This is a genomic window from Curtobacterium sp. MCSS17_011 (genome assembly GCF_003224275.1).
GTDB lineage: Bacteria > Actinomycetota > Actinomycetes > Actinomycetales > Microbacteriaceae > Curtobacterium.
Window position 1 is genome coordinate 1 of record NZ_QKLE01000010.1, and the last position, 106,867, is coordinate 106,867.

The 106,867-nt window shown below is 70.5% G+C and carries 107 protein-coding genes and 1 tRNA gene; 58 read left to right on the plus strand and 50 right to left on the minus strand.

Features of this window, described 5'->3' with window-relative positions; genetic code table 11:
* The 10 genes from DEJ17_RS08890 to dapF all read left to right on the plus strand — a co-directional run.
* Nucleotides 1–1,920: DNA translocase FtsK (locus tag DEJ17_RS08890; RefSeq protein WP_258366735.1), on the plus strand; the 1,920-nt coding region annotated here is incomplete at its 5' end.
* A 5-nt stretch (nt 1,921–1,925) separates the two neighbouring features.
* The gene (gene pgsA, locus DEJ17_RS08895) at nt 1,926–2,570 is read left to right on the plus strand and encodes a CDP-diacylglycerol--glycerol-3-phosphate 3-phosphatidyltransferase (protein WP_181421114.1); all 645 of its coding nucleotides are present in this window, start codon (nt 1,926–1,928) and stop codon (nt 2,568–2,570) included.
* Complete coding sequence (locus DEJ17_RS08900; RefSeq protein ID WP_110893132.1) at nt 2,567–3,094, plus strand: CinA family protein; 528 nt, start codon at nt 2,567–2,569, stop codon at nt 3,092–3,094. The genes pgsA and DEJ17_RS08900 overlap by 4 nt, the downstream gene beginning before the upstream one ends.
* A gap of 154 nt (nt 3,095–3,248) precedes the next feature.
* On the plus strand, nt 3,249–3,557 hold the full coding sequence (locus DEJ17_RS08905) for a helix-turn-helix domain-containing protein (protein ID WP_027464765.1): 309 nt from the start codon (nt 3,249–3,251) through the stop codon (nt 3,555–3,557).
* A gap of 86 nt (nt 3,558–3,643) precedes the next feature.
* Nucleotides 3,644–3,868, plus strand: a complete 225-nt coding sequence (locus DEJ17_RS08910; protein WP_110893135.1) for a DUF3046 domain-containing protein — start codon at nt 3,644–3,646, stop codon at nt 3,866–3,868.
* A gap of 273 nt (nt 3,869–4,141) precedes the next feature.
* Nucleotides 4,142–5,203, plus strand: coding sequence for a recombinase RecA (recA, locus tag DEJ17_RS08915; RefSeq protein WP_027464767.1), 1,062 nt, complete (start codon nt 4,142–4,144; stop codon nt 5,201–5,203).
* Nucleotides 5,200–6,102 carry a regulatory protein RecX gene (locus DEJ17_RS08920; protein ID WP_110893138.1) on the plus strand — a complete coding sequence of 301 codons (903 nt, stop codon included), beginning with the start codon at nt 5,200–5,202 and terminating at the stop codon, nt 6,100–6,102. The genes recA and DEJ17_RS08920 overlap by 4 nt, the downstream gene beginning before the upstream one ends.
* Before the next feature lie 26 nt (nt 6,103–6,128).
* Entirely contained in the window at nt 6,129–7,619 is a 1,491-nt protein-coding gene (gene miaB / locus DEJ17_RS08925) for a tRNA (N6-isopentenyl adenosine(37)-C2)-methylthiotransferase MiaB (protein ID WP_110893140.1), read from the plus strand.
* Nucleotides 7,606–8,589, plus strand: a complete 984-nt coding sequence (miaA, locus tag DEJ17_RS08930) for a tRNA (adenosine(37)-N6)-dimethylallyltransferase MiaA (protein WP_181421115.1) — start codon at nt 7,606–7,608, stop codon at nt 8,587–8,589. The genes miaB and miaA overlap by 14 nt, the downstream gene beginning before the upstream one ends.
* A complete protein-coding gene (gene dapF, locus DEJ17_RS08935; protein ID WP_042538440.1) occupies nt 8,586–9,476 on the plus strand; it encodes a diaminopimelate epimerase in 891 nt (296 codons plus the stop codon). The genes miaA and dapF overlap by 4 nt, the downstream gene beginning before the upstream one ends.
* Before the next feature lie 115 nt (nt 9,477–9,591).
* On the opposite strand, the gene DEJ17_RS08940 is transcribed toward dapF, so the two are convergent.
* On the minus strand, nt 9,592–10,218 hold the full coding sequence (locus DEJ17_RS08940; RefSeq protein WP_110893142.1) for a class I SAM-dependent methyltransferase: 627 nt from the start codon (nt 10,216–10,218) through the stop codon (nt 9,592–9,594).
* 61 nt (nt 10,219–10,279) lie between these two features.
* Here DEJ17_RS08940 and hflX point away from each other — a divergent pair, with 61 nt between their 5' ends.
* The gene (gene hflX / locus DEJ17_RS08945) at nt 10,280–11,821 is read left to right on the plus strand and encodes a GTPase HflX (protein ID WP_110893145.1); all 1,542 of its coding nucleotides are present in this window, start codon (nt 10,280–10,282) and stop codon (nt 11,819–11,821) included.
* Nucleotides 11,822–12,005: 184 nt separating this feature from the next.
* Here hflX and lexA read toward each other — a convergent pair whose 3' ends face one another.
* Nucleotides 12,006–12,650: a transcriptional repressor LexA gene (gene lexA, locus DEJ17_RS08950; protein ID WP_027464773.1), complete on the minus strand. Its 645-nt coding sequence runs from the start codon at nt 12,648–12,650 to the stop codon at nt 12,006–12,008.
* A 236-nt stretch (nt 12,651–12,886) separates the two neighbouring features.
* Here lexA and DEJ17_RS08955 point away from each other — a divergent pair, with 236 nt between their 5' ends.
* The 15 genes from DEJ17_RS08955 (at nt 12,887) to DEJ17_RS09025 (ending at nt 26,982) form a co-directional block, all read left to right on the plus strand.
* Nucleotides 12,887–13,264: a LysM peptidoglycan-binding domain-containing protein gene (locus DEJ17_RS08955; protein WP_110893147.1), complete on the plus strand. Its 378-nt coding sequence runs from the start codon at nt 12,887–12,889 to the stop codon at nt 13,262–13,264.
* Nucleotides 13,265–13,328: 64 nt separating this feature from the next.
* Nucleotides 13,329–14,435: a histidinol-phosphate transaminase gene (locus tag DEJ17_RS08960; RefSeq protein ID WP_110893149.1), complete on the plus strand. Its 1,107-nt coding sequence runs from the start codon at nt 13,329–13,331 to the stop codon at nt 14,433–14,435.
* Nucleotides 14,432–15,034: an imidazoleglycerol-phosphate dehydratase HisB gene (gene hisB / locus DEJ17_RS08965; protein ID WP_110859284.1), complete on the plus strand. Its 603-nt coding sequence runs from the start codon at nt 14,432–14,434 to the stop codon at nt 15,032–15,034. The genes DEJ17_RS08960 and hisB overlap by 4 nt, the downstream gene beginning before the upstream one ends.
* Complete coding sequence (gene hisH, locus DEJ17_RS08970; protein WP_110893151.1) at nt 15,031–15,669, plus strand: imidazole glycerol phosphate synthase subunit HisH; 639 nt, start codon at nt 15,031–15,033, stop codon at nt 15,667–15,669. Before hisB ends, hisH begins: the two co-directional genes overlap by 4 nt.
* Nucleotides 15,670–15,766: 97 nt before the next feature.
* Nucleotides 15,767–16,513 carry a bifunctional 1-(5-phosphoribosyl)-5-((5-phosphoribosylamino)methylideneamino)imidazole-4-carboxamide isomerase/phosphoribosylanthranilate isomerase PriA gene (gene priA, locus DEJ17_RS08975; protein WP_110893153.1) on the plus strand — a complete coding sequence of 249 codons (747 nt, stop codon included), beginning with the start codon at nt 15,767–15,769 and terminating at the stop codon, nt 16,511–16,513.
* A 4-nt stretch (nt 16,514–16,517) separates the two neighbouring features.
* A complete protein-coding gene (locus DEJ17_RS08980; protein WP_181421116.1) occupies nt 16,518–17,333 on the plus strand; it encodes an SseB family protein in 816 nt (271 codons plus the stop codon).
* A gap of 126 nt (nt 17,334–17,459) precedes the next feature.
* Nucleotides 17,460–18,335 carry a ParA family protein gene (locus tag DEJ17_RS08985; protein ID WP_110893155.1) on the plus strand — a complete coding sequence of 292 codons (876 nt, stop codon included), beginning with the start codon at nt 17,460–17,462 and terminating at the stop codon, nt 18,333–18,335.
* Nucleotides 18,319–19,122 (plus strand): ScpA family protein, encoded by an 804-nt coding sequence (locus tag DEJ17_RS08990; RefSeq protein ID WP_181421117.1) that lies wholly within the window; start codon nt 18,319–18,321, stop codon nt 19,120–19,122. The genes DEJ17_RS08985 and DEJ17_RS08990 overlap by 17 nt, the downstream gene beginning before the upstream one ends.
* Nucleotides 19,112–19,801 (plus strand): SMC-Scp complex subunit ScpB, encoded by a 690-nt coding sequence (gene scpB / locus DEJ17_RS08995; protein ID WP_258366736.1) that lies wholly within the window; start codon nt 19,112–19,114, stop codon nt 19,799–19,801. The genes DEJ17_RS08990 and scpB overlap by 11 nt, the downstream gene beginning before the upstream one ends.
* A gap of 1,261 nt (nt 19,802–21,062) precedes the next feature.
* Entirely contained in the window at nt 21,063–21,851 is a 789-nt protein-coding gene (locus DEJ17_RS18040; RefSeq protein ID WP_231495626.1) for a pseudouridine synthase, read from the plus strand.
* Between the two features lie 57 nt (nt 21,852–21,908).
* Nucleotides 21,909–23,021 carry a prephenate dehydrogenase gene (locus DEJ17_RS09005; RefSeq protein ID WP_110893160.1) on the plus strand — a complete coding sequence of 371 codons (1,113 nt, stop codon included), beginning with the start codon at nt 21,909–21,911 and terminating at the stop codon, nt 23,019–23,021.
* Nucleotides 23,022–23,224: 203 nt separating this feature from the next.
* On the plus strand, nt 23,225–23,920 hold the full coding sequence (gene cmk, locus DEJ17_RS09010) for a (d)CMP kinase (protein ID WP_051596569.1): 696 nt from the start codon (nt 23,225–23,227) through the stop codon (nt 23,918–23,920).
* Nucleotides 23,921–24,066: 146 nt separating this feature from the next.
* Nucleotides 24,067–25,587: a ribosome biogenesis GTPase Der gene (gene der / locus DEJ17_RS09015; RefSeq protein WP_071405612.1), complete on the plus strand. Its 1,521-nt coding sequence runs from the start codon at nt 24,067–24,069 to the stop codon at nt 25,585–25,587.
* Nucleotides 25,588–25,701: 114 nt separating this feature from the next.
* Complete coding sequence (locus DEJ17_RS09020) at nt 25,702–26,328, plus strand: hypothetical protein (RefSeq protein ID WP_146239669.1); 627 nt, start codon at nt 25,702–25,704, stop codon at nt 26,326–26,328.
* Between the two features lie 132 nt (nt 26,329–26,460).
* Nucleotides 26,461–26,982 carry a hypothetical protein gene (locus DEJ17_RS09025; protein WP_110893303.1) on the plus strand — a complete coding sequence of 174 codons (522 nt, stop codon included), beginning with the start codon at nt 26,461–26,463 and terminating at the stop codon, nt 26,980–26,982.
* Nucleotides 26,983–27,078: 96 nt separating this feature from the next.
* Here the strand turns inward: DEJ17_RS09025 and DEJ17_RS09030 are convergent, their stop codons facing one another.
* Both DEJ17_RS09030 and DEJ17_RS09035 read right to left on the minus strand, forming a co-directional pair.
* Nucleotides 27,079–29,226 (minus strand): ATP-dependent DNA helicase RecQ, encoded by a 2,148-nt coding sequence (locus DEJ17_RS09030; protein ID WP_110893164.1) that lies wholly within the window; start codon nt 29,224–29,226, stop codon nt 27,079–27,081.
* Between the two features lie 65 nt (nt 29,227–29,291).
* Nucleotides 29,292–30,767: a hypothetical protein gene (locus DEJ17_RS09035; protein ID WP_110893166.1), complete on the minus strand. Its 1,476-nt coding sequence runs from the start codon at nt 30,765–30,767 to the stop codon at nt 29,292–29,294.
* 70 nt (nt 30,768–30,837) lie between these two features.
* Between DEJ17_RS09035 and DEJ17_RS09040 the strand changes: the two genes are divergently transcribed.
* From DEJ17_RS09040 to DEJ17_RS09055, 4 genes are all read left to right on the plus strand, one after another.
* The gene (locus DEJ17_RS09040) at nt 30,838–31,668 is read left to right on the plus strand and encodes an endonuclease/exonuclease/phosphatase family protein (protein ID WP_110893168.1); all 831 of its coding nucleotides are present in this window, start codon (nt 30,838–30,840) and stop codon (nt 31,666–31,668) included.
* Nucleotides 31,665–32,267, plus strand: a complete 603-nt coding sequence (locus DEJ17_RS09045; RefSeq protein ID WP_146239670.1) for a hypothetical protein — start codon at nt 31,665–31,667, stop codon at nt 32,265–32,267. Before DEJ17_RS09040 ends, DEJ17_RS09045 begins: the two co-directional genes overlap by 4 nt.
* An 83-nt stretch (nt 32,268–32,350) precedes the next feature.
* Nucleotides 32,351–32,424, plus strand: a tRNA-Pro gene (locus DEJ17_RS09050).
* Between the two features lie 244 nt (nt 32,425–32,668).
* The gene (locus DEJ17_RS09055) at nt 32,669–34,627 is read left to right on the plus strand and encodes a hypothetical protein (protein WP_110893172.1); all 1,959 of its coding nucleotides are present in this window, start codon (nt 32,669–32,671) and stop codon (nt 34,625–34,627) included.
* Between the two features lie 56 nt (nt 34,628–34,683).
* Here DEJ17_RS09055 and DEJ17_RS09060 read toward each other — a convergent pair whose 3' ends face one another.
* Both DEJ17_RS09060 and DEJ17_RS09065 read right to left on the minus strand, forming a co-directional pair.
* Entirely contained in the window at nt 34,684–35,139 is a 456-nt protein-coding gene (locus tag DEJ17_RS09060) for a tyrosine-type recombinase/integrase (protein ID WP_110893174.1), read from the minus strand.
* A gap of 128 nt (nt 35,140–35,267) precedes the next feature.
* Nucleotides 35,268–35,804 (minus strand): DUF11 domain-containing protein, encoded by a 537-nt coding sequence (locus DEJ17_RS09065; protein WP_146239671.1) that lies wholly within the window; start codon nt 35,802–35,804, stop codon nt 35,268–35,270.
* Between the two features lie 91 nt (nt 35,805–35,895).
* Between DEJ17_RS09065 and DEJ17_RS09070 the strand changes: the two genes are divergently transcribed.
* Nucleotides 35,896–36,264: a hypothetical protein gene (locus tag DEJ17_RS09070; protein ID WP_110893178.1), complete on the plus strand. Its 369-nt coding sequence runs from the start codon at nt 35,896–35,898 to the stop codon at nt 36,262–36,264.
* A gap of 70 nt (nt 36,265–36,334) precedes the next feature.
* Here DEJ17_RS09070 and DEJ17_RS09075 read toward each other — a convergent pair whose 3' ends face one another.
* From DEJ17_RS09075 to DEJ17_RS09090, 4 genes are all read right to left on the minus strand, one after another.
* Nucleotides 36,335–36,997, minus strand: a complete 663-nt coding sequence (locus DEJ17_RS09075) for an ABC transporter ATP-binding protein (protein WP_110893180.1) — start codon at nt 36,995–36,997, stop codon at nt 36,335–36,337.
* Nucleotides 36,994–38,286: a hypothetical protein gene (locus DEJ17_RS09080; RefSeq protein ID WP_110893182.1), complete on the minus strand. Its 1,293-nt coding sequence runs from the start codon at nt 38,284–38,286 to the stop codon at nt 36,994–36,996. Before DEJ17_RS09080 ends, DEJ17_RS09075 begins: the two co-directional genes overlap by 4 nt.
* Nucleotides 38,274–39,179, minus strand: coding sequence for a hypothetical protein (locus DEJ17_RS09085; protein ID WP_110893184.1), 906 nt, complete (start codon nt 39,177–39,179; stop codon nt 38,274–38,276). The genes DEJ17_RS09080 and DEJ17_RS09085 overlap by 13 nt, the downstream gene beginning before the upstream one ends.
* Nucleotides 39,180–39,401: 222 nt before the next feature.
* Nucleotides 39,402–43,259 (minus strand): TIM-barrel domain-containing protein, encoded by a 3,858-nt coding sequence (locus tag DEJ17_RS09090; RefSeq protein WP_220033626.1) that lies wholly within the window; start codon nt 43,257–43,259, stop codon nt 39,402–39,404.
* Nucleotides 43,260–43,747: 488 nt separating this feature from the next.
* On the opposite strand from DEJ17_RS09090, the gene DEJ17_RS09095 reads away from it, so the two are divergent.
* Nucleotides 43,748–44,149: a nuclear transport factor 2 family protein gene (locus DEJ17_RS09095; RefSeq protein WP_110893186.1), complete on the plus strand. Its 402-nt coding sequence runs from the start codon at nt 43,748–43,750 to the stop codon at nt 44,147–44,149.
* 211 nt (nt 44,150–44,360) lie between these two features.
* On the opposite strand, the gene DEJ17_RS09100 is transcribed toward DEJ17_RS09095, so the two are convergent.
* A complete protein-coding gene (locus tag DEJ17_RS09100; RefSeq protein ID WP_110893187.1) occupies nt 44,361–46,097 on the minus strand; it encodes a CocE/NonD family hydrolase in 1,737 nt (578 codons plus the stop codon).
* 202 nt (nt 46,098–46,299) lie between these two features.
* Here DEJ17_RS09100 and DEJ17_RS09105 point away from each other — a divergent pair, with 202 nt between their 5' ends.
* Nucleotides 46,300–46,836, plus strand: coding sequence for a TetR family transcriptional regulator (locus DEJ17_RS09105; RefSeq protein WP_258366740.1), 537 nt, complete (start codon nt 46,300–46,302; stop codon nt 46,834–46,836).
* Between the two features lie 533 nt (nt 46,837–47,369).
* Here the strand turns inward: DEJ17_RS09105 and DEJ17_RS09110 are convergent.
* Together DEJ17_RS09110 and DEJ17_RS09120 are read right to left on the minus strand one after the other, a co-directional pair.
* Entirely contained in the window at nt 47,370–47,888 is a 519-nt protein-coding gene (locus DEJ17_RS09110) for a GNAT family N-acetyltransferase (RefSeq protein WP_110893191.1), read from the minus strand.
* Between the two features lie 206 nt (nt 47,889–48,094).
* Entirely contained in the window at nt 48,095–48,601 is a 507-nt protein-coding gene (locus DEJ17_RS09120) for a MarR family winged helix-turn-helix transcriptional regulator (protein ID WP_110893193.1), read from the minus strand.
* A 56-nt stretch (nt 48,602–48,657) separates the two neighbouring features.
* Here DEJ17_RS09120 and DEJ17_RS09125 point away from each other — a divergent pair, with 56 nt between their 5' ends.
* A complete protein-coding gene (locus DEJ17_RS09125) occupies nt 48,658–49,854 on the plus strand; it encodes an FAD-dependent monooxygenase (RefSeq protein ID WP_110893195.1) in 1,197 nt (398 codons plus the stop codon).
* A gap of 18 nt (nt 49,855–49,872) precedes the next feature.
* On the opposite strand, the gene DEJ17_RS09130 is transcribed toward DEJ17_RS09125, so the two are convergent.
* A complete protein-coding gene (locus DEJ17_RS09130) occupies nt 49,873–50,583 on the minus strand; it encodes an SDR family oxidoreductase (protein ID WP_110893197.1) in 711 nt (236 codons plus the stop codon).
* A 55-nt stretch (nt 50,584–50,638) separates the two neighbouring features.
* Here DEJ17_RS09130 and DEJ17_RS09135 point away from each other — a divergent pair, with 55 nt between their 5' ends.
* Nucleotides 50,639–51,034, plus strand: a complete 396-nt coding sequence (locus DEJ17_RS09135) for a MerR family transcriptional regulator (RefSeq protein ID WP_110893199.1) — start codon at nt 50,639–50,641, stop codon at nt 51,032–51,034.
* Between the two features lie 10 nt (nt 51,035–51,044).
* Here DEJ17_RS09135 and DEJ17_RS09140 read toward each other — a convergent pair whose 3' ends face one another.
* Both DEJ17_RS09140 and DEJ17_RS09145 read right to left on the minus strand, forming a co-directional pair.
* Entirely contained in the window at nt 51,045–51,422 is a 378-nt protein-coding gene (locus DEJ17_RS09140; RefSeq protein ID WP_110893201.1) for a VOC family protein, read from the minus strand.
* A 112-nt stretch (nt 51,423–51,534) separates the two neighbouring features.
* A complete protein-coding gene (locus DEJ17_RS09145; protein WP_110893203.1) occupies nt 51,535–52,230 on the minus strand; it encodes a YafY family protein in 696 nt (231 codons plus the stop codon).
* A 99-nt stretch (nt 52,231–52,329) separates the two neighbouring features.
* Here DEJ17_RS09145 and DEJ17_RS09150 point away from each other — a divergent pair, with 99 nt between their 5' ends.
* Complete coding sequence (locus DEJ17_RS09150; protein WP_110893205.1) at nt 52,330–52,893, plus strand: hypothetical protein; 564 nt, start codon at nt 52,330–52,332, stop codon at nt 52,891–52,893.
* Nucleotides 52,894–52,989: 96 nt separating this feature from the next.
* On the opposite strand, the gene DEJ17_RS09155 is transcribed toward DEJ17_RS09150, so the two are convergent.
* The 3 genes from DEJ17_RS09155 to DEJ17_RS09165 form a co-directional block, all read right to left on the minus strand.
* The gene (locus tag DEJ17_RS09155; RefSeq protein ID WP_110893207.1) at nt 52,990–53,769 is read right to left on the minus strand and encodes a hypothetical protein; all 780 of its coding nucleotides are present in this window, start codon (nt 53,767–53,769) and stop codon (nt 52,990–52,992) included.
* A gap of 25 nt (nt 53,770–53,794) precedes the next feature.
* Nucleotides 53,795–54,334, minus strand: a complete 540-nt coding sequence (locus DEJ17_RS09160; protein WP_110893307.1) for an RNA polymerase sigma factor — start codon at nt 54,332–54,334, stop codon at nt 53,795–53,797.
* A 99-nt stretch (nt 54,335–54,433) separates the two neighbouring features.
* Entirely contained in the window at nt 54,434–55,294 is an 861-nt protein-coding gene (locus tag DEJ17_RS09165) for a helix-turn-helix transcriptional regulator (RefSeq protein WP_110893209.1), read from the minus strand.
* A 117-nt stretch (nt 55,295–55,411) separates the two neighbouring features.
* Here DEJ17_RS09165 and DEJ17_RS09170 point away from each other — a divergent pair, with 117 nt between their 5' ends.
* From DEJ17_RS09170 to DEJ17_RS09180, 3 genes are all read left to right on the plus strand, one after another.
* Complete coding sequence (locus tag DEJ17_RS09170; RefSeq protein WP_110893211.1) at nt 55,412–56,104, plus strand: SDR family NAD(P)-dependent oxidoreductase; 693 nt, start codon at nt 55,412–55,414, stop codon at nt 56,102–56,104.
* A 245-nt stretch (nt 56,105–56,349) separates the two neighbouring features.
* Nucleotides 56,350–57,162 carry an HAD-IIB family hydrolase gene (locus DEJ17_RS09175; RefSeq protein WP_110893309.1) on the plus strand — a complete coding sequence of 271 codons (813 nt, stop codon included), beginning with the start codon at nt 56,350–56,352 and terminating at the stop codon, nt 57,160–57,162.
* The gene (locus DEJ17_RS09180) at nt 57,159–58,373 is read left to right on the plus strand and encodes a glycosyl transferase (RefSeq protein WP_027464806.1); all 1,215 of its coding nucleotides are present in this window, start codon (nt 57,159–57,161) and stop codon (nt 58,371–58,373) included. The genes DEJ17_RS09175 and DEJ17_RS09180 overlap by 4 nt, the downstream gene beginning before the upstream one ends.
* Nucleotides 58,374–58,474: 101 nt before the next feature.
* On the opposite strand, the gene DEJ17_RS09185 is transcribed toward DEJ17_RS09180, so the two are convergent.
* Nucleotides 58,475–59,506 carry an LLM class flavin-dependent oxidoreductase gene (locus DEJ17_RS09185; RefSeq protein ID WP_110893213.1) on the minus strand — a complete coding sequence of 344 codons (1,032 nt, stop codon included), beginning with the start codon at nt 59,504–59,506 and terminating at the stop codon, nt 58,475–58,477.
* Between the two features lie 79 nt (nt 59,507–59,585).
* On the minus strand, nt 59,586–59,978 hold the full coding sequence (locus DEJ17_RS09190) for a VOC family protein (protein ID WP_110893215.1): 393 nt from the start codon (nt 59,976–59,978) through the stop codon (nt 59,586–59,588).
* Nucleotides 59,979–60,048: 70 nt separating this feature from the next.
* Between DEJ17_RS09190 and DEJ17_RS09195 the strand changes: the two genes are divergently transcribed.
* From DEJ17_RS09195 to DEJ17_RS09210, 4 genes are all read left to right on the plus strand, one after another.
* On the plus strand, nt 60,049–60,915 hold the full coding sequence (locus tag DEJ17_RS09195) for an SMP-30/gluconolactonase/LRE family protein (protein WP_181421118.1): 867 nt from the start codon (nt 60,049–60,051) through the stop codon (nt 60,913–60,915).
* Nucleotides 60,912–61,511, plus strand: a complete 600-nt coding sequence (locus DEJ17_RS09200) for a hypothetical protein (RefSeq protein ID WP_146239672.1) — start codon at nt 60,912–60,914, stop codon at nt 61,509–61,511. Before DEJ17_RS09195 ends, DEJ17_RS09200 begins: the two co-directional genes overlap by 4 nt.
* Before the next feature lie 90 nt (nt 61,512–61,601).
* Nucleotides 61,602–62,540: a phosphotransferase family protein gene (locus DEJ17_RS09205; RefSeq protein WP_110893221.1), complete on the plus strand. Its 939-nt coding sequence runs from the start codon at nt 61,602–61,604 to the stop codon at nt 62,538–62,540.
* Nucleotides 62,541–62,742: 202 nt separating this feature from the next.
* Entirely contained in the window at nt 62,743–63,750 is a 1,008-nt protein-coding gene (locus DEJ17_RS09210) for an SPFH domain-containing protein (RefSeq protein WP_258366743.1), read from the plus strand.
* A 189-nt stretch (nt 63,751–63,939) separates the two neighbouring features.
* Here the strand turns inward: DEJ17_RS09210 and DEJ17_RS09215 are convergent, their stop codons facing one another.
* The 4 genes from DEJ17_RS09215 to DEJ17_RS09230 all read right to left on the minus strand — a co-directional run bounded on the left by DEJ17_RS09215 (nt 63,940) and on the right by DEJ17_RS09230 (nt 68,536).
* Nucleotides 63,940–65,208 carry a sugar ABC transporter permease gene (locus DEJ17_RS09215; protein WP_110893225.1) on the minus strand — a complete coding sequence of 423 codons (1,269 nt, stop codon included), beginning with the start codon at nt 65,206–65,208 and terminating at the stop codon, nt 63,940–63,942.
* The gene (locus DEJ17_RS09220) at nt 65,205–65,969 is read right to left on the minus strand and encodes an ATP-binding cassette domain-containing protein (protein ID WP_110864792.1); all 765 of its coding nucleotides are present in this window, start codon (nt 65,967–65,969) and stop codon (nt 65,205–65,207) included. Before DEJ17_RS09220 ends, DEJ17_RS09215 begins: the two co-directional genes overlap by 4 nt.
* Nucleotides 65,970–66,098: 129 nt before the next feature.
* Nucleotides 66,099–67,214: a sugar ABC transporter substrate-binding protein gene (locus DEJ17_RS09225; protein WP_110893226.1), complete on the minus strand. Its 1,116-nt coding sequence runs from the start codon at nt 67,212–67,214 to the stop codon at nt 66,099–66,101.
* Nucleotides 67,215–67,363: 149 nt separating this feature from the next.
* A complete protein-coding gene (locus tag DEJ17_RS09230) occupies nt 67,364–68,536 on the minus strand; it encodes an ROK family transcriptional regulator (protein ID WP_110893228.1) in 1,173 nt (390 codons plus the stop codon).
* A gap of 293 nt (nt 68,537–68,829) precedes the next feature.
* Between DEJ17_RS09230 and DEJ17_RS09235 the strand changes: the two genes are divergently transcribed.
* On the plus strand, nt 68,830–69,408 hold the full coding sequence (locus DEJ17_RS09235) for a MarR family winged helix-turn-helix transcriptional regulator (protein WP_110893230.1): 579 nt from the start codon (nt 68,830–68,832) through the stop codon (nt 69,406–69,408).
* Between the two features lie 10 nt (nt 69,409–69,418).
* Nucleotides 69,419–70,339: an NmrA family NAD(P)-binding protein gene (locus DEJ17_RS09240; protein ID WP_110893232.1), complete on the plus strand. Its 921-nt coding sequence runs from the start codon at nt 69,419–69,421 to the stop codon at nt 70,337–70,339.
* Here DEJ17_RS09240 and DEJ17_RS09245 read toward each other — a convergent pair.
* The 4 genes from DEJ17_RS09245 to DEJ17_RS09260 all read right to left on the minus strand — a co-directional run bounded on the left by DEJ17_RS09245 (nt 70,308) and on the right by DEJ17_RS09260 (nt 72,420).
* Entirely contained in the window at nt 70,308–70,616 is a 309-nt protein-coding gene (locus tag DEJ17_RS09245; RefSeq protein ID WP_146239673.1) for a hypothetical protein, read from the minus strand. The genes DEJ17_RS09240 and DEJ17_RS09245 overlap by 32 nt on opposite strands.
* Before the next feature lie 5 nt (nt 70,617–70,621).
* A complete protein-coding gene (locus DEJ17_RS09250; RefSeq protein WP_146238501.1) occupies nt 70,622–70,867 on the minus strand; it encodes a hypothetical protein in 246 nt (81 codons plus the stop codon).
* Between the two features lie 74 nt (nt 70,868–70,941).
* The gene (locus DEJ17_RS09255; protein WP_146239674.1) at nt 70,942–71,214 is read right to left on the minus strand and encodes a hypothetical protein; all 273 of its coding nucleotides are present in this window, start codon (nt 71,212–71,214) and stop codon (nt 70,942–70,944) included.
* Between the two features lie 144 nt (nt 71,215–71,358).
* Nucleotides 71,359–72,420, minus strand: a complete 1,062-nt coding sequence (locus tag DEJ17_RS09260) for a hypothetical protein (RefSeq protein WP_146239675.1) — start codon at nt 72,418–72,420, stop codon at nt 71,359–71,361.
* 24 nt (nt 72,421–72,444) lie between these two features.
* Here DEJ17_RS09260 and DEJ17_RS09265 point away from each other — a divergent pair, with 24 nt between their 5' ends.
* Entirely contained in the window at nt 72,445–73,044 is a 600-nt protein-coding gene (locus tag DEJ17_RS09265) for a TetR/AcrR family transcriptional regulator (protein ID WP_110893240.1), read from the plus strand.
* A gap of 12 nt (nt 73,045–73,056) precedes the next feature.
* Here DEJ17_RS09265 and DEJ17_RS09270 read toward each other — a convergent pair whose 3' ends face one another.
* The 11 genes from DEJ17_RS09270 to DEJ17_RS09320 form a co-directional block, all read right to left on the minus strand.
* Entirely contained in the window at nt 73,057–74,193 is a 1,137-nt protein-coding gene (locus DEJ17_RS09270) for a glycosyltransferase (protein ID WP_110893242.1), read from the minus strand.
* 23 nt (nt 74,194–74,216) lie between these two features.
* Nucleotides 74,217–75,584 (minus strand): FtsX-like permease family protein, encoded by a 1,368-nt coding sequence (locus tag DEJ17_RS09275; RefSeq protein ID WP_110893244.1) that lies wholly within the window; start codon nt 75,582–75,584, stop codon nt 74,217–74,219.
* A gap of 1 nt (nt 75,585) precedes the next feature.
* Complete coding sequence (locus DEJ17_RS09280) at nt 75,586–76,320, minus strand: ABC transporter ATP-binding protein (RefSeq protein WP_110893246.1); 735 nt, start codon at nt 76,318–76,320, stop codon at nt 75,586–75,588.
* Nucleotides 76,321–76,405: 85 nt separating this feature from the next.
* On the minus strand, nt 76,406–77,110 hold the full coding sequence (locus DEJ17_RS09285) for a hypothetical protein (RefSeq protein WP_146239676.1): 705 nt from the start codon (nt 77,108–77,110) through the stop codon (nt 76,406–76,408).
* 129 nt (nt 77,111–77,239) lie between these two features.
* A complete protein-coding gene (locus DEJ17_RS09290) occupies nt 77,240–80,023 on the minus strand; it encodes a LuxR family transcriptional regulator (RefSeq protein WP_220033627.1) in 2,784 nt (927 codons plus the stop codon).
* A 90-nt stretch (nt 80,024–80,113) separates the two neighbouring features.
* Entirely contained in the window at nt 80,114–80,629 is a 516-nt protein-coding gene (locus tag DEJ17_RS09295) for a MarR family winged helix-turn-helix transcriptional regulator (RefSeq protein WP_110893250.1), read from the minus strand.
* 94 nt (nt 80,630–80,723) lie between these two features.
* Nucleotides 80,724–81,080, minus strand: coding sequence for a nuclear transport factor 2 family protein (locus DEJ17_RS09300; RefSeq protein ID WP_244993449.1), 357 nt, complete (start codon nt 81,078–81,080; stop codon nt 80,724–80,726).
* A gap of 52 nt (nt 81,081–81,132) precedes the next feature.
* Nucleotides 81,133–81,624, minus strand: a complete 492-nt coding sequence (locus DEJ17_RS09305; RefSeq protein WP_110893252.1) for a nuclear transport factor 2 family protein — start codon at nt 81,622–81,624, stop codon at nt 81,133–81,135.
* Nucleotides 81,617–82,576, minus strand: coding sequence for an alpha/beta hydrolase (locus tag DEJ17_RS09310; protein WP_110859342.1), 960 nt, complete (start codon nt 82,574–82,576; stop codon nt 81,617–81,619). Before DEJ17_RS09310 ends, DEJ17_RS09305 begins: the two co-directional genes overlap by 8 nt.
* A gap of 82 nt (nt 82,577–82,658) precedes the next feature.
* A complete protein-coding gene (locus DEJ17_RS09315) occupies nt 82,659–83,606 on the minus strand; it encodes an SDR family NAD(P)-dependent oxidoreductase (protein WP_110893254.1) in 948 nt (315 codons plus the stop codon).
* Nucleotides 83,599–84,198 carry a type 1 glutamine amidotransferase domain-containing protein gene (locus DEJ17_RS09320; protein WP_181421119.1) on the minus strand — a complete coding sequence of 200 codons (600 nt, stop codon included), beginning with the start codon at nt 84,196–84,198 and terminating at the stop codon, nt 83,599–83,601. The genes DEJ17_RS09315 and DEJ17_RS09320 overlap by 8 nt, the downstream gene beginning before the upstream one ends.
* 89 nt (nt 84,199–84,287) lie before the next feature.
* Here DEJ17_RS09320 and DEJ17_RS09325 point away from each other — a divergent pair, with 89 nt between their 5' ends.
* Complete coding sequence (locus DEJ17_RS09325; RefSeq protein WP_110893257.1) at nt 84,288–84,671, plus strand: helix-turn-helix transcriptional regulator; 384 nt, start codon at nt 84,288–84,290, stop codon at nt 84,669–84,671.
* Here the strand turns inward: DEJ17_RS09325 and DEJ17_RS09330 are convergent.
* A complete protein-coding gene (locus DEJ17_RS09330; protein WP_309146740.1) occupies nt 84,668–85,579 on the minus strand; it encodes an NAD(P)-binding domain-containing protein in 912 nt (303 codons plus the stop codon). The genes DEJ17_RS09325 and DEJ17_RS09330 overlap by 4 nt on opposite strands.
* Here DEJ17_RS09330 and DEJ17_RS09335 point away from each other — a divergent pair.
* Genes DEJ17_RS09335 through DEJ17_RS09345 form a run of 3 tightly spaced genes read left to right on the plus strand, consistent with a single transcriptional unit; the run spans nt 85,468 to nt 88,658 of the window.
* Nucleotides 85,468–86,805, plus strand: coding sequence for a sensor histidine kinase (locus DEJ17_RS09335; RefSeq protein ID WP_181421120.1), 1,338 nt, complete (start codon nt 85,468–85,470; stop codon nt 86,803–86,805). The genes DEJ17_RS09330 and DEJ17_RS09335 overlap by 112 nt on opposite strands.
* A 4-nt stretch (nt 86,806–86,809) precedes the next feature.
* Nucleotides 86,810–87,493 carry a response regulator transcription factor gene (locus DEJ17_RS09340; protein ID WP_110893263.1) on the plus strand — a complete coding sequence of 228 codons (684 nt, stop codon included), beginning with the start codon at nt 86,810–86,812 and terminating at the stop codon, nt 87,491–87,493.
* 10 nt (nt 87,494–87,503) lie between these two features.
* Nucleotides 87,504–88,658: a low temperature requirement protein A gene (locus tag DEJ17_RS09345; RefSeq protein WP_181421121.1), complete on the plus strand. Its 1,155-nt coding sequence runs from the start codon at nt 87,504–87,506 to the stop codon at nt 88,656–88,658.
* A 75-nt stretch (nt 88,659–88,733) separates the two neighbouring features.
* Here DEJ17_RS09345 and DEJ17_RS09350 read toward each other — a convergent pair whose 3' ends face one another.
* Complete coding sequence (locus DEJ17_RS09350; protein WP_258366742.1) at nt 88,734–90,563, minus strand: BCCT family transporter; 1,830 nt, start codon at nt 90,561–90,563, stop codon at nt 88,734–88,736.
* A 326-nt stretch (nt 90,564–90,889) separates the two neighbouring features.
* Between DEJ17_RS09350 and DEJ17_RS09355 the strand changes: the two genes are divergently transcribed.
* Genes DEJ17_RS09355 through DEJ17_RS09370 form a run of 4 tightly spaced genes read left to right on the plus strand, consistent with a single transcriptional unit; the run spans nt 90,890 to nt 96,548 of the window.
* A complete protein-coding gene (locus DEJ17_RS09355) occupies nt 90,890–92,161 on the plus strand; it encodes an ABC transporter substrate-binding protein (RefSeq protein WP_110893266.1) in 1,272 nt (423 codons plus the stop codon).
* A gap of 25 nt (nt 92,162–92,186) precedes the next feature.
* Entirely contained in the window at nt 92,187–93,158 is a 972-nt protein-coding gene (locus DEJ17_RS09360; RefSeq protein ID WP_110893268.1) for a carbohydrate ABC transporter permease, read from the plus strand.
* Complete coding sequence (locus DEJ17_RS09365) at nt 93,155–94,066, plus strand: carbohydrate ABC transporter permease (protein WP_110893270.1); 912 nt, start codon at nt 93,155–93,157, stop codon at nt 94,064–94,066. The genes DEJ17_RS09360 and DEJ17_RS09365 overlap by 4 nt, the downstream gene beginning before the upstream one ends.
* Before the next feature lie 10 nt (nt 94,067–94,076).
* Nucleotides 94,077–96,548, plus strand: a complete 2,472-nt coding sequence (locus tag DEJ17_RS09370; protein ID WP_110893272.1) for a TIM-barrel domain-containing protein — start codon at nt 94,077–94,079, stop codon at nt 96,546–96,548.
* 123 nt (nt 96,549–96,671) lie between these two features.
* On the opposite strand, the gene DEJ17_RS09375 is transcribed toward DEJ17_RS09370, so the two are convergent.
* The 4 genes from DEJ17_RS09375 to DEJ17_RS09390 form a co-directional block, all read right to left on the minus strand.
* The gene (locus DEJ17_RS09375) at nt 96,672–97,718 is read right to left on the minus strand and encodes a LacI family DNA-binding transcriptional regulator (protein WP_110893274.1); all 1,047 of its coding nucleotides are present in this window, start codon (nt 97,716–97,718) and stop codon (nt 96,672–96,674) included.
* 89 nt (nt 97,719–97,807) lie between these two features.
* A complete protein-coding gene (locus tag DEJ17_RS09380) occupies nt 97,808–98,521 on the minus strand; it encodes a GAF and ANTAR domain-containing protein (protein WP_110893276.1) in 714 nt (237 codons plus the stop codon).
* Nucleotides 98,518–99,231: a GAF and ANTAR domain-containing protein gene (locus DEJ17_RS09385; RefSeq protein ID WP_110893279.1), complete on the minus strand. Its 714-nt coding sequence runs from the start codon at nt 99,229–99,231 to the stop codon at nt 98,518–98,520. The genes DEJ17_RS09380 and DEJ17_RS09385 overlap by 4 nt, the downstream gene beginning before the upstream one ends.
* Nucleotides 99,224–100,012 (minus strand): helix-turn-helix transcriptional regulator, encoded by a 789-nt coding sequence (locus tag DEJ17_RS09390; protein ID WP_110893281.1) that lies wholly within the window; start codon nt 100,010–100,012, stop codon nt 99,224–99,226. Before DEJ17_RS09390 ends, DEJ17_RS09385 begins: the two co-directional genes overlap by 8 nt.
* A 192-nt stretch (nt 100,013–100,204) precedes the next feature.
* On the opposite strand from DEJ17_RS09390, the gene DEJ17_RS09395 reads away from it, so the two are divergent.
* The 4 genes from DEJ17_RS09395 to DEJ17_RS09410 all read left to right on the plus strand — a co-directional run bounded on the left by DEJ17_RS09395 (nt 100,205) and on the right by DEJ17_RS09410 (nt 103,050).
* Nucleotides 100,205–100,543 (plus strand): hypothetical protein, encoded by a 339-nt coding sequence (locus DEJ17_RS09395; RefSeq protein ID WP_146239677.1) that lies wholly within the window; start codon nt 100,205–100,207, stop codon nt 100,541–100,543.
* On the plus strand, nt 100,537–101,580 hold the full coding sequence (locus DEJ17_RS09400) for an AraC family transcriptional regulator (RefSeq protein WP_110893284.1): 1,044 nt from the start codon (nt 100,537–100,539) through the stop codon (nt 101,578–101,580). Before DEJ17_RS09395 ends, DEJ17_RS09400 begins: the two co-directional genes overlap by 7 nt.
* A 134-nt stretch (nt 101,581–101,714) precedes the next feature.
* Entirely contained in the window at nt 101,715–102,824 is a 1,110-nt protein-coding gene (locus DEJ17_RS09405; protein ID WP_110893286.1) for an acyl-CoA desaturase, read from the plus strand.
* A gap of 16 nt (nt 102,825–102,840) precedes the next feature.
* Nucleotides 102,841–103,050 carry a cold-shock protein gene (locus DEJ17_RS09410; RefSeq protein WP_110859381.1) on the plus strand — a complete coding sequence of 70 codons (210 nt, stop codon included), beginning with the start codon at nt 102,841–102,843 and terminating at the stop codon, nt 103,048–103,050.
* A gap of 257 nt (nt 103,051–103,307) precedes the next feature.
* On the opposite strand, the gene DEJ17_RS09415 is transcribed toward DEJ17_RS09410, so the two are convergent.
* From DEJ17_RS09415 to DEJ17_RS09430, 4 genes are all read right to left on the minus strand, one after another.
* Complete coding sequence (locus DEJ17_RS09415; protein WP_146239678.1) at nt 103,308–103,727, minus strand: hypothetical protein; 420 nt, start codon at nt 103,725–103,727, stop codon at nt 103,308–103,310.
* A gap of 324 nt (nt 103,728–104,051) precedes the next feature.
* Nucleotides 104,052–104,561, minus strand: a complete 510-nt coding sequence (locus tag DEJ17_RS09420; RefSeq protein ID WP_146239679.1) for a hypothetical protein — start codon at nt 104,559–104,561, stop codon at nt 104,052–104,054.
* Nucleotides 104,558–106,315 carry a hypothetical protein gene (locus DEJ17_RS09425; protein ID WP_110893293.1) on the minus strand — a complete coding sequence of 586 codons (1,758 nt, stop codon included), beginning with the start codon at nt 106,313–106,315 and terminating at the stop codon, nt 104,558–104,560. Before DEJ17_RS09425 ends, DEJ17_RS09420 begins: the two co-directional genes overlap by 4 nt.
* Nucleotides 106,315–106,599 carry a hypothetical protein gene (locus DEJ17_RS09430; protein ID WP_110893295.1) on the minus strand — a complete coding sequence of 95 codons (285 nt, stop codon included), beginning with the start codon at nt 106,597–106,599 and terminating at the stop codon, nt 106,315–106,317. Before DEJ17_RS09430 ends, DEJ17_RS09425 begins: the two co-directional genes overlap by 1 nt.
* Nucleotides 106,600–106,867: the final 268 nt, after the last annotated feature.

Sequence of the window (106,867 nt, forward strand, 5' to 3'; positions counted from 1 at the left end):
GCCCCCGTCGTCCCCGCCGCCAGCCCGAACGCCGGTGCCGCCGCCGGACTCGTCGACCTCACGCCGGCCGAGCCCGCGTCGGTCAACCTCAACGACTCCGTCGAGCAGGACCTGCAGGACGCCGAGCAGGCCCTCCGCGCGTTCGGCACCGACGTCCCCGCGCGACCGGAACCGACCGCCGACATCCGTCCGGCTGTTCCCGAGGTGCTGTCCGAGCCCGAGGTGGTCGACGACGAGCCGGACGAGGTCGACGCCGCCGCCGAGCTCAGCGCGGCCGCCTCCGGTTCCGACGAGGACCCCTCGAAGCCCTACCGGTTGCCCGCCGCCACCACGTTGAGCTCCGGCACGCCGTCGGTCGCGCGCAGCCAGGCGAACGACGACATCGTCGCCGCCATCACCGGGGTGCTCACCGAGTTCAAGGTCGACGCCAAGGTCACCGGGTTCTCCCGTGGTCCGACGGTGACCCGGTACGAGATCGAGCTCGGCCCCGGCGTCAAGGTCGAGCGCGTCACGGCCCTGTCGAAGAACCTGTCGTACGCGGTCGCCTCGAACGAGGTCCGCATCCTGTCGCCGATCCCGGGCAAGAGCGCCATCGGCGTCGAGATCCCGAACACCGATCGTGAGATCGTCTCGCTCGGCGACGTGCTGCGCTCGAACGCGGCCCGGAAGTCGAAGCACCCGATGACGATCGGCGTCGGCAAGGACGTCGAGGGCGGCTTCGTCGTCGCGAACCTGGCGAAGATGCCGCACCTGCTCGTCGCCGGCTCCACCGGTTCCGGCAAGTCGGTGTTCATCAACTCGATGATCACGTCGCTGCTGATGCGCGCGAAGCCGTCCGAGGTCCGCATGGTCCTGGTCGACCCGAAGCGCGTCGAGCTCTCGATCTACGCCGGTGTCCCGCACCTCATCACGCCCATCATCACGAACCCGAAGAAGGCGGCCGAAGCGCTGCAGTGGGTCGTGAAGGAGATGGACATGCGGTACGACGACCTGGCGTCGTTCGGGTTCCGCCACGTCGACGACTTCAACAAGGCGATCGAGAACAACGAGATCGTCCTGCCGGCGGGCAGTGGGCGGAAGCTCAAGCCGTACCCGTACCTGCTCGTCGTCGTCGACGAGCTCGCCGACCTCATGCTCGTGGCGCCGCGCGACGTCGAGGAGTCGATCGTCCGCATCACCCAGCTCGCCCGCGCCGCCGGCATCCACCTGGTGCTCGCGACGCAGCGCCCCTCGGTCGACGTCATCACCGGCCTGATCAAGGCGAACGTGCCGTCGCGCATCGCCTTCGCGGTGACGAGCGTCACGGACTCCCGCGTCATCCTCGACCAGCCGGGCGCCGACAAGCTCATCGGTCAGGGCGACGCGCTCTTCCTGCCGATGGGCTCGTCCAAGTCGCTCCGCGTGCAGGGTGCCTGGGTGCAGGAGGGCGAGGTCGCCGAGGTCGTCCAGCACGTCACGCGACAGGCGCAGCCCGAGTACCGACAGGACGTCCAGGCCGTCGTCGAGCGCAAGGAGATCGACGCCGACATCGGCGACGACCTCGAGCTGCTGCTCGCGGCCGTCGAGCAGGTCGTGTCGACCCAGTTCGGTTCGACGTCGATGCTGCAGCGCAAGCTCCGCGTCGGCTTCGCCAAGGCCGGTCGCCTGATGGACCTGATGGAGTCCCGCGACATCGTCGGGCCGTCCGAGGGCTCGAAGGCTCGCGACGTCCTGGTGACCGCCGACCAGCTGCCCGCGGTGCTCGCGAAGCTCCGCGGCGAGGAGCCGCCCGCCGCGGCCGCTCCCGCAGCGCCGGCGCCGACGCCGTCCGGCGACGGTGACCGCTACGGCGCCGACCCCGTCGGGGACATGACCCGCGGGTACGATGAAGTCCACGACGAGCCCGATGAGGACGCGTGGGGACTGACGGGCAGGGAGTGACGGCGATGACCGCCTCGGACAGCACGAACACCACGCACGGCGCACGGTTCCCGTGGCGCGGGCGGCTGCTGCGCAAGGGCCCCGGCCCGGCGTCGACCGCGAACGTCGCGAACATCATCACGGTCATCCGCATCCTGATGGCGCCGCTGTTCTTCGTCCTGCTGCTCGCCGACGCCGGCAACGACGGGCCCCTGCGGATCTGGGCCGCGGTCGTCTTCGTCGTGGCGATCGTCACGGACAGCGCCGACGGCATCATCGCCCGTCGCCAGAACCTGGTCACGGACTTCGGCAAGCTCGTCGACCCGATCGCCGACAAGGTGCTCATCGGTGGTGCCCTCGTCGCGCTGTCGATCCTGCAGGAACTGCCCTGGTACGTGACCGTGCTGATCATGGTGCGCGAGATCGGCATCACCGTCTTCCGGTTCGCGGTGCTCTCCGACCGGGTGATCCCGGCCAGCCGCGGCGGCAAGATCAAGACCGTGCTGCAGGCGGTCGCCCTGACGGCCGCGCTGTTCCCGTGGTGGAACCTGGTCGGCGACTGGGCGCACTGGGTCAACGGCATCCTGATGACGGCCGCGTTCCTGGCAACGATCCTGAGCGGGATCGACTACCTCTGGCAGGCATGGAAGCACAACCGCACCACCGCATGACCGGACCCGAGCGCTCGACGCAGGCCGCGCCTCCCGTCCCGGTCGCACCGGGACTCATCGCCGAACTGACGGCGCGGGGCGAGACCCTCGCCGTGGCGGAGTCCCTCACCGGCGGACTCGTCGTCGCGACCCTCGTCGATGTGCCGGGGGCGAGCGCCGTCGTCCGCGGCGGGGTCGTGGCGTACGCGACGCCCGTGAAGCACTCCGTGCTCGGGGTCTCGGCGGAGCTCCTCGAGGCCGAGGGCGCCGTGCACCCGGAGGTCGCCCGGCAGATGGCCGCCGGTGTCCGGATCACGCTGTCCGTCGACGGGGAACCTGCGACGTGGGGGATCAGCACGACGGGCGTCGCCGGCCCGGACCCACAGGACGGCAAGCCCGTCGGCACGGTCTACGTCGGGATCGCGTCCGCCGCGGGGGCTGAGGCCTGGGAACTCCGCCTCGACGGCGACCGCGAGGCAATCCGGCACGCCACCGTCTCCGAACTCCTTGCACGGATGTCGTCCGAGGTCCGGGGCCGGGAATAGGTCCCGTTTCCACTGGGTTACATCTCACGAAATCTCCAGCAGTACGGCAGCCAGCCTGGCTAACATGCTGCAACCGGCAACGCTATTGTTGCTGAACCCGAACTCGATCCACCGGACCGAGCGGGCGCGGAGACGACAGAGAGGAGGAGTTCTCATGGTTCTCGTTCGTCAGGAAATCGGCGATGTGCTCCGGGACTTCCGCTTGCAGAAGGGCCGGACCCTCCGTCAGGTCGCGTCCAAGGCCAGTGTCGCGCTCGGGTACCTCAGTGAGGTCGAGCGCGGGCAGAAGGAAGCCAGCTCGGAGATCCTCGCGTCCGTCGCGGATGCTCTGGACACGCCCATCTCGACCATCATGCGCGAAGTGGGCGACCGCCTCGCGATCGTCGAGGGGCTGACCCCCGTCCCCGACACGCTCCCGGACGACCTCGTCGCCGAGTTCGACAACGACCTCGCGGTGCGCTGAGCCCGCCGCACCGAACGCCCTCGCCGGTCCTTCCCGGCGGGGGCGTTCTGCGTTCCGGTCCACGACCGCGCGCCTAGGCTGGTCGGATGCGCGTGAGTGAGTTCTGGCGAGCCGTCGACCAGGTGTTCGGTGAGGCCTACGGTTCCGTGGTCACCCGTGACGTCGTGCTCGAGGGGCTCGGCGGGCGCTCCGCCGTGGACGCCCTCGCCGCCGGTGTCGACGCCCGCCGGGTGTGGGACGCGCTGTGCGACTCGCAGGACGTCCCGTTGGACCGTCGGCACGGCAAGGGCCTGGCCGAACCCCACGACTGAGCGAGTCTCCGCGGAGCCCGGCACCCGAAACTGTGTTCGGCGTGTTGCTCGAACGCGTGTTCGATCGGTGGTAGCTTCCTCCACAACGGCGTCGCCCGGGTGTTCCATCCACAGATCGCGTGACCGTCGGCAGGGATGTCGGTGGCTCGCCATAGGTTGATGGACATCGGGAACAGCCCGAAGCCTTGTCGCAGAACCATCGGCCTTGCACCATCGGCCGGCGTGGACGCGACAGCCTACAGGCGGCCGAACACGAGCACGAAGGAGCACCCCATGCCATCACCGGCAGACCGCGAGAAGGCCCTCGAGACCGCACTCGCACAGATCGACAGGCAGTTCGGCAAGGGTGCGATCATGCGCCTCGGTTCGGACGAACGCGCCCCCGTCAACGTCATCCAGACCGGGTCGGTGGCGCTGGACGTCGCGCTCGGCATCGGTGGCCTGCCCCGTGGCCGCATCGTCGAGATCTACGGCCCGGAGTCGTCGGGCAAGACGACGCTCACCATCCACGCCATCGCCAACGCCCAGCGCGCCGGCGGCATCGCGGCCTTCATCGACGCCGAGCACGCGCTCGACCCCGAGTACGCCAAGAAGCTCGGTGTCGACATCGACGCCCTGCTCGTGTCGCAGCCCGACACCGCCGAGCAGGCGCTCGAGATCGCGGACATGCTGGTCCGTTCGGGCTCCATCGACCTCATCGTCATCGACTCCGTGGCGGCCCTCGTGCCCCGCGCCGAGATCGAGGGCGAGATGGGCGACTCGCACGTCGGTCTGCAGGCCCGCCTCATGTCCCAGGCCCTGCGGAAGCTCGCCGGTGGCCTGAACCAGACGCAGACCACGATGATCTTCATCAACCAGCTGCGCGAGAAGATCGGTGTGTTCTTCGGTTCGCCGGAGACCACCTCGGGCGGTAAGGCGCTGAAGTTCTACGCGTCCGTCCGGCTCGACATCCGTCGCATCGAGACGCTCAAGAGCGGCACCGACGCGGTGGGCAACCGCACGCGCGTCAAGGTCGTCAAGAACAAGATGGCGCCGCCCTTCAAGCAGGCCGAGTTCGACATCCTGTACGGCGTCGGCATCTCCCGCGAAGGCTCGCTGCTCGACTTCGGTGTCGACCACGGCATCGTCAAGAAGTCGGGTGCCTGGTACACCTACGACGGCGACCAGCTCGGCCAGGGCAAGGAGAACTCGCGTTCCTTCCTGATCCAGAACCCCGAGATCGCTGCCGACATCGAAGGCAAGATCCTCGCCAAGCTCGGGGTCGGTGGTGCCAAGGCCGAAGATGCCCCGGTCGAGTCGATCGCGCCGAAGCTCGCGGAGCGCAAGGGCGCGTGAGCACCGACCACGACGACGACGGCCTCGCACCGGTCACCGACCTGTTCGGTGCGAGGTCGCGTCGTCGCGCTCCTGTCACGCCGGTGACGCCCGCGATCCCCGAGCCTCCGGTGTCACCGGACGAACCGCGAGACGTCGACGGCTGGGCGCTGCCCGAGTCGGACGAAGGCCGGGCGGACGAGTTCGACGCCGATTCGCCGGTGCCCTTGCACGGTACCCGGGGGCCGGCAGCATGGGTGTCGCCCGTCATCGGTGACGGCAGCGGGCGCTCGAGCCGGGCCGAGCAGGACGGCTACGACTCCGAGACCGCTGACGCCACCACCGCGTCGGTGTTCTCCATCGCCGGCGGCGAGGAGATCGACCCGGCCGACGCACCGCGTCCGCTCGACGAACAGCGGGCGGACGCCGAACGGATCAGCCTGCGCGCGCTCGGCCGCAAGGGCGTGAGCGAGTCCGAGATGCGGACCCTGCTGCTGCAGCAGGACCTCGACCCCGACGTTGTCGAGCACGAGATCGAACGGTTGACCCGTGTCGGGCTCCTCGACGACGTCGCCCTCGCCACCGACCTGGTGGATCGGCTGCACGCCCGCAAGGGCCTCGGTCGACAGGGCGTCGTGACCGAGCTCCGTCGCCGGGGGATCGACCAGGTGGCGATCGACACCGCACTCGACGAGGCCGCCGACGACGAGGACGACGAGTTCCTCCGTGCGCACGAACTCGCCGACAAGCGGGCACCGCAGATGCGCGGGCTCGACCGGGCCACCGCGGAACGCCGGCTGTCCGGCTTCCTGATGCGCAAGGGTTACAGCTCCGGCGTCGTCCGGATCGCTGTGGCGCGGGCACTCGACGGCGGTGGGAAACGGCCGCAACCCGGCCGCGGAACCGTACGGTTCGAGTAGTCGCTCCGACCTACACTGGAACGACCATGGCCACCGTCGCAGCGCGCCCCCGCACCTACGAAGTCCGCACCTACGGGTGCCAGATGAACGTGCACGACTCCGAGCGGTTGAGCGGGTCGCTGCAAGCGGCGGGCTACACCGCGGCGGACGGTGCGCAAGCCGACGTCGTGGTCATCAACACCTGTGCGGTGCGCGAGAACGCGGACAACCGGTTGTACGGCAACCTCGGGCAGCTCGCAGGCATCAAGCGCGAGCACCCCGGCATGCAGATCGCCGTCGGCGGATGCCTGGCGCAGAAGGACAAGAACGTCATCCTCGAGAAGGCGCCGTGGGTCGACGTGGTGTTCGGAACGCACAACATGGGCTCGCTCCCGACCCTGCTGGAGCGCGCGCGGCACAACGACGAGGCGCAGATCGAGATCCTCGAGGCGCTCGACGTCTTCCCGTCGACGCTGCCCACCAAGCGCGACTCGACGCACAGCGGGTGGGTCTCGATCTCGGTCGGCTGCAACAACACCTGCACGTTCTGCATCGTCCCCTCACTCCGCGGCAAGGAGAAGGACCGACGCCCCGGTGACGTCCTGGCCGAGATCCAGGCACTCGTCGACGACGGCGCGATCGAGGTCACGCTGCTCGGGCAGAACGTGAACTCCTACGGGGTCGAGTTCGGCGACCGGCAGGCGTTCGGCAAGCTGCTGCGGGCCACCGGCGCCATCGAGGGTCTCGAGCGCGTCCGGTTCACGAGCCCCCACCCGGCAGCCTTCACCGACGACGTCATCGACGCCATGGCCGAGACGCCGAACGTCATGCCCCAGCTGCACATGCCGTTGCAGTCGGGCTCCGACCGGATCCTGAAGGCCATGCGACGGAGCTACCGCAGCGAGCGGTTCCTCGGCATCCTCGACCGCGTCCGCGCGAAGATCCCGCACGCCGCGATCTCCACCGACATCATCGTCGGCTTCCCCGGCGAGACCGAGGCCGACTTCGCGGACACCCTGCGCGTCGTCGAGCAGGCACGGTTCGCCTCGGCGTTCACGTTCCAGTACTCGATCCGTCCGGGCACCCCGGCAGCGACGATGGACGACCAGCTGCCGAAGCACATCGTGCAGGAGCGCTACGAGCGACTCGTCGCACTGCAGGAACGCATCACCGCGGAAGAGAACGCGCTGCAGGTCGGCCGGAGCGTCGAGGTGCTCGTCGCCTCCAGTGAAGGCCGGAAGGACGACGCCACCCGCCGGCTCTCCGGTCGCGCGGAGGACTCCCGGCTCGTGCACTTCACCGTGCCCGCCGGGTCCGAGGTCCCGCGCCCCGGCGACATCGTCACCGTCGACATCACCCGCGCCGCACCGCACTTCCTGCTCGCCGACGACGACGCTCCGCTGCGCATCCGGCGGACCCGGGCCGGTGACGCCTGGGACCGCGCGCAGGCCGAGAGCTGTGGCGTGCCCACCCCGGCCGCGGCCGACGGCCCACGTCCGGTTCCGCTCGGGCTGCCCACGCTCCGTGTCGGGCGCTGAGCCCGCCGCTGGCGGAGCGTCGAGCGAACCGACGCTCGCGTCCGGCACGGCTGCCGACCTGATCGCGGTCGTCGGGGCGACCGGGACCGGCAAGTCCGACCTCGGCATCGCCATCGCGGCGCGGCTGCGTGCCGCTGGCCGTCATGCGGAGATCGTCAACGCGGACGCCATGCAGCTGTACCGGGGCATGGACATCGGTACCGCGAAGCTCCCGCCGGCCGAACGGCACGGCATCCCGCACCACCAGCTCGACGTGCTCGACGTCACCGACGAGGCGAGCGTCGCCGCCTACCAGGTCGCAGCCCGCGCCGACGTCGACCGGATCCAGGCCGACGGTGGCGTGGCCGTCCTGGTCGGCGGGAGCGGCCTCTACGTCTCCGCGGTGCTGTTCGATCTGGCGTTCCCGGGCACCGACCCCGAGCTCCGCGCGCAGCTCGAGCGCGAGCACGAGGAACTCGGCCCGGGCATCCTGCTCGAACGGCTCCGCGCCCTCGACCCGGCGGCCGCCGCGACGATCGACGCACGCAACCCACGGCGGTTGATCCGTGCACTCGAGATCGCGAGCCGATCCGAGGTCGTGACCCCGAGCCTCCCGGCCGCGCCACGCGCCTGGCGACCGTCTCGCATCCTGCACCTGCGACGTGACCGCGAGCAGCTCGTGTCGGCGCTGCACGAGCGCGCGGCGCGGATGTTCGACGCCGGACTCGTCGACGAGGTCGCGGCGCTCCGCGAGCAGGGGCTGGAGCAGGGCAGGACCGCGCGTGGGGCGATCGGGTACTCGCAGGCGCTCGAGGTGCTCGCCGGCACGTCGACCCGCGAGCAGGCGGTCGAGGCGACCGGCGTCGCGACCCGGAAGTACGCCCGGCGCCAGGTGTCGTGGTTCCGGCGGTACGCCGACGCCGAGACGCTCGACGTCACGGGGGCGGACCGCAGCGACCTGTCGGAACTGGCCCGTAGGATCGTGCCGTGACCGAGCTGCACTTCACCAAGGGCCAGGGGACCGGCAACGACTTCGTCCTGTTCGCCGACCCCGACGCCACCGTCGACCTGACCCCCGAGCGGATCCGCGCCATCGCGGACCGACGCTTCGGCGTGGGCGGCGACGGCGTGATCCGCGCGGTGCGGTCCGAGGCCATCCCCGAGGGGCGCGCGCTCGTCGCCGTCGAGCCCGAGGCGACGTGGTTCATGGACTACCACAACGCCGACGGCACGGTCGCGGAGATGTGTGGCAACGGCATCCGCGTCTTCGCCCGGTACCTGACCGAGTCCGGCCTCGTCGAGCTCGCGCCCGGCGAGACGCTGACCGTCGGCAGCCGCAAGGGGCTGGTCGACATCCAGCGCACGACGAACGGGTTCGCCGCCGACCTCGGCCGATGGGGCCTGGGCATCGAGGGCGGTGGGTCCGACGACGTGCTCGTGCGGGCGAAGAACCTCGACGGGGCGCGACCGGGCATCGGCATCGACGTGGGCAACCCGCACGTGGTCGTCGCCGTCGAGACCGAGGACGAACTGGCCGATCTCGACCTGACCTTCCTGCCGGTGCTCGAACCGGCGCCGGAGCACGGTGCGAACGTCGAGTTCGTGCTGCCCGGCGACCCGCTCATCAAGGACGGCGTCGGCGAGATCACGATGCGGGTGCACGAGCGGGGGAGCGGCGAGACGCTGTCGTGCGGCACCGGGGCGGTCGCAGCGGCCCTCGCCACCCGTTACTGGGTCGGTGCGGGTGCGCCGGACACCTGGCGGGTGCGGGTGCCGGGCGGTCTGCTGACGGTCCGGATGACGGCGACCGAGGACGGCGAGCACGTGTCACTGTCCGGTCCCGCCGAGCTGGTGTTCTCGGGCGACCTGACGGTCTGACGCGGGTGGCGCGGGCGCCCCGCTCGCGCCCCGTTCGCGCGGGCCGGGCGCTCGCCTCGTGCCGCTACGTGAGCAGGGATGGTCGGGTGCGCTGCGGTGACCCGACCATTCCTGCTCACGAAGTGCGTGCCTCCGCGCTGCGGTGCACCCGGAGGACGCGGAAGCCCTTCGCCGTCGATTCCCGGGTGACCGCGAACCCCTCGCCGAGCGCCCCGACGAGCCACTTCTGCAACGAGTCGCCCCCGAGGTCCTTCGACACGACGAGCCAGGCGTCGCCGCCGACTTCGAGCCGGGGCAGCCACGTCAGCAGGATCTGGTGCAGCTCGTCCTTGCCGACACGGATCGGCGGGTTCGACCAGATCGTGCGGAAGCGCAGGTCGGTCGGAACGTCGTCGGGCAGCGCGACCGTGACGTTCGACGCTCCGGCGGTCTCGGCGTTGGCGCGCGCGAGTCCGAGCACCCGTTCGTTGACGTCGACGCCCCACACCTGGGCGTCCGGGGACTGCAGTGCCATCGTGATCGCGATCGGGCCCCAGCCGCAGCCGATGTCGAGCAGCGCTCCGTCCGCAGCGGGTGTCGGCACCGAACCGAGCAGGACCTTCGTGCCGCGGTCGACGCCGTCGGGGCTGAAGACCCCCGCCGCAGTCGACAGGGTGAGGGGCTGACCGGCGAGCGTGACGTGCACCTCGCGCTGGCGGACCTCCGACGACGGAGTGGCCGAGAAGTAGTGGTCGTTCGCCATGGATGAACCGTATCGGCAACCGAGTGTGTCGGAGGGCCTCCAGAGGTAGCCTGTGCACAGGATGACGGATACCCATCAGCAGAACCACCAGACCAACGACGACAGCGCAGACGGTGTCGTCGAGAGGGTGTTGCGCAACGCAGACCACCGCGCAGCATCGTCCATCTTCGCACCCGCCCAGGCCATCCAGACGCAGTCGGTCGACGACCGCAGCTGGACCGGCGACGGCGACCAGTACGACCGTGAGGACCGAGCGGCGCTGCGCCGTGTCGCCGGCCTCTCCACCGAACTCGAGGACGTCACCGAGGTCGAGTACCGCCAACTGCGGCTCGAGCAGGTCGTCCTCATCGGCGTGTACCCACAGGGCGACGCGCAGGACGCCGAGAACTCCCTGCGCGAGCTGTCGGCCCTGGCCGAGACGGCCGGCGCGGTCGTGCTCGACGGGCTCCTGCAGCGTCGGCCCCACCCCGACGCCTCGACCTACCTCGGCAAGGGCAAGGCCGAAGAGCTCGCGATGATCGTGAAGGCCACCGGCGCCGACACCGTGATCGCGGACACCGAGCTCGCTCCCTCGCAGCGCCGTGCGCTCGAGGACGTCGTGAAGGTCAAGGTCATCGACCGTACGGCCGTGATCCTCGACATCTTCAGCCAGCACGCCAAGAGCCGCGAGGGCAAGGCGCAGGTCGAACTCGCCCAGCTCGAGTACCTGCTGCCACGACTGCGCGGCTGGGGTGACTCGATGTCCCGGCAGGCCGGTGGTCAGGTCTCAGGCGGTGCGGGCATGGGTTCGCGTGGCCCCGGTGAGACCAAGATCGAACTCGACCGGCGTCGCATCCACACCCGGATGGCCAAGCTCCGCCGCCAGATCGCCGGGTTCCGTCCTGCGCGCGAGGCCAAGCGTGCCGAGCGCAACCGCAACGAGGTGCCGAGCGTCGCGATCGCCGGCTACACCAACGCCGGCAAGTCGTCGCTGCTCAACCGGCTGACGAGCGCGGGCGTGCTGGTGCAGAACCAGCTGTTCGCGACGCTGGACGCCACGGTCCGCCGGACCGAGAGCACCAAGGGCCGCGAGTACACGTTCGCCGACACCGTCGGCTTCGTGCGGAACCTGCCGCACCAGCTCGTCGAGGCCTTCCGCTCCACGCTCGAAGAGGTCGGCGACGCCGACGTCATCGTGCACGTGGTCGACGGCTCGCACCCCGATCCCGGGGCGCAGTTGTCCACCGTGCGCGAGGTCATCGGCGACGTCGGCGCGGGCGACATCCCGGAGATCGTCGTCTTCAACAAGGCCGACCTGATCGACGACGCGCAGCGCCTCGTGCTCATCGGACTCGTGCCGGACGCGGTGTTCGTGTCGGCGCGCACCGGCGAGGGCATCCCGGAGCTCCTCGGTGTCATCGAGGACCGCCTGCCCGAGCCCGACGTCGACCTGACGATCGTGGTGCCGTACGAGCGCGGCGACCTGGTGTCGTCGCTGCACGACACGGGCTCGGTCGAGTCCGTCGACTACGTCGAGGACGGCACGCGCCTGCGGGTGCGTGTCTTCCAGCGGCAGGTCGCCGAGCTCGAGCCCTACGTCGTCACGCCGGTCCCGACCGTCTGACGGCCGGCTCCGGTGGGCGTTGGCGCTGGCGAGCGCTGCCGCGCGGTCTGGAGGCCCGTCACGGGTCCGCCGGACGCCGTCGCGTCACCGAGACGCCCCGGAACACACGAAACGCCGCCGGATCCGGCGGCGTTTCGTCGTGCAGGGGGCGTCGTACGGTGACGACGGCGTCTCGCGCCGGCGTTCAGAGGGAGCGGAGGACCGCGACGACCTTGCCGAGCACCGAGGCCGCGTCGCCGAGGATCGGCTCGAAGGCGGAGTTGCGCGGCAGCAGCCACGTGTGCCCGTCGCGCTGGCGGAAGACCTTGACCGTCGCCTCTTCATCGAGCATGGCCGCGACGATGTCACCGTTCTCAGCGGTCTGCTGTGACCGCACGACGACCCAGTCGCCGTCGCAGATCGCGGCGTCGATCATCGACTCGCCGACGACCTTGAGCATGAAGAGCTCGCCGGTACCGACGAGCTGCCGGGGGAGCGGGATGATCTCGTCGACGTGCTGCTCAGCGGTGATCGGGACACCCGCGGCGATCCGACCGACGAGCGGCACGAGCGTGGTGGCGTCGATGTCCGGGCCGCCGACGTCGGAGGACGGCTCGTCCACCAGGACCTCGAGCGCACGCGGGCGGTTCGGGTCGCGACGGATCCACCCACCGAGCTCGAGCTGACCGAGCTGGTGGGAGACGCTGGAGAGCGAGGAGAGCCCGGCAGCATCGCCGATCTCGCGCATGCTCGGCGGGTACCCCCGCGAAGCGATCGACGCACGGATCGCGTCGAAGATCGCCTGCTGCTTCGGCGTCAGCGGCTTCTGGCCCCGCAGTTCGTCCACCACGTCGTCTCGCTTTCGTCGGTGCCGGTCCGGCCGCGGCGGGAATGTCGGTGGTCCCCGTCAGGCTTGTCCCAGTCGATCGAAACAGTATCCGACCAGCCAGGGCCGGACAAACACCTGTTCGAGCGTGTCGCAAGAAAACCCCGCAGAAATCCCCTCCCAGGACTTGTGCGTCATCTGATTCGAAACTATGTTCGGTACACGACTTCGGTTCCACCGAACGGGAAGGCAAGAACGACATGAGCACCATCGCCATCGCTGACATCCAGCGCACCGCGGCGCCCGCCGTGCGTACCCGCCTGCGTCTGACGCGGCGCGGCCGCATCGTCTTCACGACGCTCGCCGCGATCCCGCTCCTCATCGTCGTCGCCCTCGGCGTGCTGAACGGTGGACAGGCCTCCGCCGGTGACGCCACCGCCGGTGGCGCCCGCACCCAGTTCGAGACCGTGACGATCCAGCCCGGCGAGACGCTCTGGCAGCTCGCCGAGCAGACGGCCCCGAACTCGGACCCGCGCGACTTCGTGCAGGACGTCGTGAGCCTCAACGCGCTCGACGGCTCCGCGCTGCAGGCCGGCGAAGAGATCGCCATCCCCACCAAGTACACCGACGGCGAGTAGCCGCTCGGGCAGCGCCGTCCAGACGGCTGGTCGTCGCACGGTGACAGCGGCCTACGATGGATCGGTGGCATTCACGCTCGAAGACCTCCCGATCCGAGACGACCTGCGCGGGCAGAGCCCTTACGGCGCCCCGCAGAAGCACGTCCGCGTGCAGCTCAACGTCAACGAGAACACGCATCCCGTTCCGGACGACGTGGCTGCCGACATCGTCGAGTCGATCCGGCAGGCCCTGCTGACGGTGAACCGGTACCCGGACCGCGAGTTCACCGAGCTCCGACAGTCCCTCGCCGACTACCTCGGGCACGACCTGACCGCCGAGCAGCTCTGGGCGGCGAACGGGTCCAACGAGGTGTTGCAGCAGCTCCTCCAGGCGTTCGGCGGGCCGGGCCGCTCGGTGCTCGGGTTCCCGCCCACCTACTCGATGCACTCGATCCTCGCGTCGGGCACCGGCACCACGTGGATCCCGGCCCAGCGGGACGACGAGTTCCGCATTTCGCCCGAGACCGTCGTGGCGGCGATCCGTGCACACCAGCCGGACATCGTGTTCCTGTGCGGGCCGAACAACCCGACGGGCACCCCGCTCGAGATCGAGACGATCGCGGCCGCCTACGACGCGACCGACGGCATCGTCATGGTGGACGAGGCGTACGCCGAGTTCATGCCGTCCGACGCTCCGAGCGCCCTCACGCTGCTGCCCGGACGTGAGCGCCTCGTGGTCTCCCGCACGATGAGCAAGGCGTTCGCCTTCGCCGGCGCCCGGGTCGGGTACATGGCCGCGCACCCCGCCGTCGTCGACGCCGTCCGGCTGGTCCGGCTGCCGTACCACCTGTCCGCCTTGACCCAGGCGGCGGCCATCGCGGCGCTCCGGCACGCCCCCGAGATGCTGGCGATGGTCGACGACATCAAGGGGCAGCGCGACCGCATGGTCACGGAGCTCCAGGCCATGGGGTACCGCACCTACGAGACCTGGTCGAACTTCGTCCTGTTCGGCGGTGTCGCCGACCCGCACGCCGCGTTCGAGGCGCTGCTCGCGCGCGACGTCATCGTGCGCGACCTCGGCATCCCGAACCACCTGCGGGTGAGTGCGGGGACCGAAGCCGAGACGACCGCGTTCCTCGACGCCATGCGGCAGGTCGCCGCCGAGCAGCCGCCGGTTAGGGTTGAGGCATGACCGCCCGCACCGCCTCGATCAGCCGTTCGACGAGCGAATCGAGTGTCGAACTCGAGCTCGACCTGGACGGCACCGGGACCTCGTCGATCTCGACCTCCGTCCCGTTCTTCGACCACATGCTGACCGCGTTCAGCAAGCACTCCCTGATCGACCTTCGGGTGCGCTCGACGGGTGACACCGAGATCGACGTGCACCACACGGTCGAGGACACCGGCATCGTGCTCGGACAGGCGATCAAGCAGGCCCTCGGCGACCGCTCCGGCATCGGCCGGTACGGCGACGCCCTGGTCCCGCTCGACGAAGCGCTGGCCCAGGCCGTCGTCGACGTCTCCGGGCGTCCGTTCCTCGTGCACTCCGGCGAGCCCGCGGGCTTCGAGTTCCACCGCATCGGTGGGCACTTCACCGGCTCGATGGTCCGCCACGTGTTCGAGGCGATCACGTTCAACGCCGGCATCACCGTCCACGTTCGCGTGCTCGAGGGCCGCGACCCCCACCACATCGCCGAAGCCGAGTTCAAGGCGTTCGCCCGAGCCGTGCGCAAGGCGGTCGAACTGGACCCGCGCGTCGACGGCATCCCCTCCACGAAGGGCGCACTGTGACAGCCGCCAAGCCGAACGTCGTCGTCCTCGACTACGGGTCGGGCAACGTCCACTCCGCCGCCAAGGCGCTCGAGCGCGCCGGGGCTGATGTCACGCTGACCTCGGACAAGCAGGCGGCGCTCAAGGCCGACGGCCTGCTCGTCCCCGGCGTCGGGGCGTTCGCCGCCGTGATCGACCAGCTCGAGGGCGTGCAGGGCGGGGAGATCGTCGACCACCGTCTGGCCGGCGGGCGACCCGTGCTCGGCATCTGCGTCGGCATGCAGGTCCTGTTCTCGCGGGGCATCGAGCGTGGTGCCGACGTCGAAGGGCTCGGCCAGTGGCCCGGCACCGTGCAGGAGATCCAGGCCGAGGTGCTGCCGCACATGGGCTGGAACACCGTGCAGGCCCCCGAGGACTCCGTGCTGTTCGACGGGCTGCACGACGAGCGCTTCTACTTCGTGCACTCCTACGGCGTGACCGACTTCCCGCTCGAGGCGTACGGGCCGTTCCGCGCGCCCCGTCTGACCTGGGCCGAGCACGGCCAGAAGTTCATCGCCGCGGTCGAGAACGGGCCGCTCACCGCCACGCAGTTCCACCCCGAGAAGTCCGGCGAGCCGGGCATCCGCCTGCTCTCCAACTGGGTGCGTTCGCTCTGAACCCGGCCGACGCCGGGCGCGACGGCCGTGCCGGACGCGCACCGGGCCTCCCGGCCGTCCGCAGCCCCTTCTCCACCGCAACGAAACCGACAGGACCATGACCGACCTCACCGACACCCCGCCCCTCGTCCTGCTGCCGGCTGTCGACGTCGTCGACGGACAGGCCGTGCGACTCACCCAGGGCGAGGCAGGGAGCGAGACCGGCTACGGGGACCCCGTCGCCGCTGCCCGGACCTGGCGCGACCAGGGCGCCGAGTGGATCCACCTCGTCGACCTCGACGCTGCCTTCGGCCGTGGCGACAACCGCCGGGTGATCGCGCACGCCGTCCGCGAGGTCGAGGGCGTCTCGGTCGAGCTGTCCGGCGGCATCCGCGACGACGCCTCGCTCGAAGCGGCACTGGCGACCGGCGCGGCCCGCGTGAACCTCGGCACCGCGGCGCTCGAGAACCCCGACTGGGCCGCTCGTGTGATCGGAGAGTACGGCGAGCAGATCGCCGTCGGGCTGGACGTCCGCGGCACCACGCTGTCGAGCCGTGGCTGGACCGAGGACGCCGGTGACCTGTGGGAGGCGCTCGACCGGCTGGAAGCCGCTGGCTGTGCCCGCTACGTGGTGACCGACGTCACGAAGGACGGCACGCTGCAGGGGCCGAACGTCGAACTGCTCCGCCAGGTGTGCGACCGGACCGACCAGCCCGTGGTGGCCTCGGGTGGGATCTCGACGCTCGACGACCTCCGTGCGCTCCGCGAACTCGTGCCGCACGGGCTCGAGGGCGCGATCATCGGCAAGGCGCTGTACTCCGGGGCGTTCACGCTGCCGGCCGCACTCGACATCGCCTCCGAGTAACGCCGTGGCGGGCATCTCGAACGGCCGTGGCAGCGGGCCCGACGCCGACGACGCGCACACACCCGGCGGGGCCGCGGACTCGGCGGGCTTCTCGTGGGAAGGCCGCACGTTCGACCACCACGACACCGCGTTCGCGGACGACGACGGGCTCGCCGACCCCACGGTGGTGGCGGCCATCGGCTCGCTCGCCAACGGAGCGTCCCAGGCGGCGATCGTCGAGGCGCTCCGGACCGCCCGGCTGCTCATCCCCCTCATCGCCGAGGCGGGCGACGTGGGGGAGACCGACGAGGGCAAGCTCGTCGACAAGACCCAGGAACTCTCGATCGTGACGGTCGCCGGTCCGGACGGTCGCAGCGTCATGCCGGCGTTCACCTCGGTCGACGCCATGCACGCGTGGGATCCGGACGCGCGCCCGGTGCCGGTGGAGTCCCGCCGTGTGGCGATGGCCGCGGCGAGCGAGGACACCCAGCTCGTCGTGCTCGACCCGAAGTCCCCGACCGAGTTCGTGCTGCGTCGTCCGGCCGTGTGGGCGCTCGGGCAGGACCTGCCGTGGACCCCGTGCTTCGAGGACCCCGAGGTGGCCCGCGCCTTCGCGGCCTCGGTCGAGGGGGAGCCCAGCGTCGCCCGTGTGGAACTCGCGCCGGGCGACCCGGTCGGCCGGTTCGCCGGGCCGGAGTTGACGGTGGGCCTGGCGCTGCACCCGGGGCTCGATCGCGAGCAGGTCGGCGAGCTGGTCGGGCGGCTGCAGCAGCGGTGGTCGACCAACCCCGTGATCGCGGAGCGGGTCGACAGCATGCGCGTCGCGCTGCGCGCTGCCTGACGAGCAGCAGCGCCCGTGGCCGGGCTGCCAGCCAGCAGCGGCCGCGGCCAGGCTGCCAGCCAGCAGCGCAGCGGTCCCGCGGCGGTGCGACCCGGCCCAGCCCGAGGTCGCCGGTACGATGACGGGGTGAGCCCGAACCCGACGACCAACCCCACCGGCGCGACCACCCACGGTCCGACGGGGCGTCCCGTCCGGGAGTTCCCCGTGCCCGAGGAGCTCGACAGCACCGGACCCGCCCGCATCATCGCGCTCTGCAACCAGAAGGGCGGCGTCGGCAAGACCACGACGGCCATCAACCTGGGCGCCGCGCTCGCGGAGTACGGCCGCAAGGTGCTGGCCGTCGACTTCGACCCGCAGGGTGCACTCTCCGCGGGCCTCGGCGTCCGCACCCACGACATCCACACCGTCTACGACCTGCTCATGGGCGCCGTGAAGGACCCGAACCAGGTCATCCAGCCGACGAACACCCCCGGCCTCGACGTCATCCCGGCGAACATCGACCTGTCGGCGGCCGAGGTGCACCTGGTCAACGAGGTCGCCCGCGAGCAGATCCTGGCCAGCGTGCTCCGCAAGGTCGCGAACGACTACGACGTGATCCTGGTCGACTGCCAGCCGTCACTCGGCCTGCTCACCGTGAACGCCCTGACCGCCGCGCACGGCGTGCTCATCCCGCTCGAGTGCGAGTTCTTCGCGCTGCGTGGTGTCGCCCTGCTGATCGAGACGATCGACAAGGTGCGCGACCGCCTCAACCCGGCGCTCAAGCTCGACGGCATCCTGGCGACCATGTACGACTCGCGCACGCTGCACTCCCGCGAGGTCATGGAGCGGGTCGTCGACACCTTCGACGACCGCGTGCTCGACACCGTCATCGGCCGCACCGTGAAGTTCCCGGACGCCACCGTGTCCGCACGCCCGATCACGCAGACCGCGCCGGACCACCCTGCCGCCCACGCCTACCGGCAGCTCGCACGAGAGCTCGTCCAGCGTGGCGCCGTCGCCTGACGCGGGGTTCCGGGTCCGGCTCGCCAACTTCGACGGACCGTTCGACCTCCTGCTGTCGCTCATCACGAAGCACGAGCTCGACATCACCGAGGTGTCGCTCGGTGCCGTGACGGGGGAGTTCATCCAGTACGTCCGGCAGGCCGAGTCCGCCGACGAGCTCGACGAGGCCAGCGAGTTCCTCGTCGTCGCGGCGACGCTGCTCGACCTGAAGATCGTCGGGCTGCTGCCCCAGGGCGAGCTCGTGGACGCCGAGGACGTCGCCCTGCTCGAGGCTCGCGACCTGCTGTTCGCCCGACTGCTGCAGTACCGGGCCTTCAAGCAGGCCGCCGACTGGTTCGGGGAGCGCTGGGGCCTCGAGTCGCGCCGGCACGTCCGCAGCGTCCGGCTCGAGGAGCGGTTCCGCGCGCGCACGCCGGAGCTCGTCTGGACCCTGTCGGTGCAGGACTTCGCCGCGCTCGCCGCGCTGGCCTTCGCCCCGCGGGAGATCCCGACCGTCGGCCTCGACCACCTGCACGCCCCGCTCATCAGCATCCGGGAGCAGGCCGCGATCGTCGTCTCGATCCTCCGCACCCGCGATGGTGAGGGGGTCTCGTTCCGCGAACTGGTCGCGGGCGTCGACCAGACGGGTATCGTGGTGGCTCGCTTCCTCGCGATCCTCGAGCTGTACCGGAACGCGTCGATCTCGTTCGAGCAGCTCGAGCCGCTCGGGGAGCTGACACTGCGGTGGACCGCCGAGGACTGGTCCGACGAGAGCCTCGCGAACCTGGGAGCCGACTATGACGGATGACGCGCACGACGTCTCCAGCGCCGAACCCGGCGGCGCCGACGAGATGGCCGACGCCCGCGCGATCGAACGTGAGATCCACGAACGCGCCGCGACCGAGGCCCACCCCTCCATCCCCATCGACCGTCAGCTCGAGGCGATCCTGATGATCGCCGACCAGCCGCAGTCACTCGTCGCCCTCGGTGCTGCCGTCGGGTCGCCCGTCCCCGCCGTCCGCCAGGCGATCGAACGTCTGGTCGCCGACTTCGACGGCGTCGACGGCACGATCCGCCGCGGCTTCGAACTGCGCGAGGTCGGTGGCGGCTGGCGCTTCTACGTCCGCGCCGACCTGGACCCCGTGGTCGAGCAGTTCGTCGAGGCCGAGCGCCCCTCGCGGCTGTCGCAGGCCGCGCTCGAGACCCTCGCAGTCGTCGCCTACAAGCAACCGATCACCCGCTCGCAGATCGCTGCGATCCGCGCCGTCAACGTCGACGGCGTCGTCCGGACCCTGGTGGCGCGCGGCCTCATCGAGGAGTCGTTCACCGACGCCGAGACCGGCGCCATCAACTACGTCACGTCCGACCTGCTCCTGCAGCAGCTCGGCATCAACTCGCTCGACGAGCTGCCGCTCATCTCGCCCCTCCTGGACGACGGTGCGGACGGCTTCGAGCAGAACGAAGGGATCCCCGATGGCAGGGTTTGACGACCGGGGGCGCGGCGCGCCCCGAGACCGAGACGACCGCAACGGACGCTCGGGAGGCCCGGATCGCTCCGGCCGCCCGGCCGGCGGACGCGGTGGGGCCGGCTCCAGTGCCGGTGGCCGCTCCGGCGGGTACGGTCGCGACGACCGCGGGGGCGCACGCCCGCCGCGTGACGATGACCGGCGCGGCGGGTACCCGTCGCGCGACGACCGCGGCGGCGACCGTGGTGGGTACCGTGGTGCTGCGGCTCCGCGCGACGACCGTGGTGGCTACCGGGGTCGTGACGACCGTTCCGGTGGCGGCGACCGTGGCGGGTACCGCGGCAACTCGGCTCCGCGTGACGACCGTGGTGGCTACCGCGGCCGTGGCGACCGTGGTGCGTCCGCTCCGCGCGACGACCGCGGTGGTGACCGTGGGGGCTACCGCGGCAACTCCGCGCCGCGTGACGACCGTGGTGGCTACCGGGGTCGTGACGACCGTTCCGGTGGCGGTGACCGCGGCGGCTACCGCGGCAACTCGGCTCCGCGTGACGACCGTGGTGGCTACCGCGGCCGTGACGACCGTGGTGCTTCGGCCCCGCGCGATGACCGTGGTGGCTATCGGGGCTCCGCTCCGCGCGACGACCGTAGTGGCTACCGGGGTCGCGACGACCGCGGGAGCTCGGCACCCCGCGATGACCGTGGTGGGTACCGCGGTGCTTCGGCTCCGCGTGACGACCGTGGTGGATACCGGGGCCGTGACGACCGCGGTGCTTCGGCTCCGCGTGACGACCGTGGCGGCTACCGGGGTCGCGATGACCGTTCCGGTGGCGGTGACCGTGGTGGCTACCGCGGCAACTCCGCTCCGCGTGACGACCGTGGTGGGTACCGGGGCCGTGACGACCGTGGGGCTTCGGCTCCGCGTGACGACCGTGGTGGGTACCGCGGCCGCGACGACCGTGGCAGCTCCGCTCCCCGTGACGACCGCGGTGGGTACCGGGGTCGTGATGACCGCGGCTCCGCGCCGCGTGAAGATCGACGTGACGACCGCCGCACCCCGGACGGCCAGCAGAGCCGTGTCTGGCACAACGGCCGCCGCTACGTCGGCGGCACCACGAGTGTCCGCAACAGCGACCGCACCACGCCGAAGCCGAGCGGGCAGCGCGACGACCGGGGCAACCCGGCCGAGGGCACGCCCGAACGGCCGATCATCGAGGACTGGGACGCGGCGGACGGAACGGCACCTGCCGGGGCCGAGCCGGGCCTCCAGGCAGAGGGTGAGCGCCTGCAGAAGGTGATCGCCGCTGCCGGCGTGGCATCCCGCCGAGTCGCGGAGAACCTGATCGTCGAGGGCCGCGTGACGGTCAACGGCGAGGTCGTGGACGCCCTCGGGCGTCGTGTCGACCCCGAGAAGGACGCGATCAGTGTCGACGGCGTGCCCGTGCAGATCGACTCGTCGCGGCGCTACATCGTGCTGAACAAGCCGACCGGTGTCGTCTCGAGCCTGCAGGACGAGCGCGGTCGACGCGACCTGACCGAGTTCGTGGACCGCTACGAGGAGCGGCTGTTCAACGTCGGCCGTCTCGACACCGAGACCTCCGGGCTGCTCGTCCTGACGAACGACGGCGACCTGGCACACGTGCTGGCCCACCCGTCGTTCGGCGTGCAGAAGACCTACATCGCGAAGGTCCACGGCAATGTGAACCCCGCCGTGGTGCAGCGTCTGACCGAGGGCGTCGAGCTCGAGGACGGTCCGATCAAGGCCGACAAGGTGCGGTTGCTCGAGTCCTCGCGGGGGGAGTCGCTCGTCGAGATCACGCTGCACTCCGGCCGCAACCGCATCGTCCGTCGCATGCTCGAGGCCGTCGACCACCCCGTCCTCGAACTCGTCCGCCGGTCGTTCGGACCGCTGCACCTGGGCAGCCTGCCGCCGGGCAAGATGCGCGAGCTCGGCACGGTCGAGGTCGGCAAGCTGCTCAGCACCGTCCGTGACGCGAAGCCGTCCGCTCGTGACGACCGCGACGTCGCGCTGGACCAGGACGACGACGAGTACGAGGACGAGTCGGCTGACTGACCGACCCGAGTCTCGGGCATCGACCGATGCCCGAGCCTCGATCGGTAGGCTTGCCCGGTGACCGACGTGACCCCGACCGACATCGACCGCCGTCTGCGTGGCCCGGTCCGGGTCGTCGGCGCCGGGTTGCTCGGTGCCTCGATCGGTCTGGCCCTGCGTGAGAAGGGCGTGGACGTCGTCCTCGACGACGTCTCACCCGCCGCACTGGCGCTCGCCGTGGACTACGGTGCCGGGCGTCGACCGGCTGCGGGCGACCAGCCGGAGCTCGTCGTCGTCGCGGTGCCGCCGGACGTCGTCGCGACCGTGGTGGAGCGAGAACTCGCCGCCTACCCGGACGCCGTGGTGACCGACGTCGCCAGCGTGAAGTCCGGGCCGCTCGCTGCCCTGGTGGCAGCCGGCGCCGACGTCTCCCGGTACATCGGTTCGCACCCGATGGCGGGGCGCGAGCGCAGCGGGCCGACCGCCGCCCGCGCCGACCTGTTCTTCGGGCGCCCGTGGGTGATCGCCGGGCACGACGGCATCACGTACCAGCGTGCCGCGGCGGTCGAGGACCTCGCGCTCGACCTCGGCGCCACCGTCGTGCCGATGGACCCGGAGTCGCACGACCTCGCCGTGGCGTACGTCTCGCACGCACCGCAGCTCGTGTCGACGCTGATGGCCTCGCGCCTGCGGGACGCCCCCGACGGGTCGCTCGGCCTGGCGGGCGGCGGCGTGCGCGACGTCACCCGGATCGCCGCGAGCGACCCCGGGCTCTGGGTGCAGATCATCGGGGCGAACGCCGGGCACATCCGGCCGGTGCTCACCGACCTGCGCGACGACCTGTCCCGCGTGATCGACGCGCTCGGCGACCCGGACGGTGCCGGCTCGCCGCGCACCATCGCCGAGACCATCGCCGACGGCAACCGCGGCGTCGAACGGCTGCCGGGCAAGCACGGCACCACCAAGCGCTTCGCCCAGGTGGTCGTCCTGGTCGACGACACCCCCGGGCAGATCGCCGCACTCCTGACGTTCATCGGGGAGATCGGCATCAACCTCGAGGACATGCGCCTCGAGCACTCACCGGGCGCACAGATCGGCATCGTCGAGGTGTCGGTGCTGCCCGAGCAGGAACAGCGACTCGTCGAGGAACTCGAGGGGCGCGGATGGAGGATCGCAGCAGCATGGGCCTGAACGACGACACGAACGCAGCGACGAACGACTCCGGTGTGACCGCCGGACGCGCTCCGGCCGGCGGGACCGACGGGCCCGACTCCGGCTTGCCGACGCCGACGCCCGGTGACGGGGCACGCGGCGGTGCGGAGGGCGGACCCCTCGGCGGTCCGGCCGGTGGCCTCGGCGAACCCGGCGGGGAGCCCGGCTCGACCAGCGCCCCGATGCCGTCCGGTCTGGCCGACGGCGCCTACGTGGCGAAGATCGTCATCGCGGTCGACGGCCCCGCCGGCAGCGGCAAGTCGAGCGTCTCCCGTGCGGCCGCGCGCGCCCTGGGCTACGGCTACCAGGACACCGGCGCCGCCTACCGTGCACTCGCGTGGCACGCCCTGCAGCAGCGGGTCGACCTCGACGACGCCGCGGCGATCCTGGCCAGCTGGGACACCTTTGACTACGCCATCGGCACCGACCCCGACGACTACTACGTCAAGGTGGGGGAGACCGACGTCACCGAGGCGATCCGCACCCCCGACGTCACCGGCGCGGTCGCCCACATCGCGAAGCTCCCGGACGTCCGGAAGCGCCTGGTCCAGCTGTTCCGGAACGTGATGCGGAAGACCGACGCCCCGGGCATCATCACCGAGGGCCGGGACATCACCACGGTCGTCGCGCCGGACGCCGAGGTCCGGATCCTGCTGACGGCCGACGAGTCCGTTAGAATGGCCCGACGCTCGGCGGAGGTCACGACCCAGTCGGCCGCCGAGACCTCCGCAGCACTGGCTCGTCGCGACGCGGCGGACGCGAAGGTCGTCGACTTCATGAACGCCGCCGACGGCGTCACGACGCTCGACTCCACCGACCTCGACTTCGACCAGACCGTGCAGGCGGTCGTCGACCTGGCCCGCGCGGCCACGCACTGACGCAGACCGGACCGCCTCGGCGGGCCGATCACGCACTGACGCAGACCGGACCGCCTCGGCGGGACGGTCCACCACGGCCGGACCCCCGGCCCCGGCCGGCAACGGCCACCGACACCGCGGCCCCGGCCGCTCGCGAGGAACACAAGATGGCTCAGCTGGACAACCCGGACAACGACGACTTCCCCCGGTACGACGACGCCCTCGGCGAGCGGCTCGCCGGACTCGACGAGGCAGAGGCCGAGCAGCGCGCGACCGCGCTCCGCGCCGGACTCGAGGAGTACGACCTCGAGGACGAAGACCTCGCCCTGCTCGAGGCCGGTCAGGTCGGCGAGGACGGCGTCCACTACCTGCCCGCCTACCCGGTGCTCGCGATCGTCGGCCGCCCGAACGTCGGCAAGTCCGCGCTCGTGAACCGCATCCTCGGTCGTCGTGAGGCCGTCGTGCAGGACGTCCCCGGCGTCACCCGCGACCGTGTCAGCTACAAGGCCGACTGGAACGACAAGCGCTTCACGCTCGTCGACACCGGCGGCTGGGAGCCCGGCGCCGAGGGCATCAACGCCTCGGTCGCCGCGCAGGCCGAGGTCGCGATCGACCTCGCCGACGCCGTGCTGTTCGTCGTGGACGTCACGGTCGGGATCACGGCCACCGACGAGCATGTCGTCAAGATGCTCCGCGGCACCGACCGCCCCGTCATCGTCGTCGCGAACAAGGCCGACGACGAGCGCCGCGAACTCGACGCCTACGAACTCTGGAACCTGGGGCTCGGCGAGCCGCACCCGGTGTCGGCCCTGCACGGCCGTGGCGTCGCGGACCTGCTCGACCTGATCATCAAGACGCTGCCCGACACCTCGGCCGTCGCCAAGCAGGAGGTCGGCGGCCCCCGCCGCGTGGCCATCCTCGGCCGCCCGAACGTCGGCAAGAGCTCGCTGCTCAACAAGGCCGCCGGTGAAGAGCGGGTCGTCGTGAACGACATCGCCGGCACGACCCGCGACCCGGTGGACGAGCAGATCGAGCTCGGCGGCAAGGTGTGGCGCTTCGTCGACACCGCCGGCATCCGGAAGCGCGTCCACATGCAGCAGGGCGCCGACTTCTACGCCTCGCTCCGCACCACCGCCGCGCTCGAGAAGGCCGAGGTCGCCGTCGTCGTCCTCGACGTCACCGAGCCGGTCTCCGTGCAGGACCTCCGCATCATCGACCTGGTCCTCGAGTCCGGCCGTGCCCTCGTGCTGGCCTACAACAAGTGGGACCTGCTCGACGACGAGCGCCGCCGCTACCTGGAGCGCGAGATCGAGCAGGACCTGGCGCACGTCGCCTGGGCCCCGCGTGTGAACATCTCCGCCCGCACCGGCCGTCACCTCGAGAAGCTCGTGCCCGCGCTCGAGACTGCCCTCGAGTCGTGGGACACCCGCATCCCGACCGGCAAGGTCAACGCGTTCATCGCCGAGCTCGTGCAGGAACACCCCCACCCCGTGCGCGGCGGCAAGCAGCCTCGCATCCTGTTCGGGACCCAGGCGTCGAGCCAGCCGCCGACCTTCGTGCTCTTCACGTCGGCGTTCCTCGACCCGCAGTACCGACGCTTCATCACGCGTCGCCTCCGCGAGGTCTGGGGCTTCTCCGGCACGCCGATCAACGTCAACATGCGGGTGCGCGAGCGCCGGAAGCGCTGAGCCCTCCCACCCGTCACGCAGAACGCGCCCCGATCCGTCGGGGCGCGTTCTGCGTTCGCGTTCGGCTTGGAGGCCCGCAGCCGGTCCGGCACGCCCGTGCGGCATCATGGGGGCGTGGGTACCGGGCCGTGGGCAGCGGACCGACGTCGGCTCGCCCTGGTGGGCGTCCTCGTCGGTGTGGTCGTCGTGGGCTCGGTGTCCCTGTGGACGATCTCGCACGCACCGGACGACGGCGACACGGTCACCCGTGCCGACGCCGTGGCCCCCGAGCCGGCGCGGTCGCCCGACGTCCGACTGCAGCCGTCGAACGCCCTCGAGGAACCGATCGAACCCGAACCCGTCCGTCCGGTCGACGGCTCACCCATCGACCCGTGGTGGCGCCGCGTCCCGCCGGTCTCCGGCGACATCGTCGGCATCGGAGCGGCTGCCTCGGGGCACGTCCGGATCGCCGCGAACACGGGTGACGAGACCCTCGCGGTGGAGATCGACCACCTGGAGACCGGCGGGGACGGCCCGGTGGACGTCGTGCTGTCCGCGGGGACGGTGCGCGGTGGGGCGAAGCCGGCGTGGACCCCCGCCGGGGAGTCCTACGACCTGTTCCAGGCCGCCGGGGTCGAACAGGGGCTGACCGTCGTGCTCAGCGACCCGTGGACGCTGCCCGACGAGGTCCGTTCCCTGGTCCTGCTGGACGCCGACACCGGCACCGTGCTGGGCGGCGCGGCACTCGTCCCGTCGGACTGAGCGGGGCGCTGGCCGCTGCGCCGACGCAGAATGACAGAGTCGTGGACGTCCGACGTCGACGTGTCGTTCCGCATCGGTGCTCGTGGCTGTGCCGCGTCCGCTGCCGCCGCCGGGATGGGGCACGATGTACTGGTGACGCAGCAGAACGACGGACTCGGTGTGCTCGCCGACCGTGTGTGGTGCCGTCTGCGCCTCGACCGGTTGGCCGGAGGCCGGCAGTCCGGGTACGTGATCCGTGAGGACATGCTCGAACACCCCGACACCGTCCGATCGTTCCGGTGGATCCGGTGGCTGCTCGTCGCCGAGACCGTCGTCGGGCTCGCCGCCGTCGTGGTCGCCGTGCTGCTGACCCGCGCGGGGGAGTCCCTGTCGTGGGCGGTGTGGTTCCGGTCCACCGTGGTGCTGCTCATCACCCTGACGCTCTACCTGTTCGCCTGGCGGGCGCAGCTCGGGTACTACTGGGCGTACCAGCGGCTGCGGTTGTTCAGCCGGATCTTCCCGATCGTGACCCTGATCGTCGCGGCGATCCCGGGGCTCTACCCGTTCTGGATGGTCATCGAGCAGATCCTGTTCTCGGTGCTCATGGTCGGCATCGGCGACGTGCTGACCAGCGACCACATGCGGGCCACGTTCCCGAAGCCAGCGCGGCGGTAGGGCACCAGCCGGCGGCGGCGGACCGGATCTGCGACAGAACACGCGTCGATCGACAGGTGGAATGTCGCAACGGTGGTGCGAGACCGGCGCGACACGCTACGCGACCGTGGCCAGCGCGAACGGGAGCACGGCGGAGGCCCCGGCGCGCCGGAGCTCCCGGCCGGCGACGGTCATCGTCCACCGGCTGTCGACCAGGTCGTCGACGAGCAGCACCGGGCCCTCGTGCGCCTGCAGGGCGGCGGCGAGCGACGGATCCACCACGAAGGTGTCCCACACGCCGGACAACCGGTAGGCGCTGTTCGTCGCACCGTCACCACGAGGGGTCCCGCCGGCGCGGCCGAGGGTGCCGAGGAACTGCAGTCGCCCGATCGTGGACAGCGCCTGGGCGAGGGACCCCACGAGCTCGGGCCGTGACCGCGAGGACATCGCCACGACGCCGGTCGGCCGGGTCTCCCACGGCCAGTCCTTGAGCGCCCGGACACAACCGTCGACGAGCTCGCGCGAGATCGGGGCATCGGGGGTGGACGGCGAGAACAGCGCACGCAGAGGACCGCCCCAGCCGAGGTCGGTCAGACGCGCCACCGCACGGCCGGGCTGCACGAGCTCATCCGCGCCGATCTTGCCCCGCGCCGAGACCCCGAGCGACGACATCCCCGAGGGCCACTGGGCACGCGGGGCGATCTCGACGCCGACCTTGTCGAGTGCGGCCGCGGCGCCGGACGAGTCGGAGTCGGACACCGAGGTCGGGAACCACGCCCCGGCGCAGTTGTCGCACCGGCCACAGGGCTCGGCCGAGGGGTCGTCGAGGTCCTGCTGCAGGAGCTGCATGCGACAGGCCGAGGTGGACTCGTAGTCGAGCATCGACGCGGCCTCGGCAGCGCGGGCCGCGGCGACCCGCTCGTACCGGGGCGCGTCGTACTCCCACGGCTGCCCGGTCGACACCCAGCCGCCGGTGACGCGTCGGACGGCGCCGTCGACGTCGAGCACCTTGAGCAGGAGTTCGAGGGTGGAGCGCTTGATGTCGACCAGGCCCTCGAGCGCGACGGTCGACATCGCGGTGTCGGTGGACAGGGCGCCGAGCACGGCGGCGGCACGGGCCTCGGTCGGCATCGAGGCGCTCGCGAAGTACTGCCAGATCTCGCGGTCCTCGCGCCCGGGCAGGAGCAGGACGTCGGCGTTGTCGGTCGCACGACCCGCACGACCGATCTGCTGGTAGTAGGCGACGGGCGACGAGGGAGCCCCGACGTGCACGACGAACCCGAGGTCGGGCTTGTCGAACCCCATGCCGAGCGCACTCGTGGCGACCAGGGCCTTGAGCTCGTTGCCCTTGAGCTGCTGTTCGAGCTGTTCGCGCTCGTCGGTGTCGGTGCGCCCCGTGTAGGCACGGACGGCGTACCCGTTGTCGCGCAGCAGTCGTGCGATGTCCTCGGCCGCCGAGACGGTGAGCGTGTAGATGATGCCGCTGCCGGGCAGGTCGCCGAGGTGCGCGAGGAGCCAGCCGAGCCGTTGCCGGGCATCGGGCAGCGTGAGCACGCCGAGGCGCAGGGACTTGCGAGCCAGGGACCCGCGGATGGTGAACACCGGGTCGGCCGGACCGGCGGTGAGCTGTTCGGCGACGTCCTCGACCACGCGCTCGTTCGCCGTCGCGGTGGTGGCCAGGACGGGGACGCCGTGGGGGAGCGACCGGATGAGCTCGGCCAGTCGGCGGTAGTCCGGCCGGAAGTCGTGGCCCCAGTCCGAGATGCAGTGCGCTTCGTCGACCACGAGCATGCCCATCCGGGCGATCAGGGTCGGCATCTGCTCGTCGCGGAACTTCGGGTTGTTCAGTCGCTCGGGGGAGACGAGGAGCACGTCGACCTCGTCACGGGCGAGGGCTGCCTGGGTCTCGCCCCACTCGTGGGCGTTCGCGGAGTTGATCGACACCGCGCGGACACCGGCCCGGGCGGCAGCGGCGACCTGATCGCGCATCAGGGCGAGCAGCGGCGACACCAGGACCGTCGGGCCACCCCCGCGTCGGCGCAGCAGCAGCGTCGCGAGGAAGTACACCGCCGACTTGCCCCACCCGGTGCGCTGCACGACCAGGGCACGCTGCCGGTGCTCGACCAGCGCCGAGATCGCCTCGAGCTGGCCGGGGTGGAACACCGCGTCGGGGCGACCCGTGAGCGCAGCGAGCGCCTGCTGTGCCTCGGCGGCGATGTCTGCAGAAGGCGAGACGACAGACGGAGCGGCGGTGGGGGTGTCCATGCCCCCATGCTGTCAGCACCGACCGACGAAACCCGACCCGCGCCTCCAGTCTGTGGAGAAGCGCCTCACTGGTACGTGACCAACGACGGCGTGGGCTGCACGTCCTGCATCGTCTGCGCGGGCGTCAGCATGGGCGTGTCCTCGTCGTAGAAGTTCTTCCAGCCCCAGTGCAACCCCTCCGGCGCGCCCTGGTGCAGTGCCTTCCACGTCGCCTGCTTGTCCGGCTGCGACCCCTGCCCGTCGACGTGCACGAGCATGTCGAGCTCCGGGTGGGTCTGCAGCGCGGAGCGGTCCTGGATCATCGACAGCCGGAACTGGTGCAGCACCAGGGCCTTCGGCGGCAGCCCCTCCTTCTTCACGAGCGCAGCCAGCCACGAGGAGACCTCGTTCACCTCGGACGCCGACACGCTGCCGATCTGCTCGAGGGGCACCTGGTCCTTCGTCAGCCGCCACTCCGGGTCGAGTGCCAGCCAGACGCCCGGCTTCTTCAGCAGCGACTCGTACTTCTTGGCCTGCGACAGGAAGTCCGACCGGCCCGGCTGCAGGTCGATGATGACCGGCATGTCCGCCTGATGCGCGGCCTCGACGTAGGGCTCGAGCGTCGAGACCGGCAGTTCCGTCGAGTAGTCGCCGTCGGCTCCGGCGTCCCCGGCGGCGACGGTCGCGATGACCTCCATCGCGGGCGTCACGAGCTCGTCGGACTCCGCCCGGTACGGCTTCGCGACCTGCTCGGCCCGCTGCACGGTCTGCTTCGGCCCCTGCTCGCCGAGCACGCCCAGCGCCGGCGCTCCGGGAGCCCCGTACAGCGCGACGTACCGGTGCCCGTCGAACGGCCGCTGACCGCCGTTCCGCAGCTGGAACCCGCCCTCGGCCGCCCGCACCGTCCACTCCGGGTCCGGCAGGGCGTCGAACGCCGCGCCGACCAGGACGGTCGGGTGCTTCGCCCGCTCGTGCAGCGCCGTCACCACGTCGGGTGCGGCAGCCGGGTCGGTCACGCCCTTCGGCATGGTCACGACACGGGCGCCGGCAGCCTTCGCGGTCGCCACGGCAGCAGCGTCCGCGCTCGCGTCCGCCACCACCACGGTCGCCTGCCGGGAGGCCCGGGTCGACTCCGGCGCGTCACCACCGTCCGGCGCCTGCCGCTGTTCGACGTCCGTGTCGAGCGATACGTCGCCCTCGGCCTGGTACCAGTCGGCGCCGAGCCGTTGGAGCTCGCGGGCGACGGCAGCGCTCGTGTTCTTGGTCGTCAGCAGCACCGGGACGTGGGCGCTCGCCGCAGCTTTGGCCGCATCGCGGATGCCGTCGGTGTCGCCGGCCCGGGCGACGACCGCTCCGGGAGCACGCGCGAACATGGCCTTGCTGACGCGGACGGACCGGGCTGCGGCGTCCGAGGCGTCGGCGACGGTGACGGTGTCGGCCGAGGCCTTCGCCAACGTCGGGCGGCTCGTGTCCGGTCCGCTCGACGTGCACCCGGCGGCTCCGAGCAGCAGCCCGGAGACCGCGATCGCGAGCAGGAAACGAGGGGTGGAACGAGAACGCATCGAGCCACCATACGAGCCAGACGGAGAGGTCCCTGGGAATCCGACGGGTGTCGTCTCGTAGAAGGGAGGCATGCCCCACCACCCCGACGACCGCCCGCTCATCGGACCGGTCCGGTCGCCCGAGGTGCACTGCATGACGCTCAACGTGCGTCGCCGCGTGCCGCGACAGCCGACCCACCCGGACGCCTGGGAGCGTCGCCGCGACGCCGTCCTCGCGCTCGTCACGTCCGAAGCGCCCACCGTCCTCGCCGTCCAGGAGGCCCTGCCCACGCAGGCAGACGACCTGGCGTCCGGCCTCGGGTCGGGTTGGGAGCCCGTCCTGGCCGGACGGGGAGCGCGCCGCGGTGGCGAACAGGTCGGCCTGTTCCTCGACCGCTCCCGACTCGACGTCGTCGAGCGCCGTACCTGGGCACTCTCCCGCACACCCCACCGCCCCGGCTCGCGGTCGTGGGCGACATCCTTCCCGCGCCATGCCGTCGGGGCCGTCGTCGACGACCGCGCGACCGGCGTCCGGTTCCTGGCCGTCGCCACCCACCTCGACGTCGCCTCGCCGTGGGCCCGACTCCGGTCCGCCGAACTGCTCGGCCGGATCGTCCGGCAGCGAGGCCTGCCCGCCGTGGTCATGGCCGACTGGAACAGCCCCGCCGGTTCCGCGCCATGGCGAGCCCTGGCGGAGGCGGGGGTCGAGGACAGCTGGGGGCGGGCCTCCAGGCAGGTGGGTGAGCCCCACGGGACGTACCCGCACTACGGGAGTCCGCGCGTCGGTGGCCGGCGGATCGACGGGGTGCTCGTGACCGCTGAGGCAGAGGTGGACCGCGTCGCGGTCGACGTGCGGCGGCCGGGCGGCGTGTGGCCGTCCGACCACGCTGCCGTGCACGCGGTCGTGCGGTGGGCGTCGTGATCGCCACACTCGGACCGACGTTCCTGCGGCCGCGGTTCCTGGTGGCCGACGTGGTGCGGGCGCTGACGCTCGTGAGCGTCGTCGTTGCGAGTGTCGGGTGGGGTGGGACGGCGTTCCCGGTCATGGCGCTGGCGCTGCTCGGGGTCGTGGTACCGCGGATGCTCGGGCTGCGGCCGGCGTTCGACGTGGCGGTGTGCGTGCTCGTACTCGTCGCCGGGTGGTCGAGCGTGCTCGAGTGGTACACCACCGTGTTCCTGTGGGACAAGTTCATGCACGTCGTGCTGACCGGGCTGCTCGCGGCGGTCCTCTACGTCATCGGTGCCGACCTGCGTGCTGTGCCGGCCCCGCACGCCGAGCGCCGGGTGGTCGTCGCGGTGCTCGCGCTGTGTGCGGGACTCGCGGTCGGGGCGGTCTGGGAGATGGGGGAGTGGCTCGGGCACAACTTCGTCGACTCGAAGATCTTCGTCGGGTACGACGACACGATCGGGGACCTGGCGGCGGACGGGTCCGGTGGGTTGCTCGTCGGGCTCGGGTTGCCGTGGTTGGCGGCGCGGCGCGAGGTGGTGCGGTCGACTCGCCGTGGCACGGAGGGGGTCTGACGTCCGCTATGCTGGACCGGTCGCTCGCGCTCCGGTCGGACGCGGGCGAGGATCCTCCGGGATCCTGAGTTCTCCGGAACTCGCGGGCTGTGGCGCAGCTTGGTAGCGCACTTGACTGGGGGTCAAGGGGTCGCAGGTTCAAATCCTGTCAGCCCGACCGAAACGCCCCGATGGGACGAAGATTCTATCGGGGCTTGCTTGTTTGCGGAACTGCCAGCCCCTCCACAACCCCTCGCAGGCGCGGCGTACTTCAGGAACGTCGCCGAGCCGTCATGCGATCTCGAGTGACCCTTCGCTCAGGCCGTTGGCTCAGCGGAGTGCGGAGCTTCACTCACAAAGCAGGCCAACTTCCGATAATCTGCGCTCACAGGTATTGAATCTGCTGCTCAAGGGGTGATCAGATGGACCAAGAGGGCGACAGGCCGCTTCGAGTTTACTTTTACGGTCCAGACGACGGCGCGGTGGGAATCTTCGTGCCACGTGTGGTCGAACTGGCATCCAAGTTTGAACCTGGCACAGCCTTCGGGACCGCCACGGACGCTCTCGAGCATCACAACGTTCAGAAGTACCTTGAGCACAGATTGCTGCCCTCAGGTCTCGATGAGAAGGCAATTCAGCAACTATTGCAGAAAGTGCGGCCGCTTCGCGCAGCGATTGCTCGCTTTTTCTCGGCAATTTCTGAAGACAATTTCCAGGACGCGTTTGCGAGTGTGGATCATCAGTACCATCGCGATCTTCTGGAAGTGCTTGGGCAGGTGAAGGCCTTTGAGCGCTTCGACGGACCGCGCATGTTGGGGGTGCTCAAAGAAACTGGTGTCCACATCGGAGACATGCTTGAAAGCGCTAAGTTGGTGCAGGCGTATGGCGAAGAGATCAGACTTGAGATCCTAGCATCCTCCCGCAATGCAGAGTTGATAGTTCGAAAGTATCTGGAAAGTGCCTCGCGGAGAGATCTTCATCTTCCTGTAGTTTTCACCCCAGACGACTCGCGGCATGTACTCGAAGAGTATATCGATAGCGAGGAGGCGAACCTAAACTATGTTCGACTCATTGCCAATGCGAAAGAAAACGCCCGTGTTGGTATCGACTCAAAATTGAAGCTGCGCGCTAAGCGGCGAGCTCAAAAGTTGAATGCTGCACTATTCACCGGCAATGTCGGTCTTCGTGCTACCTACGAGGTAGCAATATCGGGCGATCAGGAACAGCCCTCGATCGAGGAGCGCAAGCAGGGCGAGGACTCGCATTGGCTGTATTCGTACAGTCGGACCTGGCTCGACTCGACGCGGGACAATTCGAGCATTTTGAACAACTTTCAGCACCTTTTTGGCTTCGTAGACGATCAGGTCCTGCTCGGTCTGCCAGCATTCGCAGCAGATCTTGGTGTCTTCGAACGCATGGCGGGACTTGCTGGCCTAGATGAGTACAAGCATGGCCTAGCATTTGACGCACTCGATTCGGTATCCCTGCTCCAGACGCAGATGTACACCCTCTATCTTAAGAAGGAGGGCATAGATCTCGAAAGGGTGCTCGCATGGTTTTTCGTTGAGTACCTCCCAAAGGAGTTTGGCATCAGGAACTTCTCACTGAGGGCGTCTGGAGAGGGAGCGTCTTTTCTGGAGAAGGTCAGACATCTTTTTGCCGAGATTGAGAGCGTTTCTGCGCAATTCGAGCTATACGCGGAGAACGGCGAGGTGGACCATGAGTTACTCAACATGAGGTCCGATCCAGTTGCTTATGGAGGCATTCCGAGCCTCGTCCAGGGCAAGTACGTGTACGCCGGCGACAACGACGGCTTCGCGGCGGTGCTTAGCTTGTTGTTTTTCGATCAGTCTCGAATCATTTATATCGATGAGAATCTGAATGCTAGTGACTTCGTTCGCCTGATCCTACAGAATTCTGTCAGATACGCCGACTTTCACGAGTATCAGGTGTCGGCAATTGACTACCTCATTGACGAAGGCGTCATCGAGAACTTTGATGGATTGATACGCTTCGTAAACCTGGAGCAGATTCGGGTTCTTCATGCACTGTTCCACAAGGAGGCGGTGAGTTACTTCCGTCTCACAAAACCCGGTCGGGTAGCCGTGGATGACATGCTTGCCAAGGGTTGGCTGGTGCGACGGTCGACGCTTTTGACGGACGCCGAAGCGGCCTATTTCAATTATGTCCTGAATCGAACATTCAGTAACGGGCTGAACCTTCGGAATCAGTATCTGCATGGGTCGCAGCCTTTCTCGGATGAGGATGGCGCGTACTACAAGGATTACCTGATTGCCTTGCGCCTCGCCGTCACTCTCGTGATCAAGATGAATGACGATGTCTGTCTACTTCATCCTCTCAAGGATCGAGGCGACTCTTAGTGTTGACTAGCTCCGAAGGGTGCTTGTCGGAATGCCGCGCAGGAATCGGCCCCTCGTCAAGCGCCTCTCAAGTAAGCGGAGGACCGCGCTCGTTGCGTTGAGTAGTCCTTCTTCCGCAGGTGCGCGTACACCTTGTCAGTGATTGCGACGGAGGCGTGACCCATATGCCGGGACAGCTCGAATATGTCGAACGCGCCCGATTCCAGGACGAGCGTTGCGAACGTGTGCCGCAGCTTGTGCAACTTGAGCGTGGGTAAGCCGATGCTCCTCGCCGCGGGCTTGAACGTGTAGCGGTAGAAGCCTGTGGGATCGAAGGGACGGTCGTAGGTCAGGATCGGGTGCCCCTTCACCTTGCCCGGCCAGAGGCCCGCTTCCGGGTCGCTGCGATTCGGGTGTTCTGCGAGGTAGTCCCGCAGCTCGCTCACGACTGAGTCAACAAGGATCGGCACCTCGCGCTTGCTGTTCGCAGTCTTCGGCAGTTCGACCACGTAACCCCTGGATGTGTGCGTCATGTTCAGATGGTGGCGTGTTCGCAAGACGTCGTGGTGGGGCGCCACCGATTCGGGGTGATCTGGCCCACCTTGGTCCAGTTGCGTGGGTGGAGTGATCGTCGGGGGCACCCTGTTGCCAGCGCAGGGATTCAGCGTCTGGTGCTGATGCCCCAACCACCGGTGAACGAGTTGTTGTTGTCGTAGTCGTCCTTGGGAGTGCTCGTGAGGGTCACGGCGTAAGCACCGTCGAGCCCGCGTGCTCCTGCACCCTTGCTGTCCGCGGTTCCGGCGAACCGGACCTTCGTGGTCTTCCCCGGCGCGAGCGGGTTGAGGTGACACGTAGCGATGTGCTTCTCCGTGTCGACGCTGCAGTTCGCTGCCTTTGGGCTCGCGACGTGCAGGCCCACGTAGCCGCCGCTGGTAACGGCCTTCGGCTGGACGGGCGCCTGGTACTTCCACTGCAGCGTGGACGACGTCGCTCGTGCCTTCCCGACGTTGGTGACGGTGAAGGTGTACGAGACGGGGTCCTTGTCGTACACGATGTAACTACCGGTCATCGCGAGCTGCAGGTTCACCCCGGTGGACTTCGCCGCGGCGGCAGCGGGCTGCGCGGTGCTCGCGAGAACGACGAGGAGGACAGAGGCTGCCGACGAGCCGAGTGTGCTTCGAAGGCTGGGACGAGTCATGTTCTGGACGCTAGTCGCGGAAGCTGTGCCCAGTTCGGCGGGGACGTCCGGCGGTTCGCGCTGACAAGATGAGTCCGTGCGGATCGAAGAAGTGGACGAGCGGCACTACGGCGCCGAAGGCGAGCGCGACACGTTCGTCGTGCACTTCTTCCATGCGCCGAGCGCTGAGATGGTCGCGCCCGACTGGGACGCCACGAGTTGGTCGGTCAGTGTGATCCGCGTCACCGACGCGACGTACCGCGCGGCGTTCGCAGAAGCCCGGCGGATTGCTGCTGGCGAGACCTCGCCGACACTGTTCTCGGTGTCCCTCGAGACCGCGGAGCCGAATGGCCCGGGAATCCTGCGACTGTTCGGGACCGACCTCAACATGGAGGGCCTCGAGCTCGACCTCGTTTCCCACGCGGCGAAACGTGAGATGTTCGCCGAGTTCTTCAGCCGCGACCGTACTGCGCGCGCGTGAGCGGGGATCTGGAGCGCAACCACTGACGGACTGGAGGCCCGGTGCCAGCTGGCACCCGGCCTCCAGTCCGTCACGTGCCGCGCGCGATGAGCTGCTCGTCGTGGAGCTGGAGTTGCCGTCCGCATCGCTGTGCAACGCGCTCGCTGTGGGTGACGATCACGAACTTGGTCCCTGCTTGCTGCAGCCGGTCGAAGAGGGCGAGCACGTCGTCCTCGGTCGCCTCGTCCAGTGCGCCGGTGGGCTCATCGGCGAGGACGACGGCAGGGCGCTTCGCGATGGCTCGAGCGATCGCGACGCGCTGCGCTTCTCCTCCTGACAGTCGCCGGGGGCGCTTGCCAGCGAGGTGACTGATGCCGACCGCCTCGAGAGTCTCATGTGCTCGGGCGGCCGAGTCAGCGCGAGCAGGAACGCCGAGCCGGACGTTGTCGAGCACGCTGCGGTCTCCGAGCAGGCCGTGGTCCTGGGTGACCATGCCGATGTGTCGGAGTCGGTGCGCCGCCATCTTCCGTGTGGTGCGCTCGAGCACGTGCCCGTCGTGCTCGTAGGTCCCGCCGAAGTCGGTGTCGAGGCCGGCGAGGATCCGGAGCAGCGTGCTTTTGCCGGATCCGCTCCGCCCGGTGATCGCGACCGAGTGATCGTCCTCGCGAAGGTCGAAGTCGAGTCGGTCGAACAGTGCTCGGGTCGATCCGTCCGGCTCGGTGATGGTCTTCGAGACATCGCGCAGCACGATCATCGTGGGGTACCTCTTCGGCGTTGGGTGGTCAGTTCGATGCGGACGGCTCGCCGACCGAGTGCGCCGTCCGCAACACACCAGAGGAGCACGGCGGTGCCAGCTCCGAGTCGTGCCGTCGCACTGTCGTTGGGGAGCAGCGCGCTGGACGCGAGGAACAGGCCGAGCGCGGCGGTGTACTCGATCAGGCGGCTTGGGCGGAACAGCCGGTTCGTGGCATTCGGGCTCCTCCCGAGGAGATGGTGCACCCGCGCCACTGGCGCTCGACGGTGATGCAGGAGCCGGTTGAGGAACGCCGTGATGATGCCCACGCCAGCGATGAGGACGCCGAGCAGCGCGGTGACGAGCACCAGGTTGTCCTGGATGAGCTGGCGGACGAGGGAGAGCTGCACGAGGTAGGTCGGTACTCCGAGCAACGTGTACGACCGGAAGCCGGTGTCGTCCCCGATCGCGTCGAGACGCGCGACGACGCCTCCGAAATCGAGGCTGCGGTCCACGGCGAGGTCGGCGTTGAGCACCTGGAACACCAGGCGTCCGAACAGCTCGGGATCCAGCCGGTCCAGTGCTGCTCGGTCGAGTCCGGCGAGTGTCGGCGGGTAGGGCACGAGGACGGTGTCATCGAGGTAGTGGTTGGCTTCACCGCGGAAGTACAGGGCACCGTCCGGTTCGAGGAACCCGACGACCTCGAGCTCCTGCTCCTGCAGGATGACCGCTCCGGTGAGTCGCTCTCCGAGCTCGTACACGCCGCGGTACTCGTTGCCGAGCAGCACCGGGATCCGGCCGGATCCCCAGTCGACGCCGTCCCACTCGATGGGCTTGCCGTCCTGCACGGAGAGCCCGGCGAACTCGTACGCGGTCTCGTTGAGCTGGATGGACTTGATGTCCTGAACGGTTCTGCCGGACTCGTCCTGGTACTTCCCCTTGCGCGTGTACTCGGTGCCGTACCCGACGTCGAAGCGGTCGTCGCCGCGGAAGTCCTGGACGGTGACGGGCTGGTCGTACGAGGAGATGAAGTCGAATCCGGGATCGTCGTCGATGCGGTCGACGAACGAGGCGACTCCGTCGAGCGCGGCCTGGTCCCGCCGGATCGCTTCGAACGCGTCGGGGGCGAGATCGTCGATCACCGTGTAGAGGTCGACGTCGGCGTCAGCGGAAAGCCCCTGGGCCACTGCCTGCGAGGTGGACTGGGTGAACGACGCCACGTTGTACCAGCAGAGCGCGAGCAGCACGAGCAGGACGATCTTGGCGACGATGATCGCCCAGTTGGACCGGAGGTCGTTCAGGAGTTCCATCGTCGGCTTCCCTGCCAGAGCGAAGTGACGGACACGGCAAGCACGACGGTTCCGACCGCGACGACTGCCGTGGTGACGTCGAGGTCGAGGATGGTGGTCTGCCTCACGACTGCCGCGCCCGCGAGCGCGGTCGTACTGGCGGCGATGCTGATCACGCCGACTCGGATGGCAGCGCTGCGAAGGGTGGTCAGTGGACCAATCCCCGTGGTGAAGCGCACGGCGGCGGTGCGGAGTTCCCATCGCCCGGCCTGAAGACCGGCGACCACGGCGATGAGCACGACGACGAGGGAACCGAGCGCGACCAGGATGGGCGACACGGCGTCGACGTTCGTCCTGCGGTTCGTGCCGTCGTCGATGACCTCGACGCTTCGGCCGGGGAACTGTGCGCCGTAGTGGCGGACACTGCTCGGGCCGTCCAGGAGCAGCCGTTGCGGTGACGCCGAGAACTGCGCCGGATCGGCGAGGACCACGTCATCGGACAGCAGGCTGTCGGCCCGCACACCGAGACGCCCCACCACCTCGTACGTCGTGCCACCGACGGTGATGTCCTCGTCGCGGACGTCGACGGCAGCGCCGACGAGGGCCTCACCGGGACGCCCGGTCAGAGCGTGCCCGTCGTGCAGCGGAACGTCTGTCCACTGTCCGGACAGGACCACGACGGCGCGGACGTCACCGTCCAGACCCACGAACACCTTGGTTCCCGGTTCGAAGGCGCTCCGCGCACGCTCGAGATCGTCGAGCGTCGCGGTCACCCACGCGCTCTGGCCTGTGCGGAGGTCATTGCCTTCCGCGGCGATCACACGTCGGCGAGCGTCGAACACCCCGATCAAGACCGTCAACAGCATGGCCAGCAGGAGCAGGACCGCGATTGCCGTGATCTGTTGCTTCGTCACGTCCTCTCCTCACGCCGCAGCGGGTACGAATGCTCACGAGCCGTTAACATGTCAGACGTAGAACGTCTTGTCGAGCGACCTTGTCTTCGGTCGCAACCGTCCTGCGGCTGCGTGATCGGGGATCTGCAGCGCGACCACGGACGGACGGGAGGCCCGGTGCCAGCTGGCACCGGGCCTCCCGTCCGTCGATCAGTTCCGCCCAGGGCGACGGATCAGGCGGGCTCAGCCACGCACTCGGCGTCGCCGACTGCGCAGCGTCCACACGAGTCCACCGGCCGCGAGCAGCGCCGCCGCCAACAGCCCGAGGGGGAGCAGGTTCGCGCCCGTCCAGGCCAGTGCACCGCCCGGGTCGCTGCCCGCATCCGCGCCACCGTCGCCCGGCGCTGCCGCGCCCGGTGCACCGGATCCGTTGTCACCCGGCGTCGGAGCGCCGCTGCCCGGCGTGCCCGCACCCGGCGAGGTGGTCGGCGCCGGAGCAGCCGCAGCCACGACGGTGAAGGCGGCCCGAGCCAGGGCCACACCGTCGACCGATGCGGTGACGGTCACCCGACCGGACGCCGTGCCCGGCACCCGCAGGTCGGCCGAGAACGCACCGCTCGCGTCGGTGTGCGCGGTGACACCACCGATGCGTGGCGCGGTCGCCAGCGCCACATCGGTGTCGGCCGGGAACCCGCTGCCGGTCACGGTCTGCGTGTCGCCCGCATCGACCCGAGGCGACTCGACCCGCAGGACCGGGGTCACCGCCGCCTTGCTGCTGAAGGCCACGACCGTGTGCTTCGTCACGGACCGTTCGTCGACCGGCACGCTGATGGTGCGGGTGTCGGCGTCGTAGGTCCAGGCGGTGTCCGCGATCGCCCGGCCGTCGATGGTGACGGTGCGGGGACGGTCGGCGTTCGTGAACGTCGCCGTCCACGAGCGGTCCTGCACCTGGCCGGCGAAGGACCCGTCCGCGGGGGCGATGGCGAGCGAACCGCCCGTTGCCTGCTGCGTGTAGCGGACGGCGGTGGAGGCGCTGCCCGCCGCGGCCTTCGCGGACGCGGCGGCCGTGGTCATCGCGCTCGACTCCGCGGCGGCTCCCGCAGTGCTGTCCGCCGCGCTGTCCTCGCCGGCGTCTTCATGCAGGTCGAACGAACCGTTCGCTCCCGTCGCCACCGTCAGGGTGACGGCGTCGAGCGGTGTGGCGTCGTTCTGCACCTGCTCCGAGCGCGTGGGGACGATGCCGCCGCTCTTCACGAACACCGGCATGCTGTTCAGGTCGGTCGTCACGTCGGCGGTGGTGCCTCCGGCGTACGTCTTGCCGGTGAACCAGTCGGTCCACGAGCTGCCGGCCGGGAACCAGACCGAGCGGGTCGCCTTGCCGGATTCGTCGTTCGCGGTGGTGACCGGGGCCACGAGCACGTCCGGGCCGTACAGGTACTCCGAGCCGGCCTGGGCGTAGGACTCCTGCGCCTCGGGGTACTGCAGGTAGAGCGGCTGCAGGATCGGGGTGCCCGTGTCGGTCGCCTGGGCCGCGAGCGTGTAGGTCAGGGGGACCAGGGCCTCGCGGAGGTTCAGGAACTGCTTGGCCGAGGCCTCGGCGGCGGCCGGGTACTGCCACGGCAGCCGGTCGCTGTGGTTGCTGTGCAGGCGGTCGATCGGCTGGAAGGTGCCGAGCTGCACCCAGCGGGCGTAGAGGTCCTCGGGCAGCTGGGTCGTGCCCTCCTCGGCGCCCTCGATGCCGTACTGCCCGCCGTTGTGGCCACCGATGTCGTGACTGACCGAGGCCAGGCCGGTCGCAGCGGACTCACCCGGGGTGTACCCGACCTCGGCGAGCAGCATGTCCCACGACGACGTGGTGTCGCCGGTGAAGTGCACGGTCGTGCGCTTGTCCGCCCACGGTCCGGTCGGGACCGCCTGCGGGTTGCCGTAGCCACCGGCGGTCAGCGAGCCGTACGCCCGCGAGAACGCGAGCCCCCGGCCGCCGAGCGCCTGGTCCGTGTACTTCGCGTACTGCTGGTTGACGAACGCGTCGGGGGTGACGCCGTTCGCGGAGTACTTCGAGTTCTCGCTGCAGCACCAGTCGAGCCACCACATGTCGACGCCCTTCGGCTGCAGCGAGGTGTGCAGGTCGAAGTAGGCCTTCAGCTGGTCGGGGTCGGACCAGTCGAACAGGTACCGGTCGCCGTCGCCCTTGGTGAGCTTGCCCTTCGCAGTGGCCTGGGCCTTCGCGAACTGCGGGTCCTGGCTCGAGATCGACGGGTGGATGTTGAGGGTGTTGTGGATGCCCTCGGCGTGCCAGTCGGCGAGCAGGCCGGTCATGTCCGGGATTCGGGACGGGTCGACCGACCAGCCGTTCCACTTGCTGTCGCCCTGGTTGGTGGTGCTGCCGATCTTGTAGTCGGTGTCGATCGCCATGACGTCGACGGGCACGTCCTCATCCTCGAACTGCTTCGCGATCGCCAGGTAGTCGGCCTGCGAGCGGTCGTAGTACTCGGAGTACCAGACGCCGTACGCCCAGCGGGGAAGCAGCTTCGTCGGACCGGTCAGGACGGCGAGCTCCTGCAGGGCATGGCGGTAGTCCGAGCCGTACCCGAAGACGTAGCCGTCCTGGTAGCGCTCGCCGCCGTGATCGACGGCGGGGGTGACGGTGTCGGTGGCCTGGTCGTACAGCGCCGAGGCGCTGTCGTCGAGGAGCGACCAGCCGTCCTGGTAGAGCAGGCCCGGGTTCGTCTTCACCGATCCGTTGGCGGTGTCGAGGTCGCGTCGGTACCCGCCGAGCGGTGCATGTGCGGCGAGGACCGGCGACGCGGTGTCGACCACGGCGACGGTGTCGAAGTTCACGTTGCAGTTGTTCGCCACGGTCGGGCACCCGATCACGACGTCGTTCGTGCCGGCGGCCAGGTGCACCGGCACGGTGGCGGTGTTCCAGTAGTCCCAGCCGCTCGTCTTCGGGAGCGGTGCAGTGGTCGACTGCTGACCGATCGGGGCCGCGGTGAGCGTCGGCGTCCCGGCCGAGCCGTTGGCGTAGCGGACCTGCAGGGCGTAGTCGCCCGCGGCCGGCACTCCGGTCACGTGGGTCGTCAGCTGCGCCCCGGCACGCTCGAACCCGGCGACGAAGCCGTCCCCGGCGAAGCCGTTGTGGTTGGTGGCGGTCGTCGCCGGAGCGGTGCGTGCCGAGTCCTCGGCCTGGCACACGGTGCCGAACGCGCAGTCCTCGCCGGTGACCGTGGTCGACGGTGCCGGGTAGGCGGCGCCGGTGCTGACCAGGGCCAGGCTGTCGACGTTCACCCGGCCCGAGTCGTCCGCGGTGCGTTCGATGCGCACGCGGTGCTCGCCCGCCGTCAGGTCGAGCGTCGTGGCGGCGGTGGTCTTCCAGTCGTCCCAGTTCGCGCCGGGTGCGAGCCGGATCGTCTTCGCGGCACCGCCGTCGACGGTCACGCTGAGGGTGCGGGTGGCGACCTGGCCGTCGCCGCCCTGCGAGTTCGCGTAGCGCAGGGCGAGGTCGTACGAGCCGGCACGTTCCGCCGTGGTCGTGAAGGTCATCGCGTTGCCGACGGACTCGAAGCCCGCGGCGAACCCGGCTCCGGTGAAGCCCGTGTGGTCCGTGGCGAGGGACAGGCCGGTGAGCCCGAGCGTCTCGGCCTCGCAGAGCGACCCGATCGTGCACGAGGGGGTCGGCGTCGACACCCACGGCGTGCCGGTGACCCGCTGCCCGGAGGCCGTGGTCACGGTGGTCTGCAGGGTGTCCTGCGTGAAGGCCCCCGAGCCCTCCTTGTACCGGACGGTCATCGCGCCCGTGTCGAGGGTCAGCCAGCCGTCCCGCTCCGTCTTCGTGAACGTCGTCGGTGCGAAGTCGTCGCGGCCGATGACGTTGAAGGTGCTGCCGTCGGTGAACCGCGAGTCACCGGCGTACTCGGTGCGGATCAGCGTGGGGGAGAGCACCTCGAACCGGGCCTGGCCCGAGACGACGGTGCGGTCAGCGGCCGGGTCCGCGGCGGCGGGGATCGCAGCGATCCCGAGCATGCCGAGGGCGGTCGCAGCGACGATGCCCGACGACAGCGCACGGCGCAGCCCTCGGGATCGGAAGGAGATGGGGCGCAAGTGGGTGCTCCTCGTGGACGTCGTCGTCCATCGGGCCGTGCAACGGCCGTGACCTGCGGGCCGTCCCTGCGGCGGCCCGTTTACAACGCTGTAAACCATACGACCCGGAGGGCTCCCGAGGAAGGGGCAGCCGTCGGCGGCTCGTTTCGCGGCTCCCGCCGCACCGGTCAGCGTCGTGGTCGCGTCGTGCGCGGCCCTGGACTCGAGCCACTGACGGACTGGAGGCCCGGTGCCACCCGGCAACGTGCCTCCAGGCTCGGCCGTCACCCCGCTGGCGAGCGCCGTTCGTGGAGGGTTGCTGCAAGTACGCTCTCGCGCGTTCCGCCTCGTGTGCTCGGCCTGGGTGACGGAGAACGTCAGCGGCGCCAGTTCGGGGAAGCCTGCGCCCGCCTCGACGAGCCCGGCGGGCGTGTTCCGCCGTGCTGCAGCGACCTGCCCGCCAGGTCGCCGGTCGCGACGGCGCTGCCGAAGGGAGTTGACTCGGATCCATGGACACTCCGCACTTCGATGCCGCGGTCTCGGCGTTCACGACAGCACTTGCAGGTCGAGTCTCGCCGAGCATCGCATCGTTCCCCGACCTCTTCCACGACGATGCCACGATCGTCGTCCCCTTCGACGGCTCGGGCGACGGGGCGCCGATCATGGGCAAGCCCGCCATCGAGCAGATGACCCGCGACCTCGCTGGATTCCTCTGGTTCGAACACGTCACGTTCGACAGCGTTCTGCCCACTCACGACGTGAACGTCGTCGTCTGCGAGTACCAGGCGGTTCTCCGACGAGCAGACATGCCGGGAAGGCAGCGCCGCCGGTACATCTCGATCATCACCCTTCACGAGGGACGAATCAGCACCCTCCGCGAACACGGCGGGCCCTTCATGCCGATCGAGTGAGCGATGGTGACGCCTCCGGCGCGTGCGCACCTGTTCGTTGCGTGTCTGGACGATCTTCGGTGGTCACGTCGGCGAAGTAGTCCGAGCACGTTGCTCCCGGCCGAGCTTCCGTTTCAGGAGGCCGAGCGCGTGCCGTGCGCTGGCGAGATCGAACTCGAGTCGCTCCCCTCGCCCGCCAGGCGGACAGTCGGTGCCACGCTCATCGTGGTCCTCAGTTCCTCCGGACGGGGAGCTGGAGGTACGAGGCATGCTCGCCGCCGGTGTGCACGACGTGGGTACCGGTGTTCGCGCCGGCGTACTCACGGATCGCGGGCATGAGGGTCCCGAGGAGGTTCCGGGAGCTGACCACGAAGCGGAGCTGTTCCCCGACGTGGAAGCGCAGCCCGATCGGGAACAGGTCGATCTCGATCTCCGCGATCTCACCCGCGGCGAGCTTCTCGACACGGTCGAAGGTGTGTGCCGGCACGTCGTCGGTGGTCAGGTATTCGTCGAGGTGTCGGGCGGAGACGCGCAGGCGGCCGTCGGATCCCTTGTAGCGGAGGATCGTCGCACCGTGGTCGGTGAGGTCGTGTGCCATCGCAGTCTGGTTCGGGACGGTGAACGCCTGCAGTGGGGTGCCCCACTTGTCGAGCTTCTGGACGAGGACGAACAGGTCCATGTCGTCGGCGTCGCGTGCTTCGACGAACAGGTGCGCCTTCGGGTAGCCGACGAGGACCGTCTCCTCTTCGAAGCGGGTGAGGAAGGACACGGCGTCCGGGTTGACGTCGACCGCGTACGACGCCTCTGCTGCTCCGTCCGGGATCGTGGTGCCGAGCGTGCGGGTGCGCGCGTCGAGGTAGAACTTCACCGACGTGCTCGCCGCCGGCGGGAAGCTGTCGGCAGGGACGGCGACTTCGTCGCCACCCTCCAGGTCGAGGATCGAGTACCGCACCCGGGGGGTGGTCTCCCAGCCGTTGTCTTCGTCCTTCAGGTAGTGGTCGAAGAAGCGGCGGAGGTCCTCGACGTTGGCCTCGTCGTAGTAGTCCGGCCACTCCTGGCTGTTGTGGATCCGCAGCCACTTCGCTTCCGATGCCATCCGGCGCCAGGCGCGGAACGTGCCCGCCGTGTGCAGGGTGTTCGAGTAGCTCGCGACGACGTAAGCGGGGACGGTGATGCGGTCGAAGTCGGGGATCTTCTCCTCCCACAGCTCGGTCATCAGCGGGTACGCGTCGACCTCGGACAGGATGTCCTCCTTCCGGTTCTTCCCGAAGAAGCTGCCCTCCTGCAGCTGCTGCGCGAACCCGGTGTCCGGCATCCCACCCCGCATCACGAGATCGCGGTAGACGTCGCTGACGCCCTCCCACGGGTTGATCGCGACGAGGTGCGGCGGCTGCTCGGCGGCCGCGAACCACTGCGACACCGCGAGGTAGGACGTGCCGCTCATCCCGACCTTGCCGTCGCACCACTCCTGCTCGGCGAGCCACTCGATCACGTCGTAGGCATCGCGGCCCTCTTGCCGGTCCCAGAGCACGCTGTCCCCCTCGGACTGGTCGATCCCGCGGTGGTCAACGTTGCAGATCGCGTAGCCGTGCTCAACCCAGTACGCCGGGTCCGGCGCCTCGAACTTCTCCAGCCCGGATACCGTGCTGTTCGGCAGCCCGACGAGTCCGAACACCCCCATCACGCTCAGCGAGGTGCCCTGCGCCTTGCCGTACGGGCTCCACGCCACGATCACCGGCACCGGCTCGGTCGTGACCGGGCGGAACACGTCGAGGTGGATGGTCGTGCCGTCGCGCAGCTGCATCGCGACGTCCTTGTCGAACGTCGTGTCGACCGGCAGCGGCTTGAACTGCGGCGCGATCTGGAACCCGGCCTCCAGGGTGCGGGTGCCCGGCTCAAACGGGGTCAGGACCCCGGTCCGGGGTGCGGGCAGCGGGGTTGAGGGGACGTAGATCTTCTGGTCGGTCATCGTGTGCTCCTTCGTGCGGGAGTCCTCCGTGGGCTCGTCGTCGGAGTGAGCGTACGACCGATCCCGTCAAAACTCAACGCCTGTTGAGAAACGGTTCCCGCGGCCACCGCCGCGGTACGGTCTGGGCATGACGAAGCCCGACGACGGGCCCGGTGTGCCGCGAGTGGGACGACGCCCGGGCAGGTCCAGTACCAGGACGACGGTGCTCGCTGCGGCCAGCGCGCGGTTCGCTGCGGACGGTTTCGCGGGCACCACGATCCGTGTCATCGCTGCCGATGCTGGCGTTGATCCGTCACAGGTGATGCAGTTCTTCGGCTCGAAGGACGACCTGTTCGCCGCGGTGATGTCGGTGCCCGCCTCTGCACTGGCTCGGTTCGACACGGCGTTCGAAGGATCGAGTGATCAACTGGGGGAGCGTGTGGTGAGCGCGTTCCTGGCAGCGTGGGAAGCGCCCGGCACGGAATCGGAGCCGCTCATGGCGATGCTCCGCAGCGCCTTCGTCAACGAGAAGGCGACCGCGCAACTGCGGGAGTTCATCCAGTCACGACTCGAGCACGGCGCGGTGGGCGCAGATCAGGCCTCCAAGGCACTCCGGGCAGGGCTCGCCGCCGCCATGCTCGTCGGCATCGTCACGAGCCGCCAGGTCATCGGCGTCCCGACCGTCCTCGCCGCGGATCACGACCTCCTCGTCGCGACTGTCGGGCCAGCGATTCAGTCGGTTCTGGTCGGATCGGGCTGAGCTGCTTCCGGCGACCGAATCCCACTCGATCGCGCGCGAACGATCACGCATCGAACGGGTACAGAGCACCGGTCCGATCTCGTTGCTGACGGCCAGGGGAACCCTCTCTCCTGGTTGAGTGGGGCTGGTCCCTCTGCGTTGCGCCACAGCAGGCGACGGTGGATCCCTGTCCTGACCAAGGGTGCCTGGAGGACACACGAAGCTGCTGTTGACATCCGGAGGTGCCGAGGAGCCGAGCATCCTCGCGGCGCTCGTGGATCTCCTCGGCAAGCCGATCGAGGACAGTCGCGCTACTTCGGGGATCTCACGGGGAGGGCTGGGTATCCCTCGGCGTCCTCGATGGGCCAGCTGGGTCTGGGACGCCCACGTCTTCCTGGTCGACGGCGGCAACGCGTGGTCTCTGAGCCACTGGACACGATGATCACGGCTCGCCGACAAATGTTGCCGTCGTTGCCCGAAGCGGTCTGGGTCGGGGTGAGCGCCGGGAGCATGGGATCGTCGACCTCTCGATCGTCCCGCAGCGTCAGAGAGTGCTACTCGCTGGGCAGGTCTCGTGTCATGACGGCGCTGTCGTAGTTCTTCCCGGGGAAGTGGATGTCGTCCACGTGTGCAAAGCCCCATCGCGTGTACATCGCGATGAGGTGCTCGGCGGAGGCAGCGGTGTCGAGTCCGATCCTCGTGATTCCGTGACTGATCGCCCATGCACAGGCCGCGTCGAACAGCGTCTTCGCGACAGCGCGACCGCGCAGTTCCGGCCCGACGGCTACTTGGCACAGCCACCCTGTGTCTGACTGCTGGGCGTGCTCGGACAGCGAGCGGATGTCGTCCGGTGGAGGCACGGACATCGTCATGGTCGCTGACACCCGGCCCTGGTGTTCGACGACCCAGCAGACGCCTTCTGCCACCCGCCGTCGAGTCGTCGCGACGTCTTGCGTTGCCGCAGTGAAGTTCAACCCTGCTTCTTGCAACTCTCGGTAGGCCCGGTTCAGCAGAGTGGTCACCTCTTCGGCGTCCTCGGTGCGATAGCGTCGCGGCTCAACATCGTCGGTCACAGGGCAAGCCTAGGAGCTCGTCGAACGAAGCGGCTGTGCTCGGCCACCGTCCGGCGACGCTGTGGGTCGCGGCTGACACCCCTCGCGCTCACTCGTTCTACCGACGAAACGGTTTCATCGCCGACGGCGTCACCTCCAGGTCCGGCCCGATCGGAACGACGGTGCGACTCGTCCGCTGACCGATCGGACAACGAGGCGGCCAGTCCTCAACCGGGCATCTCCGACGGCGTCTGACCGCGGAGCCGGTCCGCGGCGTCCGATGCGGCACCGACCATGCGGCGGATGAACGCGGTGTGGTGCTCGAGCTCCGCAGCAGGGACCTGTTGCAGGGCGGCAGCGATCTCGGCGGTCGACATCTCCGTGAACGCCCGCGCACGTTCCCGCGCAGCCGGTGTCGGACGGAGGGTCACCCGGCGCCGGTCGGTGTGCTCGCGGCTGCGTGCAAGGAGACCAGCCGCCTCCAGACGGTTGAGCAGGACCGTCACGGATCCGGAGGTCATACCGATCCTCTGCCCGAGCCGTGCGGGCGACAGCGGATCGCCAGACGAGTCGGCCCAGAGCACCTGCCCGAGCGCGTTCGCATCGGTGGTCGGCAGGTCGAGCCAGGAGGACATCAGCTGGTTGAGTTCCGCGAACGCCACGGCCCACGCCTGGAGCGCTTCCATCACCTCGACCTGAGGTGCGTCCCACTCTGCCTCGAACACGTCGTCCATCAGACTCCTTTACTGTGTAGTATCTTTACTGTAAAGCCTAACCACGGAGGAGAACCATGGCAAACCGCACCGCTGTCATCTCAGGAGCCAGTATCGCTGGCCTGTCGACCGCCTACTGGCTCCGCCGGACCGGATGGGACGTGACCGTCATCGAACGAGCTGCTGCGTTCCGCGACGGCGGGCAGAACGTCGACGTTCGAGGGGTCGCGCGCGATGTTCTCGGCAGAATGGATCTGTTCGACGCCGTGAAAGCACGGAACACCACCGAGACCGGCACCGTCCTCGTCGACGGGCGAGGGGCCGTCACCGCCGAACTGCCCTCAGATGGGCCCGGCGGTGCGACAGCGGAACTCGAGATCCTGCGCGGCGACCTCGCTCGGACGATCCTCGAGAACCTGCCGCCCGGTGTCTCCTTCATCTACGGCGACACCGTGTCGGCCGTCGATGACGACGCTGCGGGAGTCGCCGTGACGACCGAGAAGGGGCAGCGCCTGAACGCGGACCTGTACGTCATCGCCGAGGGTGTGCGGTCCCGGACCCGTGCGATGGTCTTCGACGAGGACGACGTCGATCAGCGCGACCTCGACGTCACCATGGTGTTCGGGACCATCCCACGGACCGACGACGATGACGACCGTTGGCGGTGGCACAACGCCGTCCGCGGACGCCAGGTCCACCTCCGACCCGACCCGTACGGCACCACCCGCGCGATCCTCGCCTACTCTCCGGGGGACGACGTCATCGGTCTGAGCCGTGAGCAGACACTGGCGGCGGTGCGGCGCAGGTACGACGGAGTCGGGTGGGAGGCGCCGCGGGTCCTGGACGCGCTCGACACGTCCCCGGACGTCTACATCGACCAGCTCCAGCAGATCCGGATGCGGACCTGGCACCGCGGCCACGTCGTGATGGCCGGTGACGCCGGATGGTGCGTGACACCGATGGGTGGCGGCGGCGCCTCACTCGCGCTCACCGCCGGCTACGTCCTGGCGGCACAGCTCGCCGACGTGACGCAGGACCAGGAGGCAGCGCTGACCGCGTACGAGAAGTGGATGCGCCCGCTGGTCGACGATGTGCAGGACCTCCCTCGCGGACTCAAGGCCCTGGCGTACCCGCAGTCCCGACTCGCGCTCGCGCTCCGCGGGCTCCTGAACAAGGTGCTGATGTCACGGCCACTCCGACCCGTCGCCATGAAGCTCACCCAGGTCGCCGAGACCGATCGCGAGTTGCCGGTCCTGCAGGCCGTCGGCTCCTGAGGAGTCTTCGACCCGTCCCTACGACCCGAGCATCTGCGCCACCACCGCGTACAGCTCCTTGGGGTCGCCGGCGAGCATCTGCTTGATCAACGCGGCCTGCTCGTCCACCACGACCTCGTAGTCGTCGCGCTCGACCCCGTCCAGGGTCGCGCGCGCCACGTCCGCCGGGTCGGTCTTGGCCATCGAGACCCCCGCGGTCATGTCGGTGTCGGCCACTCCGAGGTGCACGGACATCACCGCGGTCCCTTGTCCGGCCAGCTCGTGGCGCAACGCGTTGCCCATGTTCCACAGGGCGGCCTTCGACACCGCGTAGGCGGAGGCCCCGGGCATGGCGAGCCACGAGGCGCCCGAGGCGATGTTCACGATGCTCCCACCGCCGTTCGCCGCCAGGACCGGCGCGAACGCGCGGATCACGGACAGGGTGCCCCAGACGTTCGTGTCCATGTCGGCGTGCGCTGCGTCCACATCGCCCAGCAGGGTCGCCGTGGTCGCGATCCCGGCGTTGTTGATCAGGAGATCGACGTCGGTGGCGACCGCGGCGGCCGCTGTGACAGACGCGGGGGAGGTGATGTCGAGGGCGAGGCGCTCGACGCCCTCGAGGTCGATCAGTTCAGGGCGTCGGGCGGTGGCGTACACCTTCGCCCCGCGTGTGATCAGCTGCGCGGCGAGGTGGCGTCCGATACCGCGGTTCGTGCCGGTGACGAGGGCAGTGGCTCCAGAGAGGTTCATGCCGCTACGGTAGAACCTGACGTCAACGTGAGAATCAAGCCCGAGGGACAGAACGATGCGGATCGGTGAACTCGCAGAACGGGCCGGTGTCAGCGTCCGGTCCCTGCGGTACTACGAGGAACAGGGGCTCCTCGAGTCGGAGCGGACCACGGGCGGACACCGGGAGTACCGCGAGCCCGACGTCACGCGGGTGCGCTTCATGCAGATGCTCTACGCGGCGGGCATGCCGAGCCGCCGGATCGTCGAACTCCTGCCCTTCCTCGACACCGGGGTGGCGACGCGGACGATGCTCGACCACTTCGACGAGGAGAGCGATCGCATCCGACGCCAGATCGAGGCCCTCGGTGCCACCCACGATCGCCTCGCGCGGCTCCGCGACATCGCGGCGGAGTCCGTCGCGGGGCGGCCGCCAGAGGAGTGCCGCTCGTCGGCGAACGCCGCCGCCGCCTGAGCACCCCCGACTAGCTGTCGGCGGCGGGCCTGCTGAACAGGTTGACGACGTTGCCGTCCGGGTCGCGGACCAGTGCGGAACGGTTGCCCCATGGCATCGTGGTCGGCTCGAGGATGACGTCGTCGCTCCTGGGCTGCAGTCCGGCGAAGTCGCCGTCGACGTCCGCGACCTCGAACTCGATGAGCACGGAACGGTTCGTCGTCGGCGTCAGTGCGCCGCCGAGCATGGCGACCGTGGCGGTGCTCGCGATCGCGAGGGTCCCACCCGGGCCGTTGAACTGCGCGAAGACCGGTGCGGGGCGCTCGGCCGGCTGGCCGGTGACCCGTTCGTAGAAGGCGACCATGCCCTCGAGGTCGTCGGTGATGATGCGGACGGATGCGAACGACATGGGGTTCCTCACGGTGGTGCTGCTGACTCGGAGCGACCAGCTTCACCAGCCGCCGCGACACCGTCCTGTCGGTGTTTCCGGAAACCGATCGCGTTTCCGGAAACCGACCACGCTAGTCGTCGAGGACCGGCCGGAGCCGTCCGTACTGGATCGCGAGGTCCTCGGATCGAAGGACGCGCTGGGCCGGCCGCTCGTCGGTGACCTCGACGGACAACATCCGGTCGCCGCGGAACGCCCGCACCCCGTCGCGGGTCCGGCACCAGGCGATCAGGTACCACTGACCGTCCTTCCCGATCGACCCCAGCGGTTCGACGTCGCGGACGGACTCCGCTCCGCCGGCATCCCGGTACCGGAGCCGCACCACTCGATCCGCACGCAGGGCAGCCGCGAACTCGGCCGGGGCGACCGTGTCCTCGTCGTCCTCCAGGAAGTGCACCCGGGAGGCCAGCGCACTGGCTCGTGCGGCATCCCCGGCGGGCATCACCGCGAGCGTCTTCCTGGCCGCGGTCTGCGCCGCGTGCCGGAACGGACTGCGCCCCAGCGAGCCGAGCCCGATCAGCACCGCGAGGGCCTCGTCCGGCGTGAAGCCCGCCGGGCCGAGCGTGGCGGACGCGTCGATGACGTACCCGCCGGTCCGGCCGGGCTCCGCCCAGATGGGCAGACCCGACTGCTGCAGCGCGGAGATGTCCCGTTCGATGGTCCGGACCGACACCTCGAACCGCTCCGCGAGACGACGCGCGCTCCGCGGCTGAGGGGAGACGGCGCGCAACTCCTCCACGATGCCGTAGAGCCGGTCGGTGCGATTCACATCGCCATCTTCGCTGTCGCCCCGACGTTCCGTCAGATCCACGCCGTTTCGTCTGCCACGTGCTCGTGGGGCTCGCGTCCGTCGGCCTCGGCTGCGGGGGTGTCCGCAGCCCTGACCGTCGAACTCCTCCGGAGGTTCGGCGTCGCTCTCGAGCCCGGGTTGTCCGATCGGGAACTGGCCCGGGCCGAGCGTCGGTACGGCGTTCGGTTCGGCGCGGACCACCGAGCCCTGCTCTCCCTCGCGCTGCCGAGCGGGGACGGGTGGTTCGACTGGCGCGCTCGGAACGACGAGCGACTGCGGCGAGCGATCCGGTGGCCGGTCGAGGGTGCCCTGTTCGACGTCCGTCACGACGCCTTCTGGCTCGGGTCGTGGGGCGAGCGACCCGGCGACGAGTCGCAGCGTCTCGAGGTGGCTGAGCGGCACCTGCGGCAGTGGCCGCAGCTGGTGCCGTTGTACTCGCACCGCTACCTGCCTGCCGCGCCGCTCGGTAGCGGGGCGCCGGTCTTCTCGGTCTACCAGACGGACGTGGTCATCTACGGCGATGATCTCGTCGACTCCGTCAAGCGGGAGTTCCGGCCGGATCGTACCGAGTGGGAGACCAGCGTCGGGATGCACGACCTGGAGCCGTGGTCGCTGCTCGCCTTCGGCGAGGACGTGCCCTGAACGCAACGAGCGGATCGGACTGCCGGCGGTCCTGAACGCGACGGCTGACGGACTGGAGGCACGGTGCCAGCTGGCAGCGCGCCTCCAGTCCGTCGGTCAGTCCGTCCAGGTCTGCTGGACGAGCGCTCTCAGGAGGCCGTCGGTCGGGACGTTCGACTGCGTGACCGCGATCCAGGTGTCGCCGCGCACGAAGAACGTGTGCGTCGTCTCCACCTGATCCGAGTAGTACATCGACGTCTCGGTGTGCTGGCACGAACGTCCACCGAGCGTGTCGGTGCAGGTCCAGTCCTCGTCGGCGACGGCGCGGAGGCGAGCCTGCAGGACGTCACGGTCTGCCGTGCCCATCTCGAGGAACAGCTGCTCGTCGCCCTCGGAGGTGCCGCCGGGTGACCAGGAACAGACCAGCTCCGCGTCCTCCTTGAACGGGATCTCGGGGTCGATGTAGTAGTCGGTCCTTCCGGCCGGTACCTGGGGTCGGAACTGGGTGATCTCCAGCGAACCGAACAAGCGCGGAGCATCGGCGGCCGGCACGGCGTCGGTGCACGCCCCGGGGATCGTCGCCGTGGAGTCGGCCGGCGCGGGGGTCGGCGTGATGCGGGCCGCGGACGGTGACGGTGACCCGGTCGGTGCCGGTGTCGGCGTTGCCGCGGAGGGTGCGGGTGCGGGGGCTGCGGCGAAGGGCGTCGGAACGAGTCCGAGCGCCACCGAACCGCTCGCGGTCCCGATGCCGAGCACGGCGATCAACGCCACGATGAGGCCGACGCGACGGTGTTTGGCGGCCGGGCGGGGCTCGTCGTGCATGCCCCGGACGACCTGCTGCCGCATGCCGGCGAGCATCCGCTGCATCTCGTCGCCACCGGGCGGCTCGTTGGTCATCGGGGACACGTGGTCGGTTCGTCGTTCATCGTTCATCGTTCGTCACCGCCTTCTTGATCCGTGCACGGGACCGCCACACGCGCTGGGTGACGGCGCCGACGCTCATGCCGAGCAGGTCGGCGGCCTCGGCGTAGGAGCGGCCCTCGATGAGGCAGAGCTCGCACACCTGGCGATCGAGTGGTGCGAGCGCGTCGATCTCGGCGCGGACCCACCGCAGCCGTTCGCGGGCGTCGTCGTCCGGCTCAGGCGCTGCGAGCTCGTCGGGCAGGTCGACGCCCTCGTGTCGCCGCTGCTGTCGCCGCAGGTTCGCGGCGTGGTTCCGGCACACGACGAGCAGCCACGGCAGGAGTGACTCCCCGGGGACCTCCACGGTGTCGGCCTTCTGCCACAGGGTCAGGAACGCGTCCTGCACGATCTCCTCGACGTCCATGCGCCGCGTGACCAGTGCCCACGTGTACCGGGTCATGGCCTCGGCGTGACGGTCGAACAACGCGGTGACCGCACTGCGGTCGCCGCGCGCTGCTGCCGCCACGAGCGCGCTGTCCGGCTCGGCTGATCGGTCCATGTCCACCCCCTTCACTTGCGCAGTGTGCACGGAGGGGACATCCTCACAGATCAGTGGCCGCCGGGCGTGTCGCGGCCGGGGCCGCCATTGCGCGGATCGTCATCGCTCGACGACGTCCGCTGCACGGATGGCGCGCACCCGCAGGAAGTCGAGCTTGTCGGCGTCGGGGCCGCTCTCGGGCGTGGAGTAGACGACGAGCTTGATGTCGGAGTCGGGGACGGTGACGACGTCGCAGTCCAGGACCACGTCACCGACGATCGGGTTGTGCACCGTCTTCACGAGCGACTGGTGCGCCGCGGCTCGTCCTTCGTCCCAGTACCCGGCGAAGCGTTCGCTCTCGGACCGGAGCCGAGCGATGAACGCGCGGAACGCCGGGTCTCCGCCGAGGCTGCCGGCCGTGCGCCTGAGGTCGGCGACGAGCGCCCGCTCGAACGGCTCCGGTCCACCGTGCGCCGTCGCGATCTCGGCGACGCGGTTGTCGAGGAACGTCTGCACGATCAGGTTCTGTTCGGGGTCCCCGCGCACCGACGGCGCGTCGAACAGTGCCTGCCAGAGCGGCGTGGAGTGCAGCAGTGTCCAGTCGGCGGCGAACACGGCGAGCGGCAGGTCACCCATCCGGACGAGCATCCGCTGGACTCCGGGCGGGATGTGGCGGGACACCACACCAGCCCGGGGAGACGCCAGACCGGCGGCACGGTGGAACAGGTCCGTCTGGGCACGGTCGAGCTGGAGCGCACGAGCGAGTGCCTGGACGACCTGCGCCGAGGGGGTGCGGGAGCGGCCCTGCTCGAGCCGCATCACGTAGTCGGCGCTGACCCCCGCGAGCTGCGCGAGTTCCTCACGGCGGAGTCCGGCCGTCCTGCGCCGACCGTACGACTCCATCCCGACGTCCTCGGGGGTCAGCCGGCGGCGCCACGATCGAAGGAGATCGCCGAGGGCTTCGACCTGGTCTGTGGACACCCGACCATTCTCCGCGTGTGGACCCGCCGCTGGGTAGGACTGTCCTTCCGTGGCTGGAGATCCCGCAGCGCCGCACGCTGGTCACCTCACCACCAGCAACGAGCTCGAAGGAGATCCATGACGAACACCCTCATCACGGGCGGCAACAAGGGCATCGGCCGCGAGACCGCGCGACGGCTGATCGCCGCCGGGCACACCGTGTGGATCGGTGCCCGCGACACCGATCGCGGTCGGCGAGCCGCCGACGAACTCGGCGCCTCGTTCGTGCAGCTCGACGTCACGGACGACGCTTCCGTCGCCGCGGCCGCCGCGACGATCGGTGACCAGGCGGGGCACCTCGACGTGCTGATCAACAACGCCGGCATCCTCGGGGACGTCACCGCGCCCGAGGACATGACCGTCGACCAGTTGCGCGACGTCTACGAGACGAACGTCTTCGGCGTCGTGCGGGTGACGAACGCGTTCCTGCCGGTCCTCCGGCGGTCCGCTGTGCCCTCGGTGATCAACGTGACGAGCGGCCTCGGGTCGTTCACGATGATCCACGACCCCGAACGCGTCGAGTCGCAGTACCCGCTCGCGGCGTACGGGTCGTCGAAGACCGCGGTCACGATGCTGACCATGCAGTACGCGAAGACGACGCCCGACGTCCGCTTCAACGCGGTGGACCCCGGCCAGACCGCGACGGAGTTCACCGGGAACCTCGGGCACAGCGTCGAGGAGGGCGCCGACGCGGCCGTCCGCGTTGCGACCCTCGGTGCTGACACGCCGACCGGCACCGTCACGGATCGCGAGGGCACCCTGCCCTGGTGACGGCGCGGCGGTCCCCGCGCCGTGACGGACTGGAGGCGCGGTGCCAGCTGGCACGGTCCCTCCAGGCACGGCCGTCACCCCGCTGGCGCGGTGCGCCGGTACCGGCTGGTGGGGCCCACCTCCAGTCCGTCCGCTGGTCGCGTCGCGCGACCGACGCCGGCTCGTTCACCCAACCGACGCATGCGCGTGGCAGGGTGGTCCGGGGCATCGTCGCCCGCAGCCCAGCCAGCCGCAAGCGGAGCACGATGCCAACACCCGACCTGATGATCGTCACGGACCTCGACGGGACGTTCCTCGACCACCACGACTACTCGTTCGACGCGGCCCTGCCGATGCTGGAACAGCTGCGGGCGGACGACGTCCCCGTGGTGTTCTGCAGCAGCAAGACGCGGGCCGAGATCACGGCGCTGCAGGCACGCACCGGGCTCGACGGGCACGCGTTCGTGGCGGAGAACGGCGCGGTCGTGGTCGGACCGGCGGGCGACGTGCTGGTCGGACCGGTCGACGGCGACCTCGAGCGGCTGCACGCAGGACTCGACCGCGTCCACCGTGAACTGCATCTGCAGTTCTCGACCTTCTCGGGTGTGACCGACGCCGTCGTCGCCGACTGGACCGGACTCGACGTCGCCGCTGCGAGTGCTGCCCGGGCCCGCGAAGCGTCCGAGGTGCTGCTCTGGCACGCCGAGGACGACGACCGGGCGGACGCGTTCCGCGCGGCGCTCGCCGCGGTCGGCCTCGACCTGGTGCGCGGCGGCCGGTTCTGGCACGTGCTGCCGGCGAGCCGCGACAAGGGTGCGGCTGTCCGGATGCTGATCGCCGACCACGAGCGCCGGACCGGCACGGTCCCGCGCACGATCGGACTCGGTGACGGACCGAACGACACGGCGATGCTCGACGCGGTCGACTTCGCCGTCGTGATCCGCGGGCACGGCCCGGCACCCGGACCCCTCGCGGACGACCGACCCGAGCGCGTCCACCGCACGACCGCCCCCGGCCCGCAGGGGTGGACCGAGGGCCTCACCCGGTTCACCACCCCGTCCGTCAGGAGCCACCGATGAGCGACTTCCACCAGAACGGCGTCATCACGACGTTCCACGACCTCGGTCGCCGCAGCACCGCGAGCCTGGAGGAGGACCTGCGGGGCTTCGCCGAGAAGCGCCCGATGAGCCTGATCCTGCCGGCGCTGTACTCCGAGCTCGAGCGTCCGGCCCTGTCGCGCATCGTCGACGAGCTGGCCGAGGCCGACTGGCTCAGCGAGATCGTGATCGGGCTCGACCGGGCCGACCGCTCGCAGTTCGAGCACGCCCGCGAGTTCTTCTCGCGGCTGCCGCAGCGGCACCGGATCCTGTGGAACGACGGGCCGCGGCTGCGCGAGCTCGACGCCGAACTGGAGCGTGCGGGACTGGCGCCGGGGGAGCCGGGCAAAGGCAGGAACGTCTGGTACTGCACCGGGTACGCCCTGGCGTCGGAGCGGGCGGACTGCATCGCCCTGCACGACTGCGACATCACGACCTACGAGCGTGGCATGCTCGCGCGGCTGTTCTACCCGGTCGCGAACCCCGCGTTCGACTACGAGTTCTCGAAGGGCTACTACGCCCGCGTCGCCGACGGCCGGATCAACGGTCGCGCCGCACGGCTGCTCGTCGGGCCCCTGCTCCGCTCGCTCCGCCAGGTCTACGGGGAGTCCGAGTACCTGGAGTACCTCAGCAGCTTCCGGTACCCGCTGTCCGGCGAGTTCGCGATGCGTGCCCACGTGCTGAACGGCCTGAAGATCCCCGGCGACTGGGGACTCGAGATCGGCATGCTCTCCGAGGTCTACCGCGACTACGCGACCCGGCAGGTGTGCCAGGTGGAGATCGCCGACGCGTACGACCACAAGCACCAGCCCCTCGCCGAGGCCGACGGCACCGGCGGCCTGGCACGGATGGGCAACGACATCGTGCAGTCGCTGCTCCGGAAGCTCGCGACGATGGGCGTCCCGCTCACGTCCGACTCGTTCCGCGTGCTCAAGGCGACGTACTACCGGAACGCGCTCGACATCGTCGAGGTCTACCGGCACGAAGCCGAGATGAGCGGGCTCGCGTTCGACCAGCACGCCGAGGAAGCCGCGGTGGAGCTCTTCACCAAGGCGATCCTCGACGCTGGCGGCGCCTTCACGGCGCGGCCGAACGACAAGCCGTTCATCCCGAGCTGGAGCCGGGTGCGTTCAGCGGTGCCGGACGTGCTCGACCGGCTGCGGGACGCGGTGGAGGCGGACCAGCAGGACTGATCCGGCGCCCTGCGCGCGCGCCTTGGGCGCGAGTCAACGGCGGACGGGAGGCACGGTGCCAGCTGGCACCGTGCCTCCCGTCCGCCGGTCTGGCGCCGTTCTCAGGCCGCGCGCTGCGGCGCCCAGCCGAGCTCCGGGCCAAGACGCTCCGCGATGTCCGTGATGATCTGCGCGTAGTCGTCGGGCTCGAACGAGAACGGGAGCGCGAAGGCGACCTCGGTGACCGCCTGGTAGCCGACGTCGGCACGGAGCCGGTCCGCGATCTCGGTCGACGTGCCCACCAGGTCGGCGGCGAAGAGCATCCCGGCGGGGCCCATCGGCACGCCGACGCGACCGGAGCGGCTGTCGACGTAGGCGCGGTAGCGGGCTTCCTGATCGGCCGTCGCGGTGTCGGTCGGGATGACGACCAGGCCCTGCGAGACGCGAGCGGCAGCAGGGTCGGGGTGGACGTCGAGGTAGGCGTCGATCTGGGCGCGCTGGTTCGTCGCGAAGTCGGTGCCGACCTCACTGCGGGTGACGCTCGAGGTGAGCAGGTGGAAGCCGTTCTCGCCCGCCCACACAGCCGACTTCGTGCTGCCGGTGCCGTACCAGATCCGGTCGGCCAGGCCGGCGCTGTGCGGCTGGACGGTGCTCGCGAACTCCTCGATGCCGCGGCGTTCGACGGTCTCGGTCGCCGTCACCGGGTCACCGCGCACCAGGTCACGGAAGCGCAGGAGCCGGTCGTTGCCGAGGTCCTCGTGCTCCAGGGTGTCGGGGTAGATCGCGTCGCGGTACAGGTCGAAGTGCATCGGTGTGCCGACCGAGAAGCCGGGGTTCAGACGGCCGCCGAGCAGGACGTCGACCGTGCTGAGGTCCTCCGCCAGGCGGAACGGGTTCTCCGCGCCGAGCGGGGTGACGGCGGTACCGAGGTCGATGCGGGAGGTGCGCTGCGAGGCGGCGGCCAGCACCGCGACGGGGGAGGAGATGCCGTGCTGCAGGTGACGGTGGCGCAGCCAGGCGCTGTCGAAGCCCAGGGTCTCGGCGCGCTCGATCACGCGCAGGGTGTCCTCGTGGCCCTCGGACGGTCGTGCGGGGTCGAACGACCCGATCGTCAGGAAGCCGAGCCGGTGCAGGGGAGTTCCATCGAGGGGCATGGGTCGATCGTGCCAGACGCGTCGTGCCCGGTCCGTCGTGTCCGGGGCGTCGCCCAGGCCCAGGCCCCGGTCTTGCGGGTCAGGGTCGGGTCTCCTTGATCAGTGCCTCGACGTTGTTGCCGTCCGGGTCGGACACGAACGCGGTGTACGCGTGGTACTCCGGCCAGTAGCGCGGCTCGTGCCGTGACACCCCGCCGGCGGCGACGGCCTCTCGGTGGAAGGCATCGACCTCGCTCCGTGAACCGGCCTCGAACGCCAGGTGGAGTCCGCGCGTCGTCGCCTCGGGGCTGCGGGCGGTCTCGAGCGAGACGCTCGGGGTGTCGTCCCCGTGCTGCCAGAACTCGGCGACGGAGTCCGTGCGGTAGCCCGCCCCGATGCCGAGGGGCGCGAGGGCGGCGGTGTAGAACGCGGCGCTCGCGGCGAAGTCGCTGGCGAAGACGCCCAGGTGGTGGATGAGGTGACGACCCGGCATGGGACGACCCTAGGCCGCCGTCACGGCATCCGTCCGGGCAGTGTCCTGGTCCCGCTGGCAGGCTGGATCCGTGCACATCACCCTCGACTCCGCGACCGACATCGTCATCTCCGGCATCCGCTTCCCGGAGGGCAACCGCTGGCACGACGGACGGCTCTGGTACTCCGACATGCACACCGGCCAGGTGTTCTCGGTCGACCCGTCCTCGACCGACGGCCCCCGGCTCGAGGCCACCGTCGACGGGCAGTCGTCGGGGCTCGGCTGGCTCGCCGACGGGCGTCTGATCATCAGCTCGATGGAGTCCCGCACGGTCGTCGCCGTCGAGCCGGACGGCAGCACCTCGGTGTTCGCCGACCTCTCCACGATCGAGTCGTCGCTCGTGAACGACCTGGTCGTCGATGCCCACACCGGCCGGACCTACATCGGTGCCTTCGGCTACGACCTGTACGCGGGCGAGGAACTGCGCCCCGGCCCGCTCTACGTGATCGACCCCGACGGCTCGGTCCGCCTCGCCGCCGAGGGCCTGGTGTTCCCGAACAGCGCCAACATCCTGCCCGGCACCCGGACCCTGGTGGTCAGCGAGACGTGGGGTGGCCGGCTCACCGCGTTCGACATCGAGGACGACGGTTCGCTGACCGGGCGGCGCGAGTGGGCAGCCCTGCCCGGTGGTGTGACCCCGGACGGCAGCACCGTCGACCGTGACGGCGCGATCTGGGTCTGCTCGGTCGACACGGGGGAGTTCCTGCGGGTCGTCGAGGGCGGCGAGGTGACGGACCGCATCGACGCACCCGGCGACTGCGCGATCGACTGTGCGCTCGGTGGTGAGGACGGTCGCACCCTCTACCTGGCGACCGCCGACAGCTACGATCCGGCCGTGACGGCGACGACGCGCGCCGGTCGGATCAGTTCGGTGCGGGTCGAGGTGCCGGGGTGGTGAACCCGAGCGACCTCGCCGAGGCGACGCGTCGTGCCGAGCACCTGGTCGAGCACGGGCCGACGGTGGTCGTCATGTCGCAGCAGGCGGGGTTCGCCGGCCTGTCGATCCTGTGGGCGTTCATCAGCGTTCCCTCCGTGCTCCGCACCGAATCGGTGATCTGGTTCCTGTTCGCCCTGGCCGGAGCGGTCGTGAACGTGACCGCCTGGGGCCGTGCTCGACGCCACGGCAGGCTGCTGCCCTACCTCGTCGAGACGCCGGAGCAGCCGCTCGGCGCGCTCACCCCGGCGGACCGCAAGTCCGTCACCCGACAGATCAGCGGACGGGCACCGGTGACGCCCGAGACCGTGCCGCTCGTGCGGGCGATGCTCGCGTGGCACCGACGCTCCACCCGGGCCTCGGCCCCGACCCTGATCGGCACCGGGCTGAGCCTGGTGGGACTCGGAGGGGCCTCGGCCACGACGTTCGGATGGGGTTGGGCGTTCTTGGTGTTCATCGCCGTCGTCGTGGTGTTCGTCACGGTCGCGACGGTGATCGGCGTGCGTCGAAGCCGCCGGGTCCTGGCCGAGCTGGACCGGGCAGGGACGCCGGTCTCCTGAGCTCGGGTATGCCGCCTCCAGCGTCGGTCAGCGTGGGTACGGTGAGGCCGAGTCGGACAGTCAAGGTCCGGGGGAGGCCAGGCTGGTCCCATGTCGGACGAGGTTGTCGAGCAGGAGTGGTTCCGAGCCGTCCTGCGCTCCGTCGGCGGATCGGTGGACCGGATCGAACGACTGCACGGCGGGGCGGTGAACCACGCCTACCGGGTGGACCGCGCGGGTGCTGCACCAGTGGTCGTGCGCTTCCCGGTCGACCCGCTCCGGCAGGACGAGTACCCCGTCGAGTCATGGGCCGCACGGAGTGCGAGCCGGGTCGGCATCCCGGTACCCGAACCGCTCGCCCACGGGTCGGAGGGCGGTGTCCCCTTCTCGGTGTCGGAGTACGTCGCGCCTGACCCACGACCGATCGACCGCCCGTGGCGGTGGCTCGGTAGCGCAGCGCAAGCCGTCGCCACGATCCCGCTCGTCGATGCGCCTCGGTCGTTGTTCTCGCGGTTCGGCGGCGACCTCCGACTCGCCTGGACCGCGCACCTTGACTACAACCTCGATGCGCTCGGCGACGACGATCCGTTGTTCCGTGACGGCGCGTACGGGTCGCCGGACCGGGTGCGTGGGCGTCTCGCCCCGCTGTCGGAGGCGCAGTTCGAGTTCGGGCTGGCCCACAGCGACCTCGCACCTCGCAACCTGGTCTCCCGCGGTCCGGACCGGTCGCCGGTGCTCATCGACTGGGGTGCCGCGGAGACCGGGCCGGCACCGTTGACGGACGCACGCCGGGTCTTCGCGTGGACGTTCATCGACGAGTCCGTCACCCGCGCGGACCACGACGACTTCATGACGGCTGCCGGACTCGCGTCGGACGACGACCACCGGCGGCTCGCGTCGATGACCGCGCTGCACCTGCTCGACGTCACCCGGTGGGCGCGTGACCGGCGACCGGACCTGTACGACGAGTACCTCGGGCGCTGCTGCAGCGGACTCGAGCGCATCGAGGAGATCGTCGGACCGGCCCAGCCCATGCGGCGCGCGCCCTGAGCGAGCCGCTCGGTGCGAGGTTGCACACCTGGCGCGAGGCGCCAGGGTCCCACCAGGTGTACAACCTCGCACCAGGCGACACGGACACCAGGCGACACGGACACCAGGCGACACGGCCCGCCACGCACACACGCGCACCCGCGTCACCCGCACCCCTCCCGGTACGGCAGACTCGACGGACAAGCATCCAGGAGTGATCGTCATGTTCGTCGCCGCCATCGTCTTCCTCGTCATCGCGCTCGTCGCGCTCTTCTTCCGAACACGCACCTACTCCACCCCCGCACGACCGGCCACCCCCGGTCGCGAGGCACGCCCCGCCGTCCCCACCCGTCGTCCGAACCTCATCGCCGCGTGGACTGCAGCCGCCGCCGGCGTCCTGTTCGTCGGGCTCACGCTCGGCAGCACCCTGTACGCGCAGGACACGGGCGAGTCGAAGGTCCAGGTGGACATCTCCGGCAACATCGTCGGGCAGACCACGGACTCCGGGTTCCACTTCAAGGCGCCGTGGGCCACGCTCCACACGTTCAACATCCGCAACCAGACCGTCACCTACATCAACGCGGTGAACGGCTCCGACTCGGACAACAACGGCAACGTCCGCTCCGGCCCGTACGTCACGGTGCAGGACCAGGACGGCGTCTCGTCGAACGTCAGCCTCAACCTGCAGTACAGCATCGACGCGAAGTCCGTCACCGACATCTACCGGTCGTACAAGACCGAGGAGAACTTCAAGACGCAGTTCATCGGGAACTCGGTGCGCAGCGTCGTCCGCCAGGTGCCGAACGACTTCACCACCATCGAGCTCATCACCAAGCGCGGCACCGTCGAGAAGGCGATGATCCAGGCGCTCGAGACGCGGTGGAAGGGCTCGGGCGTGCACGTCGACAACTTCGCGCTGCAGGAGATCACCCCGCCGAAGTCGGTCATCGACGCCTACGCCACGGCGCAGCAGGCACAGATCCAGGTCACGAAGGAGCGCGCGCTGCTCGACGCCAAGAAGGTGCAGGCGCAGCAGCAGGTCGCCGAGGCACAGGGTCAGGCCGACGCCAACGAGGTCCTCAACGAGCACCCGCTCTCCGACGCCGCCCTCAAGCAGCGGGAGATCGAGGCCCTCAAGAGCGCCGGCGACAACGGCTCCCTGATCGTCGTGCCGCAGGGCACCGACAACATCCTGAGCCTGCCGGGCACCTCGGGTTCGAAGAGCAAGTAGCGCGCGCCGAGCCACCGCCCAGTCACCGAGACGCCTCCGTTTTCGCCAGGTGTCTCGCGCACGGGGCGGCGCCGGGGTACACGACGGCGTCTTCCGGATCCGAGACGCTCGCCGAGACGGACGGGAGGCACGGTGCCAGCTGGCACCGTGCCTCCCGGTCCGTCGCCGTGGCGGGGTCCAGGGCCCCGCTCAGGCCGCGCCGTGACTGGCGCGGCTGCGCCGCGAGAGCGAGTCGATGATGACGGCCAGCAGCAGGACCGCGCCGGTGATCATGTAGCGGATCGACGAGTCGAGGCTCAACAGGGTGAGCCCGTTCGAGATCGACTGGATCACGATGATGCCGAGCAGCGCCGACCAGGCGCTGCCACGGCCGCCGAACAGGCTGGTCCCGCCGATGACGGCGGCGGCGATCGCGTTGAGGTTCGTGTCACCCGCGCCGGACGACAGACTCGCCGAGTTCAGGCGGGCGGCGGCGAGGATGCCGCCGACGGCGGCGAAGAGCGAGGTCAGCATGAACACCGAGATGTAGATGCGGTTCACCCGGATGCCGGAGCGTCGTGCGGCCTCGACGTTGCCGCCGACCGCGAAGACCGAGCGGCCCCAGCGGGTGCGCTTCAGCACGAAGTTCATCAGCACGACGAGCACGATGAAGAACACGAACGAGGTGCCGGTGCCGAAGTCGCGTGACAGGTACCAGACCATCAGCGCGAGGCCGAGGAACAGGGCGACGGCCTTCACGATGGTCAGGGACATCGCCCCGGTCGACAGTCCGGCACGGCGGCGGCGGGCAGCGCGGCGGACCTCGGTGAAGAAGAGTCCTCCGGCGGCCAGGACGGCCAGCAGGTAGGCGAGCCACGGCGGCAGGTACGAGGCCGAGGCGAACTGCACGATCGGCGAGTCGTACGGCAGGTTGATCGAGCCGTTCGGTCCGAGGATGAGCAGCTGGAGCCCGAGGAACCCGAGCAGACCGGCGAGCGTGATGACGAAGCTCGGCACCCCGAAGCGGGTGAACAGCAGCCCGTAGAGCAGGCCGGCGGCGGCACCGACGGCCAGGGCGACGGTGAGCACGAGCCACAGCGGCCAGCCGAGCGTGGTGAGGCCCTGGCCGAGGATCGCCGCGGAGAGCCCGCTGACGCTGCCGACGGACAGGTCGATCTCGCCGAGCAGCAGCACGAGCACGATGCCGATCGCGATGGTGCCGACCGCGGCGCACTGCAGGGCGAGGTTGACCAGGTTGCCCGGGGACAGGAAGTCGGGGGAGAGCGCCTGGAACACCGCCCAGATGACGATGAGCCCGACGACCACCGGCAGCGAACCGATGTCGCCACCGCGGACCCGGCGCACGAACGCCTTCGCCGCCCCGCCGAGCCCAGCGTCCCGCAGGAGCCGCTCGTCTTGCAGGTCCGCGGCAGAGGGCGTCGGCGTCGCTGCGGTGAGGGTCTCGTCGGTCTTGCTCATGCGGAGGTCTCCTGCTCGGTCCGGGCGGCGGCGCGACGGGTGACGGCGTTGTCGGTGGCGCCGGTGATGGCCGCGATGATCTCCTCGTAGGAGACGTCGTCGATGCGGAACGTGCCGTTGTTGCGCCCGAGGCGCAGGACCGCGACCCGGTCGGCGACGGCCTGCACGTCCGCGAGGTTGTGGCTGATGAGGACGACGCCGAGTCCGCGCTCGCGCAGGCGTTCGACGAGGTTCAGGACCTCGGCGGTCTGCGCGACACCGAGTGCGGCGGTGGGCTCGTCGAGGACGACCACCTGTGGGTCGCCGATCAGCGAGCGGGCGATCGCCACGGTCTGCCGCTGCCCGCCGGACAGCGACGCGATCGGGATCCGCACCGACGGGATCCGCGCGGCGAGCTGCTGGAGGAGCTCCCACGAGCGGCGCTCCATCTCCTCTTCGTCGAGGAACGGGTGGGCGATCTCGCGGCCGAGGAACAGGTTCGAGACCACGTCGAGGTTGTCGGCGAGGGCGAGGTCCTGGAACACCGTCGCGATGCCGAGGGTCTGGGCCGCCGCCGGGTTCGGGACGCTGACCTCGTCGCCGCCGAACGTGATCGTGCCGCCGTCCGGCGTGTAGACCCCGGCGAGGATCTTCACGAACGTCGACTTGCCGGCGCCGTTGTCGCCGACGATGGCGACCACCTCGCCCGGGTAGACGTCGAAGTCGATGTCGCTGAGGGCCTGGACGGCGCCGAACCGCTTGGTGATCCCGCGCAGGGACATCACCGGTTCGGCGGAGGGGTGTGCTGCTGGTGACGCGTTGCTCACGGGTGTCGTGCTCACGGGTGTCGTCCTCGATCGGTGAGGCCCGCCCGGTCCGCAGTCGGACCGGGCGGGCAGAGGGGGTCGGACCTACTCGATGCCGGCGCTGTCGCAGGCTGCCTTGTACTGCGCGGTGCAGATCTTCGACACCTCGTACAGGCCGTCCTTGACCACCGTCGACTGCACGTTGTCCGTGGTGACGGCGACCGGGTCGAGCAGCGTCGACTGGACACTGGCGCCCCCGGCGGTGTCGACGGTGGTGTCGCCCTTCGGGGTCTCACCCTTCGCGAACTGGATCGCCAGGTCGGCGGCCTTCGACGCCTCGGGCTTGAAGGCCTTGTAGACGGTCATGTACTGCTCACCGGCGAGGATCCGCTGGATGCCCGCGAGCGAGGCGTCCTGCCCGGTGACGGGCGGGAGCTCGGTGACGCCGGCCGACTTCAGGGCCGCGATGACGCCGCCGCCGGTGTCGTCGTTCGCCGCGTAGACACCGGTGATCTTGTCCTTGCCGAGCTTGCTGATCTGGCCGGCTGCCCAGTCCTGCGCCTTGGCGGGGTCCCATCCGGGGGTGTCGTACTCGGCGAGCACCTTGTAGCCGCTGTCGTCGATGACCGAGTGCGCGCCCTTCTTGAACTGCGACGCGTTGTTGTCGGTGGGGGAGCCGTTCACCATGATGATGCCCGAGCCCTCCGGGACCTTCTTCGCCTTGAGGGCGTCGACCAGGGCCTGGCCCTGCAGCTCGCCGACCTTCTCGTTGTCGAACGAGATGTAGTAGCTCAGGTCGGGGCTGTTGATGAGCCGGTCGTAGGAGATGACCGGCACCTTCTTCGCCTTGGCCTGCTGCACGATGGACGCCGCGGCCTCGCCGTCGAACGGGTCGAGGACCAGGACCTTGACGCCCTGCGTGAGCATCGACTGGGCCTGCTGCAGCTGCTTCGACGCGTCGCCGTCGGCGTTCGCGTAGATGACGGAGCAGCCGCTGCACTGCTTCTTCACCTCGGCGGTGAAGAGCGGACGGTCGGCGCTGGCGTAGCGGGCGGTGACGGAGTCGGGCAGGAGCAGGCCGATCTTGGCCTTCGACGCGTCCCCGCCGCCCCCGCCGGAACCGGTCCCGGCGTCCGCGCCGTTGGAACAGCCTGCCAGGGTGGTGATCGCGAGCAGCAGGGCGCTGACGCCCAGGATCGCTCGTGTGGTGGATTTCTTCATTGAAACGTCCTCCAACAGTGGACCGCCCCCATCGGCGGTGCCCTGAGTGTGACAGCGAGCGTTCTTGGCTGCAAGAGTTGAACGCAAGGACCGCGCGCCGTGACGAAAACGTTATCCGGCGGGCGCGGGGCGCCCCGGCTCGCCCGCGCCTAGCGTGCGCGCGTCACGTCCACGGCTTCGATCGCCAGGGCCAGCGCGCCGGTCACCGAGGCCTTCTCGCCGAGCTGCCCCTGCACCACGTCCGGCGTGCCGTCCAGGTCGACGATCAACGACGACTCGAGGGCCTGCCGCATCGGGCCGAGCAGGAGTTCCCCGGCCCGTGCGAACTCGCCGGTGACCACCACCCGCTCCGGGTCGAGGACGTTGCAGAGTCCCACCGCCGCCGAGCCGATCGCCCGCCCGGCGTCGGCCACGGCACGCATGCAGACCTGGTCGCCGCCCATCGCCCGCAGGATCAGGTCCGCCAGCTTGAGGGTGCCGACCTCGTCGCGGACGCCCTCGAGCACCGCGGGCGCGCCGGCGATCGCCTCGAGGCACCCGCGGTTCCCGCACCGGCACAGGGGCCCGTTCGGCAGGACGGGGGTGTGCCCGAACTCACCGGCGATGCCGTGGTGCCCACGGAACAGGTGTCCGCCCAGCACGAGTCCGGCACCGATGCCGTTGCCGACGTCGAGCGTCACCACGGTGTCTCGGCCACGGGCCGCCCCGCTCCGGTGTTCCGCCAGGGCGGCGAGGTTGGCGGAGTTGTCGACCTGCACGGGCTTGTCCATCCGCCGGGCGAGCGACTGGCCGAGCGCGATGCCGTCCCAACCCCGCAGGATCCCACCGCGCGCCGTCATCCCCGTGCGGGCGTCGATCGGGGCGGCCACGGCCAAGCCGACGGCGAGCACCTCGTCCATCGACGACTCGATCGACTCCACCATGTCCAGCACGAGCAGCGCGGTCTTGTCGAGCTCGGCGTCGGCGCGGTGGTCGCGGGCCAGGGGCATGTGCCGCTCGGCGAGGACGGCGCCGTTCAGGTCCGACAGCGCCAGCCGCAGGTGCCGCGGCGAGACGTGCACCCCGGCGACCAGCCCGAGGCCGTGCGGCAGGGTCACGCGGAGCGCCCGACGGCCGCTCGAGGTGCTCGGCGTCGCGTGCAGGGCACCGGTCGCGACGAGTTCCTTGACGATGTTCGACACGGTCGCGGGGGAGAGCCCGGTGACGCCGGCGAGCTCGACCTGCGTCAGCCCGCCGTGCCGCTTCACCGCGCTGACGACCCGACCCCGGTTGGCTTCACGCAGTGAAGCTTGGTTCCCCGGACTACGGCGCGGCTCTGACACGGGGACAGCGTAACGGGCGGGCCCGGAACGCTCGCGGTGACGGCCTGGAGGCACGGTGCCAGCTGGCACCGTGCCTCCCGTCCCGCACGCGCGCGTTCAGAGCGTCAGCGCAGGTTCCGGAACGTCTCCCGGACGTGGCCGACGAGCAGCTCCCGCTGTTCGAGCATCGCGAAGTGCCCGCCTCGCTGGGTGACCGGCATGGGGGCCTCGGCTGCTCGGTGCCACGACGGCTGTCCGTCTTGATTGCAGATGATCTTTGCATCAGACGATCTTGTTCCGGTACGGTCTCCGGTATGAACAGCCCGACGCCGATCGACGCACTCCCCGAGATCGACTGGGGTGCCGAGGGGATCGAATCCGAGCTCGGGTGGGCGCTGCCGCTGGCGTTCCAGGGCTTCACGCGTCTGGGTAGCGAGGCGGTCGCCGACGTCCCCGGCGGTCCCCGCGGGTACCAGGTGCTCGTCGCCATCACCACCGAGGAAGCGTCGTCGCAGCTCGGCCTCGCGCAGCGCCTCGGGATCGACAAGACCCAGATGACCTACATCGTCGACGCGCTCGAGGCGGGCGGGTTCGTCGAGCGTCGCCCGGCCCCGACGGACCGGCGGGTTCGGCAGGTCCATCCCACCGACGCCGGGCGTGCCCTGCTCGCCCGGGCACGTTCGGCCCTGCGCGAGGCGGAGGGCGTGCTCATGCGGCACCTCGACGACGACGAGCGGACGACGATGCGCCGGCTGCTGGCCCGGGTCGCGCTGACGGCCGGCACCACCACGCCCGGGCCGTCCGCTGCCGATCCCACGTTCCACCACCCCCTCGCCGTCCCGGAACGATCCCGGCGGCACACCACGACGACTTCGTCGACCCCCACAGAGTGAGGCCCCGCCCATGACCACCACCATCCTCGTCGCCGGCGTCACCGGCGACCTCGGGCACCGCATCGTCCGCGAGCTCACCGAGCACGACGTGCGGGTGCGGGTCCTCACCCGGCCCGGAAGCGGGGCCGCCGAACAGCGCTTCGGCGACGTCCCCCGTGTCGAGGTCGTCGCCGCCGAGTACGGCGACCACGACGCCCTGACCCGGGCCGTCAGCGGCTCCGACGTCGTGGTCTCCGCCGTGAGCGGGACACGTCCGGTGATCGTCGACGCCCAGCGTGCGCTGCTCGCCGCGACCGTGGCGGCGGGTGTCCGGCGGTTCATCCCGTCCGACTACTCGGCCGACTACCGACGGATCGCACCCGGCACCAACCGCAACTTCGAGCTGCGGCGCGAGTTCGCCGCCGACCTCGACGCGGCCCCGGTGCAGGCGACGTCGATCCTGACCGGCATGTTCACCGACCTGCTGACCGGCGAGGCCCCGATGATCCTGTCCGGCCGCCGGCTCGTGCTGTTCTGGTCGTCGGCGGACCAGGTGCTCGACTTCACCACGAAGGACGACGTCGCCCGGGTCACTGCCCTCGCCGCACTGGACGACGATGCTCCGCGCGTGATCGAGATGGCGGGCGACCAGGTCACCGCACGCGACGTCGCACGCGCCATGAGCGAGCTGACGGGGGAGCGCTTCCGGCTGCAGTGGGCCGGCACCACCGGCACGCTGTCCGCGATGAGCGCCGTCGGCAGGCGCCTGTCGAAGAATCCGGACGAGACGTTCCCGGCATGGCAGGGGATGCAGTACTTCGTGAGCATGTTCAGCGGGCAGGCGCAGCTGCACCACGTCGACAACGACCGCTACGGCGTGCAGTCGTGGACGAGTGTCCGTGACGTGCTCCGCTCGCACCTCAGCGGGCAGGGCCGCCCGGCGACGGACTGACGGGCGCGGTGTGCGGTCGTCGGCGGCTGAGCAGGAACGTGAGCCCGACGACGACGGCCGGCACCAGCGCGAGCGCGGCGAGCCAGACGAGGACGTCCCACTCGGGTGAGAGCGGCACGCCGAGCGCACTCGACGAGGTCCGCCAGACCTGGTCGCCGGGCCCCTCGTGCTCGTCGGCCCCGGTGACCGGGAACAGCAGCGCCGTCACCAGCGCCCAGCCCACCAGCACCACGACGGCGATCATCGTCCACGGCCGCGGAGTGGAAGACGGGGACATCTGCGTCACCGGACCGAGGCACGCGAGCGCTCGGCCCGGGCGCCCCACCAGGTCGCCACCACGGCGACGGCCCCCAGGGCGAGCCCGACGACGCCGGCGAGCAAGCACACGGGCATGATGATGCCGAGCCCGATGTTCGCGCCGCCGCCCTCGGGACCGGAGAACGCGTCGTACAGCAGGGCGCCGACGCCGAGGAACCCCACGGCGAGCATGGCGGTACTGATCCAGTGGAGCGTCCGGGCTGTGGTCATGGTCGTCATTCCCCTCGGTCGTGCGGTTGGGGAATCCTCGCACGCCCGTTCCGCCGCACATTCCCGGAGCGGCATCAGTCGATCGGCACTCGGCCAGACCGGGCCGCCCGGACGATCTGCCAGACGCAGACCGCGAGCACGACGGCGCCGGTGACACCGGCGATCCACGTTCCGGCGACGCCGATCATCGGCGTGGTCGTGCACGAGCTCGTGCCCGCTCCGGGGGCGGCGTCGCGACAGGTGGTCGTCTGGACCAGCAGCAACATCGACACGGTCACGACGACGACCACGGCCACCGTGGCCCACCCCACCACTCGTTCCACCGCGCGCTCCGTCCTGCCTGCCATCGGTGGATCCACGATGCCGCACGTCGGCCCGGACCGGTGTCTCGATCCTGCAACGACCCGACCCAGCCGACCGGCGGAGTGGAGGCCCGGTGCCAGCTGGCACCGGGCCTCCACTCCGTCAGTCGGTCGCGGCGACCGCATCGCTCACGCCACGACGGGAGCGGGCGTCGCCGGGGCGGCGATCGCCGCGACGTCCCGTGGCCGTGCCGCGCCGGTCCGCACCCGGTGTGCCACCGACAGGGCCGCGGCTGCGGCGACGATCCACGCACCCAACGTGAGGAGCGCCCCCGTCGCGCCGGCCCCGTCGAAGTAGCTGAAACCGGTGACGGCGCCGAACGCGGCGCCCGGCGGGAGGGCCTGTCCGACGGTGGCGAGCACGGGCGGCAACAGGTGCGTGCTGATCGTCGCGCCGCTCGTCGCGTTGCCGAGGGTGGTGAAGAGGAGCGTCGAGACGATCACGCCCATCGGTCCGACGATCGAGGTGATCGCCATCGTGGACAGCGAGACGGCGACGGCGAGGAGCGAGAGCACAACGATCACAGCGCCTGTCGATGCAGGGACGGCGCCGTCGACCGGTCCGGCGATGACGGCGACCACCGCGGCCGCCGCGATGCTCCCCACCACCGTGACGACGATCCGGGTGCGGAGGCGCGCGAGGGTGCCGAGGGAGTTCATGACCTGCGCCAGGATGAACGCCGCCAGGGTCGTGCCGAAGACCAGGTAGAACCCCGCGATGCCCTGGGCATCGTTCGTCGCGAGCGGGACGAGGTCCTGTGTGCGGGTGACCGAGGCGCCGGCGCCGGCCGCGACGCCGGAGAGCATCGTGGTTGCGGCGGTCGTCGCGCTCCGTCCCTCGGCGCCCGCCGTGTACAGGGTCCAGCCGTCGGAGCCGTTGCCGGGGACGAGGGCTGCGACGGCGTCACGGGACCGGACGAGGTCGCGTGCGGCGGACGGGGAGTCGGCGGTGCGCACGTCGGCGCGGTCGCCGAGCGCGTCAGCTGCCGCATCGGCCACCTGCGTGCCGACGACGGCGACGGGCAGGTGGTGCGGGGAAGGGGCCTTCTGCAGGCCGATGTACAGGCCGGCGAACGCCCCGGCGACGGTCATCGCGACGAGGACCTGGGCGATGAGGACGGGCAGGATCCGGCGGACCGGAGGGAAACCGGTGGGCTTTGCGACGCGATTAGTAATCGATTCATTACTCATGGCATCGGATGATACCCTCACGGCATGACAACAGCAAGGGGTCCGGCCCCGAAGGGTGCGGAGCGCATGGCCGGAAGCCAGCGGCGCGAAGCCACGCTCACCGCGGCGGCGGCCGTCTTCGCCCGCGAGGGCTACCACGGCGCGACCACGGAGCGCATCGCGCAGGCCGCCGGGATCAGTCAGCCGTACGTCGTCCGGATGTTCGGCTCGAAGGAGAACCTGTTCCTCGCCGTCGTCGACGGGTGCCTCGAAGCCGTGCTCGACGCGTTCCGGGCGGCGCTCGACGACGGGCAGCCGGGCACCGTCGCGTCACGGCTCGGCGCGGCCTACCGAGGGCTCGCGACCGAGGACGGCGTGCACCTCATCGTCATGCAGTCGTACATGCTGGGCGCCGACCCCGTCATCGGACCGGTCGCGCGCGACGGCTTCACCCGGATCCTGCACTTCCTGGTCGAGGAGGCCGGACTGTCGGAGTCCGCGGCGGAGTCGTTCCTGGCGAAGGGCATGCTCATCAACACCCTGCTCGGCATGCGGCTGGGGGAACAAGACGACCCGCTCGCGCAGCGGTTCACGCAGACGGTGTTCGGCCCGGACTCCGCAATGCCCGGGCCGACCGACCGCTGACGAGCGCCGTCGTCAGGCGATGCGCTCGACCCGGTCGACGAGCTCCCTGACGGCGTCCGTCGCGCTCGGGCGCTGCGCGGTCTCCTCGCCCAGTCGCCGTGCCGCGGCGAAGTGACTACGCTCCGCGAGCATCCGGTGCACCGCCGGTCCGACCGCCGACGGGTCGTCGGCCACGACCGCGACACCGGCCTCGGCGGCACGGGCGGCGTTGATGAACTGGTCCGCGCCCTGCGGGAGCAGCACCATCGGCACGCCCACGCTGGCCGCGGCGAGCACCGTGCCGGCACCGGCCGCAGCGACCACCAGGTCCACGCCCTCGAGCAGCTCGCGCATCGGGCGGAACGGCAGGAAGTGCACGTGCTCGGTGTCGTCGAGGCGTTCGCCGATGACGCCGACGGTCGCCACCACGTCGACCTCGTCGGGGTGGAACCCGTCGAGGATCGCCGTCAGCAGCGTCGCGTCGCCGAAGACCGTGCCGAGGGTGACGAGCACCCGCGGTCGCCACTCGCTCACCGGGAACGGTGCGAGCGGCTGTTCGGCGGCGACGTCGGGCCGGCTGTGCGGCTCGGAGCGGAACGGGATCGTGACGGGCGGCTGCGTCCACCCGGGTGCCTGCAGCGACACCGGCGTCGGGTCGAGCAGCGCGATCGGCAGGGTCGGCACCACTCCGCGCTGCGCGTAGCGGGGGAGCACGAGTTCGGCCATCGGTCGGCGGAACTCCTCGGGGACCTCGGGGCCGAAAGCGACGATCGCGTACGGCACGCCGAGCTCCGCGGCGACGAGCGGTCCGACCAGGTCGACGGCGTCCGCGACGACCACGTCGGGTTCCCACCCGTGTGCTGCGCGCAGGGCGTCGTCGACGGTCAGGTCGACGCGTGTGCCGGCGAAGAACTCGGCGACGGCCGCCGGTTCAGGGCGGTTCGCGGGGTCGCTGCCGGGGATGCGCCGGCCCACCTCGGCGAACAGGTCGGGAGGCATGGGTCCGGCCGCCAGGACCGGCACCGTGGGCAGTTCGGTCGCCATGGGCTCGCGCATCCCACCACTGGTGAGCAGGGCGACGTCGTGTCCGGCCGCCTGCGCGGCACGGGCGAGCGGGACGAGGGGCAGGAGGTGTCCGAGTGCGGGCACGCCGGAGAAGAGGATGCGCAAGGGGGGGGCTTCCTGGTTCGGGGTCAGTCGGCGGCGAGGACGAGCGGGATGCTGCGTCGGCGTCCGGTGACGAGGGGGATCGTGCCGGCGGCCACCATGAGCACGAGGCTCACGAGGGCGGCCGGGAGCGCGGCCTGCAGGCCCAGGTGGGGCTGCGTGCCGGGGACGGTGACCGCGAGCGCGACGGCTTGTCCGCAGGCGGTGAGCACGAGGACCACGGCGGCCACGAGGACCGCGGTGCCGACGAGGATGACGGACTCCCAGGCGGCACGGGCGAGCACGGTGGCGCGGGACCCGCCGGCGGCCTCGACCAGCGCGGCCTCCTTCTCGCGGGTGCGTCCGGCCATCAGGACGGTGGCGGCCGCGCCGAAGAGCGACACGAGCAGCGGCCCGCCGAGCATGAGCAGGACGCTCTGCACGTCGAGTCCACCACCCGACGACCCCGTGGTCCGTTGCACGGCGTCACCCAGGGTGTCGAAGCCGGCGAAGAGGCTGCCGGGCAGGGCGATCGTGATGACGAGCGCGCTCACCGTGGCGCTGCTCCGGTCGACGGAGAACGCGGCGGCGTTGCGGGCGAGGAACCACGATGCCGATCGGTGCGCGGGCACCACCGACGTCCAGGCCCGGAGGGCGGCCGGGAACACGACGGGGCCGATCGCGGCGCAGGCGGCCGTCAGGAGCGGCCCGATGAGCAGCACCTGCCCACCGGTCCGGACGCCGGCGTCGACGATCGAGCTGGTCAGCAGCCCGGCGAGCAGCAGCGCCACCGCACCCGCGGCCCACCGGGTCCACGTGGTCCGTGTGCGGACGGACTCGGGCTCCCGCAGGACCTCGATCGGGCGGACGAGGCCGGCTCGGCGCGACGGCCGGAGACTGCTCAGGACGACCACGATCGTCACGGCGAGCACGACCGCGACAGCACTGGTCGGACCGAATCGTTCGTCGAGACCCCGGAGCCCGTCGGACTGCGACAACCCGAAGTGCAGGAACGCCGGCACGAACGGGGCCACGACGAGGCAGCCGATCGTGCTGCCGACCAGCCCCACGACCGCGAGCTGCAGCCGGACGACCACCGTCACCGTGCGGGACGGCACCCCCACCAGCTGCCAGAGCGCGTAACCGCGACGCTGCAGGTCGATCGTCAGGCGGGTGACGCTGCCGAGGACCGCGGTGACGGCGACGATCGTCAGCACGACGACGAGCGACGCGAGCGTGGCGAGGCCCCCGGCTCGGAGCAGGTCCGTCGGTCGGCCGGACCCGATGATCGCGAAACCGGTCTCGAGCATCCCGGCGGCGATGGTGGCGGCCGCTGCGGTGGCCGCGCTGACGACGAGGGCGCCGATCCAGATGCCGGCGTTCTGCCGCAGGTCGCTCAGGACGAGTCGGAGCACGTCAGGCCTCCTGCGCGGCGGCGGTCAGGGCCTCGAGGACCTCGGCGGCGTCCGGGTGCGCCAGCTCGCGGTGCACGGTGCCGTCGCGCAGGACGAGCACACGGTCGGCGCGCGCAGCCGCTTCGAGGTCGTGCGTGACCATCACCACCGACCGGTCACCGTCGGCCATCCGGCGCAGCAGGTCGAGGACCGCGTCACCGGCGGTGGTGTCGAGGGCGCCGGTCGGCTCGTCGGCGAACACGACGTGCGGTTCGGACGCCAGGACGCGTGCGATCGCGACCCGTTGCTGCTGCCCGCCGGACAGCGCGCCCGGTCGGTGGTCCCCGCGGTCGGCGAGTCCGACCGAGTCGAGCGCGGCGTCGACCTGGGCCGCGGAGACCGGTCGGTGGGCGAGGCTGGCGGGCAGCGCGATGTTCTGCCGCGCGGTCAGCGACGGGATGAGGTTGAACGACTGGAACACGAAGCCGACCGTCGAGCGACGGAGCGCCTGCAGTTGCTTCGGTCGGAGGGTCTCGAGGCGTTGCCCGGCGATCGACACCGATCCGCTGTCGTAGGGCTCGAGGGCGGACAGGCAGTACAGCAGCGTCGACTTGCCGGAGCCGCTGGGGCCGACGACGGCGACGAACTCGCCCGGCAGCACGGACAGCGAGACGCCCCGGAGCACCGGGACCCTCGACTGTTCCGGCCCGGGGAACGACTTCGTCAGGTCGTGTGCCTGCAGGAGGGGTTCGGTCATGGTGTCAGTCCATCTCGTTCTCGGCGGCCGGTCACTGGTGCGGACAGGAGGCCCGTGGTGGAGCCAGCTCCACCACGGGCGCGGGTCAGACGTCGGTCGCCGGTGCGGCCGAGCGCAGGATCGCCAGGACCCGCGCGTACCGGCGCTCCTGGTAGATCCCGTGCGCACCGGCGAGCAGGACGGCCGTGACCACCCCGGCGGCCAGGGACCCGGATGGCGCCGACGTGCTCGCGGTCAGCAGGGCCGCCCCGGCACCGGCGACGATGCAGTTCACGACCGCGATCGCGCTCGACAGCGTGAAGAACACCCCACGCCAGGACAGCCGGAGCCCGATGTCGAGCAGCTCGTTCGGCGCCATCCGGTCCTCGGGCACCGGGAAGTACCGCGGGGCGCCCGGCAGGATCGTGCCGTACCAGCGGCGGATCCGCTGCATCGCGGCGAGGGCGACCACATCCTCCAACGAGGTCTGGACGAGCCGCTCGTACGTGAAGACGCCGAGCAGGACGACCACCGGGATCACGACGGCGAGGTAGCCCGTGGCGAAGTCGGTGTCGGCCAGGAACCCGAACGCCACCAGGGCGCTCGACAGCGTCGTCAGGTAGATCGCGGCCCGGGTCGACGACTCCGAGACGGTGATGCCGCGCGCGGTCTGGAGCACGAAGTGCTCGGTGACGAGCGCCGTGAAGAACGCGCTCGGCGCGTCCGGCAGCCGCGCGGCCGCGTGGTCGGCGTCACCGCCGGTGTCGTCGGCCGTACCGCTCGCCGTGTCGTCGGCGGAGCCTTCCGGCATGGGCGCCTCCCGGTGGTCGTCGTGGTCGCGACCCGGTGCCGGGTCGCCGCCACGAGGCTCGCAGCTGGTCCACCGACGGTGCATCCGTTGCGTGACGTAACCCGTGCCTCCAGGCCGTCGACCGGTGCGTCAGTCCGTCGGGCCGGACGCTGCCAGCGCGGCCGCCAGCTCGGTTCGACTCGTCACGCCGAGCTTCGGGAACACCTTGTACAGGTGTGTGCTGACGGTGCGGTGCGACAGGTAGATGCGGTCTGCGATCTCGCGGTTCGTCATGCCGGCGGCGGCGAGCCGCGCGATCTGCAGCTCCTGGGGCGTGAGCTGTTCGCGCGTCGGCGCCGTCGTGCTGCCGGCCCGCTCCGGGGCCTCGCCGGCTGCGCGGAGTTCCGCCGCGGCGCGAGCGGCGAAGCCCGCGGTGCCGGCGGCGTCGAACGCGTGGAGCGCCTCGCGCAGGTGCAGCCGTGCCTCGACCACACGGCGCTCGCGGCGGAGCCACTCGCCGAACAGCAGCTGGGTCCTCGCCAGTTCGACGGGGGCGTCGGCGAGGCGGCCGACCTCGATCGCGCGGGCGTAGAGGGGCTCCGGGTCCGCGCCGTCCGTGTCCGTTCCCGCCGCCTCCGTGCCCTCGGCGAGTAGCGCCCGGCTCCGGACGACGAGTGCGGTCAGGTGCGCGGACCCGGTGGTGCGGGCGACCGCCTCGGCCTCGGCGAGGTTCTCGACGACCGACTCGGGTCGCCCACCCCGGACCGCGGCCTCGGTGCGGTCGGCGATCGCCCACAGCGACCGGGTCGCGTGGACGGTCATGTGCGTGAACTCGATCTGGGCGTCCCGGTGGCGCCGCTGACCGAGGGCGACGAGTCCCGCTGCCCACCGCGCGTCGGCGCTGGCGAGGGCGAGCCGCCCGCCGTGCGCGAACTCCGAGCCCTCGGCCAGCGCAGCCAGCGCGGCCTCCTCTTCGCCGAGCATGGCGTGGCCCCGGGCGAGCGTGGCGTAGGCCATCCCGGCGATGAGCGGGAGCTGGACGTCGCGGGCGATGCGGACGGCGTACTCGGCATCGGCCAGGCCGTCCCGCACCCGCCCGCGCAGCATGAGCACCGTCGCCCGGCCCCGGAGCGCCTGGGTCTCGTCGGCGACGGCGCCGAGCTGGTGGGCGCGCTCGTACGCCAGCTCCCAGCACGTCAGCGCGGTCTCGAGGTCCTGCTGGGACTCGGCGGCGATCGCGAGGGACGCCATCGCGAGCGGCTGCTCGGTGAGCTGCGGCACCAGGTGTGCGAGTTCGGTCCGCAGGTGGTGGGCGGAGCCGAGCGGCGCGAGCACGGCGAGGGCCACCGGCTTCAGCGGGCTCGCCGACCGCACGGCGAGCAGCGCCGCCTCGATGTCCTGCCACTCCGACCGCGGCAGGTTGCGGCCGCGGGCGTTGAGGGCGGCCGCCCAGAGCACCCGCACGAGCCGGTCCGCGTGCTCCGGGCCGGCGAGCACGGGCCGGATCCGGCGGAGTTCGATGCGCGGTCGGCCGGCAGCACCCGTGGTCAGGCTCAGCACCGTCTGCGTGACGGCGGTCTCGGTGACCGTCTCGGGGTCGGCAGCGAGGGAGTCGACCTGCTCCAGGAGCTCGATCGCCTCGGCCGTCATGCCCGCGGCCCGAGCGGTCTCGGCGGCGCGGCCCAGCCGACGTGCCCGGCCGGTGACGCCCTGCGACAGGCTGGCCGCGCGCTCGTAGGCACGGACCGCCTCGGGGCGGGCACCCCGCTGTGCCGCGCGGTCGGCGGCGGCCTCGAGGTCGGCCGCGATGGACTCGTCACGCTCGAACGTCGCCGAGGCCCGGTGCCAGGCGGCGCGCATGCCGTCGGCGACCACCGACGCGAGTGCTCGGTGCGCCGCGGACCGGGCGGCGGCCGAGGCGTTGCCGATCACCGCCGAGCGCAGGAGCGGGTGGCGGAAGCGCAGGGAGACGAGGTCGGTGCGGAGGAGCCCGAGTTCCTCGAGCGGTTCGAGGTCGTCGACGCCGAGGTCCATCGTCCGGGCCGCCGCCATGACGTCCTGCAGGTCTGCGTCGTCGGCCGCCGCGGCGAGCAGCAGGAACGAGCGGCTGCCGGACGGGACGGCGGCGACCTGCTCGAGGAACGCCTGCTCGAGCCGCCGCGTGGTGGGGAGCCTGGACGAGATGGTGGCCGGGCCGCCCGTGGTCCAGGTGACCGGGAGCTCGTGGAGGGCGAGGGGGTTGCCGCCGGCCTCGGCCAGTACCCGTCGGCGGACCGAGGCGGACAGCCTGCCGGCGTGTGCGTCGAGCAGGGCCTCGGCGGCGTCGTCGGGGAGCGGCCCGAGCTCGAACCGCGTGAAGCTGCACGGGGGGACGGCGTTCGGGGCGTGTCCGGTCCGGGCCGCCGCGATGACGACGACCGGGGCGTTCGAGAGCCTGCGCCCCACGAAGTCGAGCACCTCGGTGGTGGACCGGTCGAGCCACTGCAGGTCCTCGGCGCGGACGAACACCGGCCGGTGCGACGCGGCCTCCTCGAGCAGCCCGAGCGTCGCGGTGCTCACCAGGAGACGGTCCGGACTCGGGCCGTCCTCGACCGCGAGGGCCGTGAGCAGTGCGGTCCGCTGCCTGGGTGGCAGGGCGGACGCGAAGGGCAGCAGCGGGTGGAGCAGCTCGTGCAGGCCGTCGAAGCCCACCCTGTTCGCGCCCTGGATGCCGGTGCAGGTCAGCACGCGGAAGCCCGCTCGACGCGCGTGCCGTTCGACGGCGGCGAGCAGGGTCGTCTTGCCGATGCCCGCCTCGCCCTCGACGAGGACCGCGGCGCCGCGCTCGGCTGTTCCGTCCGCCGCCGCCGCCGCCGCATCGTCGAGCATGCGCGTGAGGGCTGCGAGTTCCTCTGCGCGGCCGAACAGTGCACGGTCGTGGACCGGCGGTGACACAGCTCGTTCGGCGTCCACACGCTGCCCTTCGCTCGTTTAGGTGATCTTTCACCTAAATTACGACGCAATGGCACGCAAGGGCAAGCGCAGCTAGGGGTGGTCGGCCGGTCGGGGCAGGGTGCCGTGCTCGAGCACCGACTCGTACACGCGCTCGAGCACGTCGGCGAAGCCCGCCAGCTCGTCCTCGCGCAGGTCGCTGAAGAACATGTCCTTGACGAGTTCGGTGTGGCTCGGCGTCGCTTCGCGGAGCGTCCGCCAACCCGCGTCGCTCAGGGCGACGGCCGTGGTGCGGCGGTCGTGCTCGGCCCGACGGAGCTCGAGGAACCCGCGTTCGGCCATGCGTTTGGCATGGTGGGAGGCACGGCTGCGCTCCCACCCGATGCGGGTCGCCAGGGCCGACATCGTCATCTCGCCGCCCGGCTCGCTCGTGAGCGCGACGAGGACGTCGTAGTCGGCGAGCGAGATGTCGCTGTCCGCCCGCAGTTGCCGGTTCATCTCGTACCGCAGTCGCAGCTGGAGCTTCATGTACGCGTACCAGGTGCGCACCTGCTCGGCGCTCATGGAGGCGTACGGCGACTCCGGGGGCACCTCGTGCTGCATCGACATCGCCCGTGTCCTCCTGCCGCGCGCCCGCCGTCCAGACGCCCGACCATCATCGCAGGGTGTGACGCTGCGCCGGGTCGGGCGTCTGCAGGTGGGTTCAGCTGGTCAGCAGCGTGTAGACCTTCGCGATGCGGTCACCTTCGACGAAGCAGATGTCCATCCCGGACACGACGGGCGGCGCTCCCTCCGGTCCGAAGTGCCAGGCGAGGTACCCCATCCCGTGGTTCTCGTAGACCGGGCCGGCCGGCGAGAACACGAACCCGGGGGCCTCGTCGAGCAGGCGCTGCGCCTTGGTGTGCAGGGCGTCGTGGCCGGTGACGACCTCGTCGGGGTCCAGGAACTCGACGTCCGGGGCGTACGTCCGCTCGATGGCGGCGCGGCGGCGGTCCGGGTCGCGTTCCCCGAACACCTCGAACAGGTTGGCGTGCATGAGCGATTCGAGCGGTTGCGACATGGTGTCTCCGTCGGTGGTGGCTGGTGTCGGGGTGCGGTGGTGGTGGTCTTCGTCACGTGTGCGACGGGGACCGGTCGGTCCAGTCGAAGACGAGGTCCCGGTGCGCGATCGCCCACGCGCCCTCGGCCCGGACGAACCGGTCGAGGTAGCGGATGGACATCGTCAGGAGCACCCGCTCGCCGCCGTCGTGCAGCACGTGGAACGCGACGCAGTACGTCTCGCCCTCGGCGGTGTCGGGCCCGGTGAACCGGATCGTGGACTGGCCGTTGAGGTACGTCGTCACCTCGTACTGCGCGATCAGTCCGGCGAAGGTCTCGGCCAGGTGCTCCCGGCCGTGGATCGTGTCGACCGGCTCGTGCGAGGAGGGGTCGCCGTCGTACAGCACGACGACCCCGTCCTCGGCGAACACGGACGCCTCGAGCACCGCGTCGCGACGGTCGGCCCCGCGGGCGTAGGTCGCCAGCAGGGTCCGGATTTCCTCGCGCGCGACGAGCGTCGCGAGCGTCTCCGGGGTGCCCGCGCGGGCACGCTCCTGCTCAGGCAAGGGCTGCGCGGAGCGACGCGGTGGCGAGCATCAGGGCGTGCTTCGCGGCCTCGGTGTCGTGCAGCGCGTTCACCATCACGAAGTCGTGGACGATGCCGCCGAACCGGGCGTTCGTCGCCTTGACGCCGGCTTCGCGCAGGCGTGCCGCGAAGGCCTCGCCCTCGTCGCGGAGCACGTCGGCCTCGCCGGTGATGACGAGGGTCTCGGGCAGGGTCGCGAGCACCTCGAGTGGTGCACGGAGCGGCGACACCGTCGGCAGGGCACGCACTGCCTCGTCGGTCGTGTACTGGTCCCAGTACCACTGCATGCCGGCGCGGGTGAGGAAGTAGCCCTCGGCGAACTCCTCGTACGAGCCGGTGTCGAACGCGGCGTTCGTCACCGGGTAGAAGGCGACGAGCTTCACGAACTCCACGTCCCCGCGCTCGGCGGCGAGGAGTGCCAGGGCGATCGCCATGTTGCCGCCGACCGAGTCACCCGAGACCGCGAAGCGCGAGGCGTCGAGCCCCTTGTCGCCGCCCTCCTTGACGACCCACTGGGCCGCGGCGTACGACTGCTCGAGTGCGACCGGGTGGCCGACCTCGGGCGAGCGGTCGTACTCCGGGAACACGACGGCGGCGTTCGACCCGATGGCGAGGTCGCGCACCAGGCGGTCGTGGGTGTGGGCGTCGCCGAAGACCCAGCCGGCACCGTGCACGTAGAGGATCACGGGCAGGTTCGCGGTGGTGCCGGCCGGCTTGACCAGGCGGATCTTCACGGTGCCGGTGGGACCGCCCTCGATCTCCAGCCACTCCTCGTCGACCTCGGGCTTGAAGATGGGGGAGTCCTGCACGGAGTCGACCGCCTTGCGCCCCTCGGCGGGCGGCAGGTCGTTCAGGAACGGCGGGTTCGACGTCGCGTCGACGAACTCCTGGGCGGCGGGCTCCAGGGCGATGTGCTTCGGGTTTCCGGTCATGGTGGGCTCCTCGTTGGTCGCTGGTGACGGATGGTGCGTGGCGTGCTCCACGCTGACAGGAGGCCTGTCTCGGCAGCATCCGTCAGGTGACGTATCCGGCACCCAGCCTCCAGAGCCGCTCCGCGTCGCCGTGGTCCAGCGCGTACCGCGCCACCCCGCGGTCGTGGCCGGTGCCGTCGTCGAGCACCGGTGACTCCTGGTTGTCCTCGAAGTACCGCCCGGTCACGCCGGCGACCAGCGGGGAGGCGACCAGTAGTGCCGACGTCGCCGCGCCCTGCGCCGGGGTCTTGAAGAACGGCTGTTCGATCCGGTTGCCGTCGTCGTCGAGCGCGCCCATCGCCCGGAGTGTCGCGTCGTCGAGGTGGCGCTGGAGCCGGGTCGTGATCCAGCCGGGCATCACGGCGTTCGCGGTGACGCCGTGCTCCGCCCACCGGTCGGCGACGCCCACGGCGAGGAGCACGTCGGCCGTCTTCGACTGCGCGTAGGCGGCCCACCGGTCGTACGGACGCACGGCGAAGTGCGGGTCCTCGAAGTGGAACGGGGAGCGCAGGTGCGCGGTGGAGCTCACCGTCACCACCCGGGCGGCACCGGCGGCGAACAGGTGCTCCTGCAGGCCGAGCAGCAGGGCGAAGTGGCCGAGGTGGTTCGTCGCGAGCTGCATCTCCCAGCCCGATGCGGCGAGCTGCTTCTCGGGCAGAGCCATCACGCCGGCGTTGGCGACCACCCCGTCGACCGTGCCCTGCCACGCGTCGGTGAAGCGGCCCACGGAACCGAGGTCGCTGAGGTCGAGCGCTCGCGGCACGACCCGGCCACGGGCCTCCAGGTCGGCGAACGCCGCGTCGGCGCGGGCCGTGTCGCGCACCCCGACGACGACCTCGGCTCCGGCGCCGGCGAGGGCGCGGACGGTCTCCGCACCGATGCCGGAGGCGCCTCCGGTCACCAGGTACCGGCGGCCGTGCAGGTCCACGCCGGCGAGGACGTCGGCCGCGGTGGCGGATGCGGAGAAGGGGGTGCGGACGGGGTCAGACATCGTCGCGCTCCGTTCGTGCCGCGGCGAGCCGCTCGAGGATCCGGGCCAGCTGCTGCGGCATGTCCCCGGGCTTCCGGGCGGTGATGAACTGGCCGTCCTCGACCACGGGCTCGTCGATCCAGGTGCCGCCGACCGCACGGAGCTCGTGCGCGACCTCGTGCCAGGACGTCAGGCTGCGTCCCTCGACCAGCCCGGCGGAGGCCAGGACCTGGGGTCCGTGGCACACGGAGCCGATGAGTCTGCCCGTGGCGGCGAAGTCCCGGACGAACGCCAGGGCCTCGGGGATGGTCCGGATCTCGGCCGGGGCCAGTCCGCCGGGGATGAAGACCGCGTCGTAGTGCTCGGCGGTGGCGTCCGCGACGCGCTGCAGCCCGGTCCGCAGGGACAGGCCGACGTACCCGGTGAGGGTCCCGCCGTCGGGCGTCAGGACGTCGACGTCGTAGCCGGCCTCGACGAAGCGGTAGTAGGGGTAGAAGAACTCGACGTCCTCGACGCGGTCCGCGGTGAGGATCGCGATCCGGCCGACCGGGGGCCGATCGGCGCGGATCGCGGCGCGGTTGTCGGTGACGTGGGGGTCGGTGGTGGTGGGCACGATGGTCACTCCTTCGGCGTCGAGGCCGTTGCCTCGGCATCGTTTGACAAGCATCAAACCATTGGGATCATCCCTGATAGGTTTGATGCATGTCAAACGACGAGTCGAAGGCCGGGCACGACCCCTTCCCCCTGCCCGCCGTCGAGGACCTCGAACTGGTGCGGGTGCTCCGGGCGGCCGGTGACCCCGCGCGACTGGTGATCATCGAGCGGCTGTCGGACGGCGACTACCACCCGTGCAACCTCACCGACTACCGGCTCGACATCCACAAGACGACGCTCTCGCACCACTTCAAGGTGCTGCGCGAGTCCGGGCTGACCCGGACGCGTGTGACGGGGCGCGAGCATGCTGTGCAGCTGCGCCGGGACGCGCTCGACGCACGCTGGCCCGGGCTGCTCGACACGCTCGTCGCGGCTGCGGTGCGGGACGACCCCGAGGCGCAGGTGGCACCCGGGGTGTCGCCCGCTGGCTAGCTGCGAGCCGCTGCCGCCAGTGCGGCGGTCATGCCTGCCCTGTCGTGCCGGACCCCGTACGCCGGCTGGTCGCGTTCGTACCGCCAGCCCTCGCTCAGCGACCCCGCGTCGACCACGTCGAACCCGAACCGGTCGAGCAGCTCGGTGACGACGGCCTTCGCGTCAGCGTCGTCCCCGGCGACGGTCAGGGCTCGGCGCCCCGGCGTGCCCGCGGGGGCCCCGTCCGTGGTGACGTCGGCGGCACCGAGGTTGTTGAACGCCTTGACGACCCGGGCGTCCGGCAGCGACCGCTGGAGCAGCTCGGAGGTGGTCGGCACCGCGCCCTGCTCGAGCTCGTCCACGGGTCCGAAGAACTCCGGGTAGTAGTTGCCGGTGTCGACGACGACCTTGCCCGCGAACGCCTCGGCCGGCAGGTCCCGGTAACCGTTGATCGGGATCGAGACGACGACGACGTCGCCGGCCCGGGCGGCGTCGGCGACGGTGGCTGCTCCGGCACCGGGGGAGAGCTCGTCGATCAGCGACTCGAGCGTCTCGGGCCCGCGGGAGTTCGCGAGGACGACGTCGAGCCCGACGGCGATCGCGCGGCGGGCGATCTGCGTGCCGACGTTGCCGGCGCCGATGATGCCGAGGGTCTCGATGGGGGTGGTGGTCATGTGCTTCCTGTTCCTCGATCGGGATGGGTTCCGAGCAACGGTCGCTCGTCGACGCCGACGGCGGCATCCGTCACTCGACGTATCCGCGACGGGTCTCGGCACGGCCGGTGGTGCCGAGCCGCGCGGGCCCCTACCGTGGGCTCGTGCCGAGCGCGACCCGCCCCGACCAGCCGCACTGGCGCATCGCGCCGTGGAGGTTCCTCCTCTCGCCGACCCCGTGGCGGTCGGTGCTGTTCGTCGCCCTGACGGCCGCACTCGGGCTCGTCCTGGCGGCGCCGGTGGTGGCCACCTGGTTCGTCGCACCCTTCTGGGCCCTGTTGATCGCCCGCTTCGAGCGGTGGCACCCGGTCGTGCTCGGCGAGCCGCGCATCGCCGACCCCCGCGCTGTCCGCCGGAACCGCCCGGGCAGGTTCCGCGACAGGCTCCGCGACCCGGTGGTCTGGCGCGAACTCGGGCACCTGGTCGTGTTCGCCGCCTTCGCCGCCGCCGGGTTCGCGCTCCTGGTGCTGACGCTCGTCGCCCTCGTGCTCGCCGTACGCGCGTCGATCGGCGGCGCACCCCGGCCCGACGACGTCATCGGGAACGCGGTCGCCGGGCTGCACCTCGCCGCACCGGTCGTGCTGGCCGGGTCGATGGCGGTGCTCGTCGTCGCGCTTTACGGGTTCGCCGCCCTGGCGCTCGCCGAGGTGTCGATCGCCCGCACGCTGCTCTCCGGCCGGGCGGAGTTGCTCGAGCAGCGCGTCGAGGAGCTCACGTACTCCCGGCAGGCGTTGCTCGACGGGTTCGACGCCGAACGCCGGCGCATCGAACGCGACCTGCACGACGGCGCCCAGCAGCAGCTCACGGTGCTCGCGATGAACGTCGGCCTGCTCGTCGTCGAACTCGACGCGGCCGTCGCCGCGGCCGCGGAGCGGGACCGACCCGACCTCGACGCACTGCGCACCACGGCCGACCGGATCACCGACAACGTCGACGACGCCGTCCGGGCACTGCGGGACAGCGTGCGCGGCATCCATCCCCGGGTGCTCGTCGACCACGGGTTCGGTGCCGCGGTCGACGAACTGGCCGCGCGCTCACCCCTGCCCGTCCGCGTCGACGTCCGCCTGCCGGAGCGGCTGCCGGCGCGGACCGAGACGGCGGCGTACTTCGTCGTGAGCGAAGCGCTCACGAACGCCGTCCGGCACGGTGCCGCCCGCGCCGTGTCGGTGACCGCCGGGGCAGCGGACGGATGGTTCCGACTCGAGGTGGTGGACGACGGGACGGGCGGTGCGGTGCCCACGCCCGGCGGTGGGCTCGACGGTCTGCGTGAACGTGCGGCGGTGCTCGGCGGGACGCTCGTCGTCGACAGCCCGGCGGGCGGCCCGACGGCGCTCCGGTTCACGGTGCCGCTGCGCGACGAGGCGGTGCCGCTGCGCGACGCGGCCGTGCCCCTGCGCGATGCGGCCGTGCCCCTGCGCGAGCGTGACCGCACCGACCCGTGATCCAATGACGCTCGTGAAGATCTTCGTGGCCGAGGACTCCGTCCTCCTGCGTGCCGGCCTGGTCAGCCTGCTCGAACGCTTCGGGCACGCCGTCGTCGGGACCGCCGAGGACGCCGTCGGCCTGGTGTCCGGTGTGACCGCCCTCGTCGCGGCCGGGGAGGCCCCGGACCTCGTGCTCACCGACGTCCGCATGCCCCCGGACGGCACTGACGACGGCCTGCGCGCCGCGATCGCCCTGCGTCGGGAGCACGTCGGGCTGCCCGTGGTGGTGCTGTCCCAGTACGTGGCGGACGCTTCCGTGCAGGACCTGCTCGACGACGGACACGGCGGTGTCGGCTACCTGCTGAAGGACCGTGTCGGCAAGGTGCCGGCGTTCCTCCGGTCGCTCGAGACCGTGGCGGACGGCGGCGTCGTGGTCGACCCCGAGGTGGTCCGGCACCTCACCGGGAGCCGCGCGGCACCCGGCCCGCTGTCCCGCCTGACCGACCGCGAACGGACCGTGCTGACCCACATGGCCGAGGGCGCCTCCAACGCCGACATCGCCGCGGTGCTCCACCTGTCGGACGCCGGCGTCGCGAAGCACGTCGGCAACGTGTTCACGAAGCTCGACCTGACACCGGACGACGCCAACCGGCGTGTCCGTGCGGTGCTCACCTACCTGCGCGAACAGCGCTCCGAACAGCGCTGAGGAGCCGGAGATGACGACCATCGGACTGCGCCGGATGGTGCCGCGCGACCCCGACCAACGACACCGGGCGGCGAGCCCCCTGGAGCTGCTCTTCGACCTGGTGTTCGTCGTCGCGGTGGGCTTCGCGGCGACGAACCTGCACGAGATCGAGCTCGAGGGACACGTCACCTCCGCCGTGCTGGCCTACGGGCTGGTGTTCTTCTCGATCTGGTGGGCCTGGATGAACTTCACGTGGTTCGCCACGTCGTTCGACACCGACGACTGGCTCTACCGGGTGATGACCTTCGTGCAGATGGCCGGGGTGCTCGTCCTCGCCGCCGGGGTGCACGCGGCCATGGTCGAGAACGACTTCACGATCGGCATCATCGGCTACGTCGTCATGCGGCTGGCCCTGGTCGGCCAGTGGATCCGCGCCGCCGCGTCCTCCACCCGCTACCGCCGGACCGCCACCCTGCACGCCGTCGGCATCACGGTCGTGCAGCTGCTCTGGGTGCTCTCCCTGGCCCTGCCCGACGACGTCTGGTCGTACGCCGCACCGTTCCTCGTGCTCGCCGAGCTGTCCGTGCCGATCTGGGCGCAGACCTCGACGGGGACGGCCCCGTGGCACACCCGGCACCTGGCCGAGCGGTTCTCCCTGTTCACCCTCATCGTCCTGGGCGAGGGGCTCGTCGCCTCGGCCGGCGCGGTGATCGATGCCCTCTCGCACACCGAGCACCTCGGAGCCCTGCTGGCGCTCGCGGGCTGCGGGCTCGTGATCACCGTCGGCATGTGGTGGATCTACTTCTCACGCGAGCAGCACGCGCACATCCGCTCGCTGCCCACCGCGCTCGTGTTCGGCTACGGCCACTACTTCGTCTTCGCCGCCGCCGGTGCCCTGCCGGCCGGCATCGAGGTCGCGGTCAGCGCCGACGCCGGACACGTCGAGCTGTCCTCCGCCTCGGTCGCCGCGACCGTCGCGGTGCCGGTCGCGGTGTTCGTGCTGTCGATCTGGGCGCTCGCGATCCGGCCGTCGCTGTCGGCGCGGGCCAACGCCGTCGTGGTGGTCCTGGTGCTCGTGGTCCTCGCGTCGATCCCGGTGCCGGCGGTCTCCCTGCCGGTCACGGCGCTCGCCGTGGTGGCGGTCGTCGTGACCCTCGAGGTCGCGTCCGCACGGACCGACACCTGACGGACGACGGACGGGAGGCACGGTGCCAGCTGGCACCGTGCCTCCCGTCGGTCAGGTGGTCGCGTCGACGACCCGTCAGCGCTCCGGCTGCTCCGTCGCGGGCCCGTCGTCCGCTGCCGGGCACGCGTCGAGGCTCGGGTCGACCGCCGGGTCAGCCGAGACCGACTCGGTCCGCGCCGGGAAGTCGTCGAGCGCTCCGGCTCCGAGCGTGGGGGCTGCCGTTCCGCGGCCGCCGCGCACCCGGTTCTTCACCGCAGCCCACGGACGACCGAGGCCGGACCGTGCCGGACGCTCGGTCGGCGCCTCGACCTCGAGGCCGTAGTAGGCGCCGACGTGCTCGAGCAGGACCTCGCGCTCGGCCTTGTCGTAGGCGCGGCGCTCGCGCGTGAAGGCGATGATCGTCGACCAGCAGGTCAGGATCAGGACGACGCTGAACGGCAACGCGGTCGTGATCGCCGCGGTCTTCAGGGCGTTCAGTCCACCGCTGAGCAGCAGGGCGACGGCGAGCAGCGCAGCGACACCGGCGAAGAAGACCCGCAGCCAGTTCTTCGGCTCGATGTCACCGCCCGACGCGATCATCGCCATCACGAGCGAACCGGAGTCCGACGAGGTCACGAAGAACACGCCGATGAGCAGGATCGCGCCGTAGGTCAGGACCATGCCGGCGGGCAGGTCGCCGAGGACCGCGAACAGCGACCCCTCGATGTCGACCGAGCCGTCCGAGCCGATCAGGCCGCCCGAGCCGTCGGTCTGGCGGTGGATCGCGGTGCCGCCCAGGACGGCGAACCACAGGAACGTGAGCGCAGTCGGCACCAGGAGGACGCCGAACACGAACTGGCGGACGGTGCGGCCCTTGGAGATGCGGGCGATGAAGACACCGACGAAGGGCGCCCACGACATCCACCAGCCCCAGTAGAAGGTGGTCCAGGCGCCCTGCCAGGCTTCGCCCTCGGCGCCCTGCTGCGCGGTGACGTTGAACGACAGGCCGACGATGTTCTGCAGGTAGGAGCCGATCGACTGCACGAAGTCGCGGAGCAGGAACTGCGTCGGCCCGACGATGAGCACGAACAGCAGCAGTGCCGCGGCGAGCAGCAGGTTGAAGTTCGACAGGATCTTCATGCCCTTGGTCACGCCGGTGACGAGCGAGACGATCGTGACGGCGGTGATCACCGCGATGATGGCGATCTGGCTGACGATGCTGCTGTCGGCGATGCCCGCGCTCTCGAGTCCGGCGCCGATCTGGATGACCCCGAGGCCGAGCGAGGTCGCGACGCCGAACAGCGTGCCGACCAGGGCGATCACGTCGATCAGGTTGCCCCAGCCGCCGCGCACGCGGTTGCCCAGCAACGGTTCGAGGGCCCAGCGGATCGACACCGGGCGACCCCGGCGGTGGATCGCGTACGCCAGGGCGAGGCCGAGGACGACGTAGATCGCCCACGCGTGCAGGCCCCAGTGCAGGAACGTCTGCGTGAGGGCCTGCTGCGCGAGCTCCTTCTCGTTGCCGGTGACGCCGGGGCGCGGGGAGGCGAAGTGGCTGAGGGGCTCGGACACGCCGTAGAAGACGAGGCCGATGCCCATGCCGGCGGCGAAGAGCAGTGCGAACCACGACCCGGTCGAGAACTCGGGCTCGTCCTGGTCCTTGCCGAGCTTGATGTCACCGAAGCGGCTGAAGCCGACGAACAGCGAGAAGCCGACGAAGAACGCGGCGATCAGCACGTAGTACCAGCTGAAGTTCTTGACGATGCCGTCCTGCAGACCGAGGAACAGCGCCTCGGCGGTGGAGGGTGAGATCAGGGTGAAGGCCACGAACCCCAGCACGATGACGGCGGCGGGCCAGAACACCCACCGCCGCAACTGCGGTGTCGTGGTCACGGGTCCGGGCAGGGGAGGAGTGGTGCTTGCCATGCAGTCCATGGTGCCTGCTCGCGTTCCTGTGCGTTCGCCCAGGCGTGTCGTGGCCGACGATGCGCTCCGCGCCGTGTCCGTCCCAGCGCGCCGCGTGCTCGTGCACCAGGCGGCGACTCGCGGCCGTGGACACGCGCTTCGGCGGACGGGAGGCGCGGGGCGGGATGGCACTGTGCCTCCCGTCCATGGGGCGCACCGACCACTGCCACATGCGATTACAACGTTGACGTGCGCTTTACAGCGCTGTAAACAGGAGCCTGCGCGACGATGCGCAACGAGGGAGAGACCCGATGGTGGGAAGCAGGACCGCAACACTCCAGGCCGCGGTGAGCCGGCGGGGGTTCCTCGCGGGCGCGGCCGGTGGCATCGCACTCGGCACGATGGCGCTCGCCGGGTGCGCGACCCCGGGGCGTGCCGCCGGTGGTGTCACGACGCTCCGCTTCTACGAGCAGAAGCAGGAGGTGATCGCCTACTTCGACAAGCTGCTGCGGAAGTTCGAAGGGGAGCACGCCGGCATGTCGGTCGTGCACGACAGCACGGCGGCCATCGCCCCGCAGTTCGTGCGCGGCGAACCGGCCGACGTCGGGTGCTTCAACGACAACCTCGAGCTCGCCCGGTACATCTCGCGAGGCGTGCTCAGCGACCTCAGCGACCTGCCGTCGGCAGCGCGGGTCCGACCGGACATCGACACCCTGACGAACCAGTACGCGAAGTTCGAGGACCGCACGAGCGTGCTGCCGTACTCGCTCGCGGCGGCCGGGGTGATCTACAACAAGCGGATCTTCGCCGAGCACGACCTGCCGGTCCCGACGACGTGGGACGAGTTCGTCGAGGTCTGCCGGACGCTGCAGAAGGCCGGCATCACGCCGATCTACGCCACCGACCGGGACACCTGGACGCTCTGGCAGGGCCTGTTCGACTACTCGGTGGGCAGCCTCGTCGACACCGGCTCGTTCTTCCGCAAGATGAAGGCCCTCGGCGCCGACGTCGGTCCCGACTCCGAGGTGTCGTTCGAGAAGGACTTCGCGGTGCCGATGGAGCGCGCGAAGACCATCTCGTCGTTCTTCAACCGCGACCACGCCACCCGGGCCTACGCCGACGGCAACCTGGCGTTCGGCAAGGGCGAGGCCGCGATGTACCTGCAGGGCCCGTGGGCGCTCGGGCAGATCGCGCTCATCGACGAGAAGCTGCCCGTCGGCACCTTCGCCCTGCCGGTGTCGAACGACCCGGCCGACCGCAAGGCCCGGGTCAACATCGACCTCGGGCTCTGGATCCCCACGGCGTCCGAGCACCCGGAACAGGCGAAGGAGCTCGTCGAGTTCCTCATGCAGCCCGAGGTCATCGACGCCTACAACCGCGACAACCTGGCGTACTCGCCCCGCATCGACGCACCGCCGCAGCAGGACGAGCGCCTCGCCGGCCTGCAGCAGTACGTCGACGACGCGGCGTTCTACCAGGGCGCCGGCACCTTCATCCCCACGTCGATCCCGCTCGGCAACTACCTGCAGTCGGCGATCCGGAGCGGGGACTTCACCTCGATGCTGCAGCGGCTCGACTCGGACTGGCGGCGGCTCGCCGGCCGTTCCGCGACGGTCTGAGCCGGACCAGGACACAGGAGCCACCATGACCATGCAGACCCCGCTCTCCCGCGACACCGACCCGGAGACCTCCGGACCGGCGACCGACGCCGCCCGCACGCACCGACGTGTGGGCGCGCGCGGTGTCGGTTCACTCAGCCGCACCGAGGGCATGTACTACCTGTTCCTCGTGCCGGCCCTCGTGCTGTTCACGGCGTTCGTCGTCGCCCCCGCCTGCGTCGGCGTCTTCTACAGCTTCACCGACTACCTCGGGTTCGGGCAGTGGGACTTCATCGGCATCGAGAACTACAAGGCGCTCGTCTCCGACCCGGCGATCCTGGCGTCGTACGGCTTCACGCTCGGCTTCGCGGCCGTCACCGTCGTCGTCACGCAGGTCGTCGCGCTGTCCCTGGCGATCGCCCTGGCGAAGAAGATCCGGTTCGCCGCCGGGTTGCGGTCGGTGTTCGTCATCCCGATGGTGATCTCCGGGATCATCGTCGCCTACGTGTTCAACTTCCTGTTCTCGAACACCGTGCCGGCCCTGGCCACGAGCGTCGGTTTCGGCCCGCTCGAGCAGAGCGTCCTCGGCGACCCGAACCTCGCCTGGCTCGCGATCGTGATCGTGTCCGCCTGGCAGACCGTGCCCGGCGCGCTCCTCATCTACACGGCGGGTCTGACGTCCATCCCCGAGGAGCTGTACGAGGCCAGCGCGCTCGACGGCGCGACCGGCTGGAAGCAGCTGCGCTCGATCACGCTCCCGCTGCTCGGTGGCTTCATCGTCATCAACACCGTGCTCGGCGTGAAGGGCTACCTCGGCGCCTACGACGTGATCGTCGGTCTGACCAACGGCGGCCCCGGCAGCGCGACGAGCAGCGTCGCGATGACCATCTTCGGCGGCTTCACCGGCGGCGACTACGCCTACCAGATGGCGAACGCGACCGTGTTCTTCATCATCACCGTCCTCATCTCCGTGCTGCAGCTCGCGGCGACCCGCGGAAGGAACCTGCGACTCGCATGACCGCCATCGACACACGACCCCCGACCGACACCCGCGCCGTGACCACCGGCGGCGCCGGTGGTTCCGGCCGCGGCCACCGCCGACGACTGGGCGGTACGAACTGGACCCTGACCGTGGTCCTCGGCCTCGCGTCGCTGACCGTGCTCATCCCGCTGTACGTGACCCTCTCGATGGCGTTCAAGACGACCGAGCAGTCCGTCGACGGCAACGCGCTCTCGCTGCCGTTCCCGTTCAACCCGGGCTCCTTCGCCGAGGCGTGGCAGCTGACCCGGTTCCCGGTGTCCTTCTCGGTGTCCCTCGGCGTCGCGGCGCTCACCGTCGTCGCCACGCTGCTGCTCAGCTCGTTCGCCTCGTACGCGATCGTCCGGAACTGGCACAAGCGGTTCTTCCGCTACTCGTTCGTCTACCTGCTCGCGGCGATGTTCCTGCCGTTCCCGGTGGTGGCGCTGCCGCAGATCAAGCTGACCGCCGAGATCGGCCTCGACAACCCGATCGGCGTCGGGATCCTGCACGCCATGTTCCAACTGTCGTTCAGCGTGCTGCTCTACTCGGCGTACCTGCGGTCGATCCCGGTGGAGCTGGAGGAGAGCGCCCGCATCGACGGGGCATCCACGTGGCAGATCTTCTGGCGGATCATCTTGCCGCTCCTCGGCCCGATGAACGCGACGGTCGGCATCTTCGCCTTCCTGGCATCGTGGAACGACTTCATGATGCCGTCGCTCATCACGGCGGATCCGGGGTTGCAGACCCTGCCCGTGGTGCAGAACATCTTCCAGAGTCAGTTCGGCACCAACTACAACGTCGCCTTCGCCTCGTACCTGATGGCGATGGCGCCCACGATCATCGTCTACCTGTTCGCGCAGCGCTGGGTCATCAGCGGCGTGACGCAGGGCGCGGTCAAGAGCTGAGAGGCACCACGTGAGCAGCACCACCGGCACCAGCACCACCGGCACCACCAGCGCCGTCCTTCCCACCATCCGTCCGTTCCCCGGTTCGGACCCGGTCGCCGACCCCGCAGCCGTCGTCACCGGCGACCACTGGCGCATCACCGTGCTCGACGCCGGGGCGTTCCGCATCGAGTGGAGCGACGACGGCGGGTTCGAGGACCGGGCGTCGACCTTCGCGATGCGCCGCCGCCTGCCCGTGCCGGCGTTCACCGTGGAGCGGACGGCCGCCGCCGACGGCACCGGCACCGGCACCACCGCCAGCGTCGTCGTCACCACCGACCGCGCCCGACTGCGCTACGACGGCCGCCCGTTCAGCCCGAGCGGCCTGGTCGTCGAGACCACCGGCCCGGACGCCAACCGCTGGCGCTGGGGGCAGGAGCCGCGCGACCTCGGCGGCACCGGCCGCACCCTCGACGACGTCGACGGCCGGATGCCGCTCGAACCGGGGATCCTGGCCCGCGACGGCATCACCGCGCTCGACGACAGCGAGTCGTTCCTGTTCGCCGACGACGGCTGGATCGGCACGCGGGTCCCCGGGCGCCGCGACGTCACGGTCTTCGCGTACGGCCGCGACTACGACGCCGCGCTGCGCACCTACCACGCGGTCTCCGGGCCGCCGTCGCGGATGCCGCGGTGGGCACTCGGCAACTGGTGGAGCCGGTACCACCCGTACAGCGACACCTCGTACCTCGAGCTGCTGGACCGCTTCACCGACGAACACCTGCCGTTCTCGGTCGCCGTCATCGACATGGACTGGCACCGGGTGGACTCGGTCCCGCCGCGCTTCGGCAACGGCTGGACGGGGTACTCGTGGGAGCCGTCGCTGTTCCCGGACCCGCGTGCGTTCCTCGCCGAACTGCACCGCCGGGGGATGCGCACGACGCTGAACCTGCACCCGGCCGACGGCGTGCGGGCGTTCGAGGACGCCTACCCCGCGGTGGCGCGCGCGATGGGGGTCGACCCGGAGACCGAGCAGCCGATCCCGTTCGACCCGACGGACCGCCGGTTCCTGCAGGCGTACTTCGAACAGCTGCACCGCCCGCTCGAGGAGCAGGGCGTTGACTTCTGGTGGATCGACTGGCAGCAGGGCCGCGAGACCGGGCTGCCCGGGGTCGACCCGCTGTGGCTGCTCAACCACTTCCACCTGCTCGACTCGGCGCGACACACCGCGTCAGGCGCAGGCGCAGACGCAGACGAAGCTGCAGCCCCGGTCGACGGCATGACCTTCTCGCGCTACGCCGGCCCCGGCAGCCACCGCTACGCCGTCGGGTTCTCCGGCGATGCCGTCGTGTCGTGGGCGTCCCTGGCGTTCCAGCCCGAGTTCACCGCCACCGCCGCGAACATCGGCTACCCCTGGTGGAGCCACGACATCGGCGGCCACACCCGCGGCGTCCGCGACGACGAGCTCGCCACCCGCTGGGTGCAGTTCGGGGTGTTCTCGCCGATCATGCGTCTGCACTCGGCGAACAACCCGTTCATCCGCAAGGAGCCGTGGGTGTTCCCGGCCGAGGCGCGCGCCGCGATGGGCGAGGCGCTCCGCTTCCGCCACCGCCTGGTGCCGTACCTGCACACGATGAACCACGGCACCGCCGAGGGAACCGCGCTGGTCCGGCCGCTCTACCACCTGGAGCCGCGCCGCGACGAGGCGTACCGGGTGCCGAACACCTACGCGTTCGGCTCGGAGCTGCTCGTCGCCCCGATCGTCGCACCCCGCGACCCGGTCAGCCGGCACGGGGTCGCCCGGGCCTGGTTGCCGCCGGGCACCTGGACCGACGTCTTCACCGGCACGGTGTACGCGGGCGACCGGTTCGTCGACCTGCACCGCACGCTCGACACGGTGCCGGTCCTGCTGCGCGCCGGCGGGATCCTGCCGCTCGCCGCGGCCGACCAGCTCGACGCCACCGTCAACCCGACGGCGTTCGAGGTCCTCGTCGCCCCGGGTGCCCCGGGTGCCTTCACCCTGGTCGAGGACCACGAGGGCGAGGGCAGCCGCACCGCCCGGACACGTCTCAGCTGGGACCCCGAGCACGCCGAGTTCCGGGTGCACGCCACCACCGGAGCCCTCGACGTCGTCCCCGCCCACCGCGAGTGGCGGATCACGTTCCTCGCCGCACCTGCCGACGGCCAGGAGCCGTCGGCGCGTTCGGCCGACCGGTTCTCGGTCGACCTGTCGGTCGACTCCGCGTCGGGTGGCTCGGTCACGCTGGTCGGCGCACCGGTCGTCGGTGTCGACGCGCGGGACGCCGTCCGGCGGGTCCTCGAGGGCGCGCAGGCCGGCAATCCGGAGAAGCTCGAGGCGTGGGAGGTCGTGGCGAAGGACCTGCCGCGTGCGGACCGCATCGTCGAGCTCGGCACGGTGGGCCTGCCGGACGCCCTGCGGGACGTCGTCGTCGAGCTGCTCGCCAGCGTGCACCCGGGGGAGTCGACTCCAGCAGGCCGCTGACGGCAGGTGACGTGGGAGGTGCGGGCTGGAGGCCCGTGGCCGGGCCCGACACGTGCCCTGGGACCGGCCACACTGCGGACTGGAGGCTCGTGGCCGGGCGCGCGCCGGGCCTCCTGTCCGTCGTCAGGCGCCCTGGTGCGCCGCCCGGTCGGACGTGCCGTCCGCGTACGGCGCGCTCTCGCCGACGAGCAGGCGGTGGCCGACCGTGACGAGCCGACCGGGCACCTCGGAGCCGTCCATCCGCTCGACCAGCAGGTCGAGCGCGGTGCCGGCGATGGCGACCGTGTCGGGTGCGACGGAGGTCAGGCTCGGCACCAGGCTCGACCCGAGGCCGACGGCGTCCCAGCCGACGACCGCGACGTCGCGGGGTGCGTCCAGGCCGCGCAGGCGCATCGCGCGGAGCGCCCCGAGCGCCGCCAGGTCGTCGCGGCAGAGCAGCCCGTCGACCTGCAGGCCGGCGTCGAGCGCGGCACCGAAGGCGACCTCGGCACCGGCGGCGTCGCCGACCTCGCGGGGCACCAGCAGTGCGTCGTCGAGTGGCAGGCCCGCGGCGACGAGTCCGGCGCGGTAGCCGTCCAGGCGCAGGCCGGACGTGCGCGAGGACGGCCCGGTCTCGTGCCCGAAGAACCCGATGCGCCGACGACCGAGCGCGACGAGGTGCGCGACGGCCTCGTCGGCAGCGCCGGCGTTGTCGATGACGACCTGGTCGGCGTGCGGCGGCCGGACGTCCTCGCCGAGGAACACCACGGCGGTGTCCCCGCGGATCCGGTCGATCGTCTCGGGCGTGAGCACCTGGGGGTGGATCACGACCCCGTCGACCACTCCGGCCTCGCGCCCACGCACCGCGGAGCGCTCGCCGTCCGGGTCGCCGGCGGTCTCCTCGAGCAGGAGCTGGTAGCCGCGGTCGGCGCAGACCCGCGAGAAGACGTGAGCGAGCTCGGCGAAGTAGGGGCGACGCAGGTCGGGGAACGCGAAGGCGAGCATGTTCGACCGCCCGGTCGCGAGTGACCGGCCCGACACGTTCGGCCGGTAGCCGAGCTCGTCGATCGCGGCCTGTACCCGGCTGCGCATGGGGTCGCTGACGTGCTGGTAGCCGCGGACGACGTTGGACACCGTCTTCATCGAGACGCCGGCGTGCGCGGCGACGTCCTGCAGCGTGACCTTGCCCATCCGCTCACCGTAGCGGGCGGAGCGTCACCGGACCCGGCGGACCGGCCGGGCCGTGCTCGGTCGTGCTCGCGGTTGCTCGGTCGTGGTCGTCAGGGGACGAGCCGGCGCTGCACGATCGCGCGGGCGACCTCGGAGAGCGCTTCGTGGTGCTCGAGCGCGTACCCGCGGATCACGGCGAAGGCGTCCTCGATCGAGACGCCCCGCAGGTACGACACGACACCCTTGGCCTGCTCGATGACCTCGCGTGATCCGATGGTGCGCTGCAACTGTGCGCGGACGACCTCGTGCTCGCGCAGGGAACGCTCGTGCAGGATGCCGATCGTCGCCACGTCGGCCAGGGCCCGGGCGACGCGCAGGTCCGACTCCCCGAGGGAACCGGGGCGGACACCGAACAGGTTGAGTGTGCCGATGACGTTGCTCCCCAGCCGCAGCGGGACGGCGTGCACCGACCGGAACCCGAGCGCGAGCGCACCCGTGCGGAACATCGCCCACTCCGCCGGTGCCGCCTCGATGTCCGGGCACGTCACGGCCCGTCCGGTCGCGAACGAGGTCATGCAGGGGCCGGCCTCGGCGTCGAGCTGCAGGACCTCGACGAGCCGGGTGGCCTCGGACGTCGACGCCACGACCTCGAGCTCCTGGTCGTCGTTCGCCAGCAGGATGCCCGCGGCGTCGATGCCGAGCACGTCGGCGCAGGTCTCGACCAGGGTCTGCAGGAGCTCCACGACGTCGTACGCGTCCACCAGGGTGTCGGCGAGCGATGTGAACGTCTCGAGGATCTGTGCTTCTCTGCCTGCCGTCGTCACTGGACCTCCTCGATCAGGTCGCCTCGTTTCTCGAACCGGACCGTGCCGTCCAGAATCTGCTCCGCCACCCGCCGCATCGTCCTCCGACGGGCGAACGCGTGGCCCTGCAGCAGCAGGTAGGCGTCCTCGGGGCTGATGTCGAGCTGCGCGAGCACGACCCCGGTGGCCTGGTGCACCACGCGACGCGACGTGGGACTCCGGTCGAGCAGGGCGTCGTCCTCGTCCGCGATCGAGCGGAGGGCCCTGCGGAGGACCCGGCGGCTGACGGCGGAGGCGAGGGTCATGGCCTGCCGCACCGTGTGGTCCTCGATCGTGGCGGGCCGCGGCACGTACACGTCGACCGCGCCGAGCGGGAACGGGCCGAACGCGACCGGGAACGCGAAGACCGCACCGACCGGTTCGCTCCGGACGGCCTCGTTGAAAGCAGGCCACTCGGCGTTCGGATGACGGACGACGTCGGTCTCCAGGACCGGGACGTCCTTCGACAGGGCGGTCCAGCACGGTCCCTCGGACAGGTCGAACTGGATCTCGTCGACGCGGGCGGCGACCTGGTCCGTCGCCGAGACGGTCTCGCTGGGGCAGAGTTCACCGAACGTCGAGATCGAGACGCCGCCCATCGGCAGCGCGAGTGCAAACGGCCGACTGAGTTCGTCGTCGGCGATGTCCGCCGACCGGAGCGCACGGAGTGCACGCTCGAATGCGTCATCCATGGTCGCCTTCCCTGCCGTGATCCGATCCTACGCGCTGTCCCGTTCCGGACGATCCGGACGGCGCAGGCGCGCTGGACGGCGGTCCTGCGCGCCAAGCCGGCAGTTCGACCGGCGGGTACGACCCCTGCTCGTCCTGCACACGGAGCATCGCGTCCAGGGCGACCAAGCTCACGCCGGACGTCTCACGCACGACCGCCCGCACCGCGTTGCCGAGCAGGAACGCCATCAGGTCCTCGCTCCCGCCGTCGGGCCGGTAGTCGCGCCACGGGCCGGACCCCGCTCGCTGCAGGGCCCCGGTGAGCACGGCCTTCGGGTCGTCGACGTCGACCTCGCAATCGAGCACCAGGCGGAAGCGCCGCTGGTTCCGGTCCGACAGGCTCGGTGCGCCGTCCTCGTCCTCCTCCGGAACGAAGGAGCGCAACGCCGACGAGGGCGCGATCCCGTAGGCCGCACGGAAGGCCGCGGCCATCCGCCCCGCGTTGCTGAACTGCCATCGCTCGGCGATCTCGGCGATGGTCTGCCGGTCCGGTGCGCCGGAAGCCGCCTGCAGATCTCGCCGCACCCCCTCGAGTCGGACCGCCCGGAGGAAGGTCCCCGGGGTCTGCCCGATCTCGGCCTGGAACCGTTTCTGCAGGCTCCGCGGCGACAACTGCACGGCCGCGGCGACGTCCGTGACCGTGATGTGGGTCGACGCGTGCTCGTGGACGAACCGGAGGGCGTCGCGTACCGCACGGGAGAGCCGGGGCGGGACGTCCTGGGTCGCACTGCTCCCGTCGGTCATGAGCCGACCGTACGGGAACCGTCGATGGTGCGCTCCCAGGACCCGATCGAGGCCGATCGAGGCCGTGGATGATCCACCCTGTTCGGCCCGAAGTCAACCCCTGACATTGCGGGAAGTGTCCTGTTGATACTGAAAGTGTCTCGTGTGCCGCTGTTCTGGCGGTGCGCCACATCGAACCGACAGGGAGGCGCGATGGGACACCGACAGGGCTCCACGACCACGACCAGGATGACCGACGCCGTCGTCTGGCAGCAGGTCATCCACACCGATCGGATCCGGGCGCTCGCCGCCACGGACCCGACCGACATCCGGGTGCAGCCGGTCGACTCCGGGTGCTGGCGGGTCGTCGACGCCGCGGCCGCGTGGGGCGACCCGGACATGCTCCTCGGCTTCATCGAGCGCACGGTCGACGGCTTCGACTGCACGCTCATGGCGGCGCTGCACGAGCACGACCGACGGGCCACCCTGCAGGACGCTCGCGCTTGGTTCGAGCACCGCTGCGGACAGCACCTCGACGAGGCACCGTGCTGACCGCGGTCCACGGGACCGACGCGGCCCGGACCGTCACCGCGCGGATCGACGCTCAGCGACGTCGCACCGAACGCTCCGGCACCGACCGGACCTTCGCCGCACGCGTGCTCGCCCAGGCCGGGCAGGGCCGCGACGTGCGCTTCGACCTCGAGGACGACGCCTTCCGGCTGCCGTTCCGGTTCCGCTACCGGACCCGCCGGGACGGCTGCGTGAGCCTCGTCACGGGTTCGGCCACCTCCGGCTTCGCCGGGGTGTTCGAGCCGATCGACCGCATCGTCGTCGGGTGGTCGAGCACCGGTGGTGTCCGCGTCGCCGTCGAGGGCGGGGTCGTCCTCGAGACCAGGCCCGGCACGCCCGTCCTGATGCCGACGTCCGGGGAGTTCTCCGTCCGTGTTCCGAAGGGGACACTGCAGCTGGTGAGCATCGACCGGTCGCTCCTCGACCAGGTGTGTTCGTCGCTGGGAGCAGCAGCGCCCGAACTGCCGACCCGGGGTGCCGAGCCCTCCGCGGGGGCCCTCGAACACCTGCGCCGGTGCGTCGAGCAGGTGGCGGTCACCGCGACGCGGGACGGCTTCAGCTCCGGTGCCCGGAACGGTGCGCAGGTCGCACTGGTCGAGGCAGTGCTCGGCGCGTTCGGTGCGCGGACGCCGGTGGTCCTCCGTCGCACGGTCTCGCCGTCGACGGTCGAACTCGCCGAGGCCTACCTGGACGGACACTGTGATCGGACGTTGTGCCTCGCTGACATCTGCGACGCCGTGGGTGTGAGTCCCCGGACCCTGCAGACGGCGTTCATGCGGGAGCACGGCGTCTCGCCGATGACGTTCCTGCTGCGGATGCGGCTCGACCGGGTGCACGCGGCGTTGGAGTCCAGCAGCCGACAGGAGACGAGTGTGAGCGAAGCGGCGATGGCCTGGGGCTTCCGACACCTGGGGCGCTTCTCGGGCACGTACTTCCGGCGGTTCGGGGAGTACCCGGGGCAGACGTTGCGCGCATCGTCCGGGTCGTGCGCGGACGGTCCGGAGCGCCACGCGGGCTGAACCGGTGTGTCGCGCAACGTGTTCCGGACACCACGGTGAACACGCAAGTTCGGCCCCTAGGGTCGCCACAAGCGCACTCGCGTGAACTCCCTCGAACCGGTTGAAGGACCGATCCGTACCGGAAGGCGGTCCACATGACCACCACTCCGCTCGCTCAGGGTTACACCCGCACTCGTCCCGCTACGGGTGCCCGCAAGGGCACCTCGACCTACTCCGCGCTGCTGGCGCAGGTGAAGGAGAACGGCCTGCTCCGCCGTCGTACCGGTTTCTACTGGGCACTGTTCGGCGCACTCGTCGGCAGCCTCGCCCTCGCCTGGGTCGCGTTCGCGTTCCTCGGTGACTCGTGGTTCCAGCTGATCGTGGCCGGCGCGCTGGGCGTGCTGTTCACGCAGTTCGCGTTCCTGTCGCACGAGGCCGCGCACCGTCAGGTGTTCGAGTCCCAGAAGTGGAACGACCGCGCGGGCCGCTGGCTCGGCACGTTCCTCGTGGGGCTCAGCTACTCGTGGTGGATGAACAAGCACACCCGCCACCACGGCAACCCGAACACCGTCGGCAAGGACCCGGACATCGCCCCCGACGGCATCCGGTTCCTGCCGGAGGACGCCGCCGCCGTCAAGGGTGGCGCGATGAAGACCTTCATGCGCTTCCAGGGGTGGCTGTTCTTCCCCCTCCTGACGCTCGAGGGCCTGAACCTGCACCGCTACGCAGTGATGTCGATCGTCACCGGCAACGGCACCAAGGCCGACAAGAAGCACCGCCTCATCGAGGGCGCCCTGCTCGTGGCGCGTTTCGCGATCTACCTGACGGTCGTGTTCTGGTTCCTGCCGTTCGGCATGGCGTGCGCGTTCCTCGGTGTGCAGCTCGCCGTGTTCGGCGTGATGATGGGCGCCTCGTTCGCCCCGAACCACAAGGGCATGCCGACCATCGCGCACGACGCGAAGGTCGACTTCTTCTCCCGCCAGGTGCGTACCTCGCGCAACATCCGTGGCGGCTGGTGGGTGTCGTTCCTGATGGGCGGCCTGAACTACCAGGTCGAGCACCACCTGTTCCCGTCGATGCCGCGCCCGGCACTGAAGCAGGCCCGCCTGCTCGTCCGTGACCACTGCGACACCCTCGACGTGCCCTACACCGAGACCACGCTGCTGCGGTCCTACGGCATCGTCGTCCGGTACCTCAACCGCGTCGGCCTCGCCGCCCGCGACCCCTTCGCGTGCCCGATGGTCGCGCAGCTGCGCATCCACTGACACCGTGCTGACCGCCATGCCCACGGGCACCGTCAAGTGGTTCGACCACAGCAAGGGGTACGGCTTCATCCACCCTGATGACGGGTCCCAGGACCTGTTCGCGCACTTCTCCAGCATCGTCGCGGCGACCGGCTCCAGGCCGCTCGCGCAGGACGACCACGTGCAGTACGAGATCGGGCCAGGCAAGAAGGGCCCGCAGGCGGACAACATCTCGATCATCCGCTGATCGGCACCACCACGAGCAACGCCCCGACCGATCCGGTCGGGGCGTTGCTCGTTGCTCGTTGCGCGGCGTGGCCACGGCAGGCCGAGTCTCGCCCTGCCGGACAGACCGCGGGTCCCGGCATCCGCAACCTGTCCGCGGAGCTGAGTCTCGGCAGGGCGCACCCGACCGGCACCACGGCCGTTGTGCTGGTCCATGAGGTTCCCGAATCGGGAGGAGCCCCGGCCCCGCACACCACCTGGAACGAGGCGGGCGTTCACTCAGTCGTCGTTCAACGAACCCGGGAAACACTGCGAGAACGACGACAACCGGACCTTCTTGGTGTCGTTGTAGATCGTGATGAGGTACTGGTCGTCGTTCGTCCCGATGAGCGTCAGTCGCTTCGCGCCCTCGTCGGTCATGTCAGTGGCGGCCGTGTACCCGTCGTCCCGCACAGCGGCGGTGATCGCGTCGTAGGTCTCATCGACGTCCACTGGGCGCGCCAGGGTGATGGCGGCGCCGCCCGCTGCCGAGACAGCGGTGTCCGAGCAGGCCAGCAGCGTCCGTTCGATCGTGCGGCTGCTGGCGACCGCGTCGTCAGGGATCGCACCGATCATCCGGTCCTGGACCTCCGTCGTGCGTCGTTCAGCAGTTGTCCGGGACACCGAGGCGGTTGCGCCCGGCTCGGGTTGTTCCTTCATCGATGGTCCTCCAGCGCAGGCAGTGATGAACAGTGCGAACGTCGTCACGAGACCCGCGACGAACCAAGCGGAGCGGGTGGTCACTCGAAGATCTCCTCGGCGAATTGGTCGAGGACGGCATGATTGCCCTCGATGCGTGCGACCTTGTCCGTCTCGTCCATGGTCTTGGGGCCTGGTTCTGCGACCAGCGACAGCTCACGCCCCTCGGACCCCGTGAGGTGCCGCTCAACCCGGAACGAGCTGAGCGTTCACTTGCTCAGATCGACACAGGCCTCGTCAAGACCTGCGGTCCCGGCACCACGGTCCTCCAGCGCATCGGTGTGCTCAACGGTCGGACAAGGAGCCCGGATAGCAGGGCGAGAACGAGGCGATCCGGACGGTCAGCGACTCGTTGTCGACAGTGATCAGGTATCGCTCGCCCGTGCCGCGGCTGAGCGCGAGCCGTTCGAGGCCTTTGCCGGTCCGGTCCGTCTCAGCAGTGAACGAGGGGTCCGTTGAGAACTCGGACCGTATCTTCCCGTACGCGGGATCCACTGCTTCTGACTCCGTCAGCCGCAGGGTGACGCCGCCGGCAGACTGCACCTCTGAGTCAGAACATGCGAGCAGTACCCACTTCCGACTCGTATCAGACGAGACCTTTTCGGAGTCGAACGTTTCGGCGATCTTTCGTTGCACCGCACCCGTGCGCTCCTCGGCCGCAGCGCGGGCCTCCGCTTGATCGGAATCCGATGAGGTCGTCGGTGTTGCCGTCATGGGTTGTCCTCCAGCGCATGCGGTCAGTGCAAGGGCGATGATCGCCCCGATGGCGGATGATATGGCCGGGTGTCTGGTCACGGGAAGATCTCCTCCACGAGGTCGTCGAGGACGTCCTGGTTTCCTTCGATCCGAGCAATCTTGTTGTGCTGGTCCATGAGGTTCCCGAAATCGTACGGGTTCACGTCCTCGGGCGGTGGCCCGTAGTACTCGCCGTGGCCGAACGCAGGGTTCCGGCGAGGATTGTTCCCGTCCCACACCCCGCCCGTCGCTTGGCCGACCTGCAGGATGTCGACGTAGGAGTAGTCCGTGTAGGTGGTCAGTGGGTCGGGCTGCCACGTCTCAGGCATCCCGGCTCCGGAAAGCGACGCGACCTGGTCGTACTGCGTGCCGAGGGTCTCAGAGGTTGCGATGTTCGCCAGGCCCCAGCTGTGCCCGATGGCCGTCGTCTGCGCGTCCGTCAGGTTGGGGTCCACGTCGAGCCCGGCCGACAACTGCCGGAGTCGTTCTGCGGGAGCGAGAGCGAAGTCGGGGTCGTTGGCTTCCGCGACCCCAGCGGGGCCCGCGGTCTCCTCGCCAGGGAAGACGCCGTCCTTCGCGACGAAGACGACCGTGTCGTCGGGGGAGTACCCCTGGAGGTATTCGGGCACCTGTTGCACGCTGCCGTTGTAGAAGGACTCGACATTGCTGAAGGTCCCCGGCACGTACGTGATCACGTGCTCCGTGTCCGGCGACGGCGTGCCGATCATCTCGATGATCCGATGGTCCTCCGGGTCGTACAGGTACAGCTGGGTCTTCGGCGGCTCGGCCGTGACGCGGAGCAGGTACTTCTCCTCGAGCGCCAGCCGGTCGATCTCGTCCTTGGTCGACTTGTCGGTCCGACCCGAGAGTGCCTCTGACCAGGCCAGCGCCAGCCGGAGCGTCTGGAGTCGAGACTGGACGGCCGAGAGGCGGGTCCCCGCGAGGTTCTTGTTCGCCGCGACGCGCGCCGCGGGCGGGAGGCCGTTCAATCCGCCGAGCACCGACGGCACTGCCGCGATGAGCGCTTGCTGCTCGGGGGACAGGGTTGCGTCGTCGCCGCTCCCGAGCGACTGCCACCACGCGCGCACCGCGCCGGGGTCGGCCTGCTGGATGGTCTCGACGACTTCGGGGTGGGCCTTCACGAACGCTGCTGCCTCGTCGGCGCTCATGCCCTGGAGCAGGGCGAGCAGCGTCAACGGGGTCGCACTCGCGATGTCGGACCCACTCAGCTTCTGGGGGAGTCCGTTCGCCAGGCGGGCCGAGAGCGCGTCGATGCAACGCCGGTCGGCCGCACGACGCTGCTCGACGAGCGCGTCCCACTCCATGTCGAGGGACCGGGTCGCCGCGACTGCGTGGGACAGCTGGTCGTCGGCCCGGTTCGCGGTGGACTGCAGTGCAGCGCCCGCCTCCGGTGTCGTGGCGGCGTCCTTCGCAGCCGAGCGTGCTTCGTCGCGAGCCGTCTCGGATGCAGTCTGGGCGGACGCGAGAGTCGCTGCGGCCGCAGCCCGGGCGTTCTCGAGCCGCTGTTGCTCCTGCTGCACCGCCTCGAGGTCCATCGCGTACCGCTCCAGAGCGGACGCCTGCTCGACGAGCGCAGTCCGGAGCTTCATCGTGTCCGCGCCGAAGTCGCCGATGTTCGACAGGAACGGTTCCTTCGCGCGTCCCTTCCAGTCGGCGCTCTGGCCGTCGCTCGCGATGTCACGCAGGGCCCGCTCGACGTCCTGCAGGCCATCAGCTTTGGTGCGTCGCGCAGTCGCCAGCGCCGCGACGGCCGCGGTGTCGCCAGCTCCGGGGTCGGTGGTCGTCCAGGACATCAGCGACCGCCAGACTGGCCCGCGAGGTCATCCTCGACCGCGGAGATCTTGGTTGCCACCTCGCGCGGGTACTGCGCGATGGCGCTGAGCGACTGCGCGAGGACCTCAGCGCGGTCGGTGATGGCGGTGCCCGCCGTCCCCAGCGCGTCTGCGACCTCGGCAGACCCGAGTGCGTCCTCTCGCGGGTCGCTGAAGGCCCGGTCGAGCCGGACCGCCTGCGGTACCGGCATCAAGGCGTTCGTCAGCGCATCGAGCGTCGTCTCGACGACCTGCAGATCCCCCATCGGTCACCCCTCCCGTGGCCTGCCACGACCCTAGCAGCGTCCTCCCGCACGCGGTCGGGCCGTGGAAGCGCCGACGAGACGGACGGGAGGCGCGGTGCGGTCTGGCACCGCGCCTCCGGTCCGTCGTTCCTCACGTCCACCGCAACCGACGCGAGTCGGCCCGGGCCGCGCTGCTGCGTGGTCCGGGCCGACTGTGGTGGTGCGGGGTGTTACTTGATCTGTGCGGTGATGGTGGCGGTGCCGACGAGGAGGCCGCGCTTGACGGCGT

What these genes read in the sequence shown, in the direction of transcription:
- pgsA (WP_181421114.1), top strand. Translation starts at nt 1,926, where the DNA reads ATGACCGCCTCGGACAGCACGAACACCACGCACGGCGCACGGTTCCCG.
- DEJ17_RS08900 (WP_110893132.1), top strand. Translation starts at nt 2,567, where the DNA reads ATGACCGGACCCGAGCGCTCGACGCAGGCCGCGCCTCCCGTCCCGGTC.
- DEJ17_RS08905 (WP_027464765.1), top strand. Translation starts at nt 3,249, where the DNA reads ATGGTTCTCGTTCGTCAGGAAATCGGCGATGTGCTCCGGGACTTCCGC.
- DEJ17_RS08910 (WP_110893135.1), top strand. Translation starts at nt 3,644, where the DNA reads ATGCGCGTGAGTGAGTTCTGGCGAGCCGTCGACCAGGTGTTCGGTGAG.
- recA (WP_027464767.1), top strand. Translation starts at nt 4,142, where the DNA reads ATGCCATCACCGGCAGACCGCGAGAAGGCCCTCGAGACCGCACTCGCA.
- miaB (WP_110893140.1), top strand. Translation starts at nt 6,129, where the DNA reads ATGGCCACCGTCGCAGCGCGCCCCCGCACCTACGAAGTCCGCACCTAC.
- DEJ17_RS08940 (WP_110893142.1), bottom strand. Translation starts at nt 10,218, where the DNA reads ATGGCGAACGACCACTACTTCTCGGCCACTCCGTCGTCGGAGGTCCGC.
- hflX (WP_110893145.1), top strand. Translation starts at nt 10,280, where the DNA reads ATGACGGATACCCATCAGCAGAACCACCAGACCAACGACGACAGCGCA.
- DEJ17_RS08955 (WP_110893147.1), top strand. Translation starts at nt 12,887, where the DNA reads ATGAGCACCATCGCCATCGCTGACATCCAGCGCACCGCGGCGCCCGCC.
- hisB (WP_110859284.1), top strand. Translation starts at nt 14,432, where the DNA reads ATGACCGCCCGCACCGCCTCGATCAGCCGTTCGACGAGCGAATCGAGT.
- priA (WP_110893153.1), top strand. Translation starts at nt 15,767, where the DNA reads ATGACCGACCTCACCGACACCCCGCCCCTCGTCCTGCTGCCGGCTGTC.
- scpB (WP_258366736.1), top strand. Translation starts at nt 19,112, where the DNA reads ATGACGGATGACGCGCACGACGTCTCCAGCGCCGAACCCGGCGGCGCC.
- cmk (WP_051596569.1), top strand. Translation starts at nt 23,225, where the DNA reads ATGCCGTCCGGTCTGGCCGACGGCGCCTACGTGGCGAAGATCGTCATC.
- der (WP_071405612.1), top strand. Translation starts at nt 24,067, where the DNA reads ATGGCTCAGCTGGACAACCCGGACAACGACGACTTCCCCCGGTACGAC.
- DEJ17_RS09030 (WP_110893164.1), bottom strand. Translation starts at nt 29,226, where the DNA reads ATGGACACCCCCACCGCCGCTCCGTCTGTCGTCTCGCCTTCTGCAGAC.
- DEJ17_RS09035 (WP_110893166.1), bottom strand. Translation starts at nt 30,767, where the DNA reads ATGCGTTCTCGTTCCACCCCTCGTTTCCTGCTCGCGATCGCGGTCTCC.
- DEJ17_RS09040 (WP_110893168.1), top strand. Translation starts at nt 30,838, where the DNA reads ATGCCCCACCACCCCGACGACCGCCCGCTCATCGGACCGGTCCGGTCG.
- DEJ17_RS09055 (WP_110893172.1), top strand. Translation starts at nt 32,669, where the DNA reads ATGGACCAAGAGGGCGACAGGCCGCTTCGAGTTTACTTTTACGGTCCA.
- DEJ17_RS09060 (WP_110893174.1), bottom strand. Translation starts at nt 35,139, where the DNA reads ATGACGCACACATCCAGGGGTTACGTGGTCGAACTGCCGAAGACTGCG.
- DEJ17_RS09065 (WP_146239671.1), bottom strand. Translation starts at nt 35,804, where the DNA reads ATGACTCGTCCCAGCCTTCGAAGCACACTCGGCTCGTCGGCAGCCTCT.
- DEJ17_RS09075 (WP_110893180.1), bottom strand. Translation starts at nt 36,997, where the DNA reads ATGATCGTGCTGCGCGATGTCTCGAAGACCATCACCGAGCCGGACGGA.
- DEJ17_RS09080 (WP_110893182.1), bottom strand. Translation starts at nt 38,286, where the DNA reads ATGGAACTCCTGAACGACCTCCGGTCCAACTGGGCGATCATCGTCGCC.
- DEJ17_RS09095 (WP_110893186.1), top strand. Translation starts at nt 43,748, where the DNA reads ATGGACACTCCGCACTTCGATGCCGCGGTCTCGGCGTTCACGACAGCA.
- DEJ17_RS09100 (WP_110893187.1), bottom strand. Translation starts at nt 46,097, where the DNA reads ATGACCGACCAGAAGATCTACGTCCCCTCAACCCCGCTGCCCGCACCC.
- DEJ17_RS09120 (WP_110893193.1), bottom strand. Translation starts at nt 48,601, where the DNA reads ATGGACGACGTGTTCGAGGCAGAGTGGGACGCACCTCAGGTCGAGGTG.
- DEJ17_RS09125 (WP_110893195.1), top strand. Translation starts at nt 48,658, where the DNA reads ATGGCAAACCGCACCGCTGTCATCTCAGGAGCCAGTATCGCTGGCCTG.
- DEJ17_RS09130 (WP_110893197.1), bottom strand. Translation starts at nt 50,583, where the DNA reads ATGAACCTCTCTGGAGCCACTGCCCTCGTCACCGGCACGAACCGCGGT.
- DEJ17_RS09135 (WP_110893199.1), top strand. Translation starts at nt 50,639, where the DNA reads ATGCGGATCGGTGAACTCGCAGAACGGGCCGGTGTCAGCGTCCGGTCC.
- DEJ17_RS09140 (WP_110893201.1), bottom strand. Translation starts at nt 51,422, where the DNA reads ATGTCGTTCGCATCCGTCCGCATCATCACCGACGACCTCGAGGGCATG.
- DEJ17_RS09155 (WP_110893207.1), bottom strand. Translation starts at nt 53,769, where the DNA reads ATGACCAACGAGCCGCCCGGTGGCGACGAGATGCAGCGGATGCTCGCC.
- DEJ17_RS09160 (WP_110893307.1), bottom strand. Translation starts at nt 54,334, where the DNA reads ATGGACCGATCAGCCGAGCCGGACAGCGCGCTCGTGGCGGCAGCAGCG.
- DEJ17_RS09170 (WP_110893211.1), top strand. Translation starts at nt 55,412, where the DNA reads ATGACGAACACCCTCATCACGGGCGGCAACAAGGGCATCGGCCGCGAG.
- DEJ17_RS09175 (WP_110893309.1), top strand. Translation starts at nt 56,350, where the DNA reads ATGCCAACACCCGACCTGATGATCGTCACGGACCTCGACGGGACGTTC.
- DEJ17_RS09180 (WP_027464806.1), top strand. Translation starts at nt 57,159, where the DNA reads ATGAGCGACTTCCACCAGAACGGCGTCATCACGACGTTCCACGACCTC.
- DEJ17_RS09185 (WP_110893213.1), bottom strand. Translation starts at nt 59,506, where the DNA reads ATGCCCCTCGATGGAACTCCCCTGCACCGGCTCGGCTTCCTGACGATC.
- DEJ17_RS09190 (WP_110893215.1), bottom strand. Translation starts at nt 59,978, where the DNA reads ATGCCGGGTCGTCACCTCATCCACCACCTGGGCGTCTTCGCCAGCGAC.
- DEJ17_RS09205 (WP_110893221.1), top strand. Translation starts at nt 61,602, where the DNA reads ATGTCGGACGAGGTTGTCGAGCAGGAGTGGTTCCGAGCCGTCCTGCGC.
- DEJ17_RS09210 (WP_258366743.1), top strand. Translation starts at nt 62,743, where the DNA reads ATGTTCGTCGCCGCCATCGTCTTCCTCGTCATCGCGCTCGTCGCGCTC.
- DEJ17_RS09215 (WP_110893225.1), bottom strand. Translation starts at nt 65,208, where the DNA reads ATGAGCAAGACCGACGAGACCCTCACCGCAGCGACGCCGACGCCCTCT.
- DEJ17_RS09220 (WP_110864792.1), bottom strand. Translation starts at nt 65,969, where the DNA reads ATGTCCCTGCGCGGGATCACCAAGCGGTTCGGCGCCGTCCAGGCCCTC.
- DEJ17_RS09225 (WP_110893226.1), bottom strand. Translation starts at nt 67,214, where the DNA reads ATGAAGAAATCCACCACACGAGCGATCCTGGGCGTCAGCGCCCTGCTG.
- DEJ17_RS09235 (WP_110893230.1), top strand. Translation starts at nt 68,830, where the DNA reads ATGAACAGCCCGACGCCGATCGACGCACTCCCCGAGATCGACTGGGGT.
- DEJ17_RS09240 (WP_110893232.1), top strand. Translation starts at nt 69,419, where the DNA reads ATGACCACCACCATCCTCGTCGCCGGCGTCACCGGCGACCTCGGGCAC.
- DEJ17_RS09245 (WP_146239673.1), bottom strand. Translation starts at nt 70,616, where the DNA reads ATGTCCCCGTCTTCCACTCCGCGGCCGTGGACGATGATCGCCGTCGTG.
- DEJ17_RS09250 (WP_146238501.1), bottom strand. Translation starts at nt 70,867, where the DNA reads ATGACCACAGCCCGGACGCTCCACTGGATCAGTACCGCCATGCTCGCC.
- DEJ17_RS09255 (WP_146239674.1), bottom strand. Translation starts at nt 71,214, where the DNA reads ATGGCAGGCAGGACGGAGCGCGCGGTGGAACGAGTGGTGGGGTGGGCC.
- DEJ17_RS09260 (WP_146239675.1), bottom strand. Translation starts at nt 72,420, where the DNA reads ATGAGTAATGAATCGATTACTAATCGCGTCGCAAAGCCCACCGGTTTC.
- DEJ17_RS09265 (WP_110893240.1), top strand. Translation starts at nt 72,445, where the DNA reads ATGACAACAGCAAGGGGTCCGGCCCCGAAGGGTGCGGAGCGCATGGCC.
- DEJ17_RS09280 (WP_110893246.1), bottom strand. Translation starts at nt 76,320, where the DNA reads ATGACCGAACCCCTCCTGCAGGCACACGACCTGACGAAGTCGTTCCCC.
- DEJ17_RS09285 (WP_146239676.1), bottom strand. Translation starts at nt 77,110, where the DNA reads ATGCCGGAAGGCTCCGCCGACGACACGGCGAGCGGTACGGCCGACGAC.
- DEJ17_RS09295 (WP_110893250.1), bottom strand. Translation starts at nt 80,629, where the DNA reads ATGTCGATGCAGCACGAGGTGCCCCCGGAGTCGCCGTACGCCTCCATG.
- DEJ17_RS09300 (WP_244993449.1), bottom strand. Translation starts at nt 81,080, where the DNA reads ATGTCGCAACCGCTCGAATCGCTCATGCACGCCAACCTGTTCGAGGTG.
- DEJ17_RS09310 (WP_110859342.1), bottom strand. Translation starts at nt 82,576, where the DNA reads ATGACCGGAAACCCGAAGCACATCGCCCTGGAGCCCGCCGCCCAGGAG.
- DEJ17_RS09315 (WP_110893254.1), bottom strand. Translation starts at nt 83,606, where the DNA reads ATGTCTGACCCCGTCCGCACCCCCTTCTCCGCATCCGCCACCGCGGCC.
- DEJ17_RS09325 (WP_110893257.1), top strand. Translation starts at nt 84,288, where the DNA reads ATGTCAAACGACGAGTCGAAGGCCGGGCACGACCCCTTCCCCCTGCCC.
- DEJ17_RS09340 (WP_110893263.1), top strand. Translation starts at nt 86,810, where the DNA reads ATGACGCTCGTGAAGATCTTCGTGGCCGAGGACTCCGTCCTCCTGCGT.
- DEJ17_RS09345 (WP_181421121.1), top strand. Translation starts at nt 87,504, where the DNA reads ATGACGACCATCGGACTGCGCCGGATGGTGCCGCGCGACCCCGACCAA.
- DEJ17_RS09350 (WP_258366742.1), bottom strand. Translation starts at nt 90,563, where the DNA reads ATGGCAAGCACCACTCCTCCCCTGCCCGGACCCGTGACCACGACACCG.
- DEJ17_RS09360 (WP_110893268.1), top strand. Translation starts at nt 92,187, where the DNA reads ATGACCATGCAGACCCCGCTCTCCCGCGACACCGACCCGGAGACCTCC.
- DEJ17_RS09365 (WP_110893270.1), top strand. Translation starts at nt 93,155, where the DNA reads ATGACCGCCATCGACACACGACCCCCGACCGACACCCGCGCCGTGACC.
- DEJ17_RS09375 (WP_110893274.1), bottom strand. Translation starts at nt 97,718, where the DNA reads ATGGGCAAGGTCACGCTGCAGGACGTCGCCGCGCACGCCGGCGTCTCG.
- DEJ17_RS09385 (WP_110893279.1), bottom strand. Translation starts at nt 99,231, where the DNA reads ATGGATGACGCATTCGAGCGTGCACTCCGTGCGCTCCGGTCGGCGGAC.
- DEJ17_RS09390 (WP_110893281.1), bottom strand. Translation starts at nt 100,012, where the DNA reads ATGACCGACGGGAGCAGTGCGACCCAGGACGTCCCGCCCCGGCTCTCC.
- DEJ17_RS09395 (WP_146239677.1), top strand. Translation starts at nt 100,205, where the DNA reads ATGGGACACCGACAGGGCTCCACGACCACGACCAGGATGACCGACGCC.
- DEJ17_RS09405 (WP_110893286.1), top strand. Translation starts at nt 101,715, where the DNA reads ATGACCACCACTCCGCTCGCTCAGGGTTACACCCGCACTCGTCCCGCT.
- DEJ17_RS09410 (WP_110859381.1), top strand. Translation starts at nt 102,841, where the DNA reads ATGCCCACGGGCACCGTCAAGTGGTTCGACCACAGCAAGGGGTACGGC.
- DEJ17_RS09415 (WP_146239678.1), bottom strand. Translation starts at nt 103,727, where the DNA reads ATGAAGGAACAACCCGAGCCGGGCGCAACCGCCTCGGTGTCCCGGACA.
- DEJ17_RS09425 (WP_110893293.1), bottom strand. Translation starts at nt 106,315, where the DNA reads ATGTCCTGGACGACCACCGACCCCGGAGCTGGCGACACCGCGGCCGTC.
- DEJ17_RS09430 (WP_110893295.1), bottom strand. Translation starts at nt 106,599, where the DNA reads ATGGGGGATCTGCAGGTCGTCGAGACGACGCTCGATGCGCTGACGAAC.